A 113787-nucleotide genomic window follows, 5' to 3' on the forward strand; every position below is an offset into this window, starting at 1 on the left:
CGTCGGCCGCACGCTCGCGGTCCAGGCCCCGGCGGAACGGGCCGTCGGCGGCGGCCAGCTCCTGGTGCGTACCGCGCTGCACGACCCGGCCGCGGTCGAGGACGAGGATCTCGTCGACCCCTTCCAGACCGGTGAGGCGGTGGGTGATCAGCACGGTCGTCCGGCCCGTGGTCGCGGCCAGCAGATCGGCGGTCAGGGCGTCGGCGGTGGCCAGGTCGAGGTGTTCCGCGGGCTCATCGAGCACCAGGACGGGGAAGTCGGCGAGCAGCGCCCGGGCCAGCGCCAGCCGCTGGCGCTGGCCGCCGGACAGGCGGGTGCCGTGCTCGCCGACCGGGAGGTCGAGGTCCAGGTCGAGCCGGGCCGCGGCGAGCGCGCCGCGCAGCTCCGCGTCGTCCGCGCCGGGGCGGGCCAGGCGCAGGTTCTCCCGGACCGAGCTGTCGAAGGCGTGCGCGTCCTGGGCGCACAGGCCGACCATGCGGCGCACGGCGTCGCCGTCGAGGGCCGTGGCGTCGGTGCCCGCGAGGGTGTAGGTGCCCGCCTCGACGTCCAGGAAGCGCAGCAGCACGTGGGCGAGGGTCGTCTTGCCCGATCCGGAGGGGCCGACGACCGCGATCCGGCGACCGGGAGTCAGTTCGAGGCCGACGCCGTCCAGCGCGGGCCGGGGCTGCCCCGGATGACGGGCGGTGAGACCGCGCAGCACCAGGGGGTGCGGTCCGGCGGGCACGGGGGCGGGGCGTTCCGGCTCCCGTACGGGCTCGGGGGTGTCGAGCACGTCGTACACGCGCTGCGCCGCCTGCCGGCTGCGCTGCCGGTACTGCGCCGCGAGCGGCATGGCCGCCACCGCCTCGAAGGCCGCGAGCGGGGTGAGCACGACGACCGCGAGCGCGACCCCGGACAGTCCGCCGGCGGCCACCGCCCGCACGCCCGCCCAGGCGCAGAGCGTGACGGTGACTCCGCTGACCAGGGCGCCGAGCCCGGCCCCGAGCGCCGCACCGGCCGCGGAACGCGCCGCGATCCGGGTGAGCACGCGGTCCGTCTCGGCCGCCTTGGCGCGGCGCCCGGGCAGTGCCCCGGCGACGGTCAGTTCGGCGGTGCCGGCGAGCACCTCGACGACCTGGGCCGCGAGTTCACCGCGGGCGGGGGCGAGCGCGCGTTCGGCGCGCCGGGCCAGCGCCGCGGAGACGGCCGGCACGGCCACGCCGGCGGTGAGCAGTCCCACCGCCAGGGCGGCTCCGGCACCGGGCAGCAGCCACGCCGTGAACGCGGCCGCCGCGGTACCGGTGAGCGCGGCGGCGCCCGCGGGGAGCAGCCAGCGCAGGAAGTAGTCCTGCAGGCCGTCCACGTCGGCGACGAGGCGGGAGAGCAGGTCGCCCCGCCGGGTGTCGCGCAGCGCGGCGGGCGCGAGCCGCTCCAGCCGGCGGTACACGGTGACCCTGAGGTCGGCCAGGGCGCGGAAGACGGCGTCGTGCGAGACCAGGCGCTCGGCGTAGCGGAACACCGCCCGGCCGATCCCGAAGGCCCGGGTCGCGGTGACCGCGACCATCAGGTAGAGGACCGGCGGCTGCTGCGAGGCCCGGGATATCAGCCAGGCCGAGGTCGCCATCAGGCCGACGGCGCTCAGCAGCGCGAGGGCGCCGAGCAGCAACGCGAGGGCGAACCGCGGCCGCAGCGGCGACGTGACCCGGCGTACCCGGGTCAGCGGCGCGGAGGTCCTGGCGGCGGAGGGCGCGGCCGGCGCGACGGCGAGGGCCGCGCCGAGGGGTTCGGGGGCACTGACCGTGGCCGCGGCCTGCCGTTCGGCCCTGGCGGGCTGCGCCGCGGTGGACGGCACGGCACGCTCCGGGCGGCCGTCGAGCCGCACCGTGCGGTCCGCCACGGCCAGCAGCGCCGGGCGGTGCACCACGAGCAGCACCGTGCGGCCGGCCGCGAGCCGCCGTACGGCGTCGACCACGGCCGCCTCGGTCTCCCCGTCCAGCGCCGCCGTGGGTTCGTCGAGCAGCAGCAGCGGCCGGTCGGCGAGGAACGCCCGGGCCAGGGCGACGCGTTGCCGCTGTCCGGCGGAGAGCCCGGCGCCGCCCTCCCCGACCACCGTCGCGGGGTCGAGGTCCGGGGCGCCGGCGTCCCGGAGCGCGGCGCGGACCCCAGCCGGGCTCGCGTCCGGCCGGGCCAGCCGTACGTTGTCGGCGACGGTCCCGGCGCAGAGGTACGGCCGCTGGGGGACCCAGGCGATCTGCCGGTGCCAGCCGGCCGGGTCGTGGGCGGCGAGTTCGGTGCCGCCGGCCAGGACCCGTCCCGAGGTCGGCTCGGTGAAGCCGAGCAGCACGGAGAGCAGGGTGCTCTTGCCGATCCCGCTGGGGCCGGTGAGGGCGATCGTCTCGCCGGGGGAGACCCGCAGGGAGACGGCGCCGAGGCGGCCCTGCACGGCGACCCCGTCCAGTTCGACGACCGCGGTCCGCAGGTCGGGGGCCGGGGCCGTACCGCGCCGGGGCGGCGCGGTCTCCAGCACGGCGAAGACCTCGTCGGCGGCGGAGAGCCCCTCGGCGGCCGCGTGGTAGTGGGCTCCCACCTGGCGCAGCGGCAGGTACGCCTCCGGCGCCAGGACGAGGATGACCAGCCCGGTGCGGAGGTCGAGTTCACCGTGGACCAGCCGCATGCCGACACCGACGGCGACCAGGGCGACGGAGATGGTGGAGAGCAGTTCCAGGGCGAAGGAGGAGAGGAAGGTGATGCGCAGCGTCCGCATCGTGGCGCGCCGGTGGTCGGCGGTGATGGCGCGGATGGACTCCGCCTGGGCCTTGGCCCGGCCGAAGACCTTGAGGGTGGGCAGGCCCGCGACGACGTCGAGGAAGTGGCCGGACAACCGGGCGAGCAGTTGCCACTGACGGTCCATGCGGGCCTGGGTGGCCCAGCCGATGAGGACCATGAAGACCGGGATGAGGGGGAGGGTCAGGGCGATGGTGAGCGCCGAGATCCAGTCCTCGGTGACGATGCGGGCGAGGACGGCGGCGGGCACCACGACCGCCAGGCCCAGTTGGGGCAGGTAGCGGGCGAAGTAGCCGTCGAGGGCGTCGACGCCCCGGGTGGCGAGCGTGGTGAGCTCACCGGTCCGGCGCTCGGTGAGCCCCGCCGGGCCCAGTGCGGTGACGTGCTCCAGCAGCCGTGTGCGCAGCCGGGACTTGACCGCGGCGGAGGCGCGGTGGGCGCACAGCTCGGTGAGCCAGGAGACGGCCGCCCGGCCGGCCGCGACGCCGGCGAGCAGCAGCAGGGGGGTGCGCAGCGCTCCGGCGTCGAGACCGTCCTGGAAACCCCCGACGACGATCTCCGCGAGGAGCATCGCCTGCGCGATGACCAGGCCCGCACCGGCGAGACCGAGAAGGACGGAGACGGCGAGGAACACACGGGTCGCGCGGGCGTACCTCAGGAGCCGGGGGTCGACGGGTTTCACGTGAAACAGCTCCTCAGTGCGCTTCGGCGATGTGCTGGGTGCCGATCCGCCTGCGGAACACCCAGTACGTCCAGGCCTGGTAGAGCACGACCAGCGGGGCCGCGATCGCGGCGCACCAGGTCATGATCTTCAGCGTGTACGGGGTCGAGGAGGCGTTCTCCACCGTCAGGCTCCACGCCGGGTCCAGCGTGGAGGGCATGACGTCCGGGAAGAGCACCAGGAAGAACATCGCCACCACGGCGGTGACGGTGACCCCGGAGAAGGCGAACGCCCAGCCCTCGCGGCCCCTCAGGTTGGCGCCCAGCGCGGCGAGCAGCGCGAGCACGGCGACGGCCGCGGCCGCCAGGCTCGCCGTGTTCCCGCCGCTGCCCTGCGTCCAGGCCAGGAAGGCGACCGCGAGCACGGCGGTGACCGCTCCGGCCCGGGTGGCGAAGCGGCGGGCACGGTCGCGGATGTCACCGAGGGTCTTCAGCGCCGCGAAGACCGCGCCGTGGAAGGTGAAGAGGCTGAGCGTGACGAGTCCGCCGAGCAGGGCGTGGGGGCCGAGCAGGTCCAGGACCCCGCCGGTGTACTCGCCGGAGGCGTCGATGTCCACCCCGTGCACGATGTTGGCGAACGCCACGCCCCACAGGAAGGCGGGGAGCAGGGAGGTCCAGAAGATGGCCTGTTCCCAGCCGGTCTGCCAGCGCTCGGTGCTGCGCTTGGCCCGGTACTCGAAGGCCACAACCCGGACGATCAGGCAGAGCAGGATCACCAGCAGCGGCAGGTAGAAGCCCGAGAAGAGGGTGGCGTACCACTCGGGGAAGGCGGCGAAGGTGGCGCCGCCGGCGGTGATCAGCCAGACCTCGTTGCCGTCCCAGACCGGGCCGATGGTGTTGATCAGCACCCGCCGTTCGGGTCGGTCGCGGGCGAGCAGCCGGGTGAGGACGCCGATGCCGAAGTCGAAGCCCTCGAGGAAGAAGTAGCCGGTCCACAGGACGGCGATGATGACGAACCAGACGTCGTGGAGGTGCATGCCGTCTCTCCCTAGTACGAGAAGGCCATCGGGCGGTCGGCGTCGGCGTCGCCGCCGATCTTCGTGGGGGGATGGAGGTCGGCCTCGGTGAGCTCGGGCGGCCCGGCCTTGGCGTACTTGACCAGGAGCTTGACCTCGACGACGGCGAGGACGGCGTAGAGCGCGGTGAGGACGACCAGCGAGGTCAGCATCTCGGCGGTGGAGACGCCGGGGGAGACCGCGTCCTCGGTGCGCAGCAGCCCGTACACGACCCACGGCTGGCGGCCGTTCTCGGTGAAGATCCAGCCCCAGGAGTTGGCGATCAGCGGGAAGCCCATGGTGAGCAGCCCGATCCGCCAGTACCAGCGGGACAGGGCCGGGGAGAGGGCGGTGTCCCTGGTGAGCATCAGGTGCGGTGGCTCGTCGTCGGCGGTGCGCCGGTCCTCGGCGAGCCAGAACCTGCGGCGGGTGAGCCAGAGTCCCGCCAGGCCGACCGCGAAGGAGGTCATGCCGAAGCCGATCATCCAGCGGAAGCCCCAGTAGGCGACCGGGACGTTGGGCCGGTAGTCGCCGGGGCCGTACTTCTCCTGCTCGGCCTTGTTGACGTCGTTGATGCCGGGGACGTACGAGCTGAAGTCGTCGTGGGCGAGGAAGGACAGCAGTCCGGGGACCTCGACGGCCACGGTGTTGTGGCCCTTCTCGACGTCGCCGTACGCGAAGATCGAGAACGGGGCCGGGGACTCGCCGTCCCACAGGGCCTCGGCGGCGGCCATCTTCATCGGCTGCTGCTCGTACATGACCTTGCCCAGCCGGTCGCCGCTGATCGCGGTGAGCAGGCCGGCGACCACGGCGGTGACCAGGGCGAGGCGCAGCGAGGTCCTCATGACCGCGACGTGCCTGCGGCGGGCCAGGTGGTAGGCCGAGATGCCGATCATGAAGGCGGCGCCGGTCAGGAAGGCCGCGGTCAGCGTGTGGAAAACCACGACGAGGGTGGTGTTCTGGGTGAGCACGGCCCAGAAGTCCGTCAGCTCGGCGCGGCCGGTGACCTTGTTGTAGCGATAGCCGACCGGGTGCTGCATCCAGGAGTTGGCGGCGAGGATGAAGTACGCGGACAGGATCGTGCCCAGCGAGACCAGCCAGATGCAGGCCAGGTGGATCTTCTGCGGCAGCTTGTCCCAGCCGAAGATCCACAGGCCGATGAAGGTGGACTCGAAGAAGAAGGCGATGAGCGACTCGAAGGCGAGCGGGGCGCCGAACACGTCGCCGACGAAGCGCGAGTAGTCCGACCAGTTCATGCCGAACTGGAACTCCTGGACCAGGCCGGTGGCCACGCCCATGGCGATGTTGATCAGGAAGAGCTTGCCCCAGAACTTGGTCGCCCGCAGGTACTTCTCCTTGCCCGTGCGCACCCAGGCCGTCTGGAGGCCCGCGGTCAGCGCGGCGAGGGAGATCGTGAGTGGGACGAAGAGGTAGTGGTAGACGGTCGTGATGCCGAATTGCCATCGCGCGACGGCCACGGAGTCCAGTGCCAGGTCCACGCCACGCCTCCTATCTTGCCGAGCTTGTGAAAGTGAACGCATTCACAAGCTCAGTATGCCGCACACGTTTTCGCCCCCTCACACCGGGGGGTGGGAGGGGGCGAAAAGGGCGCCACGACGCCCCGTGGAACCCGGGACGGCGCGCGGGGCCGGCTACAACTCCTTGCGGAAGGCCTCGGCCGTACGGAGCAGGACGTCGTTGGCGGCGTCCTCGCCGACCGTGATCCGCACGCCCTCCCCCGCGAACGGACGGACGGTGACGCCGGCCCGCTCACAGGCCGCGGCGAAGTCGGCCGTGCGCTCCCCCAGCCGCAGCCACACGAAGTTGGCGTGGGTCTCCGGCACCGTCCAGCCCTGCGCCGTCAGCCCGTCGAAGACCCGGGCCCGCTCGGTCACCAGTGCGTCGACCCGCTCCAGCAGCGCCGCCTCCGCGCGCAGCGAGGCCACCGCCGCGTCCTGGGCGAGCTGGCTCACCCCGAAGGGGACGGCCGTCTTGCGCAGCGCCGCCGCGACCGGCTCGTGCGCGATCGCGAACCCCACGCGCAGCCCGGCGAGCCCGTACGCCTTGGAGAAGGTGCGCAGCACCGCCACGTTGGGACGGTCGCGGTAGACCTCGACGCCGTCCGGGACCTCGGGATCGCGGATGAACTCCTTGTACGCCTCGTCCAGCACGACCAGCACGTCCGAGGGGACGCGGTCCAGGAAGCGCTCCAGCGCGGCCCGGCGGACCACCGTGCCGGTGGGGTTGTTGGGGTTGCAGACGAAGACCAGCCGCGTCCGGTCGGTGATCGCCCCGGCCATCGCGTCCAGGTCGTGGGTCTCGTCCGCGTCCAGCGGCACCGGCACCGAGGCCGCTCCGCTGATCTGCGTGATGATCGGATAGGCCTCGAAGGACCGCCAGGCGTAGATGACCTCGTCACCCGGTCCGGCGGTCGACTGCAGCAGCTGCTGCGCGACCCCGACCGAGCCGGTGCCGGTGGCGATGTGCTCCACCGGCACGCCGAAGCGGTGCGCCAGCTCGCCGTGAAGGGCCGTGCACGCCATGTCCGGGTAGCGGTTGAAGTTCTCCGCGGCGGCGGTGGCCGCCTCCAGGACACCGGGCAGCGGCGCGTAGGGGTTCTCGTTGGAGGACAGCTTGTAAGCGGTCACTCCCTCTTCCACGGCCGGGGGTCTGCCCGGCTTGTACGTGGGGATGCCGTCCAGTTCGCGGCGCAGTTTGGGGCTCATGCCCCACACCATACGAGCGGCCGCCCGGCCGGGGGAGGCCCTGCGACCCACGGGCGCGCGGCAGGGGCTCGCGGCGGACGCAGCAGGCGGTGCGACGCACTGCGCGCCGGTGGCGCGCGCGGTGGCGCGCATCCCTCGAAGGGGTGAGTTGATGCACGTCCACACCGCGGGCGGCGGGGCGGACGGGACCCCGTGACGGGCCCGTGACCCGTGGTAGCCACCCGCCGCCACCTGCGCTTTCCCGGCCACGCCCGGCAGCGTGTGCGGGGAAACGTCTCTGTCAACGCCTTCTCCGGCACCCCGCGAAAGGACCACCCGACCCCTACTATCACCACGCCATGACAGCAGCAGGGAACCACCAGGCGAGCCGGCCCGCCGGACGCCGGCTGGAGCGGGCCGGCATCAGGGACGTGGCCGCCGCGGCCGGCGTCTCGATCACCACTGTCTCCGACGCGCTCAACGGCAAGGGCCGACTGCCCGACGCCACCCGCCGTCACGTCCGTGAGGTCGCCGACCGGCTGGGGTACCGCCCCTCCGCCGCCGCCCGCACGCTGCGCACCGGGAGGTCGGGGCTGATCGGCCTGACCGTGACGACGTACGGCGAAGAACCCTTCACCTTCACGGAGTTCGCCTACTTCGCCGAGATGGCCCGGGCCGCCACCTCCGCCGCGCTCGCCCGCGGCTACGCCCTGGTCATCCTGCCCGCCTCCTCCCGGCACGACGTGTGGAGCAACGTCGCGCTGGACGGCACGGTGGTGATCGACCCCTCCGACCACGACCCGATGGTCACCGAGCTGGTGCGGCAGGGCATCCCCGTGGTCAGCGACGGCCGCCCGGCCGGCAGCCTGCCCGTCCAGGCCTGGGTCGACAACGACCACGAGGCCGCCGTGCTCGGCATCCTGGAGCACCTCGCCGAGGCCGGGGCCCGCAGGATCGGCCTGCTCACCGGGACCAGCACCGACACCTACACCCGCCTGTCCACCACCGCCTACCTCAACTGGTGCGAGCGGATCGGCCAGGAACCCGTCGTCGAGGCCTACCCCGCCCACGACCCGTGCGCCGGCGCCGTCGCCGCCGACCGCCTGCTCGCCCGCCCCGACCGCCCCGACGCGGTCTACGGCCTCTTCGACCCCAACGGCACCGACCTGCTCGCCGCCGCCCGCCGCTACGGGCTGCGCGTGCCCGACGACCTCCTGCTGGTCTGCTGCAGCGAGAGCATGGTCTACGCGACGACCGAGCCCCCGATCACCACGCTCTCCCTCAAACCGGGCCGGATCGGCACCGCGGTCGTCCAGTTGCTCATCGACGCCATCGAGGGGGTTGACGCGGGCCGCCCGGTGCAGCAGGTCATGCCGACCGACCTGATCGTCCGCACCTCCTCCCAGCGGCGCTCGCCGCGCACCACCGTCAGCCCGCCCCGCGGGCCCGCGGGAGGATAGGAACCGGTGCCTCCGGGGCGAGAACGGTCCACCCCGTGCGGATTTGTCCGCACCGGATGAAATCGCTATCAGCAGGTGTGTCACGCCACGACATCGTCATTCCTATGATGGGCGGATGGTGGCGCGACGGTGGAGGGGTCGATGACTCAGGGGGCAGGTCAGGGACCCATGCCCGGTACCTCGTACGGCTGGTCTCAGGACCCCGCGGAGGTGGTGGCGCACGGTGCGCCCATGACGCCGTCGGCGCACCCCGCCGATGCCGTCGGGGCCCCACCCGGCTACCCGGCCGGGCACGAACCGACCATGATCGACGAGCGGATGATGCCGCCGGAGTACACGCCCACGCAGCACGACCTCCCGGTGGTCACCGCGACCGACCCCCAGGCACTGGGCCCGCTCTACGTCGTCGGCGACGTCCACGGCTACCTGGACCGGCTGCGCGAGGCCCTGTACGCGACCGGGCTGATCGACTCCGAGGGCCACTGGGCGGCCGGCAACGCCCGCCTGTGGTTCCTCGGCGACTTCACCGACCGCGGCCCCGACGGCATCGGCGTGATCGAGCTCGTCATGCAGCTGTCCGCGGAGGCCGCCGCGGCCGGCGGCTACACCAGGGCCCTCATGGGCAACCACGAACTGCTGCTGCTCGGTGCCCACCGCTTCGGCGACACCCCGGTGAACTCCGCCGCCGGCACCGCCTCCTTCCTCGCCGCCTGGCGCCTCAACGGCGGCCAGACCACCGACATGGAGCGGCTGCAGGACCACCACGTCGCCTGGATGTCCCGGCTGGACGCGGCCGCCCTCACCGACGGCCACCTGCTGCTGCACTCCGACACCACCGCGTACCTGGAGTACGGCGGCACCATCGACGCCATGAACGACGCCGTCACCGGCATCCTGCAGCGCGGCGACGCCGACGAGTGCTGGGAGCTGTTCCGCAAGTTCACCCGGCGCTTCGCCTTCCGCGGCGAGTCGGGACCGGAGGCCGCCCGCGAACTGCTCGACACCTACGGCGGCCACCGCGTCGTGCACGGCCACAGCCCCATCCCGTACCTGCTCGGCGAGCCCGGCGGGGAGCTCGGCGCCGAGCAGCCGGACCGGTCCGCCGTCATCGAGGGGCCGCACGTGTACGCGGACGACCTGGCGGTGGCCATGGACGGCGGAGTGACCATGGACGGCAAACTCCTGGTCGCACAGCTGCCGTTGTAGTCCCCGAAACCCCCATTTTCCGGAAACACTCTGTCACCGCGTCACCTCCGCGCTCTACCATCGGGATATCCGTAGGCAGCTTCTCCTCCGCTTCCGCCCAGCCGGACCGGACCTCAGTCCTTCGTGAACTCCGGGCGGCACCGGAGACGGAGCATCGGGGGATGCACATGAACAGCGCTCCACACCTGCTGACCGAGGACCGCCCGGAGTTCGAGCGCGCCCTCGACACGGCTCTGCACTCGGAGGGCACGCGGGCCGCCCTCGCCGACCCGCGCAGCCGCATCAACGCCGAGCAGTTGCGCACCATGGCGCTCAACGCGGCCGGGCCCATCTCCGCCTGCGCCGCGCCCGAGTACGAGCAGTTCGTCAAGGTCCGCGAGGCCCTCGCGGAGCAACGCCGCGAGGCAGGCACCGCGGCCGTGCCGGGCATCGGCTACGCGGCCGCGGCGGCCCCGGTCGCCGCCGACGGCTCGGGGGCCGGGCTGTTCGCCGTCGTCGCCGTGCTCACGCCGATCCTGGCGGGCACGGCCGCCGTCATCTTCCTCGTGCTCGGGTACGCCCTGCGCTTCGGGCACCCCGAACCGGCGATCGCCCAGCCGCTGCGGCAGGCCGGCTGGCTCTTCGCGGCCGTCGCCGCCTGCGGCGTCATCATCGGCATGGTCGGACTGCTGCTCACCGCGCTGCGCAACGGCTCGACCGCCCTCCACGACCCTCCCGACGACGAGTCACGTGACGTCGCGCTCGCCCGCGAGCTGTGGCGCCGGGCCCTGGTGGAGCGGGGGCTGCAGCCCTTCCTCGACGACGCCCTCGCCAAGGCCGCCGGCGCCGCCCCGACCGCCCCCACCGTGAGCCCCGGCGGCGGCACCGCCCGGATGCCACGCCTCGGCTACTCCCGCCCCGACTTCTCCAGCCCCGGCCCCGAGTCGTCCCCCGAACCCGGGGACCGCTTCACGAGCCCCGACTTCACCAGCCCCGACTTCTCCAGCCCCGACTTCGGCGGCCCGGACCACACCCCGGACTGACGGGACGTCGACTTCGACGACGACGCGGAGACGCACCGCCGGCAGCCCGTCAGGACGGGCTGCCGGCGGATACCGGGTCAGTCGGCGACCGGGAGGTAGACGCGGTTGCCCGAGGCGGCGAACTCGCGGGACTTCTCCGCCATGCCGGCCTCGATCTCCTCGGGCGTACCGCCGTGCTGGCGGCGGATGTCCTGGGAGATCTTCATCGAGCAGAACTTCGGCCCGCACATGGAGCAGAAGTGCGCGGTCTTGGCCGGCTCCGCCGGCAGCGTCTCGTCGTGGAAGGCCCGCGCCGTGTCCGGGTCGAGGGCCAGGTTGAACTGGTCCTCCCAGCGGAACTCGAAGCGGGCGTCGGACAGGGCGTCGTCCCACTCCTGGGCGCCGGGGTGGCCCTTGGCGAGGTCGGCGGCGTGGGCGGCGATCTTGTAGGTGATGACGCCGGTCTTGACGTCGTCGCGGTCGGGCAGGCCCAGGTGCTCCTTGGGGGTGACGTAGCAGAGCATGGCCGTGCCCCACCAGGCGATCATCGCGGCGCCGATGCCGGAGGTGATGTGGTCGTAGGCGGGCGCGATGTCGGTGGTGAGCGGGCCGAGGGTGTAGAACGGCGCCTCCTCGCAGATCTCCTGCTGGAGGTCGATGTTCTCCTTGATCTTGTGCATGGGGACGTGCCCCGGCCCCTCGATCATCGTCTGCACGCCGTGCCGCTTGGCGACGGTGTTGAGTTCGCCGAGCGTGCGCAGCTCCGCGAACTGGGCCTCGTCGTTGGCGTCCGCGATCGAGCCGGGACGCAGGCCGTCGCCCAGGGAGTAGGTGACGTCGTAGGCGGCGAGGATCTCGCAGAGCTCCTCGAAGTTCTCGTAGAGGAAGCTCTCCTGGTGGTGCGCCAGGCACCAGGCCGCCATGATCGACCCGCCGCGGGAGACGATGCCCGTCTTGCGGCGCGCGGTCAGCGGGACGTACCGCAGCAGCACGCCGGCGTGGACGGTCATGTAGTCGACGCCCTGCTCGGCCTGCTCGATGACGGTGTCCTTGTAGATCTCCCAGGTCAGTTCCTCGGCTTTGCCGTCGACCTTCTCCAGGGCCTGGTAGAGGGGGACCGTGCCGATGGGGACGGGGGAGTTGCGCAGCACCCACTCGCGTGTGGTGTGGATGTTGCGGCCGGTGGAGAGGTCCATGACCGTGTCGGCGCCCCAGCGGGTGGCCCAGGTCATCTTGTCCACCTCCTCCTCGATGGAGGAGGTGACGGCCGAGTTGCCGATGTTGGCGTTGACCTTCACCAGGAACCGCTTGCCGATGACCATCGGCTCGATCTCCGGGTGGTTGACGTTCGCCGGCAGGACGGCGCGTCCCGCCGCGATCTCCTCGCGGACGACCTCGGGGGAGACGCCCTCGCGGAGCGCGACGTACTCCATCTCCGGGGTGACCTCACCCCGCCGCGCGTACGCCAGCTGGGTCACCGGCTGTCCCGGCCGGCCGCGCCGGGGGAGGCGGGGGCGGCCGGGGAAGACGGCGTCCAGGTTGCGCAGGCCGTCGCGCGGTGAGGTGTGCTTGAGGCCGTCGTCCTCGGGGCGGACGGGGCGGCCGGGGTACTCCTCGGTGTCGCCGCGGGCGACGATCCAGTTCTCCCGCAGCGGCGGGAGGCCGCGGCGGACGTCGGTGGTGACGTTCGGGTCGGTGTACGGGCCGGAGGTGTCGTACAGCGTCACGTCCCGGCCGTTGGTGAGGTGCACCCGGCGGACGGGGACCGCGATGTCCGGGCGGGACCCGGTCACGTACCCCTTGTGCCAGCCGATTTCGCGCGCGCGTGCATCCTGCATGGTCATGAGACCCACTCCCTACGCCGGCATTACCCGGTAACAGGTTCAGCGGTCGGCGCAGCTGGTGGCCCCTCGGCCGGTCAGCGCCCTCTCAGCCCGGTGCTCCGAGCTCCCGCGTTTGCAAAGGTGCCTCAACGCTAGCGGGTCCTCGCTGACGCACACCAGGGGGTGTTGCGATGATCGGGCGGTGGACTCCACTCACCCGCACGCGCACGGCCATGGTCACGGACACGGTCACGGCCCGGTGCCACCGGTCTCCCGGCACCTGCGCAAGGTCATCGCCGCCGTCCTCGTCCCCTTCGTCGCGGCCGTGGTGGCCGGCCTGGTGGTGCTGTGGCCGGGCGGTGTGCCGGAGCACGACCGCACCGGCGTCGGCTTCGACCAGCAGACGCAGTCCGGACGGGTGGTGAAGGTCGAGGACGTCAAGTGCTCGGAGGTCAACGCCGAACCGGGCGTCGGCGCCGCTCCCTCCCCCGGGCCCTCGGCGGCGCCGTCCGGCCCGGCGATCTGCCAGCGGGCGACCATCGAGGTCACCTCGGGCAAGGACGCGGGCCGCACCTTCACCGAGATCGTGCAGCCGACCCAGACCCGGCACTACACGAAGGACCAGAAGGTGCTGCTGGCGTACGCGCCCCAGGCGCCGCGCGAACTGCAGTACTCGGTGACCGACCTCGACCGGGCGTTCCCCCTGTGGCTGCTGGCCGGGATCTTCGCCACGGTGGTGGTCGTGGTCGGGCGGCTGCGCGGGATCCTGGCGCTGGCCGCGCTGGTCATCAGCTTCGCCGTGCTGACGCTGTTCATCCTCCCGGCGATCCTGCACGGCAGCAATCCGCTCCTGGTGGCGGTGGTCGGCGGCAGCGCCATCATGCTGATCGCGCTCTACATGTGCCACGGCCTGAACGCCCGTACCTCGGTGGCGGTCCTGGGCACCTTGTGCTCGCTGCTGCTGATCGGCGTCCTGGGCTCGGTCTTCATCGACTGGGCGCTGCTCAGCGGCAACACCTCGGACGAGACGGGGCTGATTCACTCCCTCTACCCGGACATCGAGATCCGCGGTCTGCTGCTGGCCGGCATCATCATCGGTTCGCTGGGCGTCCTGGACGACGTGACGGTCACCCAGACCTCGGCCGTGTGGGAGCTGCGGGAGGCGAACCCGTCCGCCGGCCCGCGGCAGTTGTACTCGGCGGCGATGCGCATCGGCCGCGACCACATCGCCTCGGTCGTCAACACCCTGGTGCTTGCGTACGCGGGTGCGGCGCTGCCGCTGCTGCTGCTCTTCTCCATCGCGGAGCGCGGGGTGCTGGCGGTGGCGGGCAGCGAGCTGGTCGCCGAGGAGATCGTGCGCACCCTGGTGGGCAGCATCGGCCTGGTGGTGGCGGTGCCGTTGACGACGGCACTGGCCGCGCTGGTGGTGTCGGCGGACCGCGGCAGCGGCGACACTGTTCCCACGGGCACCGGTCGCGGGCACCGGCGCCGCGCCAAGTGAGCCGGGAGGGGCGGGGGACGTGGTCGGACTGCAGGGCCGGGTGACCGGGACGGTCGGGCCGGGGCTGGTCGGCGAGGTGATCGTGCACGTGCGGGGCGGTGCGGAGGCGTTCCTGGCGTACCCGGCGACCGCCGGGGAGCGCATCGAGAAAGGCACGGTCGTGGTGGTGGTGGAGCACCTGCCGCCGCGCACCGTGTACGTGGCGCCCGCGTACGGCTGAGCGGATCGCTCCGCTCCGCGTCAAGAAAGCGACAAGGATCCGCCAGGACCTACCCGACCGTCACCCACAGGCGCACACTCCCGTACGCGGCCCCGATCGGGGCCATTCGTAAGGGGGCGTATGCCGATGCTCATCGGCGTTGCGGCGGGCGGGGCGCTCGTCGCGGTCATCATCCTGATCGGCCTGTTCCGGCTCATGTGGCGGGTCGCCGAGCCCAACGAGGCACTGGTCATCTCCGGTTCCAAGCACCGTACGGACGGTGTGGGGGAGGGCATGGGGTTCCGCATCGTCACGGGGCGGGGGACCCTGGTCCTGCCCGGCGTGCAGGCGGTGCGCAGGCTCTCGCTCGACCTCAACGAGGCCGAGCTGAACGTGGACTGCGTCACCCAGCAGGGCATCCCGCTGAAGGTGCACGGCGTGGTCATCTTCAAGGTCGGCGACGACATGGTCTCCATCGCCAACGCGGCACGACGCTTCCTGGACCAGCAGAAGTTCATGCCCGAGCGGGTGCACAACGTCTTCGCCGGTCATCTGCGCTCCATCGTGGGCGGGCTGACGGTGGAGCAGATGATCCGGGACCGGGAGCGGCTCACCGCCGAGACCCGGGCCGCCTCGGGCTCGGAGATGGAGAAGCTCGGTCTGATCATCGACTCGCTGCAGATCCACGAGATCGTCGACCCGACCGGGTACATCAACAACCTGGCCGCTCCGCACGCCGCGGCCGTCCAGCGTGACGCGCGCATCGCGCAGGCGGAGGCGGACCGGCTGGCCACCGAGGCCGAGCAGCAGGCCGCGGCCCGCATGGCGGAGGCGACCCGGGACAGCCAGATCCTGCAGGCCGGTTACATGGCCGAGCGGGACAAAGCCACCGCGTCCTCCCGGCAGGCGGGCCCGCTCGCGGAGGCGGCGGCCCGGCAGGAGGTCGTCGTCCAGGAGACCCGGGTCGCCGAACTGGAGGCGCAGCGGCGCGAACAGCAGCTGCAGGCGGACGTCCGCAAGCCGGCGGACGCCTCCGCGTACGAGAAGCGGACGCTGGCCGAGGCCGAGCGCGACGCGCGCATCTCGGCGGCCGAGGCGAAGGCCCGCGAGACGGAACTGGCCGCCATCGCCGAGGCGAACCGCGTCAAGACGGCCGCGGCGGCGCAGGCGGAGCAGACCAGGGTCGGCGGTGAGGCGGCCGCAGCGGCCACCCGGGCCACAGGTGAGGCCGAGGCCGCCGCGACCCAGGCACGGGGTCTGGCGGAGGCCGAGGCCGCGAAGGCCAAGGGCCTGGCCGAGGCCGAGTCGATCAAGGCGCGGGCCGCGGCCCTGGCGGAGAACCAGGAGGCGGTCGTCGCCCAGCAGCTGGCCGAGAACTGGCCGGAGATCGTCCGGGCGGGCGCCGAGGCCTTCGGCAACGTGGACCACATGGTGCTGCTGAACGGCGCCGACGGGATGTCGGAGATGTTCGCCAAGGCGCTGACCATGGGTGGTACGGGCCTGGGCCTGGCCCGTCAGCTGCTCGCCCAGATGAACGGCGCGACCGGCGCCGGCGGCAACGCCTCACCGAACGGTGCGGCGCCGCGGGGCCCGGAGCGCGTGCGGCTCCAGGACTGAGCGGCGCACCTCCCGTGGGGCCCGGTGACCGGGCCCCACGGGGTCACCACTTGTCGCGGGAGTCGGACGAGGACGAGGTGAACTTCTTGACCACGTACACCAGACCGCCGACCAGTGCCACGAAGACCAGCACCTTGAACAGCAGCCAGAACAGGAACCCGATCGCGCTGGCGATCATGCCGCCGAAGACCACGATCGCGATCACCGGCACCGCGACCCACTTGACCCACCAGGGCAGGCCCTCGAAGAGCTTCACCGTTTCCTCCTCCTTGTCGTCCTTCCGCTCCCAGGCTAGGGCCGCGGCGGCCCCCTGCGGAGGCCTCGCGGTCCCCATCCGTCCCTGACCCTCCCCCTACGGGAACCCGGGGGCGAAGGCCCTCACGCCTCGGGGGGCGAGAAGACCACCATGACGTTCAGGTCCTCGGTGACGTGGTGGAAGCGGTGCGGCGTCCCGGCCGGGACGTAGACCACGCTGCCGCGTGCGACGTGCGTCGTCTCCTCCCCCACGGTGATCAGCGCCCGGCCGCTCACGACCAGGTAGATCTCGTCCTGCGCGTGCGGTTTCTGCGGGTCGAGCTCTCCGGCCCGCAGGGCGTAGAGCCCGGCGGACATGTTCCGCTCGCGCAGGAAGCCGAGGTACGCGCCCTCGTTGGCGGCCCGCTCGGCCTCCAGGTCGTCCAGCCGGAACACCTTCACTTACCCGCTCCCTCTCGCCCCTGTGCCTGTGGGATCACTTCTGCGACGATCTCAGCCATGATGAACTTCGTCGTCAAGACGCTCGCGAACGCCGGGGCCCTGCTGGTGGCCATCTGGCTCGTGGGCAACATCACGCTCACCGGTGACGACACCGCGCACAAGGCCCTCACCCTCATCCTCGTCGCCCTGGTCTTCGGCGTGGTGAACTGGCTGGTGAAGCCGCTGGTGAAACTGCTCTCGCTGCCCCTGCTCGTGCTCACCCTCGGGTTGTTCACGCTGATCGTCAACGCCCTGATGCTGCTGCTCACCTCCTGGATCTCCGGCGAGCTCGACCTGGACTTCCACGTCGAGGGCTTCTGGGCGGCGTTCCTCGGCGGTCTGATCATCAGCATCGTCTCCTGGGCCCTGAACATGGTCCTGCCGGACGAGGACTGACCCCGGGGCTGCATCATGGAGCCCATGAGCGCTCCGTCCTCCCGCACGCCGCTGCGGGTGTGCTTCGTGTGCACCGGCAACATCTGCCGTTCGCCGATGGCCGAGTCCGTCTTCCGCGCCCGTGTCGAGGAGGCCGGACTCGGCGCCCTGGTCGTCGCGGACAGCGCGGGGACCGGCTCCTGGCACGAGGGCGACGGCGCCGACCACCGCACCGTGGCCGTGCTCCGCGCGGCCGGGTACGGGCACGAGCACATCGCGCGCCAGTTCCAGCCCGAGTGGTTCGCCGGGCTCGACCTGGTGATCGCCCTCGACTCCGGCCACCTGCGGGACCTGCGCCAGCTGGCGCCGACCGCGGAGGACGCCGCCAAGGTGCGGCTGCTGCGCTCCTACGACCCCGGCGCGGACGCCGGGGCGGACGGCCGTGGCCTGGACGTGCCCGACCCCTACTACGGGGACATCGGCGGCTTCGAGGAGTGCCTGGAGATGTGCGAGGCCGCCGCCGACGGCCTGCTGGAGGCCGTACGCGACACCCTCGGCGAGCCCGCGCGCACGCCGTGACCCGTCCGGCCCGACCCGCGGACCGGGTCGCCGCCCTGCTGGGCGAGCCGGTGACCGAGCTCGGCCCGGTGGGCGGCGGCTCCATCTGCCGGGCGGTACGGCTGCGGCGCCGCTCGGGCGGCACGGTCTTCGCCAAGTCCCTCGCGGACGCGCCGCCGGGCTTCTTCGCCGCCGAGGCCGCGGGCCTGCGGCTGCTGGGCGGGACCGGCACGGTCGCCGTACCGGAGGTGCTCGCCGCCGACGACGACACGCTCGTCCTGGAGTGGGTCGAGCCCGGCCCCGCCACCCCGGCCGCCGCCGAGCGCCTGGGCCGTGAACTCGCCGCCCTCCACCGGGTGCCCGCCCCGGGGTACGGGACGGCGCACCCCGCCTACATCGGTTCGCTCCCGCTCCCCCTGCCGTCGCCCGGCTCCCCCGGGGACTGGCCCTCCTTCCACGCCGGCCGGCGGCTGCTGCCCTTCCTGCGGCAGGCCGCCGACGACGGGGCCGTGACACCGGCCGACGTCCGCGCGGTCGAGCGGGTCTGCGAGCTGCTGCCGCGGATCGGCGGCCCCCCGCAACCGCCCGCGGTGATCCACGGCGACCTGTGGTCCGGCAACGTCCTGTTCGCCGCCGACGGCCGCGCCCGCGTCGTCGACCCGGCGGCGCAGGGCGGGCACCCCGAGGCCGACCTGGCGATGCTGGAGCTGTTCGGCTGCCCGCACCTGGAGCGGGTGCTCGCCGCGTACGAGGAGGTCCGGCCGCTGCCCGGCCGCCGGGAACGGGTGCCGCTGCACCAGTTGCACCCCCTGCTGGTGCACGCCGTCCTGTTCGGGGCGGGCTACGGGGCCGCCGCGGGCCGGGCCGCCCGTGAGGCCCTCGCGTCCGCCTAGCGGACGGCCGTGTTCGTTGGCCCGTACACCGGTATCTTCCGCCTGTACGTTCGCGAAGACGGGGAGAGCGAGGAGAGGGCGATGACGGAGTACGAGAGCAGACCCGGGGACAGCACCCGCAGCGTGCACGCGGGCCGCCCGCCGGCCCGGCCGCACGAGCCGGCCCTGCCCGGCCCGGTGTTCGCCGCGCACTTCCACCTGCCGGGCGACGTCACCGGCCCGTACACCTACGGCCGTGACGAGAACCCCACCTGGACCCGGCTGGAGGAGGCGATCTCCGCCCTGGAGTCCCCGGACGTCCCCGCGCAGACGCTGGCCTTCGCCTCGGGCATGGGCGCCATCTCCTCCGTGCTGTTCTCGCAGGTGCGTTCCGGCGACACCGTGGTGCTGCCCTCCGACTGCTACCAGGCGACCCGCACCCTCCAGGGCCGCCTGAAGGACTACGGGGTCTCGGTGCGCCTGGCGCCCACCGCGGGCGACGCCCAGCTGAAGGTGCTGGAGGGCGCCCGGCTGCTGTGGATCGAGACGCCGTCCAACCCGGGCCTCGACGTGTGCGACATCCGCCGGCTGGCCGACGCCGCGCACGCCGCGGGCGCGCTCGTGGCGGTCGACAACACCCTCGCCACCCCGCTCGGCCAGCGACCGCTCGACCTGGGCGCGGACTTCTCGGTGGCGAGCGGCACCAAGGCGCTCTCGGGCCACGGCGACCTGCTGCTGGGCTACGTGACCACCCGTCGGCCCGAGCTCGCCGCCGGGGTGCGGATGTGGCGCAAGACGGTCGGCGCGATCCCCGGTCCCATGGAGGCCTGGCTGGCCCACCGTTCGCTGTCCACGCTCGCGCTGCGAGTGGACAAGCAGGCCGCCAACGCCCTGGAGCTCGCCGCCGCCCTGCGCCGGCGCCCCGAGGTGACCGACGTCCGTCACCCGGGTCTGGTGGACGACCCGGCGCACGCCGTCGCGACCGCGCAGATGACCCGGTTCGGCAGCGTCGTGTCCTTCACGCTGCCCGACAAGGAGCACGCCGAGCGCTTCCTGTCCGAGCTGCTGCTGACGACCGAGGCCACCAGCTTCGGGAGCGTGACCAGCACCGCGGAACGCAGGGCGCGCTGGGGCGGCGACGCGGTCCCCGAGGGCTTCGTCCGCTTCTCGGTCGGGGTGGAGGACGCGGCCGACATCCTGCGGGACGTGACGCAGGCCCTGGACGCCGCCGCGCGCTGATTTCGTCCGTTCATCTCAAACAGATATATCTACGTAGAGGGACCTACGCAGAATGGGTGGCCCGAGCCTCCCCCCTCGTGGCTCGGACCACCCTGGCTTTACGCGCGGAGATCCGCTCGAACAAGGCTAGTTGACTCTGCGTCAGTGTCCAATCACAGTTGCGATACAGACCTATCGATATATTTATATGTTGGGGTCGTACCGGTGGCCGGGAGGGAGCGGTTCCATGGATCTGGCTCTGCTGCGCACGTTCGTCACCGTGCACCGGGCCGGCTCCTTCACCAGGGCCGCCCAGCTGCTGGGACTGTCGCAGCCCGCCGTCACCAGCCAGATCCGCAGCCTGGAGCGGCAGGTGGGCCGCCCCCTGTTCCTGCGCCTGCCGCGCGGCGTCGCTCCGACCCCCGTCGGGGACGACCTGGCCCACCGGGTGGCCCCGCACCTCGACGCCCTCCTGGAGATAACCGAGGCGGACCTCGACGAGGAGTCGGGCAACCGCACCCTGCACCTCGCCGGGCCGCCCACCTTCACCTCCCTGCGCGCCCTCCCCGCCCTCGCCCCGCTGGTCGCCGAGGGCCTGCAGCTGCGGATCGCGCTGGCCGGCGAGGACGAGGCCCTGGCCGGCCTCGCCGCGGGCCACCACGACCTCTCCATCGGCACCCTCCGGCCGCGCGACCGGCTGCTGACCGCCAGCGCCCTGTGGGACGAGGAGCAGATACTCGTGGCCGCGCCCGTCTGGCAGGAGCGGATCGGCGGCCCGCTCGCGGTGCGCACCCACGGGGCACAGGTCCTCGACGGCATCCCCGTGATCTCCTACGACGAGGGCATGCCGTTGATCGACCACTACTGGTCGGCGGTCTTCGACACCACCCCTGCCATCGTCCCCGCCGTGGTCGTGCCCGACCTGAGGGCGGTCCTGGAGTGCGTGGTCGCCGGGGTCGGCATGGCCGTCCTGCCGCGCTACCTGTGCTGCGAGGCCATCACGGCGGGCGCCGCCAAGGCGCTCCTGGAGCCGCCGGTGCCACCCCTGCGCACGTACTTCGTCTCGGTGCGCGCCGGGACGCTCGCGCTGCCGCACATCGCGCGGGTGCACGAGCAGCTGATGCGCTCCTCCGCGGCCTGGTGACCGCGCGCCCGGCGTACGGCGGGTGACCTCCGCGAGAACGCGGCGTTCCGATTCGCCGTCCCGGAGGCGTTTGCCGCCTCCCGCGCCGCGGCAGATCTCAGGCATGCCCCCGGACATCGAAGCACCTGCCACGGGCGGTGCACCGACCGCCCCGGCCACCCGGCCGGTGGTCAAGCGCACCGCCCGTGCCATCCTGCTCGACGGCGACTCCCTCGTGCTCATCAAGCGCACCAAGCCCGGGCTCCACCCGTACTGGGTCACCCCCGGCGGCGGGGTCGAGGCCGAGGACGCCACCATCGTCGAGGCGCTCCACAGAGAGCTGGACGAGGAGCTCGGCGCCAAGGTCACCGATGTCGTCCCGGCCTTCGTCGACACCGTCGAGCACATCGGCGAGGACGGCTCGCACGGCGTGAAGGTGCAGCACTTCTTCGTGTGCCGGCTGGCCTCCATGGACCCCTCGCGGCGGCACGGCCCCGAGGTGGACGAGCCCTCGGGGACGTACGACGTGGTCCGCGTGCCCTTCAGCCGGGTCGGGCTCGCCTCCGTGGAGATCGTTCCGCTGACCCTGCGGCACTACCTGGACGGCAACATCGAAGGCGTGCTGGGACTGCTCTCGGCCGACCTCGGCTGACCTCGGGGCGGCCCGGCCGGCCCCGGGGCCGACCGGGGCGGCCTCAGACGCCGAACCAGCCCGGGCCCGCGCCGCCGGACCGCTCGGTGCGGGAGTGCGCGGCGTCGGCGGCCGCCCGGAAGTAGTCGCCGCCCTTGCGCCGCACGTCGTCGGTGCCCCAGGCCCGGCCGCCCTGCAGGGGCACCTTCGCCATCCGCGGGATGTGCTTCGAGCAGTGGACGTACGCCTCCACGACGCTCACCCGTACCCACAGCTGAGGCCTGCGGCCGGGCACCGCGTCCACCGGGAGCCAAGGGTGCAGGGCGCGCATCGCGCCGTCCGGGACCACCCGCGCGCGGCCGTTGACGTGCAGTCCGATCCGGTCCCGGGTGAAGTCGAGCATCAGGATGCCCACGTGCGGGTTCTCGCGCAGGTTGCCCAACGAGGCCATCACGCCGTTCCCCCGGTACTCGGGGTAGACCAGGGTCCGCTCGTCCAGCACGGTCAGGAAGCCGGGCGGGCCGGCCCTGAAGGTGCTGTCACACTCCCCCCGGGCGTCCGCCGTGGACAGGAAGAACATCTCCTGCCGCTCGGTGAACTCCCGCATCAGCGGGTTGAGGTGGTCCAGCACCTGTTCGGTGTAGAAGCGGTCCGCGCGGTCGGCCGTGCCCATCTCCTCCTGGACGCGGTGCTCTCCCGCGCTTCCGGGACGTTCCTGCGGCAACGTTTCTCCTCGTGGGGGGGGTGGGGGCCCCGGGGGGCGTGGGCGGAGCGGATTCAGTCGCCGGCCGCGACCAGTTCCTCGATCAGGTCGTGCCGGATGCGCTGGGAGGGCATGCCGCTGCGCACGAGGGTGTCGACGCCGCTGCGGATCATCCCGGGCGGCCCGCTGAGGTACGCGTCGTACTCGGGCCAGGGGCCGTACTGCCGCACGATCTCGGGGAGCGGGCCGTGCAGCCCCACTTCGCCGCGGCCGTGGGAGACCACGGGGCGCACCGAGAGCCAGGGGTGGCGCCGGGCGAGCCCCACCAAGGTGTCCAGGTCGTACAGGTCGTGGTCGCTGCGGGCGCCGTAGAAGACGTCCATGGCACGGCGGCGGCCGTGCTCGGCAACGTCTTCGACCAGGGCCTTGATGGGGGCGATGCCGGTGCCGCCGCCCAGGCAGAGCAGTCCGTTGTCGGTGCTGTGGTCCACGACCATGGAGCCGCCCGGAGGACCGAGCCGCAGCACGTCGCCGGGCCGGGCCCGGTGGACCAGCGCCCCGCTGACCCAGCCGGCCGGCACGGCCTTCACGTGGAAGACCAGCAGGCCGTCCGGGCGGGGGGCGCTGGCGAAGGAGTAGTGCCGCCAGACCCGCGGCCACCAGGGCGTCTCCAGCGTCGTGTACTGGCCCGCGAGGAAGGGGTAGGGCTGGTCGGGGCGAACGCTGAGCACCGCGATGTCGGAGGTGCGCGGTTCGTGGCTGACGATCTCCGCCTGCCACCAGGGCGGCGCGTGCTTCTCGTCGGCCGCCGCCGCGTCGATCATGATCTGCGAGATCGCCGTGTAGGCGCGCACCCAGGCCGCCTCGACCTCGTCGTTCCAGACCGCCGAGGCGTACCGGGTCAGCGCCCCGATCAGGCATTCCCCCACGGCCGGATAGTGCTCGGGCCGGGTGCCGTATTTCCGGTGGCCGCGGCCCAGGTGGGACAGGTATTCGGTGAGTATCTCGGCGTCGTCTATGTGTTCCGCGGCGGTGAGGAGCGCTTTCAACAATCGGTCGCGCTGCGCGTCCATCGCGGCCGGAAAGAGTTCGCGCAACTCCGGATGCCGTATGAACAAAAGTGCATAGAAATACGACGTCGTCTTGTCGGCTACGGGCGCGACCTCCTCCATCGTCCGCCGGATGAGCAGTGCGTCCGCGCTCGGCTGCCGCGACCGCGGCCGGGCCTCCGCCCGGGGCGGGGGCTGCCGGTCCGGCGGCTGCGGATGGTGCCGCGGCCCCGGCGCGTCCTGCGGGGGGCCGGGCCGCGGCAGCGCCGGGCCGGGGCCGGTGCTCCGCCCGGCTCCCGTGCCCACCGGCCTTATGGGCCGTACCGGGCGGCTCGGCTCGCCGCCGTCCCCGCCCTCGTGGTGGGGTCTCGGCCCGTCAGGGGGTGTGTGCGGCGTGAACCATCCGGAGGACCCAGCCCCGGCTCCCTTTCCCGGTTCGGCCGCGTTCGTGGTCAGAGCGTCCATGGTCAGCTTCGCCTCGAGCTTCTCCCGGTCGGTGTCCGTACATCGGCCACACATCCTGCGCGGAAAGCCTGCCAGGACTTCACGCCGTCCGGACAAATAGCCGGAAGTACGGGAAACGCGGTTACCGATCCCGTTAAGCTCAGCCGAATGTGAAGCCCCGCTGCCGCGGAACCCTGACGACCCTACCCCGAGTCACTGCTTTCACAACCGTCACTCAATTCCCGTGACGATCACCACAGTTCCACCGTCACGTATTCAGCCCACGACCAGCGCATACGCTTCACGCAAATCGCGCCCCGTGTACGCATGGCTGGCCAGCCCGCTCACGTGGTGGTCCCCGTTGACCGCGACCGACACCGGCACCGCCGCGAAGAGCGCCGTGTCCGACAGCGAGTCCCCGTACGCCACGCACTCCGCGCGGCTGACCCCGTACCGGGCGCACAGCTCGTCCGCCGCCGTCACCTTCGTCTCCGGCAGCAGGATCCCCGCCACGTCCAGGCCCGCCGCCGGGCCGAACGGGACCTCCGGGAAGGCCGACGCCCGGACCGCGTGCACCCCCCACTCCAGCAGCCGGCGCACGAAGAAGTCCGGGGAGAGCGACACCACCGCGCAGTGCTCCCCGCGGGCGGCGATGTCCGCCCACACCTCCCGTATCCCGGCCAGCCACGGGGCGCCCTCGAACGCCGCCGCCACCTGCGCCCGGGTGAGCGCCCGCCACAGCTCGTACGCCCGCTCCGCGTAGCCCGGCGGGTCCAGCAGACCCCGCCCGAGCGCGTGCTCCAGCTCGCGGAACTCCGCCACCAGCCCCAGCTCCCGGGCGAGTTCCATGCTCGCCGAGGAGCCGTGCATCAGCGTCCCGTCCATGTCGAAGATGTGCAGCCGTCCCACGCGGTCCCTCCCTCGTCACCCGCCGCCCGGCCGGTCCCCGGCGGCGTCCCTCCGAACAACCGGGCGGCGTCCTCCGCCGCCCCGCGGACCGCGGGCCTGCGGTCCGCCGCCCGCCAGGCCAGCGCGACCGTGCAGCGCACGTCCCCGGCCAGCGGCACGATCACCACGTTCGACCGCGCGTAGTGCTCGTCGGTCGCCGTGCTCGCCAGTGCGCAACCCCGCCCCGCCGCCACGAGTTCGAGCGTCTCCTCCAGTGACCCCGACGGCACCGTCCCGGCCACGTGGGCCACGCCCACGGCCGACGGATGGCGGAAGCCGGCGTAGGCCGCGTCCCCGGTCCGCGGCACCACCCAGGTCCTGCCGCCCAGTTCGGCGGGCGCGACCTCGGTCCTGCGGGCCAGCGGGTCCGTCGCGGGCAGCGCCACGCAGCGCCGGTCGCTGGAGACGGTCACCATCCCCAGTCCCGGGGCGTCCAACGGGGGCCACACGATGGCCAGGTCGGAGTGCCCGTCCAGCAGCCCGCAGGAGGGATCGTCGAAGTCGTAGCGGCGCAGCCGCACGTCGCCCGGGGCGCGGGCCTGGACCAGGTCCAGCAGCTCTCGGGTGCGGCCGGCCGCCGCCTCCCCCAGGAAGCCCACGGTGAACGGCCGGGACGCCCCGTCCAGCAGCCCCTCGAGTTCGTCCGCGGCGTCGACCGCCGCCACCGCGTGGGCCAGGATCCGTCGTCCCAGGTCGGTCAGTTCGACCCGTTCGCGGTTCCGCACCAGCAACGGCCGCCCCGCGGCGGCCTCCAGCCGGCGCACCGACTCGCTCACCGTGGGCTGCCGTACGTCGAGTTGCCGCGCGGCCGACGAGAACGAACCCGTACGCGCCACCGCCACGAACGCCCGCAGGCCGGGCAAGGTCAGCGTCACTCCCGGAGGATAGCCAGGCTCCGGCCGATGCCCATAGGGGAAAACTATGGGTGCCGCCCGCCGCCGCCACGGCACGCTGCCCGCATGACATCCCCCACGGCCCCCGTGCGCCGCCTCACCCCCGCCGACCTCCCCGCCTGCAGCGCGCTGGCCGTCAGCCGCGACTGGGGCGCCGAGGAGCACAAGTGGCGCTTCCTGCTCACCCACGGCACCGGTTACGGCATCGACGCCCCCGACGGCGACGGCCTGGCCGCCACCACCGTCCTGACGCGCTACGCGGGCGGCCTGGCGGCGGTCAGCATGGTCCTGGTCGCGGCCCGGTACGAGGGGCAGGGCCTCGGGCGGCGGATCATGACCCACGTCCTGGCCGAGGCGGGCGACGACACCGTCACCCTGCACGCCACCGACCGCGGCCGCCCCCTCTACGAGAAGCTCGGCTTCCGGGCGGTCGGCACCGTCGTCACCCACCGCGGCCGCTTCGCCCCGCCGGTGCCCGCCGGGACCGACGGTCCCGCCGCCGCGCAGCCGCGGCCCTTCACCGATGCCGACCTGCCGGCCCTGCTCGCCCTCGACGCCGAGGTGTTCGGCGCGGACCGCTCACCCCTCCTGCGCGACCTGCCGCGGTTCGCCGAACGCGTCCTGGTCGCCGAGGAGGACGGTGTCCTGACCGGTTACGCCTCGGCCTGGCTCAACGCGGACACCCTGGTCGTGGGTCCCGTCGTCGCCGGGAGCGCGGCCGGGGCCAAGGGGCTGATCGACGCGATCACCCGCGACGCGGGCACACCCGTCCGCCTCGACCTGCGCACCGGCACCCCCGGCGGTCTCGACGGCTGGGCCGCGGAGCACGGCGTGGCCCCCGTCTTCCCCAACACCCTCATGGTGCTCGGTGACCGTGACCTGCCCGGCGACGAACACCGCCGCCACGCACCGCTGATGGTGGCACTGAGCTGAGCCGCCGTCCTGCCGCGCGGAGGTCGCACGGCGGATCCCGCCCGCGGACGGCTCAGGTCTGGGCCATGTCCACGAAGCGCGAGTAGTGGCCCTGGAAGGCCACGGTGATGGTGGCCGTGGGGCCGTTGCGGTGCTTGGCGACGATCAGGTCGGCCTCGCCCGCGCGCGGGGACTCCTTCTCGTAGGCGTCCTCGCGGTGCAGCAGGATCACCATGTCCGCGTCCTGCTCGATGGAGCCCGATTCACGCAGGTCGCTGACCATGGGCTTCTTGTCCGTGCGCTGTTCGGGGCCACGGTTCAGCTGGGAGAGCGCGATGACCGGCACCTCGAGCTCCTTCGCCAGGAGCTTGAGGTTGCGGGACATGTCGGAGACCTCCTGCTGACGGCTCTCGGGCCGGCGCGAACCGCCCGCCTGCATCAGCTGGAGGTAGTCGATGACGACCAGCCGGAGGTCGTTGCGCTGCTTGAGCCGACGGCACTTGGCCCGGATCTCCATCATCGACAGGTTCGGCGAGTCGTCGATGTAGAGGGGCGCCGCGGAGACGTCGGGCATGCGGCGGGCCAGCCGCGTCCAGTCGTCGTCGGTCATGTTGCCGGAACGCATGTGGTGCAGGGCGACCCGGGCCTCGGCGGACAGCAGGCGCATCGCGATCTCGTTGCGGCCCATTTCGAGGGAGAAGAAGACGCTGGGCATGCCGTTGGTGACCGAGCAGGCGCGGGCGAAGTCCAGCGCGAGCGTGGACTTGCCCATCGCGGGACGGGCGGCGATGACGATCATCTGGCCCGGGTGCAGGCCGTTGGTGAGGGAGTCCAGGTCGGCGAAGCCGGTGGGCACCCCGGACATCTGGCCGCTGCGCGAGCCGATGGCCTCGATCTCGTCGAGGGCGCCCTCCATGATCTCGGAGAGCGGGAGGTAGTCCTCGCTGGTGCGCTGCTCGGTGACGGCGTAGATCTCGGCCTGCGCGGAGTTGACGATCTCGTCGACGTCGCCGTCGGCGGCGTACCCCATCTGTGTGATGCGCGTGCCCGCCTCGACGAGCCGGCGCAGGACCGCGCGCTCGTGCACGATCTCCGCGTAGTACTCGGCGTTGGCGGCGGTGGGCACCGCGTTGACGAGGCTGTGCAGGTAGGGGGCCCCGCCCACGCGCACGAGCTCACCGCGCTTGGTCAGCTCGGCGGCGACGGTGATGGGGTCGGCGGGCTCACCGCGGGCGTAGAGGTCGAGGATCGCGGCGTAGATGGTCTCGTGGGCGGGCCGGTAGAAGTCGGCGCCCTTCAGCACCTCGACGACGTCGGCGATGGCGTCCTTGGACAGCAGCATGCCGCCGAGCACCGACATCTCGGCGTCCAGGTCCTGCGGGGGTACGCGTTCGAAGCCGGCCGCTCCGCGGTCGTCGTCACGGTCGCGGTCGCGGTCCCGCTCGTCCCTCCGGCGGAAGCGGGAGACGGGCAGGCGGTCACCGGGACCGTCCGGCGGGAACGGCGGCTCGCTCCCCCAATGGTCGTCCGCGGGTTCGGGCTGGCTCACCCCCTGTCACCTCCTCCCCTCCGGCGCGGACCGCTGCGTCGTGTTCCATTTCCTACGCCACGGCTCTGACAATCAGCCGCCCGGACACACCTGTGGCACGTCGGGCGACGCCCCACGGTAGGGGTCCGCGGGGCCCACAGCCAAGACGGTTATCCACAGGGGCTGGGGATGACCTGTTGAAGAACCGCCCCTACCTGTGGAGAAGCCCGCTCCAGCTGTGTACAGGGCGGGGGACAGCGCGGTGGACAAGCACACAATCACGCAATGATCACGTGGCTGACCTGCGCTTTCTTCATCCACCCACTGTGGACAAGAAAAACTTGCCCGCTCGGCCCAAGATCACGACAAACGGCACGGAGGAGATCACCCTGTGCAGCCGCAAGTAAGAGGCTGCATTGCCTTGCATCCCTTACATGTGGATGATTACCCTTGCCGGGTGCCCCAGGTCGCCGAACACTCCGCCCAGCAGGCCGTACGCCGCCACGACCGCGAGATCATAGGCCTCGCGCTGCCCGCCTTCGGCGCGCTGGTCGCCGAACCGCTCTTCCTCATGGCCGACAGCGCGATCGTGGGCCACCTCGGCACGTCGCAGCTCGCCGGGCTCGGTGTCGCGGGCGCCCTGCTGACCACCCTCGTCGGCGTCTTCGTCTTCCTCGCCTACGCCACCACCGCCGCCGTCGCCCGCCGGGTCGGCGCGGGCGACCTGCCCGCGGCGATCCGCCAGGGCATGGACGGCATCTGGCTCGCCCTCCTCATCAGCGCCACCGCGGTCGCCGTCGCCGTCCCCGCGGCACCCGCCCTCGCCGACCTGTTCGGCGCCTCGGGCACCGCGGCGCCGTACGCCGTCACCTACCTGCGGATCAGCGCCCTCGGCATCCCCGCGATGCTCGTCGTCCTCGCCGCCACCGGTGTGCTGCGCGGGCTGCAGGACACCCGTACCCCGCTCTACGTCGCCGTCGGCGGCTTCGCCGTGAACGCCGTGCTCAACGTGGTGCTGGTGTACGGCGCCGGCCTCGGCATCGCCGGCTCCGCCTGGGGCACCGTCATCGCCCAGAACGCGATGGCGGCCGTCTACCTCGCCGTCGTGGTCCGCGGCGCCCGCCGGCACGGCGCCTCGCTCCGGCCCGAACTCGCCGGCATCCGCGCCTGCGCCCAGGCCGGGACGCCCCTGCTGATCCGCACCCTGAGCCTGCGGGCCGTCCTGCTGCTCGCCACCGTGGTCGCGGCCCGGCTCGGGGACGCCTCCGTCGCCGCCCACCAGATCACCACCACCCTCTGGTCGCTGGCGGCCTTCGCCCTGGACTCCATCGCCATCGCGGGTCAGGCCATCATCGGCCGCTACCTCGGCGCCGACGACGTGGCCGGGGCCCGGGCCGCGTGCCGCCGCATGGTGCAGTGGGGCATCGCCTCCGGCGTGGTGATCGGCCTGCTCCTGGCCGTCTCCCGGCCGCTGATCGCCCCGCTGTTCACCCCGGACCCGGCCGTGCGCTCCCAGTTGACGACCGTCCTGCTGGTGGCGGCGCTCTCCCAGCCGGTCTGCGGCGTGGTCTTCGTGCTGGACGGGGTCCTCATCGGCGCCGGCGACGGCACCTACCTGGCCTGGTCGACGGTCGTCACCCTCGCCGTCTTCGCCCCGGTGGCGCTGGCCGTACCGGCCCTGGGCGGGGGACTCACCGCCCTGTGGTGGGCGATGGGGCTGATGATGCTCACCCGGCTGGCCGGGCTCCACTGGCGCGCCCGCTCGGGGAAGTGGGCCGTCACCGGCGCCGTACGCGCCTGACCCGCAGGTCATCCCGCACGCCTTCCGCACGGCTCCCGTACGTGAACGACGCCGGGCCCGGAACCTCGCGGTTCCGGGCCCGGCGTTCACTCGGTGCGCGAGTGTCAGGAAGCGACGACCTCGACGTCGAGAGCGGCCTCGACCTCGGGATGCAGACGCACCGACACCTTGTGCGAGCCCAGCGTCTTGATCGGGGAACCGATCTCGATCCGGCGCTTGTCCACGTCCGGACCGCCCGCGGCCTTGACGGCGGCGGCGATGTCGGCCGGGGTCACCGAACCGAACAGCCGGCCGGCGTCGCCCGCGCGGGTCGACAGCTTGACCTTGACGCCCTCGAGCTGCGCCTTGAAGGAGTTGGCCTGCTCGACGGTCGCGATCTCACGGATCCGGCGCGCGCGGCGGATCTGCTCGACGTCCTTCTCGCCACCCTTGGTCCACGCGATCGCGAAGCCGCGCGGGATCAGGTAGTTGCGGGCGTAGCCGCTCTTGACCTCGACGACATCGCCGGCGGCACCGAGGCCACTGACCTCGTTGGTGAGGATGATCTTCGCCATTGCTCGGTCACCCTTCCTTAGCGAGCGGTCGAGGTGTAGGGCAGCAGCGCCATCTCACGGCTGTTCTTCACGGCCGTGGCGACGTCGCGCTGGTGCTGGGTGCAGTTGCCGGTGACCCGGCGGGCACGGATCTTGCCGCGGTCGGAGATGAACTTCCGCAGCAGGTTCGTGTCCTTGTAGTCGACGTAGGTGATCTTGTCCTTGCAGAACACGCAAACCTTCTTCTTAGGCTTGCGAGCAGGCGGCTTCGCCATTGTCTCTCTCCAGTGTGATCAAGAATTTTGGTACGCCGCCGCCCTTAGAAGGGCGGCTCGTCCGAGAAACCGCCGCCGCCGCCGGAGCCACCGCCCCAGCCGCCGCCACCGCCGCCCTGGCCACCACCGGCCGGAGCGCCGGTCGCCCACGGATCGGCGTCGGGCGCACCGCCCTGGCCGCCACCGGGGCCACCGCCCCAGCCGCCGCCCTGGCCGCCACCGCCGCCGCCGTAACCGCCCTGGCCGCCGCGCGAGGCACCGCCGCCGCCGCTGGCCCGGGTGATCTTGGCGGTCGCGCTGCGCAGGCTGGCGCCGACCTCGTCGACGTCCAGCTCGTAGACCGTCCGCTTGACGCCCTCGCGGTCGTCGTACGAGCGCTGCTTCAGACGGCCCTGCACGATGACGCGCATGCCCTTCTGGAGCGACTCGGCCACGTTCTCCGCCGCCTGCCGCCAGACCGAGCACGTGAGGAAGAGGCTCTCGCCGTCCTTCCACTCGTTGGTCTGCCGGTCGAAGGTGCGGGGAGTGGACGCGACACGGAACTTCGCGACCGCCGCACCGGACGGGGTGAAGCGCAGCTCGGGGTCGTCGACGAGATTGCCGACGACCGTGATGACGGTCTCGCCTGCCATGGTGAGTGACCTCTCGGCTTTGCTTGGCTTCTCGGTTTCCCGACTGCCTGAGCCGTCAGGCTCAGTGGGTCTCGGGACGGAGGACCTTGGTCCGGAGGACCGACTCGTTCAGGTTCATCTGACGGTCGAGCTCCTTGACGACCTCAGGAGTGGCGTTGAGGTCGATGACCGAGTAGATGCCCTCGGGCTTCTTCTTGATCTCGTACGAAAGACGACGACGGCCCCAGGTGTCGACCTTCTCGACCTTGCCGCCGCCATTGCGGACGACGCCGAGGAAGTTCTCGATCAGCGGGGAGACAGCACGCTCCTCGAGATCGGGGTCGAGGATCACCATCACCTCGTAGTGACGCATGTGGAACCCACCTCCTTTGGACTCAGCGGCCACGGCGTTTCCGTGGCAGGAGGGTTTGCATCGCGTCGCAACGGTATCGCGGCCCACCGACAACGCCCGCGGCGTTCCGGGGATCGCTCCCCGAAGGCCCTTCGGGACCGTCGTGTGGACCTGCACAGACACCGGTGCAGACGGTACACACTACCCGCCTCGTGGCTTCCGGTTGAAATCCGGCCCCGGAAGCCCGCAATCTGTACACATCGGGTGTGTCCGGCGCTACGATGCGCCACCTCTCCATCACGGAGGTGCCCTATGGCACAGGCAGTGCGACCCACCACCGGCAGCCGTCTCTACCAGCGGATCCTCAGCACCCTCAACTCGGACGGCCGACCCCACCCGGTGGAGAACACCCTGGCCGTCGCGACCGTCGTGCTCGGCCTGATCTCCTCCATCGCGGCGTTCTGGAGCGGGCTGCACCTGCTCAGCTCCTGGGCCGGCCTGGTCGGCATCCTCGTGGGCGCCGTCGGGCAGTACCGCTCCGCCACCACGGCCGAGCGCTTCTTCTTCATCATCGGCATGGGGCTGGCCGCGGTCGGCTTCTACATCGGCATGGCCCACGGCGGCCTCTTCGGCGGGGTGGTGTCCTAGCCCTCGTTTCCCGGCCCTCGCCGGGCGAAGCCGCGGACCTAGTTGTCCACAGCCCTCGTGGGGGCGTTCGCCGTTCGCAGTAGGCTTCGGCGCAGTAGTGCAGTCAGCAATGCCGTAGCCGCAGCGATGGGGAGCGCCCCGCATGAGCTTGACCCTGAGGACCATCAGTCGGGAACAGCACCTGGCGTACATCCAGAGCCTGCCCTCGGCAAGCCACTGCCAGGTTCCCGCCTGGGCGGACGTCAAGACGGAGTGGCGCTCGGAGAACCTCGGCTGGTTCGACGACAAGACCGGTGAGCTGATCGGCGCCGGCCTGGTGCTCTACCGGCAACTGCCCAAGGTGAAGCGCTACCTCGCCTACCTCCCCGAGGGCCCGGTGATCAACTGGTACGCGCCCAACCTGGAGGAGTGGCTGCGCCCGATGCTGGCGCACCTGAAGCAGCAGGGCGCGTTCTCCGTGAAGATGGGCCCGCCGGTCGTCATCCGCCGCTGGGACGCGGCCGCCATCAAGTCCGGCATCGCCGACCCGGACGTCAAGCGCCTGCGCGACGTCGAGGCCACCTTCATCGAGCCCCGCGCCTTCGAGGTGGCCGACCGGCTGCGCCGCATGGGCTGGCAGCAGGGCGAGGACGGCGGCGCCGGCTTCGGCGACGTGCAGCCCCGCTACGTCTTCCAGGTCCCGCTGGAGAACCGCAGCCTGGACGACGTCCAGAAGGGCTTCAACCAGCTGTGGCGGCGCAACATCAAGAAGGCCGAGAAGGCCGGCGTCGAGGTCGTCCAGGGCAGCTACGACGACCTCCCCGTGTGGCAGCAGCTGTACGAGGTGACCGCCGAGCGCGACCACTTCCGCCCGCGGCCTCTGTCCTACTTCCAGCGCATGTGGCAGGTCCTCAACTCCGAGGACCCCAACCGCATGCGGCTGTACTTCGCCCAGCACGAGGGCGAGGCGGTCGCCGCCGCGACGATGCTCGTCGTCGGCCGGCACGTCTGGTACTCGTACGGGGCCTCGGCCAACCACAAGCGCGAGGTCCGGCCGAGCAACGCCATGCAGTGGCGGATGCTGCGGGACGCCTACGCGCTCGGCGCGAGCGTGTACGACCTGCGCGGCATCAGCGACTCGCTCGACGAGAGCGACCACCTCTTCGGTCTCATCCAGTTCAAGGTGGGCACCGGCGGGCAGGCTGCCGAATACTTGGGCGAGTGGGACTTCCCGCTCAACAAGCTCCTGCACAAGGCGCTCGACATCTACATGTCCCGCCGCTGACCCACCTGCCCGACCGACCGCAGACACCGCAGAAAGGTCCTCGTTCCGGCCATGGCGCTCACCCTGTACGTCGACACCGCGCGCTGGCGTGCGCACCAGCAGTCCGTGGCGGAGCAGTTCCCCGGGCTGGTCCCCGTCTGCAAGGGCAACGGGTACGGCTTCGGGCACGAGCGCCTGGCCGAGGAGGCGATCCGGCTCGGCTCGGACGTCCTCGCCGTGGGCACCACGTACGAGGCCGCCCGGATCAAGGACTGGTTCGGGGGCGACCTGCTGGTGCTGACCCCGTACCGGCTGGGCGAGGAGCCGGTGCCCCTGCCGGACCGCGCCATCCGCTCCGTGTCCTCCGTAGAAGGCGTGCGCGGCCTGGTCGGCGCGCGGGTGGTCATCGAGGTCATGAGCAGCATGCGGCGCCACGGCGTCAGCGAGGACGACCTGGTCAAGCTGCACTCGGCCATAGACGACGTCCGCCTGGAGGGCTTCGCCATCCACCTGCCGCTGGACCGCACCGACGGCTCCGACGCGGTGGAGGAGGTCTTCCGCTGGATGGAACGGCTGCGCGCGGCCCGGCTGCCGCTGCACACCATGTTCGTCAGCCACCTGAAGGCCGGCGAGCTGACCCAGCTGCGCAACCAGTTCCCGCAGACCCGCTTCCGCGCCCGGATCGGCACCCGGCTGTGGCTCGGCGACCACGAGGCCACCGAGTACCGGGGCGCCGTCCTGGACGTCACCCGCATCGCCAAGGGCGAGCGCTTCGGCTACCGCCAGAACAAGGCCTCCGAGGACGGCCACCTGGTCGTCGTGGCGGGCGGTACGTCGCACGGGGTGGGCCTGGAGGCCCCCAAGGCCATGCACGGCGTCATGCCGCGCGCCAAGGGCGTCGCGAGGGCCGGTCTGGCCACCATCAACCGCAACCTGTCGCCCTTCGTGTGGGCCGGCAAGCAGCGCTGGTTCGCCGAGCCCCCGCACATGCAGGTGTCGATCCTCTTCCTGCCGGGCGACGTGGCGCCCCCGGCGGTCGGGGACGAGCTGGTGGCGCACCTGCGGCACACGACGACCACGTTCGACCGCGTCGTCGACCGCTGAACGCCCCGGGCGTCCCCTCCGCTCAGTGGGGCGGGGCCGGCGGCGCCGGGTCCACGCCCCACTGCACCGGGCGCGCCTCGCCGTAGCCGTGACCGTCCTCGGGCCCGCCCTGCAGCGGCGCCGCGTGCCGGGGCTGGTGCGGGGACCGCCCCAGCACGAACGCGTCCTCCGCCCCGTCCAGCACGCCCCCCGAGGGGTCGTCCGAGCCGTCCTGGCGGACCGCGTCGCGCTCGGGGAAGACGATGTCGCGGACGACGACCACGCACAGGTACAGCGTCCCGATCAGGTGCGCCGCGATGGCCAGGTGGTAGCCGTCCTGGGGCAGGCCCTTGCTGTTGCCGCCCGTCGTGTACGCCAGGTACGACCAGATCCCGAGGAAGTACATGACCTCGGCCGCCTGCCAGATCAGGAAGTCCCGCCAGCGCGGCCGGGCGAGCGCCGCGAGGGGCACCAGCCACAGCACGTACTGCGGCGAGTAGACCTTGTTGGTCAGGATGAAGGCCGCCACGACGAGGAAGGCCAGCTGCGCGAAGCGCGGGCGCCGCGGGGCGAAGAGGGTCAGCCCCGCCATGCCGGCGCAGAACAGCAGCATGAGCGCGATGGCGTAGGAGTTCGCGCCGTCGATGGACTTGCCGGTCTGCTGGGAGATGATCAGCCAGACCGAGCCGTAGTCGACGCCCCGTTCCTGGCTGAAGGTGTAGAACTTCGCCCAGCCGTCCCGGGCGAGCAGCATCACGGGAAGGTTCACCACGAACCAGGCCACCGCGGCACCGCCCACCGCCGCGCTCCAGGCCTTCAGCTTCCCGGCCCGCAGGCACAACAGGAACAACGGCCCCAGCAGCAGCACCGGGTAGAGCTTGGCGGCCGTCGCCAGCCCGATCAGGATGCCCGCGGCCAGCGGCCGGTTGCGCGACCACAGCATCATCCCGGCCGCCGCGAGGGCGACCGCGAAGAGGTCCCAGTTGATGGTCGCGGTCAGCGCGAACGCGGGCGCCAGCGCGACCAGCAGCGCGTCCCACGGGCGGCGCCGGTTGGTCCGGGCGACGCAGACCGCGATGACGGCGGTGCAGACCAGCAGCATCCCGGCGTTGACCAGCCAGTAGATCTGCTCCCGGTGCTGGATCGTGCCGCCGTGCGGGGTGAGCCAGGAGGCGACCTCCATGAACAGCCCCGTCAGGACCGGGTACTCCAGGTAACCCATGCCGCCGGAGACCGTGTCCGGGATGCGGTCGAAGTACGGGACGAGGTCGTCGGCGAAGCCCCGGCCGTAGTACAGGTGCGGGATGTCGGAGTAGCAGGCGTGGCTGTACTGGGCGTTCGCCCCGTAGAACCAGCCGCTGTCGTAGCACGGCAGCTTCTGCACCATGCCCAGCGCGAACATCCCGATCGCGACCAGCACGACCACGCGCAGGGGGTTCCACCACCCCCGCCGCCCCACGGCCGCGAAGCGGCCGAGCGGGCCGCCGATGACCTCGCTCCCGGCCACGGCGACCGGGTCCTCGCGGGTCGGGGGCACGACCGCCTCGGCCTCCGAGGCCTCGTGGTGGGGGTCTTCGCGCACGATCGTCATGGGCCACATCCTGCCCTACATCGCCACGCGCGGAGCGTCGGATCCCCACGCAGCCCTCCACCCGGCGGGAACGCCCGCGGCCGCGGAGGGCGTGCTGCCCTCCGCGGCCGCGGGTCACTGCTCTGCGCAACGCGGGGCGGTCAACCGCCATTGCCTCCTAGGAGCCCGCCGTTGTTGCCGTTGCCTCCGTTGCCCCTGCCGGTGGTACTGGAGGACGGGGTCGACGACGGTGTCCCGCCCGTGCCGCCGTCCGTGGCTCCACCGTCGTTGCCACCACCGCCGTCCTGGCAACCCCACTGCCAGGGCTTGCAGGCCCCGGAGTCGGTCGGGGTCGGCGTGGTCTGCGGCTGCGAGATGGTCGGGGTCGGGTTCGTGGTCGCCGACTCGGTCGGGCTGGCCGAGACCGAGGGGCTCGGCGACGGGGCGCCGGCCTGGTCCTTGACCTCGCCGATCTTCCCGGGGTCCGGGAAGCCTTCGTCCTTCCCCGAGAGCGCCTCGGTCATGTACTTCGCCCAGACCTCCGCCGGCATCTCACCACCGTGCGCGGAGTCCTTCCCCGCGGTGCCCGCCATGCCGATCAGACCGGGCTTCTTGGGGTTCTCCCGGAACAGGACCACCGAGGTCGACAGCTGCTTGGTGTACCCGACGAACCAGGCGGACCTGGTTCCCTTCTCGCTGTCCGTGGTACCCGTCTTGCCCGCCACCGTGCGGCCGACCGCCAGGGCCTTCTGACCGGTGCCGTTCTTGACCACGTTCTGCAGCACGTCGGTGACGTTGTTGGCGACGTTGCTGTCGATCGCGTCCCGCTTGATCTTCGGCTTGCCGAAGCCCGGCAGGACCTTGCCGCCCGCGACCACCTTGGTGACGGAGTAGGGCTCGGCCTGCGTGCCCGACGAGGCGAACGTCGCGTAGGCGTCGGCCATGCGGATGGCGGACGGCTTGGACGTACCGATCGAGAACGAGGCGTTCAGGGACTCGAAGCTCGAATCCAGCACGCCCGCGTTCTTCGCCATCTCGGCCACCTTGGGCAGTCCGACGTCCTCGCCGAGCTGCACGAAGGGGGTGTTGATGGACTGCTCCATCGCCTTGCGCAGCGTGATGTAGCCCCAGGGGTACCCGCTCTCGTTCTTCTGCTTGAAGACGCTGCCGTCCTTCTTCAGGACCCAGTTGCCTTCATGGTCCTTGATCTTGAGCAGGTCGTTGCCGTTGTACTTGCTCTGCGGCGACAGCCCGACGCCGTTGGTCTGATTGGTGCCGTACTGCATCGCCGCGGCCAGGACGAACGGCTTCCAGGTGGAACCGACGGGGACACCCGTGGTGTTGGCGTTGTTGTTGAACTGGCCGTGCTCGTAGCCCTCGCCGCCGTAGATGGCGACGATCTTGCCGTCACCCGGCACCACGGACGCCGCGCCGAACTGGACATACTTGTCGGCGTCGCGCTTCTTCGGGTTGATGTTGTCCTTGCGGACCTTGTCGACGGCCTTCTTGAGCGACTCGACCTTCGTCTTGTCGAAGGTCGTGTGGATCTCGTAACCGCCCTTGTCCAGCTGGCTCTGGCTGATGTCCGAGTGACTCAGCACGTAGCTCTTGGCGATGTCGACCAGGTAGCTGATCTGACCACTCATGCCGGCGGTCGCCTTGAGGCCCTGCGGCATCGGGTACTTGCTGACGGCCTCGGTGTACTCGTCCTTGTCGAGCTTGCCGTCCTTGTACATCTCGCCGAGGATCCACTTCCAGCGTTCCTCGGAGCGGGCCCGGTTCGCCTTCGCCGTCGCGGTGCTGTCGATGTTCGTGGCACCGGCCGGGTCGTAGTACGTCGGGCCCTTGAGCAGCGCGGCGAGGAAGGCGCACTGGCTCGGGGTGAGCTTGTCGGCGTCGACGCCGTAGTAGGTCTGCGCGGCCGCCTGGATGCCGTACGCGCTCCGCCCGTAGTACGAGGTGTTCAGGTAGCCCTGCAGGATGTCGGGCTTCTCGAGCTTCGTCCCCACCTTTATGGAGATGAAGAGCTCCTTGAACTTGCGGCTGACCGTCTGGTCCTGGCTCAGGTAGGTGTTCTTGACGTACTGCTGGGTGATCGTCGAACCGCCCTGCGCGTCACCACCCTTCGCCATGTTGAACAGGGCCCGGCCGACGCCCATGGGGTCCACGCCCGAGTCTTCGTAGAAGCTCTTGTTCTCCGCGGAGATCACCGCGTTCTGCATGGCCTTGGGGATGTCGGAGAGCGTCACGTTCTGCCGGTTGGCCCCCGTGCCGGTCGCCACCATGCGGCTGCCGTCGGCCCAGTAGAAGACGTTGTTCTGCGACTTGGCGGCGTCGTTCTCGTTGGGGATGCCCACCATCGCGTAGCCGACGCCCGCGACCGCGACCAGGCTGCCGAAGAAGAACAGGCACAGCCCGGAGGCGAGCTTCCAGGACGGCATCCAGCGGCGCCATCCGTCCTTCCCCCAACGGGGGTAATCGATGATGCGCTTCTTCGGGGGCTGGCCCCCGCCTCGGCCGCCCTGCGCGTCCGTGGCGCCACGGCGGCGGCCGCCCTTCTGCGTGGCCTGGGCGGCACGGCGCGCGGCTGCCCGCCCCTGGTACGGCGGCTCGGCCCCGCGGGACCGGCCCCCCGTACTCGCGCGGCCCCCCGCGCCGGCACCCGCACCCTGACGGGGGGGTTGTCCCATGCCCTGGCGCGGGCCGTGGCCCTGCCCCGAACCGGTTCCGTGCGTGCCGTACGGCTGCGGCGTGGGCGGCCCAGCGGCCCGCCGGCCGCCTGGCGGCGGGGGCGGCTGCTGCGCGCCGCGCCGGGCGGCGGCCCGGCCGTCGCCGGGCGACTGCGGCGGCTTGCGACGGTGCTCGCTCATGAACAGCTACTCCTAGGACAGGCGGAATCGCCTGAAAGCGGCAGTTGATTTCCGGTCCCCCCGGCGTGCGATGACCGCACTGCACCAGGGACAAGGACGCTCACTGGCGTCACACGGTTCCCGGTGCTCTGCATGGCGAACAGAGTACGCACGGTCAAAAGAGGTTCTAGCCAGATGTTCATCACATTCCGGGCGGTTGACGGTGGACGGATTTCGTGATGTGACGCCGGTCACCGTGAGCCGTCTTGCCGTACCGGGGAACTCGTTCTATCGTCTCGATGTATCGAGTCGATACATCACGGCGAGATAAGAGGCGACGAAGGCACGGACGGGAGGGAAACGAGGGCATGAGCAAACGCTCCGGCATCCTCGAGTTCGCCGTCCTGGGCCTGCTGCGCGAATCCCCGATGCACGGTTACGAGCTGCGCAAGCGGCTCAACACCTCGCTCGGTGTGTTCCGCGCGTTCAGCTACGGCAGCCTCTACCCCTGCCTCAAGACACTGGTCACCCAGGGCTATCTGGTCGAGGAGACCGGCCCTGACCCCGATCCGCTCGCCGCGCCGCTGGCCGGCCGACGGGCCAAGATCGTGTACCGGTTGACGGCGGCCGGCAAGGAGCACTTCGAGGAGCTCCTCGCCCACTCCGGCCCTGACGCGTGGGAGGACGAGCACTTCGCAGCTCGTTTCGCCTTCTTCGGCCAGACGTCCAGGGACGTACGGATGCGTGTCCTCGAGGGGCGGCGCAGCCGCCTCGAGGAGCGCCTGGAGAAGATGCGCGCGTCCCTCGCGCGTACCCGTGAGCGGCTCGACGACTACACGCTCGAGCTGCAGCGGCACGGCATGGAGTCGGTGGAGCGAGAGGTCCGCTGGCTGAACGAGCTGATCGAGACCGAGCGGGCAGGGCGTGACAAGCAGCCCCCGGCCGCTCCGTCCGCCGATGCCGAGCAGGACAACCAACAGGAAAACGGCGGACCCGGCACGCGCCGGGGACCCGCGTGACGATTACACAGGGAGCAACCGGAATGGGTTCGGTTCGCGTAGCCATCGTTGGCGTGGGCAACTGCGCCGCTTCGCTGGTGCAGGGTGTCGAGTACTACAAGGACGCCGACCCGGGCACCCGCGTGCCCGGCCTCATGCACGTGCAGTTCGGCGACTACCACGTGCGTGACGTCGAGTTCGTGGCGGCCTTCGACGTGGACGCGAAGAAGGTCGGTCTCGACCTCGCGGACGCCATCGGTGCCAGCGAGAACAACACCATCAAGATCTGCGACGTGCCGCAGAAGGGCCTGACCGTCCAGCGCGGCCACACCCTGGACGGTCTCGGCAAGTACTACCGCGAGACCATCGAGGAGTCCGCCGAGGAGCCGGTGGACGTCGTGCAGATCCTCAAGGACCGCCAGGTCGACGTGCTGGTCTGCTACCTGCCCGTGGGTTCCGAGGACGCGGCGAAGTTCTACGCGCAGTGCGCCATCGACGCCAAGGTCGCCTTCGTCAACGCCCTCCCGGTCTTCATCGCCGGCACCAAGGAGTGGGCGGACAAGTTCACCGAGGCCGGTGTGCCGATCGTCGGTGACGACATCAAGTCGCAGGTCGGCGCCACCATCACGCACCGCGTGCTGACCAAGCTCTTCGAGGACCGCGGTGTCATCGTCGAGCGCACCATGCAGCTGAACGTCGGCGGCAACATGGACTTCAAGAACATGCTCGAGCGCGAGCGCCTGGAGTCCAAGAAGATCTCCAAGACGCAGGCCGTCACCTCCCAGATCCCCGACCGCGACCTGGGTGAGAAGAACGTCCACATCGGCCCCTCGGACTACGTGGCCTGGCTGGACGACCGCAAGTGGGCGTACGTCCGTCTCGAGGGCCGTGCCTTCGGCGACGTGCCGCTGAACCTGGAGTACAAGCTCGAGGTCTGGGACTCCCCGAACTCCGCGGGTGTCATCATCGACGCGCTGCGCGCGGCGAAGATCGCCAAGGACCGCGGCATCGGCGGCCCGATCCTGTCGGCGTCCTCCTACTTCATGAAGTCCCCGCCGGTGCAGTACTTCGACGACGAGGCCCGCGAGAACGTGGAGAAGTTCATCCGCGGCGAGGTCGAGCGCTGAACAGCGGCTTAACCCCCGTCACCACTCGTCGTACGACGCGACCGCACAGGCCCCCGGGTATGGCACCCGGGGGCCTGTGCGTCATGTGAGGCTGTGCGCATGCCCGTTGTCCGTGATCTCCGTGTGCTGCTGCGCTTCCGGGACTTCCGCCGACTGCTGACGGTGCGGCTGCTGTCCCAGCTCTCTGACGGAGTCTTCCAGGTGGCGCTGGCGGCCTACGTGGTCTTCTCCCCGGAGAAGCAGACCTCGCCGGCCGCGATCGCCTCCGCGATGGCGGTCCTGCTGCTGCCGTACTCGCTCCTGGGGCCGTTCACGGGCGTCCTGCTGGACCGCTGGCGGCGCCGGCAGGTCCTCCTCCACTGCAACCTGCTGCGGGCGGCGCTCTCCGTCGGCACCGCCGTGCTGATGCTGCTGCGCGTCCCGGACTGGCTCTTCTACCTGTCCGCCCTCTCGGTCACCGGCATCAACCGCTTCGTGCTCGCGGGCCTGTCGGCCGCCCTGCCCCGGGTCGTCGACGGCGAGCGCCTGGTCATGGCGAACGCGCTGTCCCCGACCGCCGGCACGCTCGCGGCCACCGCCGGCGGGGGAGCGGCCTTCCTGGTGCACCTGGTGCTGGCCGAGGGCACCCGCTCCGACGTCCTGGTCGTGGTGCTGGGCGCCGTCCTCTACCTCTGTGCCGGGCTCGCCGCACTCACCCTGGGGCGGGACCTGCTGGGGCCGGACCCGTCCCGCATCCAGCCGCGGGTGGGCGAGGCGCTGCTCAGCACCTTCCGCGGCCTGGTGCACGGCTTGGGGCATCTGCGCCGGCGGCCGCGCGCCGCACGCGCCCTGGCCGCGATGACGGCGATGCGCTTCTGCTACGGCGGGCTCACGGTGACGGTGCTGATGCTCTGCCGCTACGCCTGGGCGGGATCCGACGGGACCGGCCGTGGAACGGCGGACGGACTGGCGCTGCTCGGGCTGGCGGTCGCCGTCTCGGGGGCGGGCTTCTTCGCGGCGGCCGTGCTCACCCCCTGGGCCACGGGCCGCTTCGGCACCTTCGGATGGATCACCGTCTGCGCGGGTTCGGCCGCCGTCCTGCTCCCCGCACTGGGCCTCCCCTTCGAGCCGGCGCCGGTGCTGGCGGCGGCCTTCGTGCTGGGGCTGGCCACCCAGGGGGCGAAGATCGCCACCGACACGGTGGTCCAGTCCTCGATCGACGACGCATACCGGGGGCGCATCTTCTCGATCTACGACGTGCTGTTCAACGTCGCCTTCGTCGGCGCCGCAGCCATCTGCGCGCTGGTCCTCCCGCCGGACGGTCGCTCCGTGGGGCTCCTCCTCGGGCTCTCCGCGGTCTACGCGGCGGTGGCGGTCGGCACCGCCGGGACTCCGCGTCGTTTCACGTGAAACACGAAGATCACCCCGCGTCCGCCGGTTTCACGTGAAACACATGCCCCGGCGGATGGGGTGTCCGACCCCTCCAGTAACGTTCGCGCGTTCACAGGAACTGACAGGTTCATCCCAGGGAGGGGAACGACCATGGCGACTCCGCCGCCCGACAACACCAACATTCCGGCCCCGCAAGGCCAGCCCGGCGCCTTCCCGCCGCCCCAGGGCCAGCCCGGCGCCTTCCCGCCCCCGCAGGGTCAGCCCGGCGCCTTCCCGCCGCCTGCCGCCCCGCCGCGGCGCGGCAGAAACATCGGCAAGCGCATCATCGGCGTGATCGTCACCATCGTGGTCATCATCGGCGTGCGGTTCGCCTTCTCCCAGTTCGACCAGACCGACGCCGAGACGTCGAAGGTCGGCAGCTGCCTCCACAACAAGGGCACCGAGCAGAGCCCGGACCTGGTGGACGCCGACTGCTCCTCCGGCGATGCACAGTTCAAGATCGTCAAGAAGTTCGACGACTCGACCGACCAGAAGCAGTGTGAGTCCGTCACCGAGTCGGACGTCTACTACACCCAGTCCGGGACCGACTTCAACAACGTGGTGCTCTGCCTGCAGACCATCAGCAAGTGACCGGACGGGCGTTAAGGCCGAGGGGGTCGTGTTTCACGTGAAACACGACCCCCTCGGCACGTCCACGGCCCGGACGGGGTGACGCTCAGCCCTGCGCGGCCCACCACTCCTTCAGTGCGGCCACAGCGGCCTCCTCGCCCAGCGGACCGTTCTCCAGGCGCAGCTCCAGCAGGTGGTTGTACGCCTTGCCGACCTGGGGGCCCGGAGGGATGCCCAGGACCTCCATGATCCGGTTGCCGTCCAGGTCCGGCCGGATCGCGTCCAGCTCCTCCTGGTCCTTCAACTGCGCGATGCGCTCCTCGAGCCCGTCGTAGGTGCGCGACAGGGCCCCCGCCTTGCGCTTGTTGCGGGTCGTGCAGTCGGAGCGGGTCAGCTTGTGCAGCCGGTCGAGCAGCGGTCCGGCGTCCCGGACGTAGCGCCGGACGGCGGAGTCGGTCCACTCCCCGGTCCCGTAGCCGTGGAAGCGCAGGTGCAGCTCGACCAGCCGGGCGACGTCCTTGACGGTGTCGTTCGGGTACTTGAGCTTGGTCAGCCGTCCCTTGGTCATCTTGGCGCCGACCACCTCGTGGTGGTGGAAGGAGACCCGTCCGTCGGGCTCGAAGCGCCGGGTCCGCGGCTTGCCGATGTCGTGCAGCAGCGCCGCGAGGCGCAGCACGAGGTCCGGCCCCTCCGTCTCCAGTGCCATCGCCTGGTCCAGGACGGTCAGCGTGTGCTCGTAGACGTCCTTGTGGCGGTGGTGCTCGTCACGCTCCAGGCGCAGCGCCGGCAGCTCCGGGAGGACCCGTGCGGCCAGGCCGGTCTCCACCAGTAGCTGCAGGCCCTTGCGGGGGTGGTCGGAGACGACCAGCTTGTTGAGCTCGTCCCGGATCCGCTCGGCGGAGACGATCTCGATGCGGTCGGCCATCTCCGTCATCGCCGTCACGACCTCGGGGGCCACCTCGAAGTCCAGCTGGGCGGCGAAGCGCGCGGCGCGCATCATCCGCAGCGGATCGTCGGAGAAGGACTCCTCCGGGGTGCCGGGAGTGCGCAGCACGCGCTGGGCGAGGTCACCGAGCCCGCCGTACGGGTCGACGAACTCCGCCTCCGGCAGGGAGACCGCCATCGCGTTGACGGTGAAGTCCCGGCGGACCAGGTCCTCCTCGATGGTCTCCCCGTAAGAGACCTCCGGCTTGCGCGAGGTGCGGTCGTAGGCCTCGGAGCGGTAGGTGGTCACTTCGATCTGGTAGCCGTACTTCCGGCAGCCGACCGTGCCGAAGGCGATGCCCACCTCCCAGACGGCCTCCGCCCACCCGCGGATGATCTTCAGTACCTGGTCGGGCCGGGCGTCGGTCGTGAAGTCCAGGTCGTTGCCGAGCCTGCCGAGCAGGGTGTCGCGGACCGATCCGCCGACGAGGGCAAGCCGGAATCCGGCGTCCTTGAAGCGACGGCCGAGCTCTTCGGCCACCGGCGCGATCACCGGCGCGGTCTTCAGGGTCTGGGGGGCGTTGTTGGCATTCGGCACAACAGAAAAGGGTACGTGGCCATGCGCCCCGCGGCGGACCGGTTTACCGGCATCCGCGATCTTGCCGACGCCTCCGCGCCCCCGGACTGTATCGATCTTGTGGCCCACTCACAGCACTTTGGGTCTTCGAGCATCGTTACCATTCCAGGACGCACATCCGATGACGACGAGGGACGGCCAGCGCGTGGGCGAGGCGGCACAGCACCCCGGAGGCACTCCGGCCCGTTCGAGGCTGCGCCGGGCCACGGCACTGCTCGTGGGCGCCACCCTGTTCACCGGCCTGGTCCAGGCCCGTACGGCCCCCGCGGCGTACGCGGAGGGCTCCGACGGCCGGGCCGTGGACGTGTCGGTGAACTCGCTGTCCCCCACCGTGCCCGCCAAGGGCGACACCCTCACGGTGACCGGCACCGTCACGAACAAGAGCAAGCACACCGTCAGCGGTGCCCACGTGGGCGTGGAGATCGCCCCTCAGGGCCCGCTGGGCAGCCGCAGCGCCATCAGCGGCACCTCCACCAGCGCGCCCCGCACCGCGGCCGACGGCGAGGAGATCCCCGGGCACACCGTGCCCGTCGACGACCTGCCGGCCGGCATCAGCCGCAGCTTCACCCTGGAGGTCCCGGTCAAGGACCTGGACCTGGGCCGGGACGGCGTCTACCAGCTCGGGGTCTCCCTGACCGGGCGGACCAGGGACCGCGGCTACGACGAGTACCTGGGGATCGAGCGGACCTTCCTCCCCTGGTACCCGGACGGGGACGCCAAGCCGACCCGCTACACCTTCCTGTGGCCGCTGATCGACCGCCCGCACCTCGCCGTGCGCAGCGAGAGCGACGACCAGCAGAGCCCGATCTTCCTCAACGACGACCTCGCCGCGGACCTGGCGCCCGGCGGCCGTCTTCAGCAGATGGTGGCGCTCGGCCGGGACCTGCCCGTCACATGGGTCATCGACCCGGACCTGCTCGCCACGGTCGACGCCATGACGCGCCGGTACCAGGTCGCGGGGCCCGAAGGTGATCTCGACCACACCACGTCCGGCACCGGGACCGACGACGCGAAGCGCTGGCTGAACAGCCTCAAGGAGGCCGTCGCCGGGGACGAGGTCGTCGCCCTGCCCTTCGCCGACCCCGACCTCGCCTCGATCGCGCACCACGGCAAGAGCGTCCCGGGCACCCTGAACCACCTCAAGACCGCCACGGAGCTCGCGACCACGACGGTGGAGACCGTCCTCAACGGCGTGGTCACCCCCGACACGGACGTCTCCTGGCCCGTGGAGGGCGCCGTCGACCCCTCCATCGTCGACGTGGCCACCTCGGCCGGCGCCGACAAGGTGATCGCCCGCAGCGACAGCCTCGGCGAGCCCGGCGGCCTCAGGTACACCCCCACCTCGGCGCGGCCCATCGGCGGGGGCACCACGGCGGTGGTCGCCGATTCCGGGCTCTCCAAGGCCTTCCAGGGCGACATGACGTCGGCCGGGACCTCGACCCTCGCGGTGCAGAAGTACCTGGCCCAGACGCTCATGATCACGATGCAGGCGCCCGACCGGCAGCGCAGCATCGTCGTCGCCCCGCAGCGCATGGCCAAGGCCTCACAGGCGCAGGCCATGGCCCAGGCCATCACGGAGGTCGCCGCCGGCGGCTGGGCCGAGACCGTCGACTTCTCCGCGGCGGCGAAGGCCACCCCCGACCCCAAGGCCAACCGCACGGTGCCCGGTACCGGGTCCTACCCCAAGCGCCTGCGCAAGCAGGAGCTGAGCACCGCGGCCTTCCGCCAGATCCAGGCGACCCAGGGCGAGCTCGACGACTTCATGGCCCTGCTGAGCAAGCCCGACCGGGTGCGTACCCCCTTCGGCAACGCACTGATGCGCTCGATGTCCACCGAGTGGCGCGGCTCCCCCCGGGGGTCGGCCGCCTACCGCACGGCCATCTTCGACTACCTGTCCGACCTGATGAGCCTGGTCTACCTGCTCCCCAAGACCGGGACGCTCACGCTGTCGGGCCGCAGCGGCACCATCCCGGTGACCGTGAAGAACGAGCTCGGCCAGACCGTGCAGGGCCTGGAGCTGCGCCTCACGTCCAGCCAGGGCAACAGCCTCGACCCGGGCGAAGCGCAGCCCGTGACCGTGGAGGGCGGCCACACCCGCTCCCTGAAGTTCGAGGGAACCGCCGCCCGCAACGGACTGAACACGGTCACCGCCCAGCTCTACACGGCGGACGGCGCCAGGTTCGGCTACCCCATCACCTTCCAGGTGGATGTCACCTCCATCACATCCACCGTCATGCTGGTGATCGCCGCCGGGCTCCTGCTGCTCGTGCTGGCGGGCGTCCGGATGTACCACCAGCGCAAGCGCCGCGCGGCCGCCGGGGGCGAGGACGACGACACTGATCCGTCCGAGGACGACGCGGACCCGTCCGGGGACGGGGACACGGGCGAGGACGAGGACGACGCTGCAGAGGGCACCATGGGTGACCGGGACGGCGTCGAGGACGAGCAGCCGGGTGACCTGGCGCCGGACACCTCCCCGGAAAGTACGGACCCGTCCGGGACGGGTGAGAAGGTGGACCGATAGCCAGCGAGCCATGGCCGATGAGGTGGGGCAGAGATGAACGCACCGTACGACGGTGAGCGCGAACGGGAAGCCGGGGAGCGGTTCCCCGAGCAGCCCGGGCAGTACCCTGCCGCGCCCGACCCGTACCTGCAGGACACCTACGCCCGCGACCCGTACCAGCGGCAGGATCCGACCGCGCAGGACCCGGTGGGCGAGGCGCTGTACGACCGCACCGCGCACCCGCCGGCCCAGCCCCATGCCTACGGGCCGCCGTACGCGCACCAGGAGCCGTACCGCATGCCCTACGCCGACGACGCCAACACCCGGTACGTCGGCGTCGACGAGCTGGTCTCCCACGCCCCGGACGAGGACGGGAGGCCGGCGCGGCCGGACGAGTACGCCCACCTCTTCCGCGACGAGCCGGTGCAGACGGCCCCGGCGGAGCCCGAGCCCGCAGCGGAGCCCGTGGCCGGGAAGTCCGGCGGACGGGCCGGCAGCATCCTCAAGTCCAGCGCGCTCATGGCGGCCGGCACCCTCGTCTCCCGGGTCACCGGATTCCTCCGCACCCTGGTCATGGCGGCCGCGATCGGCGTCGGCACGCTGAACGACGGCTACCAGGTCGCCAACACCCTGCCCACGATGATCTACATCCTGGTCGGCGGCGGCGCCCTCAACGCGGTCTTCATCCCCCAGCTGGTACGGGCCATGAAGAACGACGACGACGGCGGCGAGGCCTACGCCAACCGCCTGCTCACCCTGGTCGTCGTCGGACTGGCAGCCGTCACCGCCGTCTGCGTGATCGCCGCACCGGTCTTCATCCAGGCGATGTCCCACGACATCGCCTCCGACCCGGTCAGGTTCGAGGTCGCGGTCACCTTCGCCCGCTACTGCATCCCCACCATGTTCTTCATGGGGGTGCACGTCGTGCTCGGGCAGATCCTCAACGCCCGCGGCCGCTTCGGCGCGATGATGTGGACCCCGGTCCTCAACAACGTCGTCATCATCGCCACCTTCGGCGCCTTCATCTGGGCCTTCGGCTCCTTCACCGACACGCGAGTCTCCTCCGGGACCATCACCCCCGACGGGGTCCGGCTGCTGGGCCTCGGCACCCTGCTGGGCCTGGCGGTGCAGGCGCTGGCGATGCTCCCCTACCTGCGCGACGCCGGCTTCCGGATCCGGCCGCGTTTCGACTGGCGCGGCCACGGCCTCGGCCACGCGGCGAAGCTGGCCAAGTGGACCTTCTTCTTCGTCCTCGCCAACCAGGTCGGCATGATCGTCCTCACCCAGTTCGCCACGGCGGCGGGCGCGGCGGCCGAGAAGACGGGCCACGAGGGCGCGGGCATCACCGGCTTCAACTACGCGCTGCTCCTGTGGCAGATGCCGCAGGCCATCATCACCGTCTCCGTGATGACCGCCGTGCTGCCGCGGATCTCCCGCGCCGCGGCCGACGGTGACGCCGCCGCCGTCCGCGACGACCTCTCCTACGGCCTGCGGACCTCGGGCGTGGCCGTCGTGCCCGCCGCGTTCGCCTTCCTCGCCCTCGGCCTCCCCATGGCCACCCTGCTCTACAGCAGCTCCGGAGAGGGCGCCCTGAACATCGGCTACATCCTGATGGCCTTCGGCCTCGGGCTGATCCCGTTCTCGGTGCAGTACATCGTCCTGCGCGGCTTCTACGCGTACGAGGACACCCGCACCCCCTTCTACAACACGGTCATCGTCGCCGCCTGCAACGCCGTCGCGGCCGCCGTCTGCTACTTCGTGCTCCCCGCCCGCTGGGCCGTGGTCGGCATGGCGGCGGGGTACGGCCTCGCCTACACGATCGGCGTCGGAGTGGCGGTCAAGCGACTGCGCAGGCGCCTCGGCGGCGACATCGACGGCAAGCGCGTGGTCCGCACGTACGCCAGGCTCTTCGGTGCGTGCATCCCCGCCGCTGCGGGCGCCGGCGCCGTCGTCTACGGTGTCTCGCAATCGCTGGGTCACGGCGCTGCCGCATCGTTGCTGTCGCTGGTGCTCGGCGCTCTTGTGCTGGGCGGGATCTTCTTCATCGCCGCCAAGCGCATGCGCGTCGAGGAACTGACGGCCATGGTCGGCATGGTCAGGGGCCGGCTGGGCCGCTGACGGCGCCCAGCGCGCAACCTTCGTGGGCCGTCGTGTGTCGTGCATAGCGGTGGACTGTTGGCACAATTGTCCTCGGCTGTGTTGTCAGATCTTGCAACGGATGGGGAGGCAGGAACGACGGTGGCGGAACGGAGCACGGCTGCCGTCGGAGTGGCCAACGAGGGCGGCGAAGAGCAGCTCGCCGCCCACACGGACGGGGCCACGGCCGACGAGGCGACGGACCGGAGCGAAGAGCAGGACGCGCCAGAGCAGACCATCCCCGAGGAGACAGCACCGACCAAGTCCGAGCCGCCGGAGCTCCACAGCGGCCACAAGCTCGCCAAGCGCTACCGCCTGGAAGAGTGCCTCACCCGTTCCGACGGCTTCAGCAGCTGGCGGGCCGTCGACGAGAAGCTGCGCCGCGCCGTGGGCATCCACACCCTGCCCGCCGACCACGGCCGGGCCCGTTCGGTGCTGGCTGCGGCCCGCTCCGCCGCCCTGCTCGGTGACCCCCGTTTCGTCCAGGTCCTCGACGCGGTCGAGGAGAACGACCTCGTCTACGTCATCCACGAGTGGCTCCCGGACGCGCGCGAACTGACCGCCCTGATCACCGCCGACCCGCTGGAGCCGCACGAGGCCTACCAGATGGTCAGCCAGATCTCCCAGGCCATGGCGGCCGCCCACCGTGAGGGGCTGGCCCATCTGCGGCTCGGCCCCGACGCCGTCCTGCGCACCGACTCCGGCCAGTACCGCATCCGCGGTCTGGCCGTCGCCGCCGCGTTGCGCGGGATCTCCTCCGAGCGCCCGCAGCGGGAGGACACCGAGGCCATCGGAGCCCTCCTGTACGCCTCACTCACCCAGCGCTGGCCGTACCCTGAGGACGAGCACGGGCTCACCGGCCTCCCCAAGGACGTCGGCCTGGTCGCGCCCGACCAGGTGCGGGCAGGGGTCCACCGTGGGCTGTCGGAGCTGGCCATGCGTGCCCTGGTCAACGACGGGGCGACGGCCTCCCGTGAGCCGGAGCCCTGCACCACCCCCGAGGAGCTGGCCAAGGCCGTCACCGCGATCCCCAAGATCCGGCCGCCCGAGCCGGCGATGGCGCCCTACTCGCGCACCACCTACCAGCAGGGCTCCTACCGCCAGACCGGCGCGGGCCCCGCGTCCCCCGGCGCCACGGCGTCCCTCCCCGCCGCGCCGCCCCCGGCCCTGCCCGGCCGCACCGGCAAGGCCCTCAAGTGGTCCGTCTCGGCCCTCCTCATCGTCGCCCTCGGCCTCGGCAGCTGGCAGCTCGCGGAGACGCTGATGGACCGCGAGAACCAGGCGAAGTCCGGAGGGACCTCCACCTCCCACAACACGGGCGGCGACGGCGGCAGCGACAACGGCGGCGCGAACCAAGTGACGCTGAAGCCGCTGCCGGTCCAGGACGCGGCCGAGTACGCGCCGTACGGGGGAGCCCAGCACCCTAACGACGTCGGAGCCACGTACGACAGCAAGACGTCCACGTACTGGCGCACGAACAGCTTCAGCGACGGCCCCGAATTCGCCCCCTCCGTCAAGAAGGGCGTGGGCATCGCCTACGACCTGGGAGCGGCGAGGAAACTCGGGCAGGCTTCGATAGACCTCTACTACGGTGGCGACCACACGACGGTCACGCTCTACGCGGCCGACTCGCTGAACACCACGGCCGAGCCGAACCAGCTGAAGAAGCTCGCCACGGTCACGACCAAGGGCAAGGCGGCGACACTCACCCTGAAGGCACCCGTGGAGGCGCGCTATGTCGTCGTCTGGCTGACCGCTCTTCCCCATTCACAGGCCGACGGCTTCTCGCGCGCCGGCTACAAGCAGGCCATCACCAATGTGAGGTTCGAGGGGCAATAGCCCCGCGGGGAGGGGGACGGTGGGCACGCAAGGAACGGGCGGGGAGGTCAGCGACAGCGACCTCCTCGCCCGTCATGTCGCGGGGGACCCGAACGCCTTCGGGGAACTCGTCCGCCGGCACCGCGACCGGCTGTGGGCGGTGGCGCTGCGGACCCTGGGGGACCGCGAGGAAGCCGCGGACGCCGTGCAGGACGCGCTCGTCTCGGCCTTCCGCTCCGCCCACACCTTCCGCGGGCAGTCGGCCGTCACGACCTGGCTGCACCGCATCACCGTGAACGCGTGCCTGGACCGGGCGCGCAAGGCCGCCTCACGGCGCACCGCTCCGGTCACGGACGAGAAGCAGTTCGAGGAACTGCTCGAACCCCATGAGTCCGCCGCGGCCCCCGCCGAGCGGGGCGAGCTCCACCGGGAACTGCTGCGGGCGCTCGGGACGCTCCCCGTGGAGCAGCGGGCCGCCCTGGTCCTGGTCGACATGCAGGGCTACCCCGTGGCCGAGGCCGCCGCCGTCCTGGACGTGCCGACGGGGACGGTCAAGAGCAGATGTGCCCGCGGCAGGGCACGACTGCTGCCGCTCCTCTCCCACCTACGGGAGGCGCCGGGGAGTAGCGGCGATCACCCAGGGGGAAGGAACCGGACGGAGAACGCATCCGTCCCAGAGACGGAGGCCCGGCCGGGCCACGGCTTCACGAAGGGCGGAGGTGGACACCCATGACGTCGATGACGGGTACGGACGAGCACCCCGAGGTCGCCGAGATCTCCGCGCTCACCGAGGGCATCCTCCCGCCCGAGCGCTCGGCCGACGTCCGCGGGCACATCGACGGCTGTGCGCTCTGCGCCGACGTCCACGCCTCGCTCGACGAGATCCGGGGGCTGCTGGGCACCCTCCCCGGCCCGCCGCGGATGCCAGCCGACATCGCGGGCCGGATCGACGCCGCACTCGCCGCCGAGGCACTGCTCGCCGCGAGCGGGGCCGATGTTTCACGTGAAACAGAGACCACGGAGCCGCCCCGTGTTTCACGTGAAACATCGGCCCCGGCAGACGGAAGGCCCACCGGCCGCGGCACCGGTCCCAGCGCGCCCGGCCGCCCGGGCACCCGGTCCCGTCGCCGCTGGGGGAAGGGGATCCTCATCACCGCTTCCGTGGCCGCCGTGCTCGGTCTCGGGACCGTCCTCGCCCAGTCCGGCTGGAACGCCGGGGGAAGCTCCGACAGCCAGTCGTCGTCGGCCTCCGATGCGGGTGCCAAGGCTGACGCCGACATGCTCGGCGTGCAGGTACACGATCTGCTGACAGACCGCACGAGCAAGGGCCCGGAGAGCAAGCCCCAGGGGCAGTCCCCCATGGTCGGCATGGACAGCGCCGCGCCGTCCTGCGTCCTGGGGGCCGTCGACCGCCGGGAAGCCCCGATCGCCTTCCAGCGGGGCAGGTACGAGGGCATGGACTCCTACCTCGTCGTGATGCCGCACGAGGGCGACCCCGCACTGGTCGACGCCTACGTCGTGGACGCCTCGTGCGCCACCGCGCAGCCCCCCGTCACGGGCACCCTCCTCCGTGAGGAGACATACCCTCGCTAGCGCCGCGTCGATGGGAATGCCCGGACCGTAGGATCCGTTAGGCGGGATGACAATGGTCCCGTCGCCGAGGCACCCGGCGAGTCGGCACAGCAGAGACGAGGAAGCACCCGTGAGCGACGTCCGAAACGTGATCATCATCGGTTCCGGTCCGGCGGGATACACAGCCGCGCTCTACACCGCCCGCGCCTCCCTCAAGCCCCTGGTCTTCGAAGGGGCGGTCACGGCCGGCGGTGCTCTGATGACCACGACCGATGTGGAGAACTTCCCCGGCTTCCGCGACGGCATCATGGGCCCCGACCTCATGGAGAACATGCGGGCCCAGGCCGAGCGGTTCGGTGCCGAGCTGATCCCGGACGACATCGTCGAGGTCGACCTCGCGGGCGACATCAAGACCGTCACCGACTCCGCGGGCACCGTCCACCGCGCGAAGGCCGTCATCATCGCCACCGGTTCCCAGCACCGCAAGCTGGGCCTGCCCAACGAGGACCAGCTCTCCGGTCGCGGCGTCTCGTGGTGCGCCACCTGTGACGGCTTCTTCTTCAAGGACCACGAGATCGCCGTCATCGGCGGCGGCGACACCGCTCTGGAGGAGGCGACCTTCCTGTCGCGCTTCGCCAAGAGCGTGAAGGTCGTCCACCGCCGGGACACCCTCCGCGCCTCCAAGGCCATGCAGGAGCGTGCCTTCGCCGACCCGAAGATCTCGTTCGTCTGGGACAACGAGGTCGCCGAGATCAACGGCGACGGCAAGCTCTCCGGCCTGGTCCTGCGGAACACCAAGTCCGGCGAGACCTCCGAGCTGCCGGTCACCGGACTCTTCATCGCGATCGGCCACGACCCGCGGACCGAGCTGTTCAAGGGCATCCTCGACCTGGACGAGGAAGGCTACCTCAAGGTCGAGTCCCCCAGCACCCGTACGAAGATCCCGGGTGTCTTCGCCGCCGGCGACGTCGTGGACCACACCTACCGCCAGGCGATCACCGCCGCGGGCACCGGTTGCTCCGCCGCCCTGGACGCCGAGCGCTACCTCGCCGCTCTGAGCGACGCGGGCAGCGAGCACACCCGCGAGCCCGAGCAGACCGCCGCCGCGGTCGTCTGACCGCACCGCACGAACAACCACCCTTCCTACACACCGAGGAGACAGCCGTGGCCGGCAACACCAAGACCGTGACCGATGCGACCTTCGACGAGGAGGTCCTGTCCAGCGACAAGCCCGTGCTCGTCGACTTCTGGGCCGAGTGGTGCGGTCCGTGCCGCCAGATCGCCCCCTCCCTGGAGGCGATCGCCGCGGAGCACGGCGACCAGATCACCATCGTCAAGCTGAACATCGACGAGAACCCGGTCACCGCCGCCAAGTACGGCGTCATGTCGATCCCGACCCTCAACGTCTACAAGGGCGGTGAGGTCGTGAAGACCATCGTCGGCGCCAAGCCGAAGGCCGCCATCGAGCGCGACCTGTCCGACTTCATCGGCTGAGCACCGCAGACGGACACGAAAGGGCCCGCCCCCGTGAGGGGCGGGCCCTTCGTCCGTCACAGGGGCCGCAGCGCCGGTTCCTTCTGCACGGCGCCGAGCAGCCGGTCGATCGCCATCTCGACGTCCTCCTTCCAGGAGATCGTCGTCCGCAGTTCCAGCCTCAGCCGGGGGAACCGCGGGTGCGGCCGCACCGTCTTGAACCCGACCGCCAGCAGGTGCTCGGCCGGGAGCACGCACGCGGGCTCCTCCCAGCGCGCGTCACCGAAGGCTTCGATCGCCCGGAAGCCCCGTCGCACGAGGTCCTTGGCCACCGACTGCACCAGGACCCGGCCCAGTCCCTGTCCCTGGAAGCCCGGGAGGATGCGGGCGGTCATCAGCTGGACCGCGTCGGGGGAGACGGGACTCGTGGGGAAGGCCGTCGAGCGCGGCACGTAGGCCGGCGGGGCGTAGAGCACGAAGCCGGCCGGCACCTCGTCCACGTAGACGACACGGCCGCAGGAACCCCACTCCAGAAGCACCGCGGAGATCCAGGCTTCCTTCTCCAGTTCGGGCTTGCCGGCCTGGACGGCGGCCTCACCGCTTACCGGATCGAGTTCCCAGAAGACGCACGCGCGGCAGCGGTTGGGGAGATCCGGGAGGTTGTCCAGCGTGAGCGGAACGAGCCGACGCCCCATGAGGTCTGACCCTCGTTTCTGTCGTGGACCCAACTGCCGACGAAGCCACCCACGGCGCCCAGCCCAAGCCCCGCTGCGAGGAGGGCGGCCTTCTGCCAATCGTGCTCGACTCCGACGCGCCGCACCGATCGCATGAGCCCCTCCTCGGAGGTAGTGCTCCATCCCGTACGCATCGTATCCGTGAGCGGACAAGTCCGACACCGGAGCAACGCGAACGGCCCAGCAAAAAGCGGGCCACATCCCTCTCGGGATGCGACCCGCCCAGAAGTTGCGGCCCGTCACATGACGGGGAGAGGATCACTCCTCCTCGTCGGTCTCCTCGGTGAGCGACCGCTCGAGGACCTCGCCTTCACCCGGGGCCATCGAGCCGAGGATGCGCTCCAGGTCCTCTATCGAGGCGAACTCCACGACGATCTTCCCGCGCTTCTGCCCCAAGTCCACCTTCACCCGGGTCTCGAAGCGGTCCGAGAGCCGCAGCGCCAGATCGGTCAGCGCGGGGGACATCCGCTTGCCGGCCCGCGGGGACGGGGCCTTCCTCGTCGGCTGGGACTCGGAGTTCATCACATGCACGATCTCCTCGACCGCGCGCACCGAGAGCCCCTCGGCCACGATCCGGCTGGCGAGCCGGTCCTGGTCCTCCACGTCCTCCAGGGCGAGCAGGGACCGTGCGTGCCCGGCGGAGAGCACACCGGCCGCCACACGGCGCTGTACGGGCGCGGAGAGCTTCAGCAGGCGCAGGGTGTTGGAGACCTGGGAGCGGGAGCGGCCGATGCGGTCGGCGAGCTGCTCGTGCGTGCAGGCGAAGTCCTTGAGGAGCTGGTCGTAGGCGGCCGCCTCCTCCAGCGGGTTCAGCTGGGCACGGTGCAGGTTCTCCAGCAGCGCGTCCAGGAGGAGCTTCTCGTCCTCGGTGGCCCGCACGATCGCCGGGATGGCTTCCAGGCCCGCCTCACGGCTGGCCCGCCAGCGGCGCTCGCCCATGATGAGCTCGTAGCGCTCCGGTCCGACCTGACGGACGACGACCGGCTGCAGCAGGCCGACCTCCTTGATGGAGGTGACCAGCTCAGCCAGCGCGTCCTCGTCGAAGACCTCACGCGGCTGACGCGGGTTGGGGATGATCGCGTCCAGCGGCAGCTCGGCGAAGTACGCCCCTGCCACCATCGGCGGCTCCTGGGCCGCGATGGCTTCCGGGGTTTCACGTGAAACCGGGATCGCCGCGGTGCCCTCACGGCCCTGCTGTTCCACCAGGGCCGCCACCTTCGCGACGGCGACCCCTCGTTCCGGCGCCAGGACCGGGGCGGCGTTCGTCGCCGTCGCCACCGCGGTCGCGGCTGCCGCGTCCGCACCGTTCGGTGCGGCGGGAATCAGCGCGCCGAGACCACGGCCGAGTCCTCTGCGTCGCTCACTCACTGGATCCCCTCCGACGTGTTCTGCTCATTGGCTTCTTGGGTGCGTCCCAGCCCGCGCAGGGCCATCTCGCGTGCCGCCTCGAGGTACGACAGCGCTCCGCTCGAACCCGGATCGTAGGTCAGCACCGTCTGGCCGTAGCTGGGGGCCTCCGAGATGCGTACCGAGCGCGGGATGCTCGTGCTCAGCACCTCCTTGCCGAAGTGGGTGCGCACTTCTTCGGCGACCTGCGAGGCGAGCCGGGTCCGGCCGTCGTACATGGTCAACAGGATGGTGGAGACGTGGAGCTTCGGGTTGAGGTGGCCCCGCACCAGTTCCACGTTGCGGAGCAGCTGCCCCAGTCCTTCCAGGGCGTAGTACTCGCACTGGATCGGGATGAGGACCTCGGCACCGGCCACCATGGCGTTGACGGTCAGCAGACCGAGCGAGGGCGGGCAGTCGATGAGGATGTAGTCCAGCGGCTGCTCGTAGGACTCGATGGCCCGCTGCAGCCGGCTCTCCCGGGCCACCAGCGAGACCAGCTCGATCTCGGCCCCGGCCAGGTCGATGGTGGCGGGGGCACAGAACAGGCCCTCCACGTCCGGCACCGGCTGGACGACGTCGGAGAGCGGCTTGCTCTCGACCAGGACGTCGTAGATGGAGGGGACTTCGGAGTGGTGGTCGATCCCGAGGGCGGTGGATGCGTTGCCCTGGGGGTCGAGGTCGACGACCAGCACCCGGGCCCCGTGCAGGGCCAGGGAGGCGGCCATGTTGACCGTGGTGGTGGTCTTGCCGACCCCGCCCTTCTGGTTGGCGACCACGACCACTCGGGTCTGAGGTGGGCGGGGGAGTCCTTCACCGGCCCGCCCCAGTGCCTCCACGGCCAGTTGGGCTGCACGGCCGATGGGGGTGTCGTCCATCGGGGGCGGTGTTTCACGTGAAACATCATCCCCGAACGACTCGGTACGGGGACCGGGGACCGGATCGGCCATCGGTCCCGCGATGTTGGCGTCGGACCGCAAGGATTCACTCTCCTCGACTACAAGCTCGCAATGAACAGAGCCTGCCATGCTTTCGGGGTCACGAACCAGTGAGGGCCGTTCTCCTGTGGATGAATCCACCGGTTGGGTCGCTGAATGGGTCATCTCGACGGCTCGATGAGAGAGCGATTCGGCCGCGGCACGGGCGCGGCCGAGGATTCCTGGAAGCAGAGAGCGCCGTTTCACGTGAAACACGATGCGCAGCGCGGCGACCGTTTCCTACACGACACTCCGGATCATGTACGTATGGCCGTTTGTATGGAGCACATGACCCCGGCCGCGATCAGCGCTGGCGCCGTCGGCTCTCCCGGGCCGCCTTGGCCCTCCGGGTCGCCGCACGCACACCACCGGGGCTCTCCCCCGCGAGCACCCGCACCACGGTCGACAGCGGATCCACGATCCCCTCGCCGACCTGGACCACGGAGGTCTCCACGGCACCGAGACGGCTCAGCGCGGCACGCGCCGCCTTCAGCTCCTCCTCGGCCGTGTCGCCCTTGAGGACGGTCATCTCCCCGTGCGGACGGAGCAGGGGAAGTCCCCAGCCGGCGAGCCGGTCCAGGGGGGCCACGGCGCGCGCCGTCACCACGTCCACCGGAGGCACCTTGCCCACCATCTCCTCGGCCCGTCCACGCACCACCACGACGTTGGACAGCCCCAGCAGCCGCACGGCCTCCTCGAGGAAGGTGGTCCTGCGCAGCAGCGGCTCCAGCAGGGTGATGCTGAGGTCCGGCCGGGTCAGCGCCAGCGGAATGCCCGGCAGTCCCGCCCCCGAGCCCACGTCGCACACCGAGACGCCCTGGGGGATCACCTCGGCGAGCACCGCGCAGTTCAGCAGATGGCGTTCCCACAGCCGGGGCACCTCCCGCGGACCGATCAGCCCGCGACGCACCCCCGCGTCGGCCAGCAGTTCCGCGTACCGCACCGCGTCCGCGAAGCGCTCCCCGAACACCTCACGTGCCGCCTCCGGCGCCGGGGGAAGCTCCGCCGCTGCCTCCGTCACGAGAACCGTCCTTCCGTTGTTACGGGCCTTCTCCAGGCTGACAAGATTCGGCCCCGCCTGCGAACAGACGGGGCCGAGTGAGTACCGCTGAGACCGGGGGAGGTCAGGAGGCCGGAAGGACGACCACCCGGCGCTCGGGCTCCTCGCCCTCGGACTCGCTGCGCAGCCCCGCGGCGGCCACGGCGTCGTGCACGACCTTGCGCTCGAAGGGCGTCATCGGCTTCAGCTTGACCGGCTGGCCGGAGCCCTTGACCTCCTCGGCCGCCTTCTCGCCCAGCTCGGTCAGCTCGGCCCGCTTCTGCGCCCGGAAGCCGGCGATGTCCAGCATCAGCCGACTGCGGTCGCCGGTCTCCCGGTGGACCGCGAGCCGGGTCAGCTCCTGGAGCGCCTCCAGCACCTCGCCGTCCCGGCCGACGAGCTTGTTGAGGTCACGGCTCGACGGGTCGCCGACGATGGAGACCGAAGCGCGGTCCCCTTCGACGTCCATGTCGATGTCACCGTCGAGGTCGGCGATGTCCAGCAGCCCCTCGAGGTAGTCGGCCGCGATCTCGCCCTCCTGCTCGAGGCGGGTGAGCGCGTCGGTGGTGTTGCCGTCCGTCACGGCAGGACTCCTCTACTACTTCTTCTTCGACAGGTTCGGCTTGTCCGCGCCGCTGCTCGGCTTGGGCTTGGTGCCCGCGGTCGTTCCGCCGCCCGGCTTGGGCTTCGGCTTGGTGCCGCCGGCAGCAGCACCCGGCTGCGCGGGACCGCCCGTCTGGCGCTGGGACTTGGTCTGGCGCTTGGGCTGGCTGCGCTTCACCGGCGCCGCGTCCTGCGGCTCCTTGCCGGCGGCGGGCTCGTCCTTCAGCTTGCCCTTGGCCTTCAGGCGCTCCTGGCGCTGCTGGAAGGCGAGGCTGCCGGGGGTCGGGTTCCGGCGGATGACGAACATCTGCTGCCCCATGGTCCACACGTTGGTGGTCAGCCAGTAGATGAGGACACCGACGGGGAAGTTGATGCCGAAGACGGCGAACATGATCGGGAAGACGTACATCAGCATCTTCTGCTGCTGCATGAACGGCGTCTTCACCGTCATGTCGACGTTCTTCGTCATCAGCTGGCGCTGCGTGTAGAACTGCGAGGCCGACATCAGGATGATCATGACGACGGTGACCACGCGGACGTCGGTGACCGAGGCGCCCAGCGTGGCGAGCTTGTCAGCGCTGTCGGTGAACTTCGCGGCGAGCGGGGCGCCGAAGATGTGGGCCTTCTGGGCGCTGTTGACCAAGTCCTGGCTCATCACGCCGACCTGCTTGCCCTGCGCGATGTAGCTCAGCACGTGGTACAGCGAGAAGAAGAAGGGGGACTGCGCCAGGATCGGAAGGCACGAGGAGAGCGGGTTGGTGCCCGTCTCCTTGTACAGCTTCATCATCTCTTCGGACTGGCGCTGCTTGTCGTTCTTGTAGCGCTCCTGGATCGCCTTCATCTTGGGCTGGAGCGCCTGCATGTTCCGGGTCGACTTGATCTGCTTCACGAAGAGCGGGATCAGGCAGATCCGGATCAGGACCACCAGAGAGACGATCGACAGACCCCAGGCCAGGCCGCCGTCCTTGTCAAAGACAAGGCCGTACAGCGAGTGGAACTGGACAATGATCCACGAAACGGCGGCGTAGAGGGGGTTCAAGATCCCCACGGTCAGGCTCCTTGGGCATGAGGCGTCTCGACGGGCTCGGGAGTAACGGACCCGCCTGGTGCGTCACCCCGGAGGGCTTCGCGCAGGCGAGCGTGCCACGGCGGTCGCTTGCGCGGGGGGACATGGTCCACACCGCCGAGCGACCACGGGTTGCAACGCAGGATCCGCCACGCGGTCAGGGCAGTGCCCTTGATCGCGCCGTGCCGATCGATCGCCGTATACCCGTAGTGGGAGCACGAGGGGTAGTACTTGCAGACCGGACCGAGCAACGGGCTGATGGTCCACTGGTAAATCTTGATCAAGGCCAGCAACGGGTACTTCATAGCGCCACCCCCAGGAGCCTCCCGAGGGCGGCATCCAGGTCTCGGGCCAGCTGTGAATGGTCTGCGTCACCCGCACCGGGCAGCGCTCGTACGACTACCAGGCTACCGGGGGGCAGCACGGACAGACGTTCGCGGACGAGGTGACGAAGCCGACGCTTGACCAGGTTCCGGGTCACGGCGTCACCGACGGCCTTGCTCACGACGAAACCCGCACGCGCCGGGGAAGCACTCCCCCCCGCCGCGTGCGGGTCCCTTGTGTCACTGTCGGTGCGCAGGTGGACGACCAAGAGCGGCCGTCCGGCCCGGCGTCCTCGACGTACCGCCGTCGCGAAGTCCTGGCGCCGCCTCAGCCGATTACCGGTGGGCAGCACGACTCACACCTCGCGCTTCGGTGCGATCAGGCGGACAGACGGGCGCGGCCCTTGCTGCGGCGGGTCGCGAGGATGGCGCGGCCGGCACGCGTACGCATACGCAGCCGGAAGCCGTGGGTCTTGGCGCGACGACGGTTGTTCGGCTGGAAGGTGCGCTTGCTCACTCGGGGGCTCCAGGATGAATCGGGTGGTGGCGGGGCGTCGCCTGGCTGTCACCGTGCGCCCACGAGAAGCTCGCGGAACATTCAGGTGTGCACCGCTTGACGATCACCTTGGTGATCCTCGCCCATCGGTAGGCAGGCGGCAGCAGCCATCGACAACTCGACCTGGTTACGGTACGCGGGGCCGCGGCGTCAGGTCAAACCCGCCGGGGCGCGGGCCGTCGGCACCGCCATCCGGACGTGGTTTTGCACACCCTGTGGACAACGACTTGAACCAGGTAGCCCGCGCTGACTACCGTGGCCGAACCCCGAAACATTCCCGTCCGTCCCAAGAACCACACCTTCGTGGGACCCATCGGCACCAACCAGCGACCGACGAGAGAGCGTGCACTGTGGCTGACGTAACTGCCGATCTTGCCTCAGTGTGGCCCAGGGTCCTGCAGAAATTGCTCGCCGAAAGCGACGACCTCAAGCCGAAGGACGCGGAGTGGCTGCAGCGGACGCAGCCGCTGGCGCTCGTCGCGGGCACGGCGGTGCTGTCCGCCCCCAACGAGTTCGCCAAGAGCGTGCTGGAGGGACGGCTCCTCCCGCTGATCACCGATGTCCTCAGCCGTGAGTTCGGGCACCCCGTGGGCATCGCCATCGCGGTGGCCTCGGGCGGCGAGCCGGAGGCGGCCCCCGCGCCGCCGGCCCCGGTCGCCCCCGAACCACAGTCCCAGGGCCAGCAGCAGCCCCCCGTGTACGGGGCGGAGCCCGCCCGGTACGGCGAGCAGCCACACGGCTACGGCGAGGTCCCGCGGATGCGCCCGGCCTACCCCGACCACGCGGTCGGGCCCACCGGCGGTGCCGGCGGCTGGCCGCCCCACGAGCCCGAGGACCGCTGGCAGCAACAGCACTTCGGCGACTACCAGGAGCGCGAGCCGTACCGGCCGCCCGCCTCCCGCTACGAGATCCCCCCGCCCCACCAGCCTCAGGGGCGTCCGGAGCCGGTGCCGCCGCAGCGGCCGGCCATGCCCACCATGCCGACGCCGCGCACCGGTGGCGGCAGTGGTGCCGGTTCCGCCACGGGCGCCGGGACGGGGGCGAGTGGTTCGGGTGGTTCCGTGGGCCCGGCCGAGCCCACGGCGCGGCTGAACCCCAAGTACCTCTTCGACACCTTCGTCATCGGCGCCTCCAACCGCTTCGCGCACGCCGCGGCGGTCGCCGTCGCGGAGGCACCGGCCAAGGCGTACAACCCGCTGTTCATCTACGGCGAGTCCGGCCTCGGCAAGACGCACCTGCTGCACGCGATCGGGCACTACGCCCGCAGCCTCTACCCGGGGACACGGGTGCGCTACGTGAGCTCCGAGGAGTTCACCAACGAGTTCATCAACTCCATCCGCGACGGCAAGGCGGACGCGTTCCGCAAGCGCTACCGCGACATGGACATCCTGCTCGTCGACGACATCCAGTTCCTGGCGAGCAAGGAGTCGACGCAGGAGGAGTTCTTCCACACCTTCAACACCCTGCACAACGCCAACAAGCAGATCGTGCTCTCCTCGGACCGGCCGCCCAAGCAGCTGGTGACCCTGGAGGACCGGCTGCGCAACCGCTTCGAGTGGGGCCTGATCACCGACGTCCAGCCACCCGAGCTGGAGACCCGGATCGCGATCCTCCGCAAGAAGGCCGTGCAGGAGCAGCTCAACGCCCCGCCGGAGGTGCTGGAGTTCATCGCCTCCCGGATCTCGCGGAACATCCGCGAGCTGGAGGGCGCGCTGATCCGCGTGACGGCCTTCGCCAGCCTCAACCGGCAGCCGGTGGACCTCCAGCTCACCGAGATCGTGCTGAAGGACCTGATCCCGGGCGGGGAGGACTCCGTCCCCGAGATCAGCGGGCAGGCGATCATGGCGGAGACGGCCTCGTACTTCGGTCTGGACGTGGAGGACCTCTCGGGCTCCTCCCGCAGCCGGGTGCTCGTCACGGCCCGGCAGATCGCCATGTACCTGTGCCGTGAGCTCACGGACCTGTCGCTGCCCAAGATCGGCGCCCTGTTCGGCGGCCGCGACCACACGACCGTCATGCACGCGGACCGCAAGATCCGCTCCCTGATGGCCGAGCGGCGGTCGATCTACAACCAGGTCACCGAGCTCACCAACCGCATCAAGAGCTGAGCGCAGCGCCCTCGGCGTCCACCGAGACCTCCACAGCGCCCCGGGCCAACTCCCGGGGCGCTTCTCGTTGTTCGATTGCGCCGGCCGCGTCTTGGGGACAGGAACGTCTCTCCACAGGCGGGGGCGGTTTTCCCCCGTCCACAGCCTGGGGATGCCCGGGTTGTCCCGAACGTGTCCACAGGCACGGCCGCGGGATACTCATTCGGGCTGCTGGAGGCCGTGTGGATTTGTGGGCAACCCTGATCCACAGACTGTGGACGCTCCGGCCGCCCACAAGGCCGCCCTCCCGGTTGTCCACCGGCCGCCCACAGGCAGAGGCTCGTTGTCCCCAGTCAGGGGCCACTTCTCCACAGTCCTGTCCACTGTTCGGCAACGGAACACACCCGCTCACCGATCGGAGTGAACCGCATCACACCAACGTGGTGGGTTGGGCTGGGGAGAACCCGGGTATTCCTGGGGACAGCGCTGGGGAGAACCGGAGCCTCCCTGTGAATCGCGTGTGCACAACTTCCGGGCGTCCACAGATCGGCCGGGTTGTCCACGGGCTCCACCCACAGGCGCGGTGGATAAAAAACAGGGCCTGACCTGCACCGGGACCACTTATCCACGGTATCCACACCCCCTATTACTACGACCAGGGATAGTTACCGGGGAACCTGCTTCGAAGTGGGGCCTGTGCACAACCGAGCCGCGGGCCGTCCGCCTCCCCGCCCTCCGGCTTGACCGCAACCCGCACCGCATGTCCGTGGCGGCTGTCAGACTGTTCTCCGGCAAGAGGGCCAGCAGGGCCAAGAGACAGTCGGCCACAGACAGCCAGCAACAGCAGGAGGCGGTTCCGGTGAAGATCCGGGTGGAGCGCGATGTACTCGCGGAGGCAGTGGCCTGGGCGGCCCGCAGTCTCCCGGCCCGTCCCCCGGTGCCGGTCCTGGCGGGCCTGCTGCTGAAGGCCGAGGAAGGCCAGCTGAGCCTGTCCGGCTTCGACTACGAGGTCTCGGCCCGCGTCTCCGTGGAGGCGGACGTCGAGGAGGACGGCACCGTCCTGGTCTCCGGCCGGCTGCTCGCCGACATCTCGCGGGCGCTCCCCAACAGGCCTGTGGAGATCGCCACCGACGGCGTGCGCGTGAGCGTCGTCTGCGGCAGCTCGCGATTCACACTCCACACCCTGCCTGTGGAGGAGTACCCGGCGCTGCCCGCGATGCCGACCGCCTCCGGCACCGTCCCCGGCGAGGTCTTCGCCGCGGCCGCCGCCCAGGTCGCGATCGCCGCCGGCCGTGACGACACCCTGCCGGTGCTCACCGGTGTGCGGATCGAGATCGAGGGCGACACGGTCACCCTGGCCGCCACCGACCGCTACCGCTTCGCGGTCCGCGAGTTCCTGTGGAAGCCGGAGACCCCGGACATCTCCGCGGTCGCCCTGGTGCCCGCCAAGACGCTGCTGGACACCGCCAAGTCCCTCACCAACGGCGACTCGGTCGCCATCGCCCTGGCCGGCTCCGGGGCGGGCGAGGGCCTGATCGGCTTCGAGGGCGCGGGCCGCCGCACCACCACCCGCCTGCTCGAGGGCGACCTGCCGAAGTACCGGACGCTCTTCCCGACCGAGTTCAACTCCGTCGCGGTGATCGAGACCGCTCCGTTCGTCGAGGCCGTCAAGCGCGTGGCCCTGGTGGCCGAGCGCAACACTCCGGTCCGGCTGAGCTTCGAGCAGGGCGTGCTGACCCTGGAGGCGGGTTCCAGCGACGACGCACAGGCTGTGGAGCGTGTGGACGCCAAGCTGGAGGGCGACGACATCTCGATCGCCTTCAACCCGACCTTCCTGCTGGACGGCCTGAGCGCGATCGATTCGCCGGTGGCGCAGCTGTCGTTCACCACGTCGACCAAGCCCGCGCTGCTCAGCGGCCGTCCGGCGGTCGACGCCGAGGCCGACGACGCGTACAAGTACCTGATCATGCCGGTCCGGCTGTCCGGCTGACGCGAGGCCTGTCCGGTCGCGTCGCCCTGCAGGTACCGACGTAGGCTCGACGTAGGTCAGGCAGGCTTCGAACGAAGGATCAACGATGGAGCTCGGTCTCATCGGTCTCGGCAAGATGGGCGGGAACATGCGCACGCGCATCCGCCAGGCCGGTCACACTGTCGTCGGCTACGACCGCAACCCGGATCTCGCCGATGTCCACAGCCTGCAGGAACTTGTGGACAAGCTCGCGGCCCCGCGGGTGGTGTGGGTGATGGTGCCGGCCGGCGCCGCGACCCAGGCGACGATCGACGAGCTCGGTGACCTGCTCTCCCCCGGTGACGTGGTCGTCGACGGCGGCAACTCCCGCTGGACGGACGACGAGAAGCACGCCGAGGAGCTGGCCGCCAAGGGCATCGGCTTCGTCGACTGCGGTGTCTCCGGCGGCGTCTGGGGCCTGGAGAACGGCTACGCGCTGATGTACGGCGGCGAGCCCGAGCACGTCGAGAGGGTGCAGCCGGTCTTCAACGCCCTCAAGCCGGTGGGGAACTTCGGTTCCGTCCACGCCGGCAAGGTCGGCGCCGGCCACTTCGCCAAGATGGTCCACAACGGCATCGAGTACGCCATGATGCAGGCCTACGCCGAGGGCTGGGAGCTGCTGGAGAAGGTCCACTCGGTCACCGACGTGCGCGAGGTGTTCCGCTCCTGGCAGGAGGGCACCGTCATCCGCTCCTGGCTGCTGGACCTGGCCGTCAACGCCCTCGACGAGGACGAGCACCTCGACAAGCTCAAGGGGTACGCCGAGGACTCCGGCGAGGGCCGCTGGACCGTCGAGGCGGCCATCGACAACGCCGTGCCGCTGCCCGCGATCACCGCGTCGCTCTTCGCCCGCTTCGCGTCCCGCCAGGACGACTCCCCGCAGATGAAGATGATCGCCGCGCTGCGCAACCAGTTCGGCGGCCACGCCGTCGAGAAGCACTAGTCACACCCACGGGAAGGAGGCGGCGCGCAGCCATGCACGTCGCGCATCTGTCGCTCGCCGACTTCCGTTCCTACGCCCGGGTCGAGGTCCCGCTCGACCCGGGCGTTACCGCCTTCGTCGGCCCCAACGGCCAGGGCAAGACCAACCTGGTCGAGGCGGTCGGTTACCTGGCGACCCTCGGCAGCCACCGGGTCGCGAGCGACGCCCCGCTGGTGCGGATGGGCGCGGACCGGGCGATCGTGCGGGCGTCCGTGGTGCAGGGCGAGCGGCAACAGCTGATCGAGCTGGAGATCAATCCGGGCCGCTCCAACCGGGCCCGGCTCAACCGCTCCTCCCAGGTCCGCCCGCGCGACCTGCTGGGGATAGTCAGGACGGTGCTCTTCGCCCCCGAGGACCTGGCCCTGGTCAAGGGCGACCCCGGGGAGCGCCGGCGCTTCCTCGACGAGCTGCTCACCGCCCGGGCGCCCCGGCTGGCGGGCGTCCGCAGCGACTACGAGCGGGTCCTCAAGCAGCGCAACACCCTGCTGAAGTCGGCCGCCATGGCCCGCCGCCACGGCGGCCGCGGGGCCGACCTGTCCACGCTCGACATCTGGGACCAGCACCTGGCCAGGGCCGGCGCCGAGCTGCTGGCCCAGCGCCTGGACCTCACGCAGGCCCTGCAGCCGCTGGCGGACAAGGCGTACGAGCAGCTGGCACCGGGCGGTGGCCCCGTCGTCCTGGAGTACCGCAGTTCGATCGGCGAACGGATCGCCGGGGCGTCGGGCCGCGAGCAGCTGTACGGACTGCTGCTGGAGGCCCTGGGCGAGGCCCGCAAGCAGGAGATCGAGCGCGGGGTGACCCTGGTCGGTCCGCACCGGGACGACCTCTCCCTCAAGCTGAGACAGCTCCCCGCCAAGGGGTACGCGAGCCACGGTGAGTCCTGGTCGTACGCGCTGGCGCTGCGCCTGGCCTCGTACGACCTGCTGCGCGCCGACGGCGGCGAACCGGTGCTGGTGCTCGACGACGTCTTCGCCGAGCTCGACGCCCGGCGCCGCACCCGGCTGGCGGAGCTGGTGGCCCCCGGTGAGCAGGTGCTGGTGACGGCGGCGGTGGACGACGACGTACCGGACGTGCTGGTCGGTGCCCGGTACGCGGTGGAGGACGGCGGCGTGGAGCGGGCATGACGGACCAGCAGCCACCTCAGCAGCCGGGGCAGGAGCCGGGCGCCCAGGACAAGCCGGTGTCCGGCGTCGACCTGGCCAGGGTCGCGCTGCGCGCCGCCAAGGAGCAGGCCCGCGCGAGGGGCGCGGCCGCCCAGCAAAAAAAGCAGGCCCGGCGCGGAGGCCTGCGCAGTGGTGCGCGGGCGGACGGGCGGGACCCGCTGCCCCTGGGCGCCGCGATCAGCCGGCTGATCACCGAGCGCGGCTGGGAGGCCCCCGCGGCGGTGGGCGGCGTGATGGGCCGCTGGCCGGAACTGGTGGGCGACGACGTGGCCCTGCACTGCCAGCCGCAGCGGTACGACGAGGAGGAACGGGTCCTCACGGTGCAGTGCGACTCCACGGCCTGGGCGACCCAGCTGCGGCTGCTCGCCCCGACGCTCGTGGCCAGGCTGAACGCCGATCTCGGGCACGGCACCGTGAAGTTGATCAAGGTCCTGGGGCCGGGAGGACCGGTGCGTTCGTACGGCCGTCTGCGTGCTCCCGGGAGCCGTGGGCCGGGCGATACGTACGGATAGGCCGGGAACCTGCTGTGCGTAATCGGGTCGAAGCCCTGTGCGCCCGCGTGAGCCGTTTTGGGACCCGGTCCGCGTGTGGGGAGTCGGCTGGAGGTACTTCCGTCGGGTACACGGGAACTCAGGTACCGCCAAAGCCCCATCTATGTCGGCGCTACCGGTAGACTGGTAGCAGTACCGCCCGCCCCTGGCCTCCGGCACCGGGGGACCCCAGCGGGACCAGTCGAACGATGTCGAGTGATGCAGCCGGTTCCGCGCCGCGGGACCCCGCTCATGCTGTGCCAGAAAGGGCGCTTCGTGGCCGATTCCGGCAACCCCAACGAGATCAATACGTCCGCAGCTGACGGCTCCGCCGCGCCCGCCTCCGGCGGGGCGTACGACGCCAGCGCGATCACCGTCCTTGAGGGCCTGGACGCGGTTCGCAAGCGCCCGGGCATGTACATCGGCTCGACGGGCGAGCGCGGCCTGCACCACCTGGTGTACGAGGTCGTCGACAACTCCGTCGACGAGGCACTGGCCGGTCACGCGGACACCATCAACGTCACGATCCTCCCCGACGGCGGCGTGCGCGTGGTCGACAATGGCCGCGGCATCCCGGTGGACATCGTCCCGTCCGAGGGAAAGCCCGCCGTCGAGGTCGTGCTCACGGTGCTGCACGCGGGCGGCAAGTTCGGCGGCGGCGGCTACGCCGTCTCCGGCGGTCTGCACGGCGTCGGCGTCTCGGTCGTGAACGCGCTGTCGAACAAGGTCGCGGTCGAGGTCAAGCGTGAGGGCTTCCGCTGGACCCAGGACTACAAGCTCGGCGTGCCCACCGCCCCGCTGCAGAAGAACGAGCCGGTGGCGGAGACCGGCACCACCGTGACCTTCTGGGCCGACGGTGACATCTTCGAGACCACCGAGTACTCCTTCGAGACGCTGTCGCGGCGCTTCCAGGAGATGGCCTTCCTCAACAAGGGCCTGACCATCTCGCTGACCGACGAGCGTCCCGAGCACGCGGACGTGGAGAACGAGGGCCAGCCGCGTTCGGTCGCGTACCACTACGAGGGCGGCATCGTCGACTTCGTGAAGTACCTGAACTCGCGCAAGGGCGAACCGGTCCACCCGTCGGTGATCGACATTGACGCGGAGGACAAGGAGCGGCTGCTCTCCGTCGAGGTCGCGATGCAGTGGAACACCCAGTACAGCGAGGGTGTCTACAGCTTCGCCAACACCATCCACACCCACGAGGGCGGCACCCACGAGGAGGGCTTCCGCGCCGCGCTGACCACGCTGGTCAACAAGTACGCGCGCGAGAAGAAGTTGCTCCGCGAGAAGGACGACAACCTCACCGGTGAGGACATCCGCGAGGGTCTGACCGCGATCATCTCGGTCAAGCTGGGCGAGCCGCAGTTCGAGGGCCAGACGAAGACCAAGCTCGGCAACACCGAGGCGAAGACCTTCGTCCAGAAGGTCGTGCACGAGCACCTGACGGACTGGCTGGACCGCAACCCCAACGAGGCCTCGGACATCATCCGCAAGTCCATCCAGGCGGCCACCGCCCGCGTGGCGGCCCGCAAGGCGCGCGACCTGACGCGTCGCAAGGGCCTGCTGGAGACGGCGTCGCTGCCGGGCAAGCTGAGCGACTGCCAGTCCAACGACCCCGCCAAGTGCGAGATCTTCATCGTCGAGGGTGACTCCGCCGGCGGCTCCGCCAAGTCCGGCCGCAACCCGCAGTACCAGGCGATCCTCCCGATCCGCGGCAAGATCCTGAACGTGGAGAAGGCGCGGATCGACAAGATCCTGCAGAACACCGAGATCCAGGCGCTGATCTCGGCCTTCGGCACCGGTGTGCACGAGGACTTCGACATCTCGAAGCTGCGCTATCACAAGATCATCCTGATGGCGGACGCCGACGTGGACGGCCAGCACATCAACACCCTGCTGCTGACCTTCCTCTTCCGCTTCATGCGGCCGCTGGTCGAGGCGGGCCACGTGTACCTCTCCCGTCCCCCGCTCTACAAGATCAAGTGGGGCCGGGACGACTTCGAGTACGCGTACTCCGACTCCGAGCGCGACGCCCTGATCGAGCTGGGCCGCCAGAACGGCAAGCGCGTGCGCGAGGACTCGATCCAGCGCTTCAAGGGCCTCGGCGAGATGAACGCCGAGGAACTGCGGGTCACCACGATGGACGTCGACCACCGTGTGCTCGGCCAGGTCACCCTGGACGACGCGGCCCTCGCCGACGACCTGTTCTCGGTGCTGATGGGCGAGGACGTCGAGGCCCGGCGCTCCTTCATCCAGCGCAACGCCAAGGATGTCCGCTTCCTCGACATCTGAGTCGGCGCCCATCAGCCGCCGCCCGAAAGGACTTTGACCAGCAATGGCCGACGAGAACACCCCTGTCACGCCCGGCACCCCGCAGGACGCCGCGGGCGCCGCCGAGGCGGACACCACGACGCGGATCGAGGCCGTGGGCCTCGAGACGGAGATGCAGCGCAGTTACCTCGACTACGCGATGTCCGTCATCGTGTCCCGCGCGCTGCCCGACGTCCGGGACGGCCTCAAGCCCGTCCACCGGCGCGTGCTGTACGCGATGTACGACGGCGGCTACCGGCCGGAGCGCGGCTTCTACAAGTGCGCCCGTGTCGTCGGCGACGTCATGGGTACCTACCACCCGCACGGCGACTCCTCGATCTACGACGCGCTGGTGCGCCTGGCCCAGCCGTGGTCGATGCGCATGCCGCTGGTCGACAGCAACGGCAACTTCGGTTCTCCGGGCAACGACCCGGCCGCCGCCATGCGGTACACCGAGTGCAAGATGGCGCCGCTGTCCATGGAGATGGTCCGGGACATCGACGAGGACACCGTCGACTTCCAGGACAACTACGACGGCCGCAACCAGGAGCCGACGGTCCTGCCGTCGCGCTTCCCCAACCTGCTGATCAACGGCTCCGCCGGCATCGCGGTCGGCATGGCGACCAACATCCCGCCGCACAACCTGCGCGAGGTCGCCGAGGGCGCCCAGTGGTACCTGGCCAACCCGGAGGCGTCCAACGAGGAGCTGCTCGAGGCCCTCATCGAGCGCATCAAGGGCCCCGACTTCCCGACCGGCGCCCTGGTGGTGGGCCGCAAGGGCATCGAGGAGGCGTACCGCACCGGCCGCGGCTCCATCACGATGCGTGCGGTCGTCGAGGTCGAGGAGATCCAGGGCCGGCAGTGCCTGGTCGTCACCGAGCTGCCGTACCAGGTCAACCCGGACAACCTGGCGCAGAAGATCGCCGACCTGGTGAAGGACGGCCGGGTCGGCGGCATCGCCGACGTCCGCGACGAGACCTCCTCGCGCACCGGACAGCGCCTGGTGATCGTGCTCAAGCGCGACGCCGTCGCCAAGGTGGTGCTGAACAACCTCTACAAGCACACCGACCTGCAGACGAACTTCGGCGCCAACATGCTGGCGCTGGTGGACGGCGTGCCGCGCACGCTCTCGCTGGACCAGTTCATCAAGCAGTGGGTGACCCACCAGATCGAGGTCATCGTCCGCCGGACGCGGTTCCGGCTGCGCAAGGCCGAGGAGCGCGCCCACATCCTGCGCGGTCTGCTGAAGGCCCTGGACGCGATCGACGAGGTCATCGCACTGATCCGGCGCAGCGCGACCGTGGACGTGGCGCGTGAAGGCCTGATGGGGCTGCTGGAGATCGACGAGATCCAGGCCAACGCGATCCTGGAGATGCAGCTGCGCCGCCTGGCGGCCCTGGAGCGGCAGAAGATCGTCCAGGAGCACGACGAGCTCCAGGCGAAGATCAACGAGTACAACCGCATCCTGGCCTCGCCCGAGCTGCAGCGCGGCATCATCAGCACGGAGCTGACGGCGATCGTCGAGAAGTTCGGCGACGACCGGCGCTCGGCCCTGGTGCCCTTCGACGGTGACATGTCCATCGAGGACCTGATCGCCGAGGAGGACATCGTCGTCACGATCACCCGTGGCGGCTACGTCAAGCGCACCAAGACGGACGACTACCGCTCGCAGAAGCGCGGTGGCAAGGGCGTGCGCGGCACGAAGCTGCGGGAAGACGACATCGTCGACCACTTCTTCGTCACCACCACCCACCACTGGCTGCTGTTCTTCACCAACAAGGGCCGGGTCTACCGCGCCAAGGCGTACGAGCTGCCGGACGCCGGCCGTGACGCCCGCGGGCAGCACGTGGCGAACCTGCTGGCCTTCCAGCCCGACGAGCAGATCGCCCAGGTGCTGGCCATCCGCGACTACAACGCGGCGCCCTACCTGGTGCTCGCCACCCGGTCGGGCCTGGTGAAGAAGACCTCGCTGAAGGACTACGACTCGCCCCGCTCGGGCGGTGTCATCGCGATCAACCTGCGGGAGACCGAGGACGGCAGCGAGGACCTGCTGATCGGTGCCGAGCTGGTCGGCCCGGACGACGACCTGCTGCTGGTCAGCCGCAAGGCGCAGTCCATCCGGTTCACCGCGACGGACGAGTCGCTGCGGCCGATGGGCCGTGCGACCTCGGGCGTGAAGGGTATGAGCTTCCGCGAAGGGGACGAACTGCTCTCGATGAATGTCGTGCGACCGGGTACGTTCGTCTTCACCGCCACCGATGGCGGGTACGCCAAGCGCACCAGTGTGGACGAGTACCGGGTCCAGGGGCGCGGCGGACTCGGCATCAAGGCGGCCAAGATCGTCGAGGACCGGGGTTCCCTGGTCGGGGCGCTGGTGGTGGAGGAGACCGACGAGATCCTCGCCATCACCCTCGGCGGCGGTGTGATCCGCACCCGTGTCAACGAGATCAGGGAAACCGGGCGTGACACCATGGGCGTCCAACTGATCAACCTCGGTAAAAAGGATGCAGTCGTGGGCGTCGCCCGCAATGCCGAGGCGGGGGCGGAGGCCGAAGAGGTCGTCGCCGCCGAAGAGGCCGAGGGCGAGCAGCCCCTGGCCGCCGAGTCGGAGGAGTAGAAAGCCGTGAGTGGAGCCGAGGGCGCCGCGGGTGGGACGGGCGCGGACGGAGGGCAGCCGATGCCGGCCGCCGTTCCGGACGCGATCGGCGGTGCCCCTGGCCCACGTACGGACAACGGCCCGCACCAGGGGGGAATCACCGTGACCGACACCCGTCCAGCGCAGCACCAGCACGCTGTGCACCAGCAGACCTACGGCGGTGGTCCCGCCGGCCCGGTCGCCGAGCAGCCGCAGCAGGCGCCGCAGCTGACCCAGGACCCGCACCAGCCGCCCCAGGCGTACGCGCCCCCGGCCGGGCCCCCCGCGACCGCGGGCGTCCGCCAGCCGCGTCCTGCGGCCCGTACGGTCCCGCGCACGCGCAAGGCGCGGCTGCGGGTGGCGAAGGCCGACCCGTGGTCGGTGATGAAGGTCAGCTTCCTGCTCTCCATCGCGCTGGGCATCTGCACGGTCATCGCGGTCGCGGTGCTGTGGATGGTGATGGACGCCATCGGCGTCTTCACCACGGTCGGCGGCACGCTCAGCGAGGCGACGTCCTCCGGCTCGGACGGCGGGTTCGACCTGGTGTCGTTCCTGTCGCTGTCGCGCGTGCTGACCTTCACGGCGGTCATCGCGGTCATCGACGTCGTGCTGGCCACGGCGCTGGCGACGCTCGGCGCCTTCATCTACAACATGTCGGCCGGCATGGTGGGCGGGATCGAGCTGACTCTGGCGGAGGACGAGTAACCGATTTTGGGCCACGGCCCCGGGTGCGCTAATCTTTCAACGCAGCGCGGGGCTATAGCTCAGACGGTTAGAGCGCTTCCCTGATAAGGAAGAGGCCACAGGTTCAAGTCCTGTTAGCCCCACCGCGTGAACGGCCCGTACGGATCATCCGTACGGGCCGTTTCCTTGTCCGCGTCCGCGCAGTTGGTTCCGGTGGCAGGTCACCGTTCGATATCGACCGGTGTGTATAGTCGGGCCCGTCGGAAGACCCTCAACGCAAGAAGGACGAGGTCGCGCGGTGAAGAAGTTTCTCCTGGTCGCACTGGCCGCCATCGGCGGTCTCCTCGTGTACCGCCAGATCCAGGCGGACCGCGCCGAGCAGGACCTGTGGACGGAGGCCACGGACTCCGTTCCGGCGGGTTCCGGCGCGAGCGTCTGAGACGGCACAGCCCGGACGAAGGATTCCCGAGGCCCCGATCACGATGTGGTCGGGGCCTCGTCATGTCCGCCCGTGGTCGCCCGGGCGTTGTTGCCCGACCGTGATGCGATCCGCTTGTATTTGCTGTCGCAAATCAATACCTTCGCTGAGGCCGACGATGTGCGAGAGGGAGCAGCACATGCGACGAGGGAAGGCGCTGCCGTGCGGGCCCGTGGCGCCGCTGTGGGCGGCCGCGTGCGGGCTGCTGGTGCTGGCCGCCCTGCTGGGCCCGGCCGGGGCGGCCCGGGCCCGGGCCGTGGACGACGGCGACGGGCTGGTCATGGTGCTGGACTCCTCCGGCTCCATGGCGGGCGCCCGCATGACGGCGGCCAGGAAGGCCGTCGGCGCCGTCGTGGACGCCCTGCCGGACGGCTACCCGACGGGACTGCGGGTCTACGGCGCGGGCAAGGAGCACGGCTGCGACGACACCCGTCTGCTGGAGCCCGTACGGCCGCTGGACCGGGACGCCCTGAAGCAGGCCGTGGCCGAGGTGCGGCCCCAGGGGGACACCCCCATCGGGCTGTCGCTGCAGAAGGCGGCCGCCGACCTGCCCGAGGGCGGGCGGCGCACGATCGTGCTGGTCTCCGACGGCGAGGACACCTGCGGGGCGCCCGAGCCCTGCGAGGTGGCGGCACGGCTGGCCGGGCAGGGCGTGGACCTGCGGATCGACACCATCGGCTTCCAGGTGCGCGGCGGCGCCCGCGAGCAGCTGGAGTGCATCGCCGAGGCCGGTCACGGCAGCTACCGGGACGCCCCCGACGCCGCCTCGCTCGTACGGCAGCTGACGCGGGCCTCCCGGCTGAGCGCGGACGCGTACCGCCTCCAGGGACTGCGGGTGGACGGCGGGACGAGCGCCACCGGTGCGCCCGGGCTGTCCCCCGGCCAGTACGTCGACGACATCGGGCCCGGCGAGACCCGCTGGTACGCGATGACGCTGGACGCGGCCTCCACGGCCGACCTGGCGGTCACCGCGGTGCCGCGGCCGGGGGTGAAGGCCGCGTACGGGGACGGCGTCGAGCTGCGGCTGGCGGGCACCGGCAGGTACGCCCTCACCTGCGGCTCGGACACCGCGCACTTCGGGCAGGACGAGGGCGCGATGGTGATCGGCGGCGCCGTCAGCCGGATTCCCGGCGACGGCCGGGACGGCGCCTGCGACAGGGCGGGGCGCTACGTGCTCTCCGTGCACCGCACCAGCGCCACCGGCTCCGACCGCGCCCGCTGGCCCCTGGAGCTGCGGTACGGCTCCGAGCGGCCGTTCCCGGCGGGTGCCACCCCGGCACCGGCCGCGACCCGTTACGGGGACCCGCCGGCGGCTCTGACGGGCGCGCCGCGGGACGTCGAGGGCGGCACGGGGTTCAACGACGCGCGCCGGCTCGGCAGGGGCATCTGGCGGGACACGCTGCTGCCCGGTCAGACGCGCTTCTACAAGGTGCGGGTCGGCTGGGGACAGCGACTGACGTACACCGCCGACTTCGCCAACGAACCGCTCCAGAAGGGTGGTTCCACGGCCTCGTCCTTCGTGGCGACGGCCGCGTACGGGCCGGGACGGCAGCCGCTGGGCGACGCCTCCGGGGCCTCGCAACGCCGCGGCTACTACGGGCGCCCGCTGTCGGTGGGGCTCGGCACGGTACCCGTGACCTGGACCAACCGCTGGGTCGCCGGCGAAGGCGCCCGGGGCGCCCGGACGGCGGGCGAGCACTACGTCGCGGTCTCGCTCGGGCCGGGCGCGGCAGGGCTGGCGCGGAACGCGGCGGTGGGGGTCGTCCTGCGGGTGGACGTGACCGGGACGGAACTGGCCGGACCGGAGTATGACGCGCCCCCGCGCGGCGGCGGTTCGGCCGCCGGCCGGGAGGGCGGGGAACGGGCGGCGGCCGGGGACACCACGGCGGCCGCAGCCCCCGCGGACGGCGGGGGCTTCATGACGACGCGCGACGCGATGGCGGCGGCCGCGGGCGGCGCGGTGGCGCTCGCCGGGGTCGGGATGGTGGCCCTGCTGGGCCGCAGGCGGAGGGACGGGGCATGATCCGCAGGGCACTCACATCGGTGGCGGCGGCTCTCGCGCTGCTGGCGGGACCGGCGGGAGCGGCGTACGCCGACCCGGCCGTCCCCTCCTGGCAGCCGCAGGGCGAGGAGGTACGGGGCCGGGCCAGCACCGCGGACGCCCCGCAGCTCAAGCCCGGGGTCCTGTACCGGGACAGCCTGGCGGCGGACGAGGGCGGCAAGAACTACGCCCTCGACCTGGACGCGGTGCGCTCGGCCTACCTCGCGGTCTTCGCGCTGCCCCGCCCGGGCACCCAGGTGGCGTACGGGGACGGCATCGAGCTGACGCTGACGAGCACCGACGGCACCCGCTGCGACAGCGACCGCCGGACGTTCTCCGCCGACGGCGCGGCACGGCCCATCGGCACCTGGGTCGAGCGGACCATCGGCGAGGACGGGCCGTGCCGGCAGGCGCACGCGTACGTCCTGGAGGTGACCCGCACCTCGCAGGGCACCTCGGACGCCGCGCCCTGGCCGCTGCAGATCCGGTTCACCAACGAGCCGGGGCTCACCGGCGGCGCCACGCCCGGCCCCGCCCTCAGTCCGGGCACGCAGACGCCGGTGCCCGCGAGCGGCACCGCCCGCGGGGCCACCGGCGGCGCGGACTTCGCCCATGCCGGAGCCCTCGGCAGCGGGGTCTGGAAGGACGAGGTGCTGCCCGGGCAGACGCGCTTCTACCGGGTACCGGTCGGCTGGGGACAACAGGCCTGGGCCGCGGCGGACTTCGCCAACGCGGACGTGACCAAGCCGGGCGGCTACAGCGGCTCCGGTGTGCGCGTGGAGGTCTACAACCCGCGCTGGGCCTTCATCGGCGGCGACACGGCCTCCTACTCGGGCGAGCAGACCTCCGTCACCGCCACGACCGGGAAGGTCGCCTACGCCAACCGCTACGAGAGCGGCGACGCGGTGTCGGCGGCCCGTTTCGACGGCTCCTACTACCTGGCGGTGTCGGTGCACCCGGAGGTCGCGGGCTTCGTCGACGGCGCCGTCCCGGTCACCCTGCGGATCAACGTCGAGGGCGTCGCGCAGGCGGGGCCGTCGTACGACGGTGACCCCGGCGAGGACCTGGGCCTCCCCGGGGAGCCCGGCTCCGGGAACCCACTGCTGCGCGCCCTCGGCTTCGCGGCCCTGGGTGCCGGCACCGTGCTGCTGCTGTCGCTCGCGGTCTGGACGGTGGCCGCGCGGCGCGGGCCGGCCGCGGTCTCAGGAGGACGCTGACAGGGCCCAGAAGCCGAAGGCGAAGCAGAGGGCCGCGACGAGCAGCATCGGCACGACGACCTTGGCGGGAGGACCGGGCCGGTGCGCCGGCGCCGGTGCGCCGGCCCGGGCGGCGGGCACGGCCGGTGCGATCGGCGGCGGCAGCGGCTGAGCGACGGCGGCGGCAGCGGCGGCCACCGGGGCACCGGCACCCGCCACGGTGGCCGTGTAAGGACGCGTGGGCGCCGGGGTGACCGGCGCTTGCGTCGGCGGTGTGGGCGGCGTCGGAGCCGTCGCGGCGGGCCGCGGGGCGGGTGCGGGCGGCGGCAGGCGGAAGCTCCCGGTCCCCTCCACGGACGGCGCCGGGTCCACCGGTCCGTCGGGGGAGAAGCCGGCGGGCAGCGGCCCGATCTGGTCGAAGACCTCGACGGCCTCCTCGTCCGGCTCGGGGTCCGGCAGCAGCTCCACCGCCGCCGCCAGGGCCTTGCGGGCGCCCGCGGCGGTGCGGAAGCGGGCTTCCGGGTCCGGCTGCAGCAGGGTGCCGATCACCTCCCACAGCGGGCCGGGGACGCCCTGCGGGGCCCGGGGCATGCCGTGGACGTACTGGGTGACGATCGCCTCCGCGTCGGGCTTGCTGCCGCCCAGCAGGTAGAGCGCGACCAGCCCGGTCGCGTACAGGTCGGCGGGGAAGTCGGGCTCGGCGCCGAGCAGCTGTTCCGGGGCGAAGTAACCAGGGGTGCCCACGACGTAGTTGGCCGCGGTGAGCCGGGGCTCCCCCTTGCGCATGGCGATGCCGAAGTCCGACAGCCGCAGGTGCGGGCGCCCGGTGCCGGTCGCCTCCATCAGGAGGTTCGCGGGCTTGATGTCCCGGTGCACCACGCCCTCGGCGTGCACGGCCGTCAGGCCGGACAGCAACTGGTCGAGCAGGCCGCCGACGTAGCGCGCCGGCAGCGGGCCGTAGTCGCCGATGAGGTGCGACAGCGAGCCGCCGCGCACCAGGTCCATGGTGAACAGCACCTTGTCGTCGTCGGCCGCCCAGCTGGTGGGGGCCAGGACGTGCGGGTGGTCGATGCGCAGCGCCTGCTCCCGGACGAAGCGCAGCAGGGCGTGGGCGTCGCTCTGCAGCAGCACCTTGGCCGCCACGTAACGTCCGCGCCGCCGGTCCCAGGCGCGCCACACCGCGCCCACCCCGCCGCGCCCGACCGGATCGACCAGTTCGTACCGGCCCGCGAAGACCTCACCCATGGCGTGCGTCCGCCCCCTGCTTCCGCGCCTCGTAGTCCCGGACCGCCGCGTCGGACGGCCCGGCGCCGTACACCCTGAGGAACTCTGCCAGTTGGGGGTGGCGGTGGGCGAGGGAATCGGCCGCCTCGGCGATCTCGGCGGGCGAGGCCACCCCGTGCAGCAGCGAGCGGATCTCGTGGACGACCCTGCGCGCGGGCGGCAGCGGCGCTCCGGTCGTGCTCTGGGTGGTGCCGAGCAGGGGTGAGCCCTCGGAACCGCGGATCTCCTCCATCCGCGGCACGGCGTCCGCCGCGGCCACCGTCCCGCCGGACACCTCCGCGGCGAGCTCCTGCAGCGCCTGGAGCCGCTGCACGACCGCGGGATTGCCGATCTTCGCGCGCTGCCCGCTCATCAACTGGGAGAGCATCGGCGCCGACAGCCCCAGCACCCCCGCCAGCCGCGCCTGGTTGAGCGCCAGGGTCTCCATGAGGCGGCGGAACAGCACGCCGAGCGGCTCGCCGTACCAGGTGCGCTGCATGTCCTGGACGCGGGTGGTGGCGTCCGGCTGCGAGCTGTCCATTGCGGGCTCCTGACGGGGGACCTTTGCGGCCGCGAACTTGCCCGTCATCCTACGGACCCCCGATACTCGGTCGGTGATCCTCTCCGCAGCCGGTACGCTGGTCTGCGGCACGGGGCCTTAGCTCAGTTGGTAGAGCGCCGTCTTTGCATGGCGGATGTCAGGGGTTCGACTCCCCTAGGCTCCACACCGTCCGACCGGGCCGGGAACCTCATGGAGGTCCCGGCCTGTCGTGTTCCCAGAGCCCGGTGCCGACCGCGGACCCGTGCGGCAGAATCGGCGGCGTGCGGTTCGGCATTCTGGGGGAGACGAGAGCGCTGCGGGACGACGGGGGCACCGCCGCCGTCGGCGGCCCGGGCCGGCGGGCGCTGCTGGCGATGCTGCTGCTGGAGCCGGGCCGGATCGTCGGCACCGAGCGGCTGATCGACGGGCTGTACGGGGACGAGCCGCCGGCCGGGGTCGGCAACGCGCTGCAGTCCCAGGTCTCGCGGCTGCGCGCGGCCGTCGCCGTGCCCATCGAGCGCCATCCGGGCGGCTACCGGCTGGTGGTCACCCCTGACGAGGTGGACGTGCACCGCTTCGAGCGGCTCGCGGCCGAGGGGCGGGAGGCGCTGGCCGCGGGTGAGCCCGGGCGGGCCGCGGGCCTGCTGCGCGGTGCGCTTGACCTGTGGCGGGGCTCGGCCCTGGCGGACGTGGGCGACGCGCCCTTCGCGCGGGCGCAGGTGGCGCGGCTGGAGGAACTGCGGATCGCGGCGGTGGAGGACCGCATCGCGGCCGAGCTGGCGCTGGACGCACGGCACCACCAGGAACTCGTCGCCGAACTGCAGGAACTGGTCACCCGGTACCCGCTGCGGGAACGGCTGCGCGCCCAGTTGATGCGGGCGCTGTACGGCTGCGGCCGCCAGTCCGAGGCGCTGCGGGTGTACGAGGACGCACGGCGTGAACTCGCCGAGTCCCTCGGCGCCGACCCGGGCCCGGAACTGGCGGAGGCGCATCTGGCGGTGCTGCGCGGCGAGCCGGTGCCCGCCCGTACCGCGCCTGCCGCGGTCACCGGGGGCACCGGAGGCGTGCCGGATGCCCGGTCTTCGGGTGTTTCACGTGAAACATCGTCCGCCGGGAGTCCGTCCGCGCCGCTCCTCCGGCACGGGCTGCCCGCCCAGCTGACCAGCTTCATCGGCCGTGAGCAGGAGCTGGCACGGATCGGGGCGCGGCTCGGTGACGCCCGGCTGGTCACCCTGATCGGCCCGGGCGGTGCGGGCAAGACCCGTACCGCGGTGGAGGCGGCCGGGCGGCACACGGGGGAGGTCTGCTTCGTGGACCTCTCCGGGCTGACCCACGGCTCCGAGGTGCCGCAGGCGATCGCGGGGGCCCTGGGCCTGCGGGAGGCGGGTCTGCTCCCCGGGGCCGCCGGGCGTGAGGCCGGGGGGTTGGAGGGCTCGCCGCTCGCCCGTCTCACGGCCGCGCTGACCGACCGGGACGTGCTCCTCGTGCTGGACAACTGCGAGCACCTGATCGCCGACGCCGCCCGCATCACCGCGGAGCTGCTGGCCGCCTGCCCGCGGGTTCGGGTCCTGGCGACCACCCGGGAGGCGCTCGGCGTCAACGGCGAGACGCTCTGCCCGCTCGAACCGCTGCCGCTGCCGGCCCCCGGCGCGCCCGAGGAGGACGTGCTCGGCTCCCCCGCCGTCCGGTTGCTCCTCGAGCGGGCCGCCGCCGTGAGTCCGTCCGGCAGGCTGCCCGACGCCGCGGAGGCCGCCCGGATCTGTCGGGCCCTGGACGGCGTCCCGCTCGCCATCGAGCTGGCCGCCGCCCGGCTGCGGTCGTTGTCCGCCGCCGACGTCGCCGACCGGCTCGGTGACGTGCTCGCCGGGCCCGGCGACCGCTTCCGGTTGCTCTCCCGGGGCAGTCGCACCGCGCAGCCCCGTCAGCGGACCCTGCGCGGGGTCGTGGACTGGAGCTGGGAGCTGCTGCCCGAGGACGAGCGCACCGTGCTGCGCCGCGCCTCCGTCTTCGCCGGGGGCTGGACCCTCCCGGCCGCCGAGGCGATCTGCGCGGGACCCGCGGCCGGCCCGGCGGACGGCGACGCCATCGACGCCGAGGACGTGCTCGACCTGCTCGCCTCCCTCGCCGACAAGTCGCTGGTGGTGGTGGACCGTCCGGACGGCGAGGGAGGCGGTGTGCGCTACCGGCTGCTCCAGACCATCAGGGCGTATGCCGCCGAACGCCTCGCCGAGGCGGGCGAGTCGGAGGCGCTGCGCCGGGCGCACGCCGCGTACTTCCTCGACCTGGCGCTGACCGCCGACCCGCGCCTGCGCCGGGCCGAGCAGCTGGAGTGGCTGGGCCGGCTCGCCGCCGACCACGACAACCTGCACGCCGCGCTGGGCGGTTCGGTGGCCGCGGGCGACACCGCCGTGGCGCTGCGGCTGCTCGCGGCCCTGTGCACGTACTGGATGCTGCGCGGCACGCGCTACGAGGGTGCCCGGCCCGCCCGTGAGTTGCTGGCGGTGACCGGGCCCTGCGCTCCGCCGGGACTGGCCGAGGAGTACGCGCTCTGCGTGATCACCGCCGCCTCCGTCACCGCGGACCAGGCCGAACTCGCCGTCCACCTGGCGGCCGCCACGGACGTCGTCGCCGGGCTCGGCGGCATGGCCCGCCGCTACCCCGTGCTCAACCTGCTTTGGGCGCCCTTCGCCGGAGTGCCGGACGACGAGACGTACGCCCGGTACGCGGACGGCGCGGCGAGCCTCGTCGAGCCCTGGCAGCGGGCCCTGGTCCACGTCGGCTCGGGGTTCCACGCGTGGATGGTCGGCGGTGACATCGCCGCGGCCGAGACGGAGTTCGACCGGGCCCTCGCCGGGTTCCGCGCCCTGGGCGACCGCTGGGGGACCACCATGGCCCTCACGCAGCTGGCCTGGCTGTCCGGCTCCCGCGGTGACGTGGCGCGGGCCGTGGGGCTGATCGACGAGGCCCTCGGTCACGCCGCCGAGCTGGGCGCCACCGAGAGCGTCGCCGAGCTGCTCGGCGAACGCGGCAGGTGCGGCCTGCGGGCGGGACGGTACGAGCAGGCCCGGGCCGACTTCACGCGCGGGCTGGAGCTCGCCCGCGGTTGCGGCGCCCGGGAGATGTTCGCCGGGGCCCACCTGGGCCTGGGCGAGTGCGCCCGGCTGACCGGGGACCTCGCCGAGGCGCGGCGGCTGTCGGGGCTGGCCCTGTCCGAGTCCCTGGACGGCTGGTACACCGGCGAGAGCGCCCGTGCCGAGGCGCACATCGCCCTCGGCAGGATCGCCCGGGAGGAGGGCGACACCGTCCGCGCCCGCGGGCACTTGCGCGAGGCCGCGGGTGTGGAGCACGGGGCCCGCGACCTGCCGCTGGCGGCGAACCTCGCCGACGCCTTCGCCGGCCTCGTGCTTGCCGAGGGCGACCCCGCACGGGCCGCGGAACTGCTGGGCGTGGCAAGTGCGCTGCGCGGCACCGAGGTGCCGGCCGGTCCCGACGCCACCCGCACCGAGGGCGCCGCACGGGCCGCCCTCGGAGACCCGGCCCACCAGGAGGCCTACGCGCGCGGTGCGGGACTCCCCGCCGACCGGGCGCTGCGGGCACTGACCGGGCTGACCACGCGCTGACCGGGCCCGGGCTGCCGCCGGTCAGCGCACGGTGCGCGGCCGGTCAGCGCCCGCGCGCACCGTGTCGGTCATGACGAATCCCGCACGCACACACGACGCCGCGGCCGTGACGCCCGCGGCCCCCGCCCGCCATCGCTGGGCCGCACTCGCCGTCTGCTGCCTGGCCGCCATGCTCCTCGGCATCGACAACAGCGTGCTCAACTACGCCATCCCGTCGCTGCTGAAGGACATGGGTCCGTCCGGCACCGAGATCCTGTGGATCTCCGACGTCTACGGCTTCGCCATGGGCGGCCTGCTGGTCGTCATGGGCAACCTCGGCGACCGGCTCGGCCGCAAGCGGATGATGCTGCTGGGCGCCGCCGCCTTCGGCGTGGCCTCGCTGCTCACCGCCTACGCACCGAACCCCGGGGCGCTGATCGCCGGCCGCGCGCTGCTCGGCGTCGCAGGGGCGGCGATGGTGCCCTCGACGCTCTCCGTCGTACGCCACGCCTTCACCGACGCCAAGGAGCGCACCACGGCCATCGGGATCAGCAGCGGCATCGCCGCCGCGAGCTTCGCGCTCGGCCCCGTGGTCGGCGGTCTGCTGCTGGACCACTTCTGGTGGGGCTCGGTCTTCCTGATCAACGTCCCGCTCATGGCGGTCGTCCTGGTGGCCGGCGCCCTGGTGCTGCCGGAGTCCCGCAACCCGCGGCCGGGACGGCTGGACTGGATCGGCGTGCCGCTGTCGGTCGTCGGTGTCGTGGGCGCCATCTACGCCGTCAAGGAGGGCTTCCGGGACGGCGTGGACCATGCGCCGGTCTGGATCGCCGCGGCGATCGGGACGGCGGCCCTGGTGCTGTTCGCCCGCCGCCAGGTGCGGGTCGAGGAGCCCCTGATCGACCTGCGGCTGTTCCGCAACCCCGCCTTCAGCGGCGCCGTCGGCGCCAACCTGGTCATGATCTTCGCCTCGTCCACGCTGTCGCTCGCCTTCTCCCTGTACTTCCAGGTCGTCCGCGGCTGGTCGCCCTTCACCGCGGGGCTGGCGTTGCTCCCCGGCCCGCTGGCCGCGGCCTTCGCCGCTCCGCTGGCCACCGCGCTGATCCCGCGGCTGGGCCGGGCGCGGGTGGTGGCCCTCGGCCTGGTGCTGCTGGCCGCGAGCACCGCGGTGCTCGGTCGGCTCTCCACGCCCGGGACGCCGTACTGGGAGCTGCTGGCGCCGCTGGTCGCCAACGGCGCGGGCATCATCCTGATCGTCTCGGTCACCAACGACACGATCCTCGCGAGTGCCCCCAAGGAGCGGACGGGCGCGGCCGCCGCCGTCTCGGAGACCGCCATGGAGATGGGCGGTTCGCTGGGCATCGCGGTCCTCGGCTCGCTGCTCGGCGCGGTCTACCGTGACGCGCTCGCCCTGCCCGCGGGACTGCCCGCAGGTGCCGCGGACGCCGCCCGCGAGTCGGTGGGCGGGGCCGCCGAGGCGGCCGCCCGGGTGCCGGGGGCGGACGGGGCCGCGCTGCTGGCGGCCGCGAAGGACGCCTTCTGCCACAGCGTCCAGGTCACCACCGTGGTGGGGGCGGCGCTGCTCGCGGTCGGCGCCGTCGTGGCGCTGTACGCCCTGCGCGGGGTGCCCGCGCAGATCGCCGACCCGGAGGCCGAGGAGGAGGTCCTGCCGCTGCCTGCGCCTTCCGGACGGTGACGGGTGCGTACGGCAGGAGGGCGGCGGACCCGTCACGGGTCCGCCGCCCTCCTGCCGGTCGTGTCGCACCGCCGCCGGTGTCCGGACCGTCACGTCACGGGTGGGTGTCCCCGCGGTCGCGGCGGTCGTCGGCATCCGACTCCGCCTGCTTGGCCTGTACCTCCGGGTCGAGCGCGTCCACCGGCGAGCCGTCGACCTTGCCGAACGAGGCGTCTGCCTCGACGCCGCCGTTGAGGGAGGCACGGTCGGCGACCTCGGTGGCGGGCGCGGGCTCCACCAGCCAGTCGGGGTTGGTCTGCTTGCTCCACCACTTCCACGCCGCGAAGCCGGCCCCGGCGACGAGGCCCGCCAGCAGCAGGCCCTTGGCGAACCGCCCGTTGCGGGCCCGGCGCTCGCGGCGGCGCTCCAGCTTGCGGATGTCGTCCGCCGTGACGTGGCTGCGCAGCACGGCGACCGCGGCGGCGCTGCGGGCGGCCGCCTCCTCCGCGGCCGGGGCCGCGACGCTGCGCACGGTGGTCACCGCCTGGCCCATCCGCGGCGCTGTGAACTCCGCCGCCAGACGGGCGGTGTCACGGGTGCGCCGGGCGGCGGTCCCCACCTTCTGCTGGACGCCCGGCGGCACCGCCGCCAGGGCCTGGTCGAGACGCGCCGCCAGGTGCGCGTCGTACTGCGTCCGGGCCGCCGCGCGGGCCTGCCGCCCGGCCGCCGACACCCGGGGTGCCAGGTAGAGCCTGGCCTCGTCCGTGTAGTGCGCGGCGTTGAGCTTCGCTGTGTCGGCGTACGGCGCCACCACGTCCGCGGCGTGCCGCACGCTGACCCTCGTCCTCTCGGCTGCGTCGCGCACGCTGTCGATGCGGGTCACGAGAACCTCCTCCTCGGTGGCGTTCGGTTTTCGCCTTTCCACCCGGTTTGAAATCATGCCCGCCGCCGCGGGGTACGGCATGTGCGTACGGGCATCCGGGTCAAGGGGAGCCGTCACCGACGATGCCACCGGATGACCCGGGGCGCGACAGTTGCGTGCGGGAAGGCGTGACGTGCGAGGATTTGCCCCTGTCAGTGAGGACTATGGAAGGCAAGATCGTGGCCGAGCAGCTCTACGCCACCCTGAAGACCAACCACGGGGACATCACCGTCCGGCTGCTGCCGAACCACGCGCCCAAGACGGTCAAGAACTTCGTGGAGCTCGCGGAGGGGACCCGTGAGTGGACGGACCCGCACACCGGCCGGACCTCCCACGAGCACCTCTACGACGGCACGGTCTTCCACCGGGTCATCTCCGGCTTCATGATCCAGGGCGGCGACCCGCTGGGCAACGGCACCGGCGGCCCCGGCTACCAGTTCCCCGACGAGTTCCACCCGGACCTCGGTTTCACCAAGCCCTACCTCCTGGCCATGGCGAACGCCGGCCCGGGCACCAACGGCTCGCAGTTCTTCATCACGGTCGCCCCGACGGCGTGGCTCACCCGCAAGCACACCATCTTCGGCGAGGTCACCGATCCCGCCAGCCAGAAGGTCGTGGACTCCATCGCGACCGCCCCCACCAACCCGCGCACCGAGCGTCCGCTGGAGGACGTGGTGATCCAGAGCGTCGTGATCGAGCGTCGCTAGGGTCCCGGGAACCCGAACGCCCCGCCCGTGCGTATGACGGGCGGGGCGATTCCGCTGCGAAGGGCTGACACATGACCGACCAGGCCGTCCGCTGCTACCGGCACCCGGACCGGGAGACCGGCATCCGCTGCTCCCGCTGCGAGCGGCCGATCTGTCCGGAGTGCATGATCAACGCGTCGGTGGGCTTCCACTGCCCGGAGTGCGTGCGGGAGGGCCGTCGTGCGGCCCAGGCCGCCGAACCCCGCACGGTGGCGGGCGGTTCGGTCGCCGGGGACCCCCGGCTGGTCACCAAGATCCTGATCGGGCTGAACCTGCTGGTGTTCCTGCTCGCCAGGGTCGAGGGCAAGCAGTTCGTCACCGAGCTGGGGCTCTTCGTCCCGTGCTACGCCCCCGGCACCGCGGTGTGCGGCGTGGCGGGCGGGCCGGGCGAGTGGTACCGGCTGGTGAGTTCGATGTTCCTCCACCAGGAGATCGCGCACATCGCCTTCAACATGCTCTCGCTGTGGTGGATCGGCGGCCCGCTGGAGACGCTGCTCGGCCGGGCCCGTTACACCGCGCTCTACCTGGTCGCGGGGCTGGGGGGCAGCGCGCTGGTGGTGCTGCTGGCCCCGGAGACCCTGACCTTGGGTGCCTCGGGCGCGATCTACGGGCTCTTCGGCGCCACGGCCGTCTTCGTGAAGCGGCTGCGGATGGACATGCGGCCCGTCCTGATCCTGCTCGGGCTGAACCTGCTGTTCACCTTCACCTGGGGGAACATCAGCTGGGAGGCGCACATCGGCGGTCTCGTCACCGGGGCGATCATCGCCGTCGCGATGGCGTACGCGCCGCGCTCGCGCCGGGCGCTGGTCCAGTGGGGGACGTGCGTGGCGATGCTGCTCGCCGTGGCGGTCACAGTGTGGGCCGGGGTCGCGAATATCTCCGGCTAGGCCGTAACGCGCACCGTTGATCAGACGTTATCCACAGAGAGGCGGAGGCCTCCTGTGCATCCTGTGGGCGAGCCGTGCGCGTGCCCCTACACACCGTGTCTGACCTGCAAGATCAACGAAAGACCGGTGGTCCGTACATCGGACCACCGGTCACACCGGTGTCAACCGGCTGGCGGTTATCCACAGATCATGCGACCTTTTCAACACTGTGGATGACGCCTGTGGATAACTGTGCGATCTGCTACTTCCACTGCGTGGACACGACGAACCCGCCCGCGATGAAGCCGAAGCCGACGGCGATGTTCCAGTTGCCCAGCTGCTCGATCGGGAAGCTGCCCTGCGTCACGTAGAAGACCACGATCCAGGCCAGGCCGACGAGGAACAGTGCCAGCATGAGCGGAGCCACCCAGCCGCGGCCGGACTTCAGCTTTATGGGGGTGGTCTTCTCCGGGGGCGGAGTGAAGTCGGCCTTCTTGCGGATCCGTGACTTCGGCACGAGGGACTCTCCTGTCGATGCGCTGCGTAACCGCGCGTGTGACGTCTTGTATGAGCGGCCCGACGGCAGGGGGGCCCACGCCTCCGGGCGTCCGTTAGCGTAGTGCTTCCGCGGGTTGGAAGGAGATAAGGCTACGGTGAGCAATCCGGTGGACGCCTCCCCGGGCCCCCGATCCGCCCGGTCTGTGGTGCTTCGTGTGCTCAGCGCCGGGGTCTTCGCGATGGCCGGTCTGCTGTTCTGGATGAGCTTCGACACCGCCAAGGGCCTGGACATCCGCACCGACGACCCGCTGCTGCGCCTGTCGGACCGTGTCCAGGAGAAGAGCCGGCAGAACGAGCAGCTGGAGAACGAGCTCGCCGGGGTGCGCGAGGACGTCGACGGACTCGCCCACACCGACAGCGGCGTCAGCGACGCCACCCGCAAGGAGCTGGCGCGGCTCGGCGCCGAGGCCGGCACCCTCAAGCTCACCGGTCCCGCCGTCTCCGTCACCCTGAACGACGCGCCGCCGGACGCGACGGCGCTCGTCCCGGGCGTGCCGAATCCGCAGCCGAACGACCTCGTCATCCACCAGCAGGACCTGCAGGCCGTGGTCAACGCCCTATGGGCGGGCGGCGCCTCCGGCATCAAGGTGATGGACCAGCGGCTGATCTCCACCAGCGCGGTGCGCTGCGTCGGCAACACGCTCATCCTGCAGGGCCGCGTCTACTCCCCGCCCTACACCATCACGGCCGTCGGCGACCAGGAGAAGCTGCACAAGGCGCTCGACGCCAGCCCCGCGATCCAGAACTACCTGCAGTACGTCCAGGCCTACGGGCTCGGCTGGAAGGTCGAGGACGAACGACGGGTGACTCTTCCCGGCTACTCCGGCACAGTGGACCTGCAGTACGCCAAGCCTGTGGGGTGATCATGCGCCTGGTGGTGCGGACGCTGAGCGAATTGTGCATCACCGTGGGCGCGCTGATCGTGCTCTTCGTCTGCTACGTGCTGCTCTGGACCGGCGTACGGGCGGACCGCGCGATGGACGGGGAGCTCGACCGGCTGCAGGACCGCTGGGCGACCGGGCCGGTCGCCGCGGCCGACCCGTCCACCGGGGGCACGGGCGCTGCCACCCCCTCGGCGTCCCCTTCCCCGTCGGGGCCGGCCGCGACGCCGTACCGGGACGGCACGGCCTTCGCGGTGATGTACGTCCCGCGGCTGGGCCGTTCCTGGCACAAGCCCGTGCTGGAGGGGACGGGCACCGGCACCCTGAAGAAGGGCCTCGGCCACTACGCGGACACCGCCCGGCTCGGCGCCGTGGGCAACTTCGCCGTCGCCGGCCACCGCCGCACCTACGGCGACCCGTTCAAGGACTTCCCCAGGCTGCGCAAGGGCGACGAGGTCGTCCTGACCGACGGGCGCACCTGGTACACCTACGAGATCGACCGCGCACCCTACCGCACCGTCCCCACCGACGTCGCTGTGATCGATCCCGTCCCGGAGAAGTCCGGGTACACCGTTCCCGGCCGCTATCTGACCCTGACCACCTGCGATCCCGAGTGGGGCCACAGCCACCGGCTCATCACCTGGGGGCACCTGGAATCCACACGGCCTGTGGAGGACGGTATGCCGGAGGGTTCGTCGGGCTAATCTTGGGCGAGGCACGGGCACGGAGGGCAGGAAGGCGGCGCATGTACGGCTGGATCTGGCGGCATCTGCCGGGCAACGTGTGGCTGAAGGCACTCATCTCGCTGGTGCTGGTCCTCGCCACCGTCTACGTGCTCTTCCAGTACGTCTTCCCCTGGGCGGAGCCGCTGCTGCCGTTCGGGGACGTGACCGTCGACGAGGGGATGGCAGCCGTCAGATGAGCGCACGCATCCTCGTCGTCGACAACTACGACAGCTTCGTCTTCAACCTGGTCCAGTACCTGTACCAATTGGGCGCCGAGTGCGAAGTGCTCCGCAACGACCAGGTGGAGCTCGCCCACGCCCAAGACGGCTTCGACGGGGTCCTGCTCTCCCCCGGGCCCGGCACCCCCGAGGAGGCCGGTGTCTGCGTCGACATGGTGCGCCACTGCGCGGCCACCGACGTCCCGGTCTTCGGGGTCTGCCTCGGACTGCAGTCCATGGCGGTGGCGTACGGCGGTGTGGTGGACCGGGCGCCGGAGCTGCTGCACGGCAAGACCTCCCTGGTGACCCATGAGGGCCGCGGGGTCTTCGCGGGGCTGCCGACGCCGTTCACCGCGACCCGCTACCACTCGCTGGCGGTCGAACGGGACACGGTGCCGGAGGAGTTGGAGATCACCTCCTGGACGGAGAACGGCATCATCATGGGACTGCGGCACCGCAGCGCCCGGGTGGAGGGCGTCCAGTTCCATCCCGAGTCGGTGCTCACCGAATGGGGGCACCGGATGCTCGCCAACTGGCTGGTGGAATGCGGCGACAAGGGCGCCGTCGAGCGTTCCGCGGGCCTCGCGCCTGTGGTCGGAACCAGGGCGTGACTGCGTGACCGCGCATCGGCACTTCGGTGACACCGCCGAATTCGCCGCCGTGGTGGAGCAGTTGGCCGACCCGCTCAACGACCCGCTGCCCAGCACCGGGCGCCGCGCGGCCCGCCCCGCCCAGGAGTCCGGCACGGACTCCGGCACTAACTCCGGCGCGGAGCCCGCCGCGGCGCCACCTGCGCCGTCCCCCACGACGCCGGCTGCGCCGCCGCCCGCGACCGCGCAGCCGGTCACCCCCCAGGCCGCGGTGCCGGGCCAGCAGGTGTACGAGCAGGGACAGGGACAAGGGCAGGAGCAGGCGTACTACGGGTCCACGAGACCCGCCTACGAGCCGCAGCCGGCCGACCCATGGCCGTCCCGGCCGTCGTCCGCGCCTGGCCCCGAGGAGCCGCCCGAGCCGCGCCCCCGGCACGGAGGGCCGCCCGAGCAGCCGTACGCCGAGGGGTTCAGGGCCGTCCGGCGTCCGCTCACCGACGCGGAGCGTGCCGCCGCGCGCCGCCGGGTCGCGGGCGCGCCCGGCGACACCATGGCGATGCCCGTGGTGACCGGGGCCGAGCCGGAACGCGAGCCGGAGCAGGACCGGGAGGAGATCCCGCAGCCGCCCTCCGGCGTCCCGGCGCCCGAGGGCGGCGGACGTGCCGCCCGCCGGAAAGCGGCCCAGGAGGCCGCACGACGCGGTGGCAGGGGACGGAGGCGTTCCGGTACCCCCGAGGCCCCCCAGGCCGCCACAGGGGCCGTCACGGCCCCCATGGCGTCGACACCGGCCGCACCCAGGTCCCGCATGGAGGCCCGGCGCGCCGCGCGCGCGGCCAAGGAGAGCCCCGCGGTGATCGCCAGCCGGGTGGCCGGCGAGGTGTTCATCACCCTGGGCGTGCTGATGCTGCTCTTCGTCACCTACCAGCTGTGGTGGACCAACGTCCTCGCCCACCAGCAGGCCGGCGGCGCCGCCAACAACCTGCAGAAGCAGTGGCAAGGCGAGAAGGACCCGGCCCGCGACCCCGGCGCCTTCTCGCCCGGGCAGGGCTTCGCGATCATGTACATCCCGAAGCTGGACGTGAAGGCGCCCATCGCCGAGGGCGTCGACAAGCACAAGGTGCTCGACAAGGGCATGATCGGCCACTACTCCGGCGACCTGGAGACGGCCATGCCCTGGGACAAGCAGGGCAACTTCGCCCTCGCCGCCCACCGCAACAGCCACGGCGAACCGTTCCGCTACGTCAACAAACTGGTGGCGGGGGACAAGGTCGTGGTCGAGACGGAGAGCACGTACTACACGTACGAGATCACGAGCACGCTGCCCTCGACCCCGCCCTCCAACATCTCGGTGATCAAGCCGGTCCCCGACGGATCCGGCTTCACCAAGCCCGGCCGCTACATCACACTGACCACGTGCACACCGGAGTTCACCAGCAAGTTCCGGTTGATCGTCTGGGGCAAGATGGTCGAGGAATGGCCGCGCAGCAAGGGCAAGCCGCCCGCCTTGGTCGGCTGAGCCAGGTACGGACGTACAAGGATCGGGGCAAGTGGTGACGACCACCCAGCACGACCGCGCCCGGGAAGCCGTGCCCGACCGGCACCGGCTCTCGTGGTTCGCCGCCACCGTCAGCCTGATCGGTGAACTCCTCATCACCGCGGGCGTGATCCTCGGGCTCTTCGTCGTCTACTCCCTTTGGTGGACCAACGTCCTCGCCGACCGCGCCGCCAAGCACGAGGGCGACGCCATCAGGCGCCAGTGGGCCGACAGCGCCCCGGGCAAGCTCGACACCAAGGGCGGCATCGGCTTCCTCCACGTCCCCGCCATGGGCAGGAACTACGAGGTCCTGGTGAAGAAGGGCACCTCCACGAAGGTGCTCAACGAGGGTGTCGCCGGTTACTACACCGAGCCCGTCGAGTCCGCCATGCCCGGGGACAAGCAGGGCAACTTCACGCTCGCCGCGCACCGCGACGGCCACGGCGCCAAGTTCCACAACATCGACAAGATCAAGAACGGCGACCCGGTCGTCTTCGAGAACCGCGACACCTGGTACGTCTACAAGGTCTACAAGGTGCTCCCCGAGACCTCGAAGTACAACGTCGAGGTGATCGACCAGATCCCGAAGGAGAGCGGCAAGAAGAAGGCCGGCCGCTACCTCACGCTCACCACCTGCACCCCGGTCTACACCTCGCGCGACCGCTACATCGTGTGGGCCGAACTCGTCCGTACCCAGAAGGTGGACGCGAAGCGGACGCCTCCGGCGGAGCTGGGCTGACGCGCAGGAGGCGCCCGCACGGGCAGGGGACGCAAACGGAAGGGGCCGCGGACGTGATGTCCGCGGCCCCTTCCGTTTCCGGTGCTGTCGGCGTCAGCCGCCGTTGCCTCCGTTGATGAAGCCTCCGCCGCCGTTGTTCCCGCCGTTCGGGTCCCGGGCGAAGATCGTCAGGGTGTCACCCGGCTTCATCTGGGTGCCCTGCTGCGGGACCTGGCCCTGGACGATGGCGTTCCCGTCCTGCGACGAGCCGGGCGCGAACTGCAGCGTCACGCCGAATTCCTGCGCGATGCCGCTGACCTGCGTGACCGTCATGTTCTGCAGGTTGGGGATCGCGTTGGTGGACGGCGGCTTGGCGACGAACAGGGTGACCGAGTCACCGGCCTTGAGCTTGCTGCCGCCGCGCGGGTTCTGCTCGACGACCTTGCCTTGCTGCTGGTCCGCCGACTCGCGGTCCTGCGTGGTGACCTTGAGGCCCTGGTCCTCCAGGGTCTTCTTGGCCTGCTCCACGTCCTGACCGGTCACGTCGAGGACCACGACTTCTTCGGGCGCCACGGCCACGGTGAGCGTGATCGTCGAACCCTTGTCCCGCTTCGCGCCGCTCTTGGGGTCCTGCTTGAGGACCGTGCCCTCCTCCTCGTTGGAGGTCTTGGACTGCTTGTCGACCTCGAAGCCCTTTTCCTTCAGCTCCGCCTCGGCGTCCTCGAAGGAGTCACCGGTGACGTCCGGGACCTCGATCTTCTCTGCGCCCTTGGAGAGCTGCAGGGTGACGCTCTGGTCCTTGGGGATCTTGCTGTCGGCCTCGGCCGACTGCTGGCAGACGTGGTCCTTGGGCTGGTCGGCGCAGAACATCGCCTCACCGAAGGTGATGGTGATCCCGCCGTTCGAGGCCCGGTCCTGGGCCTCGGACTTGGTGTCGCCGACGAACTGCGGGACGGACACCGTGTCGTTGCCGCTGCCGTTCCCGGAGAACAGCGCCTTGCCCATGAAGATCGCGCCGATCAGGACCAGGACGGCGGCGACGACCAGCAGGATCGTGGACGTGTTGCTCTTCTTCGGCTTGCGCCGGCCGTTGCCCTGGGGCTGGTCGTAGCCGTAGCCGCCGTCGTCCTCGCGCATGGGCGGCAGCATCGAGGTGCCGGCGTCCTGCTGGGGCGGGAGGGCCGTGGTGGGGGCGTCGTTGCCGTAGCCCCCGTAGCCGCCGCCGTTGTAGCCGACGGCGCCCAGGGCGACCGTGGCGGCGACGGGCTGGCCGTCGAGGCAGGCCTCGATGTCGGCGCGCATCTCGTCGGCGGACTGGTACCGGTAGTCCGGGTCCTTGGTCAGCGCCTTGAGCACGATGGCGTCCATCGAGGGCGTGACCTCGGGGTCGTAGACGCTCGGCGGCTGCGGCTCCTCGCGCACGTGCTGGTACGCCACCGCGACCGGGGAGTCGCCGACGAAGGGCGGCCGCACGGTGAGCAGCTCGTAGAGCAGGCAGCCGGCGGAGTACAGGTCGGAGCGCGCGTCGACGGTCTCGCCCTTGGCCTGCTCCGGGGAGAGGTACTGGGCGGTGCCGATCACGGCCGCGGTCTGCGTCATGGTCATGCCGGAGTCGCCCATGGCGCGGGCGATGCCGAAGTCCATGACCTTGACCTGGCCGTTCCGGGTCAGCATCACGTTCGCGGGCTTGATGTCGCGGTGCACGATGCCGGACCGGTGGCTGTACTCCAGGGCCTGGAGGATGCCGATGGTCATCTCCAGCGAACGCTCCGGCAGGAGCTTCCGCCCGGAGTGGAGCAGCTCACGCAGGGTGGAGCCGTCCACGTACTCCATGACGATGTACGGGATGGAGACCCCGTCGACGTAGTCCTCGCCGGTGTCGTAGACCGCGACGATCGACGGGTGGTTCAGCGAGGCGGCCGACTGGGCCTCACGGCGGAACCGGGCCTGGAAGGACGGATCGCGGGCGAGGTCCACCCGGAGCGTCTTCACGGCGACGGTGCGGCCGAGCCGGGTGTCATGGGCGATGTACACCTCGGCCATGCCACCGCGGCCGAGCACCGAGCCCAGCTCGTACCGGCCGCCGAGGCGACGCGGCTCTTCCATAGCGCTTGCCCTTCCTAAACCGTCCGTGTGGCTGCTCGGGCATACCGTACCCGCCGCCGCGTGCCGATCCCGGCCCTCGCCGGTAGCCGATACACGACCGGTACCGCGACGTGCGACATAGCGCACATCCATGGATACGGTGTGACCGGCATCACTTGTTCAGCACGGCCTCCATGACGCTCTTGGCGATCGGCGCGGCGAAGCCGCCACCGGAGATGTCGCCGCGGTTCGCGCTGGCGTCCTCGACCACGACGGCGACGGCCACCGGGGAGCCGCTGTCCGTCTTCGCGTATGAGATGAACCATGCGTAAGGCTTCTCACTGTTGTCGACGCCGTGCTGGGCGGTACCGGTCTTGCCACCGACCGTGACGCCCGGGATCTGGGCGTTGGTGCCGGTGCCCGACTGCACGACGGTCTCCATCATCTGCTGGAGCTTCTGCGCGTTCTCCGCGCTGAGCGGCTGCGAGAGCTCCTCGGGGCTGACGCTGTCCACGAGCTTGTTGTTCGAGCCGCGGAGCTCGCTCACCATGTACGGCTTCATCAGCTTGCCGTCGTTGGCGATCGCCGAGGCCACCATCGCCATCTGCAGCGGGGTGGCGGCGGTCTCGAACTGGCCGATGGACGACAGCGCCGTCTGGGGCCTGTCCATCTTGGTGGAGAAGTTGCTGGCCGCCACGCGGACCGGGACGAACTGCTCCTCGTTGAAGCCGAACTTCTCGGCCTCCTCGACCATCTTGTCGCGGCCGAGGGTCGCACCGAGCTTGCCGAAGACGGAGTTGCACGAGACCCGCAGCGCCTCCCGCAGGGAGACGTTCTTGCAGGCGATGCCGCCCTCGTTCTTCAGTTCCTGGTTGTTGGTGTCCGGGAGGATGTACGGCACCTCGGAGTCGGTCGGCTCGTCGATGTCGTCGTACAGCCCGTCCTGCAGCGCCGCGGCCGCCGTGACGACCTTGAACGTGGAGCCCGGCGGGTAGGTCTGCCGCAGCGCCCGGTTCAGCATCGGGTCGTCGGGGTTGTTCTTCTTCTGCAGGGCGTTCCAGGCCTCGCTGTCCTTCTGCGAGTTGCCGGCGAAGGAGGAGGGGTCGTACGAGGGCGTGCTCGCCAGGGCCAGGATGGCCCCGGTCTTCGGGTTGATGGCCGCGACCGCGCCCTTCTTGTTGCCCAGGCCCTCGAAGGCCGCCTTCTGGGCGGCGCCGTTGAGGGTCGTGACGACGTCGCCGCCCTGCTTCTGCCTGCCGGACAGCACGTCGACGGTGCGGGTGAAGAAGAGCCGGTCGTCGTCACCGGTGAGGATCTTGTCCTCGACGCCCTGGAGCAGGGTCGTCCCGAAGGCCTGCGAGGCGTAGCCGGTGACCGGCGCCCACATCTTCCCGTTCTTGAAGGTGGCCTTGTACCTGAAGTCGCTGCCCGTGGTCTCGGTGTGGCCGGTGATCGCCTTGCCGTCGACGAGTATGTCGCCGCGCGGCGTCGCGTACTGGTTGATCGTGACCCGTCGGTTGTTCGCGTCGTTCTTGAGCTCGTCGGCCTGCACGAACTGGATGTAGTTCACCCTGACGAGCAGGGCGAGCACGAGCAGTCCGCAGAAGATGGCGACTCGGCGCAGGGGCTTGTTCACTGGGTCCGCACCACCTGGGTCGGTTCGGCGTCGGGGGACGAGGCGGGGGTCGGCGCCGGTCGGCGCGCGGTGTCGCTGATTCTCAGCAGGATGGCCACCAGGGCCCAGTTGGCGATCACCGAGGAACCGCCCTGTGCCAGGAACGGCATGGTCATGCCGGTCAGCGGGATGAGCCCGGTGACACCGCCGGCCACGACGAACACCTGGAGCGCGAAGGCCCCGGACAGGCCGATCGCCAGCAGCTTGCCGAAGGGGTCACGGGCGGCCAGCGCGGTGCGGGCGCCGCGCTCCACCAGGAGTGCGTAGAGCAGCAGGATGCCCATCAGGCCCGCCAGGCCCAGTTCCTCCCCGACGGTGGCCAGGATGTAGTCGCTCTTGGCCGCGAAGCCGATGAGCCGGGAGTAACCCTGGCCGAGACCCGATCCGAACAGGCCACCGGAGCCGAAGGCCCACATGGCCTGCGCGGGCTGGCTGGCGCCCTGGCCGGCCTCGACGGTGCGGAACGGGTTGAGCCAGTCCTCCACCCGGCTGTGGACGTGCGACTCGAAGCTGCCGACGACCACCGCGCCGCCCACGGACAGCAGCAGACCGAACACGATCCAGCTGGTGCGCTCGGTGGCGACGTAGAGCATGATCACGAAGAGGCCGAAGAAGAGCAGCGAGGTGCCCAGGTCGGTCTCGAAGACCAGGATGAGGATGCTGAGGGCCCAGATCACCAGGATCGGGCCGAGGTCACGGCCGCGGGGCAGGTACATCCCCATGAAGCGGCGGCTGGCGAGCGCGAGCGCATCCCGCTTGACCATCAGGTAGCCCGCGAAGAACACCGCGATGATGATCTTCACGAACTCACCGGGCTGGATGGACATGCCCGCGATGGTGATCCAGATCCGCGCGCCGTAGACCGGCGGGAAGAACACCGGGAGGATCAGCAGGACCAGCGCCACGACCATCGAGATGTAGGTGTAGCGCTGCAGGATGCGGTGGTCCTTGAGGAAGACCAGGACGCCGAGGAAGAGCGCGACGCCCAGCGTCGACCACATCAGCTGCGTCGGCGCGGAGGAACCGCCGGGGAGCGTGGGCTCCTGGTCCAGCCGCCAGATGAACACCAGGCCCATGCCGTTCAGCAGGGTGGCGATCGGCAGCATCAGGGGGTCCGCGTAGGGGGCGAACTTGCGGACGACCAGGTGCGCGACGAGGGCGATGGCGCCGAGGCCGAGGCCGTACGCGAGCATGCCGGCGGGCAGGGTGCCCTTCTTCGCCAGCCCGACGTTCGCGTACGCGAAGACCGGGATCAGGACCGCGAAGACCAGGAGCGCGAGCTCCGTGTTGCGGCGGCTCGGTGCGCCGACGGATGTGATGGTCGTGGTGTTCGTGACAACGCTCATGCTGGACTGACGCCCCTCCTGCTCACTAGCTGCCGCTGGGGCACTGTTGGGCCAGCGACTGGTCCTCGTCGGAGAGGGTGGGGCTGGTCGACGGGCTGCTGGAGGGGGTCGTGCCGGGCTTGGGGGAGCTGGACGCGTCGGGGGACGGGCTGCCGGTGGTCTTGCCGGTGGCGGTGTCCGCGCCCTTCTGCGCGTCCTTCTTGGCCTTCTCCGCCGCGGCGGCCTTGGACTTGTCGATGGCTTCCTTGGTCTGGCAGACCTTCGCCTGGTGCTCGAGCTCGTCCGCGGTCCGGCGCGCGTCGCCGAGTCCGCTGGCGGCGATCGTGGCCGTGACGTACTTGCGCTGGTTCTGCGGTAGGTACTTGAGTTCGATACCGGGGCGGTCCTCGTGGACCTTCGACAGGTTGACCCAGGCCAGCTTCTGCTCGATGCCCTGGTAGATCGCCGCGTGGTCGCCCTTGACGCCGACGTAGTACTGCGTCTGGGTCCAGCGGTACGCGCCGTACAGGCCGCCGCCGATGACACCGAGGACGACCAGCAGGATCAGCGAGCGCTTGAGCCACCGGCCGCGCTTGCGGGGCTTGCTCAGCTCCTCGTCCTCGAACGCGCCGAAGCCGCCCACGGGAGCGCTGACCTGCGGGTTCCCGCTGCCGGGCGGGCCGAAGGCGCCGTCGGGGGCCGGCGGACGGCCGAGCTCGGAGGCGCGGCCGGCCGGGGTCTGCAGATGCCGCGGGTCGGACAGCGGCGAGTGGTGCCGGCTGTCGGCGACGGCGCCCACGACGACGGGGGTGTCGTGCAGCTGCACGGCGAGGGTGTCGCCGTCGTCGATGTCCAGGACGTCGGCGACGATGCAGGTGATGTTGTCGGGGCCGCCGCCGCGCAGGGCGAGCTGGATCAGCTCCTGCACGGTCTCGGCGGGCGCCTGGTACCCGGCGAGGGTGTCCTCGAGGGTCTGGTGGCTGACGACGCCGGACAGGCCGTCGGAGCAGATCAGGTAGCGGTCGCCGGCCCGGACCTCGCGGACCGACAGGTCGGGCTCGACCTGGCCGCGGCCGTCCAGGGCGCGCATCAGCAGCGAGCGCTGCGGGTGCGTGCCGGCCTCCTCCTCGGTGATCCGGCCCTCGTCGACGAGCCGCTGCACCCAGGTGTGGTCCTGGGTGATCTGGGTGAGCACACCGTCGCGCAGCAGGTACGCACGGGAGTCGCCGACGTGCACCAGGCCGAGCCGCTGGCCGGTCCAGAGCAGGGCGGTGAGCGTGGTGCCCATGCCCTCCAGCTGGGGGTCCTCCTCGACCATGACGCGCAGCTGGTCGTTGGCCCGCTGTACGGCGGTGGCGAGGGAGGTGAGGATGTCCGAGCCGGGGATGTCGTCGTCGAGGGGGACGAGGGTGGAGATCACCTCGGAGGAGGCGACCTCACCGGCGGCCTGGCCGCCCATGCCGTCGGCGATGGCGAGCAGCCGCGGGCCGGCGTAGCCGGAGTCCTCGTTGCCCTCCCGGATCATTCCCTTGTGAGAGCCGGCGGCGAAGCGCAGCGACAGAGTCATGCGCACCTCGCCCGTCGGCTCCGGGTACATCCGCACGCTGCCCACCCTCTCGCTCGCGCTCGCTGGCTGTGCTCGCCCATTGTGCGACTACTTCCGCAGCTCGATGACGGTCTTGCCGATGCGGATCGGGGCACCGAGCGGGATCGGGGTCGGCGTGGTGAGCCGGTTCCGGTCCATGAAGGTGCCGTTGGTGGATCCCAGGTCCTCGACGATCCAGTTGCCGTCGCGGTCCGGGTAGATCCTGGCATGGCGGCTGGACGCGTAGTCGTCGTCGAGCACGATCGTGGAATCGTGGGCCCGGCCCAGGGTGATCGTCTGCCCCTGGAGCGCGACCGTGGTGCCCGCGAGCGAGCCCTCGGAGACCACCAGCTTGGTGGGGGCACCGCGCCGGGCCCGGTTGTTGTTGTTCTGCTGCTGGCGGCCCTGCGCGGGCTGCGCCTGCTGGCGCTGCTGCGGCGGGCGGGACTGGGCCTCGCGGCGCCCGGCCGCGCGCTGGGTCACCCGCGTGCCGAACAGGTCGCTGCGGATGACCTGCACGGCCACGATGACGAACAGCCACAGTACGGCGAGGAAACCCAACCGCATGACCGTCAGGGTCAGCTCTGACATTGCCCCCGCTTCACCCTTCGGCTTGCCGGTACACGATGGTGGTACTGCCCACGACGATCCGTGAACCGTCGCGGAGCGTAGCGCGCTGGGTGTGCTGTCCGTCCACCACGATGCCGTTCGTCGACCCGAGGTCCACGACCGTCGAGGGCGATCCCGCCCTGATCTCGCAGTGGCGGCGGGACACACCGGGGTCGTCGACCCGGACGTCGGCCTCGGTGCTGCGGCCGAGCACGAGGGTCGGACGGGAGATCTGGTGGCGCGTGCCGTTGATCTCGATCCAGCGGCGTACGTTCATGCCGGCGCCACCGGGGGCCGTGGGGCCGCTTCCGGGGAGCCTGGTGACCGGCGCGGCGCCGGGCGGCGGACCGGCCGGCATCGGCGGCGGGCCCGCGGGGCGCTGCGGGGCCTGCGGCGGGTAGCCGTAGCCACCACGGCCGGCGGGGGGCTGTTGCTGCTGCTGGTACTGCTGCTGTTGCGACTCGCTGGACGCGAGGGTGCGGCTGCGCACCCGGTACAGGCCGGTGTCGAGGTCGTCGGCCTTCTCCAGGTTCACCTTGATGTTGCCCATGAAGGTGTAGCGCTGCTGCTTGGCGTAGTCGCGCACCATGCCGGCGAGCTCCTCGCCGAGCTGGACGGCGTACGGGCTCAGCCGCTCGTAGTCGGAGGTGCTGAGCTCGACGATGAAGTCGTTGGGGACCACGGTGCGGTCCCGGTTCCAGATCGTCGCGTTGTTGTCGCACTCGCGCTGCAGGGCACCCGCGATCTCCACGGGCTGTACCTCGGACTTGAACACCTTGGCGAAGGTGCCGTTCACGAAGCCCTCGAGACGCTGCTCGAACTTCTTGAGTACTCCCACGGTGCACCTCCCTCCTCGAGGTCCTGCGGTTGCGCACGGCGGTCCGCCGTGGTCCTCCGGTCCGATCCTTCCGGTACTGCTTACTGATCGTATCCACGCACTGGGAAAACCGCTGGTTCCCCGATGGGTCCCACGGGACCGGTGTCAACAGTGCCATGGTCCGCGGCCGCTCCCCCACAGGGATGGTAGAGGCGGCTCATGCCAGTGTCCCGCAACAGAGGACGGTTCCCCTCGCTCGGGGGTGCCCGGAAACGGATGTGATTCCACCCTGAGCAGCGTGCTAATGTTCTCCGTGTCGGAAGGGGCTGACGCACCGGACGGGGAAGACCCCAAGGTGTGAACGGATCCGGAAGACAACACCCATGCGCGGGTGGCGGAATAGGCAGACGCGCTGGATTCAGGTTCCAGTGCCCGAAAGGGCGTGGGGGTTCAACTCCCCCCTCGCGCACACAGGAGTACCGACGAAACGGGCTCCGGACAGTGACGAAAGTCGCAGTCTGGGGCCCGTTTCTCGTGTTGATCAACGGGTCGGCCCGCTGGCTCGGCTTGTCGCCGCATCCTTCACACGCTGGAGCCCTCTCGCTGGCCATGAGCGGTCAGCGAGAGGGCTCTTTCGTATGGGTGATGTTCACCTGTGAGGCGCGTCACTCAAGTGGCGGGTGTCAGGTGGCCGGTTGGCGTCCAGGTACCAAGGGGCTTCGTCTTGCGTCTGCGGTTGGTGCGCCTGATGGGGCGTTGCCCGCCGAGTGCCAGGCTGTCCAGCCAGGTCGTGATCTTTCGCCGGTTGGCATGGGCGAGCTGGAAGACCAAGAGGATGGTCTGGGCGGCGAGCCCGCGGATGGGCCGGGATCGTGAGGATTCGATGGTCTCGGCGAGTGGGCTCTTGGCGAACCCGTTGAAGCCTTCGATGCTGTTGCGGAGGCGGAAGTAGATCTTCTGCCACTGCTCGTCGCCGTAGTCCAGGGCCTGCCAGTGCTTGGCCCCTTCTTCTGGGGCGAGTGTGATGGCGCGCTGGCGGCTGACCTTGACAGGCCCGGTCGGACCGGGTTGTGGGTCGACCAGCGGGAGTTCGGAGTTGTTGGAGGCGCGGTCGTCGGCCAGGTAGCCGGGCGTGTAGCCGCGCTCCCGGAGGCGACGGATGGTCTTCGGCCCGTTGTACGCGGGGCACTCTCCCGGCTTGGCCAGGCAACTCGGTGCTGCCGTAGGGGCGGTTCGCGGTTGCGGCGGAGAGCCCGGCAGGGGCGCCGGTGCGGCATTCACCGCCGAAGAGGATCTCGCGTAGGCGCAAGAGACGGGTGCGGTAGTTGCCCCGGGTGCCTTTTCCCACTTGGGGACAGCCAACAGCGATGAACCGTTCGATGACCTTGCGAGACGGCCAGATCTCCGCTGACGCAGGCAGGCCCTCGCCGCGGCAGAAGGGCGCGAGCTGAGCGAGGGCGGTCAGCAGTTCCCGCAACCTCGGAGAAGGAATGGGCACCATCAGCCTGCCCACCGCCCTGGGGGGCCTCCCACGGGTGCGACCCGCGGTCTTCACGAGACGGCGATGACCCCCACCGCCGCCGAGCCGGTCTTCGCGCGCAGGAGGACGTCGTAGAGGTACCGGTCACCGTCGCGCGGCGCCACGACCGCCCGCGCCCCGGTCGGCAGCGCCCGGGACACGGCCTCGTGCCGCTCCCCTGGCGCCGACCCGCTGACGGCCACATCCCGGGCAAGAGGACGGGCGCGCTCGGTTCCGGCTCGTACGCGCTGTCCCAGGAGACCCCGTCGGTGCCCGGCACGTCGGAGCCCGCTGACGGGTTCGGCACCACACTGGCGCTCGGCGACCTCAACAAGGACGGTCACCCCGATGTGATCGTCGGCGGCGAGGGCGAGGACCGCTCCCGCGGCGCGGCGTGGGTCCTGCCCGGCACGTCCACCCGGCCCACCGGCAAGGGCAGTGTGGAGCTGACCGCCGCGAAGCTCGGGCTGGCCGGGGATCTCCCGCAGGTCGGCGGCTTCCAGCCGTCCTGACCGCCGCACGCCGGCGGGAGGGTCACCAGCCGGCGTGATGTGCGTCGCGCTCGCCGACGGGGGGCTCGCCGCCGGCCTCGGCGAAGGCCTGGAGGGCCTGGACGAGGTGGCGGCGTTGTCCTGCGGGCATCGCGTCGACGATGCGGGCGATCTCGGCCCGGCGGCGCTCCGTGACGTCGTTCACGGTGCGCCGCCCGGTCGCGGTCAGCGAGATGACGGTCGTGCGCCGGTCGGTGGGGGAGGCGTCGCGCGTGACCATGTCGATCGCCACCAGGCGGTCCAGCATGCGCAGCGCCGTGGAGGGCTGGACGCCCAGTTCGGCGGCGAGCTGCGAGAGGTTCAGCGCCCCGTGCGTCTCGAGGACGACCAGCATGCGCAGTTGCGGCAGGGTCAGTGCCTCCTCCACCGCGGCGAGCGAGCGGGCGGAGACCGCGACGAGGAGCCGGGACGCCGTCAGCAGGGCGCCGACCATTTCCTCTGCGGTGCTCCCGGGGTCGTCGGCGCCGGAGGGGGAGTCGGACGGAGCGCGGGAGCCGGTGGCCATGGGTCCTTTCTACCGTTCCCACGCCCGTCGTACGGGCGTGTACGGCACTCAGGTGAACGGGTGCGGCGCCGGGAACCCGCGGCCCCGGAGAGCCGTTGAGCGATTGGGCAAAGGAATCGTCAAGGGGCGCGGCCCGCGCCGGAATGAGCAGGGAGATCCCATGGGTGTCAGCCTTTCCAAGGGCGGCAATGTCTCGCTGACGAAGGAGGCCCCGGGACTGACCGCGGTCACCGTCGGTCTGGGCTGGGACGTCCGTACGACCACCGGCACCGACTTCGACCTCGACGCGAGCGCGCTCCTGGTCAACGCCGAGAGCAAGGTGGTCTCGGACAAGCACTTCGTGTTCTTCAACAACCTGAAGAGCCCGGAGGGCTCGGTGGAGCACACCGGCGACAACCTCACCGGCGAGGGCGAGGGTGACGACGAGCAGGTGAAGGTGAACCTGGCCACCGTGCCGGCCGAGGTCGAGAAGATCGTCTTCCCGGTGTCGATCTACGACGCCGAGACCCGCCAGCAGTCGTTCGGCCAGGTCCGCAACGCCTTCATCCGTGTGGTGAACCAGGCCGACAACAACGAGCTCGCCCGCTACGACCTCTCCGAGGACGCCTCGACCGAGACGGCGATGGTCTTCGGCGAGCTGTACCGCAACGGCGCCGAGTGGAAGTTCCGCGCCGTCGGCCAGGGGTACGCCTCGGGCCTGCGCGGCATCGCGCAGGACTTCGGCGTCAACCTGTGAGCGTGCGGTAGCCGTACGCCCGGGCGGCCGGGCACGTACGACGGAGGGGCCGCGTGGCGCACGCCACGCGGCCCCTCCGTGCGTCGGGGCGGGCCGGGACGGGGGTCAGGCGACGCGCGCCGCGAGCTCCTTGGCCTTGGCGGTGGCCTGCTCGTGGGCCTTGGTGCGGGAGGCGTCGGAGGCCTCGATGAGACCGGACATGGCCGGGACGACGCGGGCCAGGGTCAGCTCGGGGACGATGAACTCGACGTCGGTGATGCCGAGGCAGCCCTGCAGGACCTTCTCCAGGTAGTTGGTCACGAACTCGAAGTCCTCACGCGGGGTGCCCGGGCCGTAGCCGCCGCCGCGGCTGGCCACCACGACGACCGGGGTGTCCGCGGCGGAGGGCTGCTCGCCCGCGGTGCGGCCCAGGATGATCACCTGGTCGAGCCAGGCCTTGAGGGTGCTGGGGATCGAGAAGTTGTACATCGGCGCGCTGATCAGGAGGGCGTCGGCCCGTTCGAGTTCGTCGGCCAGCTCGCTGCGCAGCGGGTGCTCGGCACCGCCCACGTAGTGGGTCGCGTCGAGGTGCGGCACGGGCTCGGCGTTCAGGTCGCGGTAGATCACGACGCCGCCCGGGTGCTGGGCCTCCCATTCCTTGCGGAAGGAGTTCGCCACGTCACGGGACGCGGAGGTCTCGGAGGGCCAGATGGACGAGTCGAGGTGCAGCAGCGTGGGCATGGGGGTGCCTCCACTTCCGTAAAGTTCGGAGTGAAAAATTCGTGCGTTGCTATTGCTACCACAGGACCTTACTTTTCTGCAGCACGTAACGACAAGCCGGGTACCCTTGTGGCCATGGGACAGGGGACTGAGCCGGCCGCGCACGACGCGGAGCCGTGCGCCAAGGTCGACGTCGGGCTGACCCGCGTCTTCGGGATCCTCGGCAAGCGCTGGAGCGGCCTGATCGTGGCCGTCCTCACGCAGCGGCCGGCGTACTTCGTCGAACTGCGCCGGGCCATCCCCAAGATCAGCGAACGGATGCTCTCCGACCGGCTCACGGAGCTGGCCGAGGCGGGCATCGTCGTCCGCGAGGTGGACCCCGGCCCGCCGCTGAGGGTGAGCTACCGCCTCACCGAGGCGGGTGAGGCGCTCGGTCCGGCCCTGGGGGAGCTGGGGTCGTGGGCGGAGAAGTACCTCCCCGACGGTGCGGCCGCCTGCACGGAGGGCGCGGAGGCCTGCGGCTCAGGGGCGGGGGCGACCGGCTGACGCCGGGTCAGCCCTGCTGCTCCGCGGCGTCGTTGTAGCGGGTCAGGTAGGCGGCGAAGCGCTCCAGGTCGGTGTCGTCCCAGTCCGCGAGCCTCCCGCACACGATGCGCCGTGCGGCGCGGTTTGCCTCGGCGAGCACGGCCGCGCCCGCCGCGGTAGGCAGCAGCGCCTGGACGCGGTGGTCGGCGGGGTCGGGGCGCCGTTCGACGAGGCCCAGCCGCTCCAGGGTGGCGACCTGGCGGCTGACCGTCGACTTGTCCAGCAGGAACGCCTGCGCGAGGTCCGTGGCCCGGCAGTCCCGGTGCTCGCTCATGTGGGCCAGCAGCGTGTACGCCACCAGGGACAGCTGTGGGTGCATGCGGGCCACCGCGGTGCGTGCGCGGCGGGCGAACGCGGTCATCTCGCGGTGGATCGTCTCGACGGACGCGCCTTTGCCGGCCTGCATGCTTGTAGGTTACATCTGACCGGATCGGGGTGGTCCGGTCCGGTTCGTCCCAGGGTCAGGCGGGCAGCGGCAGCTCGAACCAGACGACCTTGCCGACCGCCTTGCGGCTGGTGCCCCAGCGCCGGGAGAGGTTGCTGACCAGGGCCAGGCCCCGGCCCTCCTCGTCGTCGGCGTCCGCGCGGCGCAGCTGCGGCAGGTTGTGGTCGTCGTCGCTGACCTCGACCAGCAGCTTGCCGACCCGCATCAGCCGCAGCGACACCTCGTGCGAGGCGACCCGCAGCGCGTTGGTCACCAGCTCGCTGACCAGCAGCTCGGTCAGGTCGCTGACCCCCTCCAGCCCCCACCGCGCCAGTTGCTCACGGGTGAGCGCGCGTGCCCGCCGGACGTCGGAGAGGTCCATCGACAGCCGCCACTCGGCGACGTCCTCGGGCGGGATGCCCTGGAAGTTGGCGACCAGCAGCGCCACGTCGTCGCGACGGTCGTCGGAGTGGACACGGCTGAGGATCTGCTCGCAGACGTCCTCGGGGGTCTGCTGGGGCTCGATGACGTTGGAGCACAGCGCCGCCAGGCCCGCGTCTATCCCCTGGCCGCGCACCTCCACCAGGCCGTCGGTGCACAGCACCAGCCAACTGCCGTCCGGTACCGGGATCTCGACCGTCTCGAAGGGCACGCCGCCGACGCCGATCGGGGCGCCCTTGGGGATCTGCAGCAGTTCGCTGCGGCCGTCGTGCCGGGCCAGCACCGGCGGGATGTGGCCGGCGTTGGCCAGGGTCAGGGTCCGGTGGATCGGGTCGTAGACCGCGTACACGCACGTCGCCAGGTGCTCGGCGCCGAGGCGGTGGGCGAGGTTGTCCAGGTGGCGCAGCAACTGCGCGGGCGGCAGGTCGAGCGCGGCCATCGTGATCACCGAGGTGCGGAACTGGCCCATCACGGCCGCCGACAGCAGACCGTGGCCCATCACGTCGCCGACGATCAGCGCCACGCGCCCGCCGGGCAGCTGGATGGCGTCGAACCAGTCGCCGCCGACCTGGGCCTGGCGGTCACCGGGCATGTACCGGTGGGCGATCCGCACCCCGGGGATGCGGGGCGGGCGGGTCGGCATCATGCTGCGCTGCAGGGTCGCGGCGGCGCGTGACTCCAGGCGGTGCAGCCGGGCGTTGTCCAACTGCACCGCGCCGCGGGCGGCGACCTCGGCGGCGGTCGCGGCGTCCTTGGCGTCGAAGGGACGGCGGCCGGGGTGGCGCAGGAAGCACATCCGGCCCAGCACCGTGCCCCGTGCGGTGAGCGGTACGACGACCATCGACCGCTCGGGCAGTAACGGGCCGAGCCCGGGGACGCCCAGGTCGAGCGCGATGTCCCGGGCCAGTGCCGGGTCTATCACCGGTACGAGCAGCGGCTCGCCCAGCCGCGGGGTGGAGTCGGCGGGCAGCGGGATCAGTTCGCCCTCCGGCAGGGCGGCCGCCCACGGGCCGGGAGTGGTGTCGGTGTGGGCGACGGCGACCCGGCGCGCGATGATTGTGTCCCCGGTCAGGTCGTCCTTCGGCGGCTCGGAGTCGGAGAACAGCTGGTCGACGACGAGGACGGCGGCGAAGTCGGCGAAACGCGGCACGGTGACGGCGCACAGCTCGCGGGCGGTCGTCGCCAGGTCGAGGGTCGTGCCGACCTTGGCCCCGGTCTCCCGGAGCAGGGCGAGCTGCTCGTCCAGCACGTGGCCCGGGGCGAGCGAGACGCTGGGGGCGGCCACCGGGAGCAGTACCGGCGCCGCGACGTCGCCGCGGGGGCCGGGCAGCAGCTCCGGTTGCGCGGGCCGGGTGCGCCGGGCGGGCCGGGTGGGCCGCGCGGTGCGGCCGGTTGCGGGGTTCGCGGCGGGCTGGGCCACGGTCGTGCCGTGCTCCTCGGGGAGCACGGGGAGCAGCACGGTGCCGTCGACCTCCACCGCCGGGTAGCCCAGGGGCACGATCTGACGGACGATCCGGTCCAGCCGGCCCGCGCTGACCCGGGGCAGCACCGAGCCCAGCCGGCCGGCCAGGTGCTCGGCGTGCGCGGGGTCGGCGGCCGGGGCGAGGCGCGGGATGATGCGGACGGCGCCGCGGGCGGTGGTGCCGTCGGCGGTGTAGGGCAGCAGGTGGTCGCCGAGCGCGAGACGCGGCCCGGTGTCGCGCAACGGGCGGGCGTTGGCGGCGATCACCAGCAGGCTCCGGCCGGCCGGCTCCATGATGCGGTAGGACCACCACACCACGTCCTTGACGCCGCCGTCACGGTCGGTGGTGGGCAGCGATCCGGCCCAGGCGGACCGGGTGAACTCGTCCAGCACCTCCAGGGCGTCCTGCTCACCGGGGTGCCGGCCCGCGGTGTGCGGCAGCAGTCCGGCCGCCGGACGGCCGAACACGCCCTCCCAGCGGTGGCCGAAGAGCTCCTCGGCGCCGCGGTTCCAGTACGAGATGTCACCGTCGGGGCCGACGCAGAGCACGGCGAGGCGTACGAGCGCGGAGACACCGGTGGCTGCGAGCGGGGTCGTGGTCGTGGTCGTGGGAAGCCTGGTCATCTCGTCCAACGTCGGGCACCTGCGGTTCGGCTGCGGTTCGGCGCGGAAGGCTGAAGGAGCATCAGGGTCGGGTCTTCACCGTCCAGGCAAGCATGAAACATCGGACGCGGTCCGGTAAATGGCTAGATTGCCCCCAGGAGTGACCAACCGGGCATGGCCCGTGGGGAGGAAGAGCACGTGGAGCACAGGCTTCCGCACATCGCGGGGTTCCAGAGATGGCCGCACGACGGCGCGCCCAAGCAGGAGGGCAAGGCGCTGCGGGAGGCGGTGCCGCGCGAGGCGCACGCGGTGTTCACTCCGGGTGCGGACCGGCCGGGCGCGGTGGAGGCGGTGCGGGAGTCGAGCCTCGGGCGCATCCCGGAACTCGTCCCGCTGCGGGTGGGGAGGATGGCGGCGAGCCCCTTCGCCTTCCTCCGCGGCTCGGCCGGGCTGATGGCGGCCGACCTCGCGGGCGGCCCGGTCACCGGCATCGGCGCCCAGATCTGCGGGGACGCGCACGCCGCCAACTTCGGCCTGTACGGGGACCATCTGGGCCGGCTGGTCATGGACATCAACGACTTCGACGAGACCGTCCACGGCCCCTGGGAGTGGGACGTCAAGCGGCTCGCCGCCTCCCTGGTGCTGGCCGGGCGCGAGGCCGGGGCGGCCGAGGACGCGTGCCGGGGTGCCGCGTTCGACGCGGTGGGCGCGTACCGGCGCACCATGCGGCTGCTGGCGAAGATGCCGGTGCTGGACGCCTGGCACGCCATCGCCGACGAGGAGCTGGTCGCGCACGCCGACGCCCGCGACCTGGCGGGCACGCTGCGCCGGGTGGCCGGGAAGGCACGCCGCAACACCAGCGCCAAGTTCGCGGCGCGGGCCACGGAGGAGGTCGAGGGCGGCGGCCGCCGCTTCGTCGACGCGCCCCCGGTGCTGCGCCGGGCGCCGGACGGGGAGGCGGCGGCGGTCGCCGGGGCCCTGTCGGAGGGCGGCTACCTGGCGACGATCGGTGAGGACCGGCGGCCGCTGCTGGCCCGGTACGCGGTGCACGACGTGGCGTTCCGGGTGGTCGGGACGGGCAGCGTGGGCACGAGGTCGTACGTGGTGCTGCTCCTGGACCACCTCGATCAGCCGCTGGTGCTCCAGGTGAAGGAGGCCCGGCCCTCCGCGCTGCTGCCGTACCTGGGGAAGGCCGGGTTCGACGCGCCCGTGGTGGAGCACGAGGGACGGCGCGTGGTGCTGGGCCAAAAACGCATGCAGGTCGTCAGCGACAGCCTGCTGGGCTGGGCCGACGTGGACGGCCGTCCCCACCAGGTACGGCAGTTCCGCAACCGCAAGGGCAGCGTCGACCCCGCGGCACTGGAGGCCGGCCTGATAGACGACTACGCGCGGATGACGGGCGCGCTGCTGGCCCGGGCGCACGCGCACTCCGCGGACCCCCGGCTGATCGCGGGCTACTGCGGAAAGGGCGGGCAACTCGATGAGGCGGTCGCGGCCTTCGCGGTCGCGTACGCGGACCGGACCGAGGCGGACCACGCCGAGCTGGTGGCGGAGGTGCGGGCCGGGCGGATCGCCGCGGAACAGGGTGTGTGAGGGCCCGGGCGCCGGTGTGCCGGGGCAGGTACGAGGCCGTACCCTGTGACCGGCGCCCCCCACTCCTCGTAGGCTGGACCGGTGACGAATTCCCCCGGCACCGAGTCGGCCCCCGGCACCGAGTCGGCCGCCGCATCCTCCGAACCCCAGGACCGGCTGGCCCAGGCGGTGCGTGCCGCCGAGCGGGCCCTGATCGAGTTCGAGATCGCGGTGGAGACCTTCAGGGTGGAGGTCGAGAACTTCTCCCGGCTGCACCACCAGAAGCTCGGCCCGATGTACGCCCGGCTCGACGAGCTCGACGCGCTGATCGCGGAGGCGGTCGCGGCCAAGAGCGGCTCCCGCGAGGACATCCAGCGCGCCTGGGAGGCGCGCGCCCTCGTGATGCCGATGCCGGGGGTGGAGGAGCTCTTCGAGGGCCTGCTCGGCTCGGACGGGGTCCGGCCCCAGGAGGACCCGAACCCGCCGCGCCGCGTGCGGCCGGGCAAGGAGGCGCAGCGGCTCTACCGCGAGCTGGTCCGCAAGGCCCACCCGGACCTGGCGCAGGACGAGGCCGAGGTCGAGCGCCGCAGCGAGTTCATCGCCCGGGTCAACGAGGCGTACACCTACGCCGACGAGCAGCGGCTGCGGGAGCTCGCGGAGGAGTGGGAGGCCGGGCCGATCCCGGAGGAGGAGCAGCCGAGCGAGGCCGAGGTGCTGTACGCGCGGCTGGAGTGGCTCGCGCAGCGCAAGGAGCGGCTGGCCGCGCTCGCCGCCGACCTGGAGAACAGCGCGATCGCGCAGATGATGAAGCTCGCCCCGGAGGACCCGGACGGGCTGCTCAACGAGATCGCGGAGAACCTCCTCAACCAGGTGGCCAACCGGGAGGCCCGGCTGGCGGAGCTGGTGCGCTCCTCGAAGGGGTCCGATTAGCGGGTCGGGTACGTTCGACGTGCACGCCCCGACCGAAGGAGTCCGTTCCATGTTCTACGCCCAGCTGCCCGCGGTGGACGCGGCGCAGGTCCCCGCCGACGGCTACCTGCTCGACGTCCGGGAGCACGACGAGTGGGACGCCGGGCACGCCGAGGGCGCGGTGCACATCCCGATGGGCGAGGTCGTGGCCCGCATCGAGGAGGTCCCGGCGGACCGCCGGGTGCACGTCGTGTGCCGGGTCGGCGGTCGCTCGGCGCAGGTCGCCCAGTACCTGATCGCGCAGGGCCTCGACGTGGTGAACGTCGACGGCGGCATGCTCGGCTGGGAGGCCGCGGGCCGCCCGCTGGTGACGGACGGCGCGGGCCCGGCGCACGTGCTCTGAGGCCCGCGGGGCGGCCCCGGGGCCGTCAGGCCTCGGCCGCCAGCAGGTCGCCCAGCTCCTCCTCGTGGGCGGCGGCGGGGCCGAGGGAGAGCTCCAGCTGTTTGGCCCAGGCGTGGTAGCGGTGCAGCGGGTAGTCGGTGTCGGCGCCGAAGCCGCCGTGCAGGTGCTGCGCGGTCTGCACCACCCGTCGTACGCCCTCCGAGGCCCAGATCTTGGCGACCGCGACGTCGGCAGGGTCCAGCCGCCAGGCGGCCTGCCAGCAGGTGACCTCCATCGCCCGCAGGTCGATGTAGCGGTCGGCGGACTGCACGGCCACCGCCTGGAAGGTGGCCAGCGGGTGCCCGAACTGCTCGCGCTTGGCGGTGTAGGCGCCGGTCATGCGCAGGACGGCGGTGCCCAGCCCCAGCGCCAGGGCGCAGGTGCCGGTGGTCAGCAGCCGGCGCAGCCGGTCCCAGGCGCCGTCGGCGGTGATCACGTCGCCCGCGGGGACGCGGACGGCGTCCAGCCGGAGCTCGGCGTGGCGCTCCCCGCTGGTCGAGATCTGCTCGGCCGCGGTGACCGCCTCGCGCGGGACGAGGGCGATGACCGTGCGGCCTCCGGCGGCGGAGGCCGGGACCAGGACGAGGTCGGCCTGCGGGGCCCAGGGGACGGCGGTCTGGACGCCGTCGAGCAGCCAGTCGCGGGCGGCGCCGTGCCCGTGGCTGTTCGCGTCCCCGTCCGCGTCCACGGGCCGCGCGGTGACGGCGAGCTCCGCGCCGTCGTGGCCGGTGCGGCCCGCGGAGGCGACGGTCAGGACGAGGTCGCCGCGGCCGACCGCGGGCAGCAGCCGGGCGCGCAGCTCCTCGGGGCCGTCGCCCTGCACGGCGAGCGCGGCGGCACAGGTCTCCAGCAGCGGCACCCGGGCGAGCACGGCCCCGGCCTCGCGCAGCACCAGGCACAGTGCGACCGGGTCGAGGCCGGCCCCGCCGTACGCCTCGCCGAGCACCAGCCCGAGGAGGTCGGCGGCGGCCAGCCGGCGCCACAGCGGGCGGTCGAAGTCCTCCGCCACCGCACCGGCGGTGAGCGCGGGGCTCGGAACGGCGTCGGGGGCCACGCCGGAGAACACCGCCCGTGCCGCCTCGACGGCCGCCAGCTGCTCCTCGCTGAAGCTGAAGTCCATGGCCCGACCTCCCGGACGCGTCCATTCTGACGGTGTGTCAGATTAGGCGGACCGGGCGGGGAAGTCCACATCCCCGTAGCCTCCTCCCTGACCCTGCCCGTGGCGCCCGCGGCCCGTGCTGACCGGGACGGCTGTACCGCACGTGTGCGGCATGAGTACCGTTCCGTGCTGAGCGGAACACGGGGAACACGAGCGGAGAACCACGATGGAGCCACCCGAGGAGTCCGGGGGACCGGCCGGGATAGCCGCGCTGTCGCCACCCGCCCGGGCCGTGGTCGCGCTGGCGCTGGCCGCGGCCGTGGTCGGCGTCGCGGTGCACCTGCTCATGGTCTTCCTGCACGTCGCGCCCACGAACACCGCCACCAAGAAGCACGGCGACCTGGTCGGCAGCTACATCTACCCCGAGTTCGAGCAGAACTGGAAGCTCTTCGCACCCAATCCGCTCCAGCAGAACATCCACGTCTGGGCGCGCGCCGATGTCCACAAGGACGACGGCACCGACCAGGTGACCGGCTGGATCGACCTCACGGCCATGGACATCGCCGCCATCAGGCACAACGTTCTGCCCAGCCACACCCAGCAGAACGAGCTGCGCCGGGCGTGGAGCTTCTACGCCGCCTCCCACGGTGAGAAGGACAAGCCGATCGGCGTGCGCGGCGAGCTGAGCAGGCGGTACCTGGAACGCATCGTGGAGGACCGCATCGGGCCCCGGCTCGACGGTGGCGACGTCGTCCGCCTCCAGGTGCGCACCGGCACCACGCCGGTCGCGGCCCCCACCTGGAGCCCCGAGGAGATCGACACGCGCACCACCTTCCAGGTGCTGCCCTGGTGGAACGCGCACGCGGCGGACGAGGACGAGGGAGACGAGAGCGGGGAGGAGGCGTCGTGAGCGAAGCCGTGAACGAGTCCGCGCACGGGGCGGCCGCGGAGCCCGTGGACCGCCCCGTACCCGAGCCGGCAGCGGCCCGCGGCCGCCCGGCCCCCGCCGCCCGCCCGGCCCCCGTCCCGTCCCCCTTCGCCGGACTGCTCGACTCCGCCGCGGGCGGGCTGTCGCGTGGCCTGGCCCGGATCACCGGCACCACCGTCGGCCCGTACCAGACCGCCGTGGTGCGGATCGGCATCTCACTGGCCTGGCTGCTGTTCCTGCTGCGCGAGTGGCCGCACCGCCACGAGCTCTACGGGCCGGACGGGGCGTGGAGCTGGGACCTGGCGAACCGGCTCGTCGCCGACAACCACGCCTTCACCCTGCTGCTGTGGGGCAGGGCCGACGCGTGGTTCGAGGTCGTGTACGCGGGTGCGATCGTGGCGAGCGCGATGCTGCTGCTCGGCTGGCGGACCCGCACGGCCTCGCTGCTGTTCATGATCGGCGTGCTCTCCCTGCAGAACCGGAGCGTGTTCGTCGGCGACGGCGGCGACAACGTGATCCACCTGATGGCGATCTACCTCGTCTTCACCCGGTGCGGGCAGGTCTGGTCGCTCGACGCCCGCCGCCGCGCCAAGGGGCGGGACGGCGACGGCGCGGGGATCGCGCTGTGGATCGTCCTCGGACTCGTGCTCACCGTGGCGCAGCTGCTCGGCCGTACCGGCCTGAACTGGACCGACGGCCTGCTGCCCTGGCTCGGCTGGACGCCGTTCCTGTGGGGCTTCCTGCTGCTGCAGGCCGTGTGGTGGGCGGTGCGGCGGTACGCGCCGGGCGAGCCGCGCACGGTCCTTCGGATCCTCGCGAACATCCTGCACGCCGCCGGTCTGCTGGTGATCGTCGTCGAGGTGTGCCTGATCTACGCCACGGCGGGCTGGTACAAGGTCCAGGGCTCGCGCTGGCAGGACGGCACCGCGGTGTACTACCCGCTCCACCTGGACGACTTCAGCCCCTGGCCGGGGCTGTCCCATGCGATGGCCGCCAGCGGACTGATGGTCATGGTGATCACCTACGGCACGGTGATCGTCCAGGTCGCCTTCCCGTTCACCCTCTTCAACCGCCGGGTGAAGAACGTGCTCCTCGCGTTGATGATGCTGGAGCACGCCTCGATCGCGGTCGTCCTCGGACTGCCGTTCTTCTCGCTGGCGATGATCGCCGCCGACGCGGTCTTCCTGCCCACCGGCTTCCTGCGCTGGGCGGGCGACCGGATGGTGCGTCCGCTGCGGCGCGGCGCCGACGGGGAGTCCGAGGACGGCCGGCCGCAGGACGCGGAAGGCGGTGAAGGCGCGGAGGACGCGCAGGCGCGGGCGGTCGCGGGGCAGCGAGGGCCGGGACCGGCCGGCGAGCCCGCCCCCTCTAATCTCGTGGTGTGAGCACCAGCCAGGACGACGCGGCCGAGCCGCTGCAGTACGACGACGGCTTCGGCCCCGAGGTCGGGGTCGGGCCGCACCCGCGGCC

At 71.5% G+C, this 113787-nt stretch carries 102 protein-coding genes, 3 tRNA genes and 1 pseudogene (2 of these 106 running past the window's edge); 61 read left to right on the forward strand and 45 right to left on the reverse strand.

Translation table 11 applies throughout. The features are described 5' to 3' along the window. The 4 genes from cydD to hisC all read right to left on the reverse strand — a co-directional run. A protein-coding gene (gene cydD / locus ACFYYN_RS00275) for a thiol reductant ABC exporter subunit CydD (protein WP_500544147.1) crosses the window boundary here: on the reverse strand, positions 1 to 3445 show its 5' portion. The gene continues 38 nt to the left of window position 1, outside the view; only the first 3445 of its 3483 coding nucleotides appear in the window; it begins with the start codon at positions 3443 to 3445; its stop codon lies beyond the left edge, outside the window. A gap of 13 nt (positions 3446 to 3458) precedes the next feature. Then, positions 3459 to 4460 carry a cytochrome d ubiquinol oxidase subunit II gene (cydB, locus tag ACFYYN_RS00280; RefSeq protein WP_500330965.1) on the reverse strand — a complete coding sequence of 334 codons (1002 nt, stop codon included), beginning with the start codon at positions 4458 to 4460 and terminating at the stop codon, positions 3459 to 3461. An 11-nt stretch (positions 4461 to 4471) separates the two neighbouring features. Beyond that, positions 4472 to 5977: a cytochrome ubiquinol oxidase subunit I gene (locus tag ACFYYN_RS00285; RefSeq protein ID WP_500544148.1), complete on the reverse strand. Its 1506-nt coding sequence runs from the start codon at positions 5975 to 5977 to the stop codon at positions 4472 to 4474. A gap of 153 nt (positions 5978 to 6130) precedes the next feature. Beyond that, positions 6131 to 7204: a histidinol-phosphate transaminase gene (gene hisC / locus ACFYYN_RS00290; protein ID WP_500544149.1), complete on the reverse strand. Its 1074-nt coding sequence runs from the start codon at positions 7202 to 7204 to the stop codon at positions 6131 to 6133. Positions 7205 to 7542: 338 nt separating this feature from the next. Here hisC and ACFYYN_RS00295 point away from each other — a divergent pair, with 338 nt between their 5' ends. The 3 genes from ACFYYN_RS00295 (at position 7543) to ACFYYN_RS00305 (ending at position 10871) form a co-directional block, all read left to right on the forward strand. Beyond that, the gene (locus ACFYYN_RS00295; RefSeq protein ID WP_500330959.1) at positions 7543 to 8643 is read left to right on the forward strand and encodes a LacI family DNA-binding transcriptional regulator; all 1101 of its coding nucleotides are present in this window, start codon (positions 7543 to 7545) and stop codon (positions 8641 to 8643) included. A 168-nt stretch (positions 8644 to 8811) separates the two neighbouring features. Further along, positions 8812 to 9849, forward strand: a complete 1038-nt coding sequence (locus tag ACFYYN_RS00300; protein WP_500330958.1) for a metallophosphoesterase — start codon at positions 8812 to 8814, stop codon at positions 9847 to 9849. Between the two features lie 161 nt (positions 9850 to 10010). Further along, entirely contained in the window at positions 10011 to 10871 is an 861-nt protein-coding gene (locus ACFYYN_RS00305) for a hypothetical protein (protein WP_500544150.1), read from the forward strand. 77 nt (positions 10872 to 10948) lie between these two features. On the opposite strand, the gene thiC is transcribed toward ACFYYN_RS00305, so the two are convergent. Then, complete coding sequence (gene thiC, locus ACFYYN_RS00310) at positions 10949 to 12694, reverse strand: phosphomethylpyrimidine synthase ThiC (protein WP_500544151.1); 1746 nt, start codon at positions 12692 to 12694, stop codon at positions 10949 to 10951. 181 nt (positions 12695 to 12875) lie between these two features. On the opposite strand from thiC, the gene ACFYYN_RS00315 reads away from it, so the two are divergent. The 3 genes from ACFYYN_RS00315 to ACFYYN_RS00325 all read left to right on the forward strand — a co-directional run bounded on the left by ACFYYN_RS00315 (position 12876) and on the right by ACFYYN_RS00325 (position 15990). Further along, positions 12876 to 14174, forward strand: coding sequence for a YibE/F family protein (locus ACFYYN_RS00315; protein WP_500544152.1), 1299 nt, complete (start codon positions 12876 to 12878; stop codon positions 14172 to 14174). 19 nt (positions 14175 to 14193) lie between these two features. Beyond that, complete coding sequence (locus ACFYYN_RS00320) at positions 14194 to 14394, forward strand: NfeD C-terminal domain-containing protein (protein WP_018558188.1); 201 nt, start codon at positions 14194 to 14196, stop codon at positions 14392 to 14394. A gap of 120 nt (positions 14395 to 14514) precedes the next feature. Next, complete coding sequence (locus ACFYYN_RS00325) at positions 14515 to 15990, forward strand: flotillin family protein (protein ID WP_500544153.1); 1476 nt, start codon at positions 14515 to 14517, stop codon at positions 15988 to 15990. 43 nt (positions 15991 to 16033) lie between these two features. Here the strand turns inward: ACFYYN_RS00325 and ACFYYN_RS00330 are convergent, their stop codons facing one another. Continuing rightward, positions 16034 to 16246 (reverse strand): DUF5326 family protein, encoded by a 213-nt coding sequence (locus ACFYYN_RS00330; RefSeq protein WP_018558186.1) that lies wholly within the window; start codon positions 16244 to 16246, stop codon positions 16034 to 16036. A gap of 122 nt (positions 16247 to 16368) precedes the next feature. Then, positions 16369 to 16686 (reverse strand): cupin domain-containing protein, encoded by a 318-nt coding sequence (locus ACFYYN_RS00335; RefSeq protein WP_499512925.1) that lies wholly within the window; start codon positions 16684 to 16686, stop codon positions 16369 to 16371. 57 nt (positions 16687 to 16743) lie between these two features. Between ACFYYN_RS00335 and ACFYYN_RS00340 the strand changes: the two genes are divergently transcribed. From ACFYYN_RS00340 to ACFYYN_RS00365, 6 genes are all read left to right on the forward strand, one after another. Beyond that, positions 16744 to 17121 (forward strand): phage holin family protein, encoded by a 378-nt coding sequence (locus ACFYYN_RS00340; protein ID WP_500330947.1) that lies wholly within the window; start codon positions 16744 to 16746, stop codon positions 17119 to 17121. A gap of 24 nt (positions 17122 to 17145) precedes the next feature. Beyond that, positions 17146 to 17679 (forward strand): low molecular weight protein-tyrosine-phosphatase, encoded by a 534-nt coding sequence (locus ACFYYN_RS00345; RefSeq protein ID WP_500544154.1) that lies wholly within the window; start codon positions 17146 to 17148, stop codon positions 17677 to 17679. After that, on the forward strand, positions 17676 to 18551 hold the full coding sequence (locus ACFYYN_RS00350) for a fructosamine kinase family protein (RefSeq protein WP_500544155.1): 876 nt from the start codon (positions 17676 to 17678) through the stop codon (positions 18549 to 18551). The genes ACFYYN_RS00345 and ACFYYN_RS00350 overlap by 4 nt, the downstream gene beginning before the upstream one ends. An 81-nt stretch (positions 18552 to 18632) precedes the next feature. Further along, the gene (locus ACFYYN_RS00355) at positions 18633 to 19769 is read left to right on the forward strand and encodes a cystathionine gamma-lyase (protein ID WP_500544156.1); all 1137 of its coding nucleotides are present in this window, start codon (positions 18633 to 18635) and stop codon (positions 19767 to 19769) included. 226 nt (positions 19770 to 19995) lie between these two features. Continuing rightward, positions 19996 to 20892 carry a LysR family transcriptional regulator gene (locus ACFYYN_RS00360; RefSeq protein WP_500544157.1) on the forward strand — a complete coding sequence of 299 codons (897 nt, stop codon included), beginning with the start codon at positions 19996 to 19998 and terminating at the stop codon, positions 20890 to 20892. Positions 20893 to 20995: 103 nt separating this feature from the next. Next, positions 20996 to 21523 carry an NUDIX domain-containing protein gene (locus ACFYYN_RS00365; protein ID WP_500544158.1) on the forward strand — a complete coding sequence of 176 codons (528 nt, stop codon included), beginning with the start codon at positions 20996 to 20998 and terminating at the stop codon, positions 21521 to 21523. A 43-nt stretch (positions 21524 to 21566) separates the two neighbouring features. Here the strand turns inward: ACFYYN_RS00365 and ACFYYN_RS00370 are convergent, their stop codons facing one another. The 4 genes from ACFYYN_RS00370 to ACFYYN_RS00385 form a co-directional block, all read right to left on the reverse strand. Further along, on the reverse strand, positions 21567 to 22226 hold the full coding sequence (locus ACFYYN_RS00370; protein WP_500544159.1) for a pyridoxamine 5'-phosphate oxidase family protein: 660 nt from the start codon (positions 22224 to 22226) through the stop codon (positions 21567 to 21569). Between the two features lie 53 nt (positions 22227 to 22279). Further along, positions 22280 to 23719: a globin domain-containing protein gene (locus ACFYYN_RS00375; RefSeq protein WP_500544160.1), complete on the reverse strand. Its 1440-nt coding sequence runs from the start codon at positions 23717 to 23719 to the stop codon at positions 22280 to 22282. Positions 23720 to 23974: 255 nt separating this feature from the next. Continuing rightward, positions 23975 to 24607 carry an HAD family hydrolase gene (locus ACFYYN_RS00380; RefSeq protein ID WP_500330932.1) on the reverse strand — a complete coding sequence of 211 codons (633 nt, stop codon included), beginning with the start codon at positions 24605 to 24607 and terminating at the stop codon, positions 23975 to 23977. Then, positions 24568 to 25521: a LysR family transcriptional regulator gene (locus ACFYYN_RS00385; protein WP_500544161.1), complete on the reverse strand. Its 954-nt coding sequence runs from the start codon at positions 25519 to 25521 to the stop codon at positions 24568 to 24570. Before ACFYYN_RS00385 ends, ACFYYN_RS00380 begins: the two co-directional genes overlap by 40 nt. Positions 25522 to 25605: 84 nt before the next feature. Between ACFYYN_RS00385 and ACFYYN_RS00390 the strand changes: the two genes are divergently transcribed. Then, positions 25606 to 26472, forward strand: a complete 867-nt coding sequence (locus ACFYYN_RS00390) for a GNAT family N-acetyltransferase (protein WP_500544162.1) — start codon at positions 25606 to 25608, stop codon at positions 26470 to 26472. Between the two features lie 52 nt (positions 26473 to 26524). Here ACFYYN_RS00390 and dnaB read toward each other — a convergent pair whose 3' ends face one another. Beyond that, positions 26525 to 28000: a replicative DNA helicase gene (gene dnaB, locus ACFYYN_RS00395; protein ID WP_499512913.1), complete on the reverse strand. Its 1476-nt coding sequence runs from the start codon at positions 27998 to 28000 to the stop codon at positions 26525 to 26527. A 436-nt stretch (positions 28001 to 28436) separates the two neighbouring features. Here dnaB and ACFYYN_RS00400 point away from each other — a divergent pair, with 436 nt between their 5' ends. Beyond that, positions 28437 to 29780: an MATE family efflux transporter gene (locus tag ACFYYN_RS00400; protein ID WP_500544163.1), complete on the forward strand. Its 1344-nt coding sequence runs from the start codon at positions 28437 to 28439 to the stop codon at positions 29778 to 29780. Between the two features lie 104 nt (positions 29781 to 29884). Here the strand turns inward: ACFYYN_RS00400 and rplI are convergent, their stop codons facing one another. The 4 genes from rplI to rpsF all read right to left on the reverse strand — a co-directional run bounded on the left by rplI (position 29885) and on the right by rpsF (position 31572). Beyond that, entirely contained in the window at positions 29885 to 30334 is a 450-nt protein-coding gene (gene rplI, locus ACFYYN_RS00405) for a 50S ribosomal protein L9 (protein WP_089225418.1), read from the reverse strand. Between the two features lie 17 nt (positions 30335 to 30351). Continuing rightward, positions 30352 to 30588, reverse strand: a complete 237-nt coding sequence (gene rpsR, locus ACFYYN_RS00410) for a 30S ribosomal protein S18 (RefSeq protein ID WP_026250812.1) — start codon at positions 30586 to 30588, stop codon at positions 30352 to 30354. A 44-nt stretch (positions 30589 to 30632) separates the two neighbouring features. Then, entirely contained in the window at positions 30633 to 31220 is a 588-nt protein-coding gene (locus tag ACFYYN_RS00415) for a single-stranded DNA-binding protein (protein WP_500330925.1), read from the reverse strand. A 61-nt stretch (positions 31221 to 31281) separates the two neighbouring features. Then, complete coding sequence (gene rpsF / locus ACFYYN_RS00420) at positions 31282 to 31572, reverse strand: 30S ribosomal protein S6 (protein ID WP_361791024.1); 291 nt, start codon at positions 31570 to 31572, stop codon at positions 31282 to 31284. Between the two features lie 291 nt (positions 31573 to 31863). On the opposite strand from rpsF, the gene ACFYYN_RS00425 reads away from it, so the two are divergent. The 3 genes from ACFYYN_RS00425 to ACFYYN_RS00435 all read left to right on the forward strand — a co-directional run bounded on the left by ACFYYN_RS00425 (position 31864) and on the right by ACFYYN_RS00435 (position 34546). Beyond that, complete coding sequence (locus tag ACFYYN_RS00425) at positions 31864 to 32199, forward strand: hypothetical protein (protein ID WP_499512910.1); 336 nt, start codon at positions 31864 to 31866, stop codon at positions 32197 to 32199. 142 nt (positions 32200 to 32341) lie between these two features. Continuing rightward, on the forward strand, positions 32342 to 33463 hold the full coding sequence (locus ACFYYN_RS00430) for a lipid II:glycine glycyltransferase FemX (RefSeq protein WP_500544164.1): 1122 nt from the start codon (positions 32342 to 32344) through the stop codon (positions 33461 to 33463). A 51-nt stretch (positions 33464 to 33514) separates the two neighbouring features. Beyond that, positions 33515 to 34546 carry an alanine racemase gene (locus tag ACFYYN_RS00435; RefSeq protein WP_499512908.1) on the forward strand — a complete coding sequence of 344 codons (1032 nt, stop codon included), beginning with the start codon at positions 33515 to 33517 and terminating at the stop codon, positions 34544 to 34546. A gap of 22 nt (positions 34547 to 34568) precedes the next feature. Here ACFYYN_RS00435 and ACFYYN_RS00440 read toward each other — a convergent pair whose 3' ends face one another. After that, positions 34569 to 36116, reverse strand: a complete 1548-nt coding sequence (locus ACFYYN_RS00440) for a glycosyltransferase family 87 protein (RefSeq protein WP_500330922.1) — start codon at positions 36114 to 36116, stop codon at positions 34569 to 34571. A 140-nt stretch (positions 36117 to 36256) separates the two neighbouring features. Then, on the reverse strand, positions 36257 to 38536 hold the full coding sequence (locus ACFYYN_RS00445) for a transglycosylase domain-containing protein (protein ID WP_500544165.1): 2280 nt from the start codon (positions 38534 to 38536) through the stop codon (positions 36257 to 36259). Positions 38537 to 39312: 776 nt separating this feature from the next. On the opposite strand from ACFYYN_RS00445, the gene ACFYYN_RS00450 reads away from it, so the two are divergent. The 4 genes from ACFYYN_RS00450 (at position 39313) to ACFYYN_RS00465 (ending at position 43070) form a co-directional block, all read left to right on the forward strand. Continuing rightward, positions 39313 to 39963 (forward strand): PadR family transcriptional regulator, encoded by a 651-nt coding sequence (locus ACFYYN_RS00450; protein WP_500359241.1) that lies wholly within the window; start codon positions 39313 to 39315, stop codon positions 39961 to 39963. A gap of 23 nt (positions 39964 to 39986) precedes the next feature. Continuing rightward, positions 39987 to 41069, forward strand: a complete 1083-nt coding sequence (locus ACFYYN_RS00455) for an inositol-3-phosphate synthase (RefSeq protein WP_499512904.1) — start codon at positions 39987 to 39989, stop codon at positions 41067 to 41069. Positions 41070 to 41168: 99 nt separating this feature from the next. Next, a complete protein-coding gene (locus tag ACFYYN_RS00460; RefSeq protein ID WP_500332024.1) occupies positions 41169 to 42458 on the forward strand; it encodes an MFS transporter in 1290 nt (429 codons plus the stop codon). 132 nt (positions 42459 to 42590) lie between these two features. Next, positions 42591 to 43070, forward strand: coding sequence for an LppU/SCO3897 family protein (locus ACFYYN_RS00465; protein ID WP_500332025.1), 480 nt, complete (start codon positions 42591 to 42593; stop codon positions 43068 to 43070). Between the two features lie 85 nt (positions 43071 to 43155). Here the strand turns inward: ACFYYN_RS00465 and ACFYYN_RS00470 are convergent, their stop codons facing one another. Next, complete coding sequence (locus ACFYYN_RS00470; RefSeq protein ID WP_499512901.1) at positions 43156 to 44571, reverse strand: CCA tRNA nucleotidyltransferase; 1416 nt, start codon at positions 44569 to 44571, stop codon at positions 43156 to 43158. Positions 44572 to 44731: 160 nt separating this feature from the next. Here ACFYYN_RS00470 and ACFYYN_RS00475 point away from each other — a divergent pair, with 160 nt between their 5' ends. The 7 genes from ACFYYN_RS00475 (at position 44732) to trxA (ending at position 54133) form a co-directional block, all read left to right on the forward strand. Beyond that, a complete protein-coding gene (locus ACFYYN_RS00475; protein ID WP_500544166.1) occupies positions 44732 to 47134 on the forward strand; it encodes a DUF6049 family protein in 2403 nt (800 codons plus the stop codon). A 33-nt stretch (positions 47135 to 47167) separates the two neighbouring features. Next, positions 47168 to 49231: a murein biosynthesis integral membrane protein MurJ gene (gene murJ / locus ACFYYN_RS00480; protein ID WP_500544167.1), complete on the forward strand. Its 2064-nt coding sequence runs from the start codon at positions 47168 to 47170 to the stop codon at positions 49229 to 49231. 120 nt (positions 49232 to 49351) lie between these two features. Further along, a complete protein-coding gene (locus ACFYYN_RS00485) occupies positions 49352 to 51088 on the forward strand; it encodes a protein kinase family protein (RefSeq protein ID WP_500544168.1) in 1737 nt (578 codons plus the stop codon). A 19-nt stretch (positions 51089 to 51107) separates the two neighbouring features. Next, positions 51108 to 51800 (forward strand): RNA polymerase sigma factor SigM, encoded by a 693-nt coding sequence (gene sigM, locus ACFYYN_RS00490; protein ID WP_500358655.1) that lies wholly within the window; start codon positions 51108 to 51110, stop codon positions 51798 to 51800. After that, the gene (locus ACFYYN_RS00495; RefSeq protein WP_500544169.1) at positions 51797 to 52660 is read left to right on the forward strand and encodes an RsmA family anti-sigma factor; all 864 of its coding nucleotides are present in this window, start codon (positions 51797 to 51799) and stop codon (positions 52658 to 52660) included. Before sigM ends, ACFYYN_RS00495 begins: the two co-directional genes overlap by 4 nt. A 109-nt stretch (positions 52661 to 52769) precedes the next feature. Then, positions 52770 to 53756, forward strand: a complete 987-nt coding sequence (gene trxB / locus ACFYYN_RS00500; RefSeq protein WP_500544170.1) for a thioredoxin-disulfide reductase — start codon at positions 52770 to 52772, stop codon at positions 53754 to 53756. Between the two features lie 47 nt (positions 53757 to 53803). Next, positions 53804 to 54133 carry a thioredoxin gene (gene trxA / locus ACFYYN_RS00505; protein ID WP_431958961.1) on the forward strand — a complete coding sequence of 110 codons (330 nt, stop codon included), beginning with the start codon at positions 53804 to 53806 and terminating at the stop codon, positions 54131 to 54133. Between the two features lie 56 nt (positions 54134 to 54189). On the opposite strand, the gene ACFYYN_RS00510 is transcribed toward trxA, so the two are convergent. The 9 genes from ACFYYN_RS00510 to rpmH all read right to left on the reverse strand — a co-directional run bounded on the left by ACFYYN_RS00510 (position 54190) and on the right by rpmH (position 60757). Beyond that, on the reverse strand, positions 54190 to 54807 hold the full coding sequence (locus ACFYYN_RS00510) for a GNAT family N-acetyltransferase (RefSeq protein WP_499512894.1): 618 nt from the start codon (positions 54805 to 54807) through the stop codon (positions 54190 to 54192). A 297-nt stretch (positions 54808 to 55104) separates the two neighbouring features. Then, positions 55105 to 56214, reverse strand: a complete 1110-nt coding sequence (locus ACFYYN_RS00515; protein WP_500544171.1) for a ParB/RepB/Spo0J family partition protein — start codon at positions 56212 to 56214, stop codon at positions 55105 to 55107. Then, positions 56211 to 57260 carry a ParA family protein gene (locus ACFYYN_RS00520; RefSeq protein WP_500544172.1) on the reverse strand — a complete coding sequence of 350 codons (1050 nt, stop codon included), beginning with the start codon at positions 57258 to 57260 and terminating at the stop codon, positions 56211 to 56213. The genes ACFYYN_RS00515 and ACFYYN_RS00520 overlap by 4 nt, the downstream gene beginning before the upstream one ends. Positions 57261 to 57513: 253 nt before the next feature. Continuing rightward, the gene (rsmG, locus tag ACFYYN_RS00525; RefSeq protein ID WP_499512891.1) at positions 57514 to 58230 is read right to left on the reverse strand and encodes a 16S rRNA (guanine(527)-N(7))-methyltransferase RsmG; all 717 of its coding nucleotides are present in this window, start codon (positions 58228 to 58230) and stop codon (positions 57514 to 57516) included. Between the two features lie 103 nt (positions 58231 to 58333). After that, positions 58334 to 58831 (reverse strand): Jag family protein, encoded by a 498-nt coding sequence (locus ACFYYN_RS00530; protein WP_499512890.1) that lies wholly within the window; start codon positions 58829 to 58831, stop codon positions 58334 to 58336. 15 nt (positions 58832 to 58846) lie between these two features. Then, complete coding sequence (gene yidC, locus ACFYYN_RS00535) at positions 58847 to 59899, reverse strand: membrane protein insertase YidC (protein ID WP_500332035.1); 1053 nt, start codon at positions 59897 to 59899, stop codon at positions 58847 to 58849. Positions 59900 to 59901: 2 nt separating this feature from the next. Further along, positions 59902 to 60222 (reverse strand): membrane protein insertion efficiency factor YidD, encoded by a 321-nt coding sequence (gene yidD / locus ACFYYN_RS00540; RefSeq protein ID WP_037731476.1) that lies wholly within the window; start codon positions 60220 to 60222, stop codon positions 59902 to 59904. Further along, positions 60219 to 60593: a ribonuclease P protein component gene (gene rnpA / locus ACFYYN_RS00545; protein ID WP_500332036.1), complete on the reverse strand. Its 375-nt coding sequence runs from the start codon at positions 60591 to 60593 to the stop codon at positions 60219 to 60221. Before rnpA ends, yidD begins: the two co-directional genes overlap by 4 nt. Positions 60594 to 60619: 26 nt before the next feature. Beyond that, complete coding sequence (rpmH, locus tag ACFYYN_RS00550; protein ID WP_003975051.1) at positions 60620 to 60757, reverse strand: 50S ribosomal protein L34; 138 nt, start codon at positions 60755 to 60757, stop codon at positions 60620 to 60622. A 389-nt stretch (positions 60758 to 61146) separates the two neighbouring features. On the opposite strand from rpmH, the gene dnaA reads away from it, so the two are divergent. From dnaA to ACFYYN_RS00610, 12 genes and pseudogenes are all read left to right on the forward strand, one after another. After that, positions 61147 to 62904, forward strand: coding sequence for a chromosomal replication initiator protein DnaA (gene dnaA, locus ACFYYN_RS00555; protein WP_500544173.1), 1758 nt, complete (start codon positions 61147 to 61149; stop codon positions 62902 to 62904). Between the two features lie 838 nt (positions 62905 to 63742). Then, positions 63743 to 64873, forward strand: a complete 1131-nt coding sequence (dnaN, locus tag ACFYYN_RS00560) for a DNA polymerase III subunit beta (protein ID WP_500358659.1) — start codon at positions 63743 to 63745, stop codon at positions 64871 to 64873. 79 nt (positions 64874 to 64952) lie between these two features. Next, positions 64953 to 65834: pseudogene (gene gnd, locus ACFYYN_RS00565) on the forward strand (phosphogluconate dehydrogenase (NAD(+)-dependent, decarboxylating)); the annotation flags it as partial. Between the two features lie 32 nt (positions 65835 to 65866). Then, positions 65867 to 66997 (forward strand): DNA replication/repair protein RecF, encoded by a 1131-nt coding sequence (gene recF, locus ACFYYN_RS00570; RefSeq protein ID WP_500544174.1) that lies wholly within the window; start codon positions 65867 to 65869, stop codon positions 66995 to 66997. Continuing rightward, complete coding sequence (locus ACFYYN_RS00575; protein WP_500332040.1) at positions 66994 to 67548, forward strand: DciA family protein; 555 nt, start codon at positions 66994 to 66996, stop codon at positions 67546 to 67548. Before recF ends, ACFYYN_RS00575 begins: the two co-directional genes overlap by 4 nt. A gap of 270 nt (positions 67549 to 67818) precedes the next feature. Continuing rightward, the gene (gene gyrB / locus ACFYYN_RS00580) at positions 67819 to 69861 is read left to right on the forward strand and encodes a DNA topoisomerase (ATP-hydrolyzing) subunit B (protein WP_500544175.1); all 2043 of its coding nucleotides are present in this window, start codon (positions 67819 to 67821) and stop codon (positions 69859 to 69861) included. Between the two features lie 43 nt (positions 69862 to 69904). After that, complete coding sequence (gene gyrA, locus ACFYYN_RS00585) at positions 69905 to 72496, forward strand: DNA gyrase subunit A (RefSeq protein ID WP_500436023.1); 2592 nt, start codon at positions 69905 to 69907, stop codon at positions 72494 to 72496. 6 nt (positions 72497 to 72502) lie between these two features. Further along, complete coding sequence (locus tag ACFYYN_RS00590) at positions 72503 to 73219, forward strand: DUF3566 domain-containing protein (protein WP_500332043.1); 717 nt, start codon at positions 72503 to 72505, stop codon at positions 73217 to 73219. A 48-nt stretch (positions 73220 to 73267) separates the two neighbouring features. Continuing rightward, positions 73268 to 73341: transfer RNA gene (locus tag ACFYYN_RS00595), tRNA-Ile, on the forward strand. Positions 73342 to 73496: 155 nt separating this feature from the next. Next, the gene (locus ACFYYN_RS00600) at positions 73497 to 73637 is read left to right on the forward strand and encodes a DLW-39 family protein (protein WP_018559211.1); all 141 of its coding nucleotides are present in this window, start codon (positions 73497 to 73499) and stop codon (positions 73635 to 73637) included. Positions 73638 to 73815: 178 nt separating this feature from the next. After that, positions 73816 to 75699, forward strand: a complete 1884-nt coding sequence (locus tag ACFYYN_RS00605) for a vWA domain-containing protein (RefSeq protein ID WP_500544176.1) — start codon at positions 73816 to 73818, stop codon at positions 75697 to 75699. Next, positions 75696 to 76934 carry a hypothetical protein gene (locus ACFYYN_RS00610; protein ID WP_500544177.1) on the forward strand — a complete coding sequence of 413 codons (1239 nt, stop codon included), beginning with the start codon at positions 75696 to 75698 and terminating at the stop codon, positions 76932 to 76934. Before ACFYYN_RS00605 ends, ACFYYN_RS00610 begins: the two co-directional genes overlap by 4 nt. On the opposite strand, the gene ACFYYN_RS00615 is transcribed toward ACFYYN_RS00610, so the two are convergent. Both ACFYYN_RS00615 and ACFYYN_RS00620 read right to left on the reverse strand, forming a co-directional pair. Next, on the reverse strand, positions 76920 to 78158 hold the full coding sequence (locus ACFYYN_RS00615; protein WP_500544178.1) for a serine/threonine-protein kinase: 1239 nt from the start codon (positions 78156 to 78158) through the stop codon (positions 76920 to 76922). The genes ACFYYN_RS00610 and ACFYYN_RS00615 overlap by 15 nt on opposite strands. Then, positions 78151 to 78717 carry a DNA-binding protein gene (locus ACFYYN_RS00620; protein WP_500544179.1) on the reverse strand — a complete coding sequence of 189 codons (567 nt, stop codon included), beginning with the start codon at positions 78715 to 78717 and terminating at the stop codon, positions 78151 to 78153. Before ACFYYN_RS00620 ends, ACFYYN_RS00615 begins: the two co-directional genes overlap by 8 nt. A 111-nt stretch (positions 78718 to 78828) precedes the next feature. Between ACFYYN_RS00620 and ACFYYN_RS00625 the strand changes: the two genes are divergently transcribed. From ACFYYN_RS00625 to ACFYYN_RS00635, 3 genes are all read left to right on the forward strand, one after another. After that, a tRNA-Ala gene (locus tag ACFYYN_RS00625) sits at positions 78829 to 78901 on the forward strand. A gap of 97 nt (positions 78902 to 78998) precedes the next feature. Then, complete coding sequence (locus tag ACFYYN_RS00630) at positions 78999 to 82337, forward strand: AfsR/SARP family transcriptional regulator (protein WP_500544180.1); 3339 nt, start codon at positions 78999 to 79001, stop codon at positions 82335 to 82337. A 70-nt stretch (positions 82338 to 82407) separates the two neighbouring features. Next, positions 82408 to 84009: an MFS transporter gene (locus ACFYYN_RS00635; protein ID WP_500544181.1), complete on the forward strand. Its 1602-nt coding sequence runs from the start codon at positions 82408 to 82410 to the stop codon at positions 84007 to 84009. A gap of 94 nt (positions 84010 to 84103) precedes the next feature. Here the strand turns inward: ACFYYN_RS00635 and ACFYYN_RS00640 are convergent, their stop codons facing one another. After that, positions 84104 to 84871, reverse strand: a complete 768-nt coding sequence (locus ACFYYN_RS00640; protein ID WP_500533142.1) for a DUF5324 family protein — start codon at positions 84869 to 84871, stop codon at positions 84104 to 84106. Positions 84872 to 85089: 218 nt separating this feature from the next. Between ACFYYN_RS00640 and ACFYYN_RS00645 the strand changes: the two genes are divergently transcribed. After that, positions 85090 to 85617, forward strand: coding sequence for a peptidylprolyl isomerase (locus tag ACFYYN_RS00645; RefSeq protein ID WP_499516890.1), 528 nt, complete (start codon positions 85090 to 85092; stop codon positions 85615 to 85617). 71 nt (positions 85618 to 85688) lie between these two features. Continuing rightward, positions 85689 to 86543, forward strand: a complete 855-nt coding sequence (locus tag ACFYYN_RS00650) for a rhomboid family intramembrane serine protease (RefSeq protein ID WP_500367998.1) — start codon at positions 85689 to 85691, stop codon at positions 86541 to 86543. Between the two features lie 241 nt (positions 86544 to 86784). On the opposite strand, the gene crgA is transcribed toward ACFYYN_RS00650, so the two are convergent. Then, a complete protein-coding gene (crgA, locus tag ACFYYN_RS00655; RefSeq protein ID WP_089229113.1) occupies positions 86785 to 87039 on the reverse strand; it encodes a cell division protein CrgA in 255 nt (84 codons plus the stop codon). Positions 87040 to 87235: 196 nt separating this feature from the next. Between crgA and ACFYYN_RS00660 the strand changes: the two genes are divergently transcribed. The 6 genes from ACFYYN_RS00660 to ACFYYN_RS00685 all read left to right on the forward strand — a co-directional run bounded on the left by ACFYYN_RS00660 (position 87236) and on the right by ACFYYN_RS00685 (position 91767). Then, positions 87236 to 87943: a DUF881 domain-containing protein gene (locus tag ACFYYN_RS00660; RefSeq protein ID WP_500544182.1), complete on the forward strand. Its 708-nt coding sequence runs from the start codon at positions 87236 to 87238 to the stop codon at positions 87941 to 87943. A 2-nt stretch (positions 87944 to 87945) separates the two neighbouring features. Then, positions 87946 to 88665, forward strand: a complete 720-nt coding sequence (locus ACFYYN_RS00665; protein ID WP_500544183.1) for a class E sortase — start codon at positions 87946 to 87948, stop codon at positions 88663 to 88665. 41 nt (positions 88666 to 88706) lie between these two features. Further along, positions 88707 to 88883 carry a hypothetical protein gene (locus ACFYYN_RS00670; protein WP_499512872.1) on the forward strand — a complete coding sequence of 59 codons (177 nt, stop codon included), beginning with the start codon at positions 88707 to 88709 and terminating at the stop codon, positions 88881 to 88883. After that, on the forward strand, positions 88880 to 89515 hold the full coding sequence (locus tag ACFYYN_RS00675; protein ID WP_354792929.1) for an aminodeoxychorismate/anthranilate synthase component II: 636 nt from the start codon (positions 88880 to 88882) through the stop codon (positions 89513 to 89515). Before ACFYYN_RS00670 ends, ACFYYN_RS00675 begins: the two co-directional genes overlap by 4 nt. A gap of 4 nt (positions 89516 to 89519) precedes the next feature. Further along, entirely contained in the window at positions 89520 to 91010 is a 1491-nt protein-coding gene (locus ACFYYN_RS00680) for a class E sortase (RefSeq protein ID WP_500544184.1), read from the forward strand. A 70-nt stretch (positions 91011 to 91080) separates the two neighbouring features. Next, entirely contained in the window at positions 91081 to 91767 is a 687-nt protein-coding gene (locus ACFYYN_RS00685; RefSeq protein WP_499516889.1) for a class E sortase, read from the forward strand. Between the two features lie 93 nt (positions 91768 to 91860). Here ACFYYN_RS00685 and pknB read toward each other — a convergent pair whose 3' ends face one another. From pknB to ACFYYN_RS00715, 6 genes are all read right to left on the reverse strand, one after another. Continuing rightward, on the reverse strand, positions 91861 to 93852 hold the full coding sequence (pknB, locus tag ACFYYN_RS00690) for a Stk1 family PASTA domain-containing Ser/Thr kinase (RefSeq protein ID WP_500544185.1): 1992 nt from the start codon (positions 93850 to 93852) through the stop codon (positions 91861 to 91863). A gap of 151 nt (positions 93853 to 94003) precedes the next feature. Beyond that, entirely contained in the window at positions 94004 to 95467 is a 1464-nt protein-coding gene (locus ACFYYN_RS00695) for a peptidoglycan D,D-transpeptidase FtsI family protein (protein ID WP_500333367.1), read from the reverse strand. Continuing rightward, positions 95464 to 96852: an FtsW/RodA/SpoVE family cell cycle protein gene (locus ACFYYN_RS00700; protein ID WP_499512868.1), complete on the reverse strand. Its 1389-nt coding sequence runs from the start codon at positions 96850 to 96852 to the stop codon at positions 95464 to 95466. The genes ACFYYN_RS00695 and ACFYYN_RS00700 overlap by 4 nt, the downstream gene beginning before the upstream one ends. A 25-nt stretch (positions 96853 to 96877) precedes the next feature. Then, entirely contained in the window at positions 96878 to 98428 is a 1551-nt protein-coding gene (locus ACFYYN_RS00705; protein WP_500331631.1) for a PP2C family protein-serine/threonine phosphatase, read from the reverse strand. Between the two features lie 57 nt (positions 98429 to 98485). Next, complete coding sequence (locus tag ACFYYN_RS00710; RefSeq protein ID WP_499512867.1) at positions 98486 to 99007, reverse strand: FHA domain-containing protein; 522 nt, start codon at positions 99005 to 99007, stop codon at positions 98486 to 98488. 10 nt (positions 99008 to 99017) lie between these two features. After that, positions 99018 to 99863: an FHA domain-containing protein gene (locus tag ACFYYN_RS00715; RefSeq protein ID WP_500331610.1), complete on the reverse strand. Its 846-nt coding sequence runs from the start codon at positions 99861 to 99863 to the stop codon at positions 99018 to 99020. Between the two features lie 364 nt (positions 99864 to 100227). On the opposite strand from ACFYYN_RS00715, the gene ACFYYN_RS00720 reads away from it, so the two are divergent. Next, positions 100228 to 100311, forward strand: a tRNA-Leu gene (locus tag ACFYYN_RS00720). 200 nt (positions 100312 to 100511) lie between these two features. On the opposite strand, the gene ACFYYN_RS00725 is transcribed toward ACFYYN_RS00720, so the two are convergent. Together ACFYYN_RS00725 and ACFYYN_RS00730 are read right to left on the reverse strand one after the other, a co-directional pair. Continuing rightward, positions 100512 to 101123, reverse strand: a complete 612-nt coding sequence (locus ACFYYN_RS00725) for a hypothetical protein (protein ID WP_500544186.1) — start codon at positions 101121 to 101123, stop codon at positions 100512 to 100514. A gap of 270 nt (positions 101124 to 101393) precedes the next feature. Beyond that, complete coding sequence (locus tag ACFYYN_RS00730) at positions 101394 to 101522, reverse strand: hypothetical protein (protein WP_500544187.1); 129 nt, start codon at positions 101520 to 101522, stop codon at positions 101394 to 101396. Between the two features lie 6 nt (positions 101523 to 101528). Between ACFYYN_RS00730 and ACFYYN_RS00735 the strand changes: the two genes are divergently transcribed. Beyond that, positions 101529 to 101873, forward strand: coding sequence for an FG-GAP repeat protein (locus ACFYYN_RS00735; protein ID WP_500544188.1), 345 nt, complete (start codon positions 101529 to 101531; stop codon positions 101871 to 101873). A gap of 22 nt (positions 101874 to 101895) precedes the next feature. Here ACFYYN_RS00735 and ACFYYN_RS00740 read toward each other — a convergent pair whose 3' ends face one another. Beyond that, positions 101896 to 102417: a MarR family winged helix-turn-helix transcriptional regulator gene (locus tag ACFYYN_RS00740; RefSeq protein ID WP_499512863.1), complete on the reverse strand. Its 522-nt coding sequence runs from the start codon at positions 102415 to 102417 to the stop codon at positions 101896 to 101898. 160 nt (positions 102418 to 102577) lie between these two features. Here ACFYYN_RS00740 and ACFYYN_RS00745 point away from each other — a divergent pair, with 160 nt between their 5' ends. Beyond that, complete coding sequence (locus tag ACFYYN_RS00745) at positions 102578 to 103153, forward strand: TerD family protein (protein WP_500544189.1); 576 nt, start codon at positions 102578 to 102580, stop codon at positions 103151 to 103153. Positions 103154 to 103258: 105 nt separating this feature from the next. On the opposite strand, the gene ACFYYN_RS00750 is transcribed toward ACFYYN_RS00745, so the two are convergent. Further along, on the reverse strand, positions 103259 to 103873 hold the full coding sequence (locus ACFYYN_RS00750) for an FMN-dependent NADH-azoreductase (protein ID WP_500359617.1): 615 nt from the start codon (positions 103871 to 103873) through the stop codon (positions 103259 to 103261). Positions 103874 to 103987: 114 nt separating this feature from the next. Here ACFYYN_RS00750 and ACFYYN_RS00755 point away from each other — a divergent pair, with 114 nt between their 5' ends. Then, positions 103988 to 104398 (forward strand): winged helix-turn-helix transcriptional regulator, encoded by a 411-nt coding sequence (locus ACFYYN_RS00755; protein ID WP_499512861.1) that lies wholly within the window; start codon positions 103988 to 103990, stop codon positions 104396 to 104398. 7 nt (positions 104399 to 104405) lie between these two features. Here ACFYYN_RS00755 and ACFYYN_RS00760 read toward each other — a convergent pair whose 3' ends face one another. Both ACFYYN_RS00760 and ACFYYN_RS00765 read right to left on the reverse strand, forming a co-directional pair. Continuing rightward, positions 104406 to 104843, reverse strand: a complete 438-nt coding sequence (locus ACFYYN_RS00760; protein WP_500331603.1) for a MarR family winged helix-turn-helix transcriptional regulator — start codon at positions 104841 to 104843, stop codon at positions 104406 to 104408. Positions 104844 to 104898: 55 nt separating this feature from the next. After that, on the reverse strand, positions 104899 to 107388 hold the full coding sequence (locus ACFYYN_RS00765; protein WP_500544190.1) for an ATP-binding SpoIIE family protein phosphatase: 2490 nt from the start codon (positions 107386 to 107388) through the stop codon (positions 104899 to 104901). 153 nt (positions 107389 to 107541) lie between these two features. Here ACFYYN_RS00765 and ACFYYN_RS00770 point away from each other — a divergent pair, with 153 nt between their 5' ends. The 3 genes from ACFYYN_RS00770 (at position 107542) to ACFYYN_RS00780 (ending at position 110251) form a co-directional block, all read left to right on the forward strand. After that, positions 107542 to 108960: a DUF2252 domain-containing protein gene (locus ACFYYN_RS00770; protein WP_500544191.1), complete on the forward strand. Its 1419-nt coding sequence runs from the start codon at positions 107542 to 107544 to the stop codon at positions 108958 to 108960. Between the two features lie 81 nt (positions 108961 to 109041). After that, the gene (locus ACFYYN_RS00775; RefSeq protein WP_500544192.1) at positions 109042 to 109869 is read left to right on the forward strand and encodes a hypothetical protein; all 828 of its coding nucleotides are present in this window, start codon (positions 109042 to 109044) and stop codon (positions 109867 to 109869) included. 49 nt (positions 109870 to 109918) lie between these two features. Next, positions 109919 to 110251: a rhodanese-like domain-containing protein gene (locus ACFYYN_RS00780; protein WP_499512856.1), complete on the forward strand. Its 333-nt coding sequence runs from the start codon at positions 109919 to 109921 to the stop codon at positions 110249 to 110251. Positions 110252 to 110276: 25 nt separating this feature from the next. Here the strand turns inward: ACFYYN_RS00780 and ACFYYN_RS00785 are convergent, their stop codons facing one another. Then, positions 110277 to 111410, reverse strand: coding sequence for an acyl-CoA dehydrogenase family protein (locus ACFYYN_RS00785; RefSeq protein WP_500544193.1), 1134 nt, complete (start codon positions 111408 to 111410; stop codon positions 110277 to 110279). A gap of 205 nt (positions 111411 to 111615) precedes the next feature. On the opposite strand from ACFYYN_RS00785, the gene ACFYYN_RS00790 reads away from it, so the two are divergent. The 3 genes in view from ACFYYN_RS00790 to ACFYYN_RS00800 are tightly spaced (each overlapping or abutting the next) and all read left to right on the forward strand, a layout consistent with a single transcriptional unit that may run on beyond the window. Further along, positions 111616 to 112299: a DUF5819 family protein gene (locus ACFYYN_RS00790; protein ID WP_500544194.1), complete on the forward strand. Its 684-nt coding sequence runs from the start codon at positions 111616 to 111618 to the stop codon at positions 112297 to 112299. Next, entirely contained in the window at positions 112296 to 113702 is a 1407-nt protein-coding gene (locus ACFYYN_RS00795; RefSeq protein ID WP_500544195.1) for an HTTM domain-containing protein, read from the forward strand. Before ACFYYN_RS00790 ends, ACFYYN_RS00795 begins: the two co-directional genes overlap by 4 nt. Continuing rightward, positions 113699 to 113787, forward strand: the beginning of a protein-coding gene (locus tag ACFYYN_RS00800) for a TrmH family RNA methyltransferase (protein WP_500544196.1). The gene runs 592 nt beyond the window's last position; 89 of the gene's 681 nt are visible here — the first part of the coding sequence; the start codon lies at positions 113699 to 113701; its stop codon lies beyond the right edge, outside the window. The genes ACFYYN_RS00795 and ACFYYN_RS00800 overlap by 4 nt, the downstream gene beginning before the upstream one ends.

The organism is Streptomyces sp. NPDC001902 (assembly GCF_042891295.1).
In the GTDB taxonomy this organism is placed as follows: Bacteria; Actinomycetota; Actinomycetes; order Streptomycetales; family Streptomycetaceae; genus Actinacidiphila.

What these genes read in the sequence shown, in the direction of transcription:
- cydB (WP_500330965.1), bottom strand. Translation starts at nt 4,460, where the DNA reads ATGCACCTCCACGACGTCTGGTTCGTCATCATCGCCGTCCTGTGGACC.
- hisC (WP_500544149.1), bottom strand. Translation starts at nt 7,204, where the DNA reads ATGAGCCCCAAACTGCGCCGCGAACTGGACGGCATCCCCACGTACAAG.
- ACFYYN_RS00295 (WP_500330959.1), top strand. Translation starts at nt 7,543, where the DNA reads ATGACAGCAGCAGGGAACCACCAGGCGAGCCGGCCCGCCGGACGCCGG.
- ACFYYN_RS00300 (WP_500330958.1), top strand. Translation starts at nt 8,812, where the DNA reads ATGCCCGGTACCTCGTACGGCTGGTCTCAGGACCCCGCGGAGGTGGTG.
- ACFYYN_RS00305 (WP_500544150.1), top strand. Translation starts at nt 10,011, where the DNA reads ATGCACATGAACAGCGCTCCACACCTGCTGACCGAGGACCGCCCGGAG.
- thiC (WP_500544151.1), bottom strand. Translation starts at nt 12,694, where the DNA reads ATGACCATGCAGGATGCACGCGCGCGCGAAATCGGCTGGCACAAGGGG.
- ACFYYN_RS00325 (WP_500544153.1), top strand. Translation starts at nt 14,515, where the DNA reads ATGCCGATGCTCATCGGCGTTGCGGCGGGCGGGGCGCTCGTCGCGGTC.
- ACFYYN_RS00340 (WP_500330947.1), top strand. Translation starts at nt 16,744, where the DNA reads ATGATGAACTTCGTCGTCAAGACGCTCGCGAACGCCGGGGCCCTGCTG.
- ACFYYN_RS00345 (WP_500544154.1), top strand. Translation starts at nt 17,146, where the DNA reads ATGAGCGCTCCGTCCTCCCGCACGCCGCTGCGGGTGTGCTTCGTGTGC.
- ACFYYN_RS00355 (WP_500544156.1), top strand. Translation starts at nt 18,633, where the DNA reads ATGACGGAGTACGAGAGCAGACCCGGGGACAGCACCCGCAGCGTGCAC.
- ACFYYN_RS00360 (WP_500544157.1), top strand. Translation starts at nt 19,996, where the DNA reads ATGGATCTGGCTCTGCTGCGCACGTTCGTCACCGTGCACCGGGCCGGC.
- ACFYYN_RS00365 (WP_500544158.1), top strand. Translation starts at nt 20,996, where the DNA reads ATGCCCCCGGACATCGAAGCACCTGCCACGGGCGGTGCACCGACCGCC.
- ACFYYN_RS00375 (WP_500544160.1), bottom strand. Translation starts at nt 23,719, where the DNA reads ATGGACGCTCTGACCACGAACGCGGCCGAACCGGGAAAGGGAGCCGGG.
- ACFYYN_RS00390 (WP_500544162.1), top strand. Translation starts at nt 25,606, where the DNA reads ATGACATCCCCCACGGCCCCCGTGCGCCGCCTCACCCCCGCCGACCTC.
- rplI (WP_089225418.1), bottom strand. Translation starts at nt 30,334, where the DNA reads ATGGCGAAGATCATCCTCACCAACGAGGTCAGTGGCCTCGGTGCCGCC.
- rpsR (WP_026250812.1), bottom strand. Translation starts at nt 30,588, where the DNA reads ATGGCGAAGCCGCCTGCTCGCAAGCCTAAGAAGAAGGTTTGCGTGTTC.
- ACFYYN_RS00415 (WP_500330925.1), bottom strand. Translation starts at nt 31,220, where the DNA reads ATGGCAGGCGAGACCGTCATCACGGTCGTCGGCAATCTCGTCGACGAC.
- rpsF (WP_361791024.1), bottom strand. Translation starts at nt 31,572, where the DNA reads ATGCGTCACTACGAGGTGATGGTGATCCTCGACCCCGATCTCGAGGAG.
- ACFYYN_RS00425 (WP_499512910.1), top strand. Translation starts at nt 31,864, where the DNA reads ATGGCACAGGCAGTGCGACCCACCACCGGCAGCCGTCTCTACCAGCGG.
- ACFYYN_RS00430 (WP_500544164.1), top strand. Translation starts at nt 32,342, where the DNA reads ATGAGCTTGACCCTGAGGACCATCAGTCGGGAACAGCACCTGGCGTAC.
- ACFYYN_RS00435 (WP_499512908.1), top strand. Translation starts at nt 33,515, where the DNA reads ATGGCGCTCACCCTGTACGTCGACACCGCGCGCTGGCGTGCGCACCAG.
- ACFYYN_RS00440 (WP_500330922.1), bottom strand. Translation starts at nt 36,116, where the DNA reads ATGACGATCGTGCGCGAAGACCCCCACCACGAGGCCTCGGAGGCCGAG.
- ACFYYN_RS00445 (WP_500544165.1), bottom strand. Translation starts at nt 38,536, where the DNA reads ATGCCGTCCTGGAAGCTCGCCTCCGGGCTGTGCCTGTTCTTCTTCGGC.
- ACFYYN_RS00450 (WP_500359241.1), top strand. Translation starts at nt 39,313, where the DNA reads ATGAGCAAACGCTCCGGCATCCTCGAGTTCGCCGTCCTGGGCCTGCTG.
- ACFYYN_RS00455 (WP_499512904.1), top strand. Translation starts at nt 39,987, where the DNA reads ATGGGTTCGGTTCGCGTAGCCATCGTTGGCGTGGGCAACTGCGCCGCT.
- ACFYYN_RS00460 (WP_500332024.1), top strand. Translation starts at nt 41,169, where the DNA reads ATGCCCGTTGTCCGTGATCTCCGTGTGCTGCTGCGCTTCCGGGACTTC.
- ACFYYN_RS00465 (WP_500332025.1), top strand. Translation starts at nt 42,591, where the DNA reads ATGGCGACTCCGCCGCCCGACAACACCAACATTCCGGCCCCGCAAGGC.
- ACFYYN_RS00475 (WP_500544166.1), top strand. Translation starts at nt 44,732, where the DNA reads ATGACGACGAGGGACGGCCAGCGCGTGGGCGAGGCGGCACAGCACCCC.
- murJ (WP_500544167.1), top strand. Translation starts at nt 47,168, where the DNA reads ATGAACGCACCGTACGACGGTGAGCGCGAACGGGAAGCCGGGGAGCGG.
- ACFYYN_RS00495 (WP_500544169.1), top strand. Translation starts at nt 51,797, where the DNA reads ATGACGTCGATGACGGGTACGGACGAGCACCCCGAGGTCGCCGAGATC.
- ACFYYN_RS00510 (WP_499512894.1), bottom strand. Translation starts at nt 54,807, where the DNA reads ATGGGGCGTCGGCTCGTTCCGCTCACGCTGGACAACCTCCCGGATCTC.
- ACFYYN_RS00520 (WP_500544172.1), bottom strand. Translation starts at nt 57,260, where the DNA reads ATGGCAGGCTCTGTTCATTGCGAGCTTGTAGTCGAGGAGAGTGAATCC.
- yidD (WP_037731476.1), bottom strand. Translation starts at nt 60,222, where the DNA reads ATGAAGTACCCGTTGCTGGCCTTGATCAAGATTTACCAGTGGACCATC.
- recF (WP_500544174.1), top strand. Translation starts at nt 65,867, where the DNA reads ATGCACGTCGCGCATCTGTCGCTCGCCGACTTCCGTTCCTACGCCCGG.
- ACFYYN_RS00575 (WP_500332040.1), top strand. Translation starts at nt 66,994, where the DNA reads ATGACGGACCAGCAGCCACCTCAGCAGCCGGGGCAGGAGCCGGGCGCC.
- gyrB (WP_500544175.1), top strand. Translation starts at nt 67,819, where the DNA reads ATGCTGTGCCAGAAAGGGCGCTTCGTGGCCGATTCCGGCAACCCCAAC.
- gyrA (WP_500436023.1), top strand. Translation starts at nt 69,905, where the DNA reads ATGGCCGACGAGAACACCCCTGTCACGCCCGGCACCCCGCAGGACGCC.
- ACFYYN_RS00605 (WP_500544176.1), top strand. Translation starts at nt 73,816, where the DNA reads ATGCGACGAGGGAAGGCGCTGCCGTGCGGGCCCGTGGCGCCGCTGTGG.
- ACFYYN_RS00610 (WP_500544177.1), top strand. Translation starts at nt 75,696, where the DNA reads ATGATCCGCAGGGCACTCACATCGGTGGCGGCGGCTCTCGCGCTGCTG.
- ACFYYN_RS00615 (WP_500544178.1), bottom strand. Translation starts at nt 78,158, where the DNA reads ATGGGTGAGGTCTTCGCGGGCCGGTACGAACTGGTCGATCCGGTCGGG.
- ACFYYN_RS00620 (WP_500544179.1), bottom strand. Translation starts at nt 78,717, where the DNA reads ATGGACAGCTCGCAGCCGGACGCCACCACCCGCGTCCAGGACATGCAG.
- ACFYYN_RS00635 (WP_500544181.1), top strand. Translation starts at nt 82,408, where the DNA reads ATGACGAATCCCGCACGCACACACGACGCCGCGGCCGTGACGCCCGCG.
- ACFYYN_RS00650 (WP_500367998.1), top strand. Translation starts at nt 85,689, where the DNA reads ATGACCGACCAGGCCGTCCGCTGCTACCGGCACCCGGACCGGGAGACC.
- ACFYYN_RS00665 (WP_500544183.1), top strand. Translation starts at nt 87,946, where the DNA reads ATGCGCCTGGTGGTGCGGACGCTGAGCGAATTGTGCATCACCGTGGGC.
- ACFYYN_RS00670 (WP_499512872.1), top strand. Translation starts at nt 88,707, where the DNA reads ATGTACGGCTGGATCTGGCGGCATCTGCCGGGCAACGTGTGGCTGAAG.
- ACFYYN_RS00675 (WP_354792929.1), top strand. Translation starts at nt 88,880, where the DNA reads ATGAGCGCACGCATCCTCGTCGTCGACAACTACGACAGCTTCGTCTTC.
- pknB (WP_500544185.1), bottom strand. Translation starts at nt 93,852, where the DNA reads ATGGAAGAGCCGCGTCGCCTCGGCGGCCGGTACGAGCTGGGCTCGGTG.
- ACFYYN_RS00700 (WP_499512868.1), bottom strand. Translation starts at nt 96,852, where the DNA reads ATGAGCGTTGTCACGAACACCACGACCATCACATCCGTCGGCGCACCG.
- ACFYYN_RS00705 (WP_500331631.1), bottom strand. Translation starts at nt 98,428, where the DNA reads ATGTACCCGGAGCCGACGGGCGAGGTGCGCATGACTCTGTCGCTGCGC.
- ACFYYN_RS00710 (WP_499512867.1), bottom strand. Translation starts at nt 99,007, where the DNA reads ATGTCAGAGCTGACCCTGACGGTCATGCGGTTGGGTTTCCTCGCCGTA.
- ACFYYN_RS00740 (WP_499512863.1), bottom strand. Translation starts at nt 102,417, where the DNA reads ATGGCCACCGGCTCCCGCGCTCCGTCCGACTCCCCCTCCGGCGCCGAC.
- ACFYYN_RS00745 (WP_500544189.1), top strand. Translation starts at nt 102,578, where the DNA reads ATGGGTGTCAGCCTTTCCAAGGGCGGCAATGTCTCGCTGACGAAGGAG.
- ACFYYN_RS00750 (WP_500359617.1), bottom strand. Translation starts at nt 103,873, where the DNA reads ATGCCCACGCTGCTGCACCTCGACTCGTCCATCTGGCCCTCCGAGACC.
- ACFYYN_RS00755 (WP_499512861.1), top strand. Translation starts at nt 103,988, where the DNA reads ATGGGACAGGGGACTGAGCCGGCCGCGCACGACGCGGAGCCGTGCGCC.
- ACFYYN_RS00760 (WP_500331603.1), bottom strand. Translation starts at nt 104,843, where the DNA reads ATGCAGGCCGGCAAAGGCGCGTCCGTCGAGACGATCCACCGCGAGATG.
- ACFYYN_RS00765 (WP_500544190.1), bottom strand. Translation starts at nt 107,388, where the DNA reads ATGACCAGGCTTCCCACGACCACGACCACGACCCCGCTCGCAGCCACC.
- ACFYYN_RS00770 (WP_500544191.1), top strand. Translation starts at nt 107,542, where the DNA reads ATGGCCCGTGGGGAGGAAGAGCACGTGGAGCACAGGCTTCCGCACATC.
- ACFYYN_RS00780 (WP_499512856.1), top strand. Translation starts at nt 109,919, where the DNA reads ATGTTCTACGCCCAGCTGCCCGCGGTGGACGCGGCGCAGGTCCCCGCC.
- ACFYYN_RS00785 (WP_500544193.1), bottom strand. Translation starts at nt 111,410, where the DNA reads ATGGACTTCAGCTTCAGCGAGGAGCAGCTGGCGGCCGTCGAGGCGGCA.
- ACFYYN_RS00790 (WP_500544194.1), top strand. Translation starts at nt 111,616, where the DNA reads ATGGAGCCACCCGAGGAGTCCGGGGGACCGGCCGGGATAGCCGCGCTG.